The organism is Lacrimispora amygdalina, assembly GCF_003432035.1.
GTDB classification, from domain to species: Bacteria; Bacillota; Clostridia; order Lachnospirales; family Lachnospiraceae; genus Lacrimispora; species Lacrimispora amygdalina.
The window spans coordinates 1-115,343 of the sequence record NZ_QOHO01000072.1 but is presented as its reverse complement, the minus strand read 5'-3'; the positions used below and the strand labels follow the sequence as shown (position 1 = coordinate 115,343).

At 42.4% G+C, this 115,343-nt stretch carries 108 protein-coding genes and 3 tRNA genes (1 of these 111 running past the window's edge); 94 read left to right on the top strand and 17 right to left on the bottom strand.

Features of this window, described 5'->3' with window-relative positions:
* Positions 1–3,723, top strand: the final stretch of a protein-coding gene (locus DS742_RS21810) for a SpaA isopeptide-forming pilin-related protein (protein ID WP_117419071.1). Its footprint begins 10,683 nt before the window's first position; the window shows 3,723 of its 14,406 coding nt (coding positions 10,684–14,406); its start codon lies off the left edge, out of view; it ends in the stop codon at positions 3,721–3,723.
* Positions 3,724–3,864: 141 nt separating this feature from the next.
* Here the strand turns inward: DS742_RS21810 and DS742_RS21805 are convergent, their stop codons facing one another.
* Genes DS742_RS21805 through DS742_RS21795 form a run of 3 tightly spaced genes read right to left on the bottom strand, consistent with a single transcriptional unit; the run spans position 3,865 to position 6,164 of the window.
* Entirely contained in the window at positions 3,865–4,203 is a 339-nt protein-coding gene (locus tag DS742_RS21805; RefSeq protein ID WP_117419070.1) for a P-II family nitrogen regulator, read from the bottom strand.
* Positions 4,204–4,249: 46 nt separating this feature from the next.
* A complete protein-coding gene (locus DS742_RS21800; RefSeq protein ID WP_117419069.1) occupies positions 4,250–5,821 on the bottom strand; it encodes an ammonium transporter in 1,572 nt (523 codons plus the stop codon).
* A 37-nt stretch (positions 5,822–5,858) separates the two neighbouring features.
* On the bottom strand, positions 5,859–6,164 hold the full coding sequence (locus tag DS742_RS21795; RefSeq protein ID WP_117419068.1) for a hypothetical protein: 306 nt from the start codon (positions 6,162–6,164) through the stop codon (positions 5,859–5,861).
* 501 nt (positions 6,165–6,665) lie between these two features.
* Between DS742_RS21795 and DS742_RS21790 the strand changes: the two genes are divergently transcribed.
* The 3 genes from DS742_RS21790 (at position 6,666) to DS742_RS21780 (ending at position 8,426) form a co-directional block, all read left to right on the top strand.
* Positions 6,666–7,562, top strand: coding sequence for an SDR family oxidoreductase (locus DS742_RS21790; RefSeq protein ID WP_346064845.1), 897 nt, complete (start codon positions 6,666–6,668; stop codon positions 7,560–7,562).
* 98 nt (positions 7,563–7,660) lie between these two features.
* The gene (locus DS742_RS21785) at positions 7,661–8,020 is read left to right on the top strand and encodes a molecular chaperone Hsp90 (protein ID WP_117419066.1); all 360 of its coding nucleotides are present in this window, start codon (positions 7,661–7,663) and stop codon (positions 8,018–8,020) included.
* 202 nt (positions 8,021–8,222) lie between these two features.
* Positions 8,223–8,426, top strand: a complete 204-nt coding sequence (locus DS742_RS21780) for a holin (protein ID WP_117419065.1) — start codon at positions 8,223–8,225, stop codon at positions 8,424–8,426.
* 49 nt (positions 8,427–8,475) lie between these two features.
* On the opposite strand, the gene DS742_RS21775 is transcribed toward DS742_RS21780, so the two are convergent.
* Positions 8,476–8,548 (bottom strand) — tRNA-Thr (locus tag DS742_RS21775).
* 177 nt (positions 8,549–8,725) lie between these two features.
* Here DS742_RS21775 and DS742_RS21770 point away from each other — a divergent pair.
* The 10 genes from DS742_RS21770 (at position 8,726) to DS742_RS21725 (ending at position 22,649) form a co-directional block, all read left to right on the top strand.
* Entirely contained in the window at positions 8,726–10,888 is a 2,163-nt protein-coding gene (locus DS742_RS21770; RefSeq protein ID WP_117419064.1) for a bifunctional diguanylate cyclase/phosphodiesterase, read from the top strand.
* Positions 10,873–11,148, top strand: a complete 276-nt coding sequence (locus tag DS742_RS21765; protein WP_117419063.1) for an acylphosphatase — start codon at positions 10,873–10,875, stop codon at positions 11,146–11,148. Before DS742_RS21770 ends, DS742_RS21765 begins: the two co-directional genes overlap by 16 nt.
* A 250-nt stretch (positions 11,149–11,398) precedes the next feature.
* Entirely contained in the window at positions 11,399–12,850 is a 1,452-nt protein-coding gene (locus DS742_RS21760; RefSeq protein ID WP_117419062.1) for an ABC transporter substrate-binding protein, read from the top strand.
* Positions 12,851–12,926: 76 nt separating this feature from the next.
* Positions 12,927–13,862, top strand: a complete 936-nt coding sequence (locus tag DS742_RS21755; protein WP_117419061.1) for a carbohydrate ABC transporter permease — start codon at positions 12,927–12,929, stop codon at positions 13,860–13,862.
* An 11-nt stretch (positions 13,863–13,873) separates the two neighbouring features.
* Positions 13,874–14,758: a carbohydrate ABC transporter permease gene (locus DS742_RS21750; RefSeq protein WP_242996674.1), complete on the top strand. Its 885-nt coding sequence runs from the start codon at positions 13,874–13,876 to the stop codon at positions 14,756–14,758.
* A 125-nt stretch (positions 14,759–14,883) separates the two neighbouring features.
* Positions 14,884–16,713 (top strand): sensor histidine kinase, encoded by a 1,830-nt coding sequence (locus tag DS742_RS21745; protein WP_170313542.1) that lies wholly within the window; start codon positions 14,884–14,886, stop codon positions 16,711–16,713.
* On the top strand, positions 16,698–18,305 hold the full coding sequence (locus DS742_RS21740) for a response regulator (protein ID WP_117419059.1): 1,608 nt from the start codon (positions 16,698–16,700) through the stop codon (positions 18,303–18,305). Before DS742_RS21745 ends, DS742_RS21740 begins: the two co-directional genes overlap by 16 nt.
* Positions 18,306–18,317: 12 nt before the next feature.
* Complete coding sequence (locus DS742_RS21735; protein WP_117419058.1) at positions 18,318–20,297, top strand: heparinase II/III domain-containing protein; 1,980 nt, start codon at positions 18,318–18,320, stop codon at positions 20,295–20,297.
* Positions 20,294–21,319 (top strand): SGNH/GDSL hydrolase family protein, encoded by a 1,026-nt coding sequence (locus DS742_RS21730; RefSeq protein WP_117419057.1) that lies wholly within the window; start codon positions 20,294–20,296, stop codon positions 21,317–21,319. Before DS742_RS21735 ends, DS742_RS21730 begins: the two co-directional genes overlap by 4 nt.
* A 13-nt stretch (positions 21,320–21,332) precedes the next feature.
* Positions 21,333–22,649: an FAD-dependent oxidoreductase gene (locus DS742_RS21725; protein WP_117419056.1), complete on the top strand. Its 1,317-nt coding sequence runs from the start codon at positions 21,333–21,335 to the stop codon at positions 22,647–22,649.
* Positions 22,650–22,946: 297 nt separating this feature from the next.
* On the opposite strand, the gene DS742_RS21720 is transcribed toward DS742_RS21725, so the two are convergent.
* Positions 22,947–23,017, bottom strand: a tRNA-Gly gene (locus DS742_RS21720).
* A 156-nt stretch (positions 23,018–23,173) separates the two neighbouring features.
* Between DS742_RS21720 and DS742_RS21715 the strand changes: the two genes are divergently transcribed.
* From DS742_RS21715 to DS742_RS21680, 8 genes are all read left to right on the top strand, one after another.
* On the top strand, positions 23,174–25,093 hold the full coding sequence (locus DS742_RS21715) for a DNA gyrase/topoisomerase IV subunit B (protein ID WP_117419055.1): 1,920 nt from the start codon (positions 23,174–23,176) through the stop codon (positions 25,091–25,093).
* Positions 25,094–25,104: 11 nt separating this feature from the next.
* Positions 25,105–27,339 (top strand): DNA gyrase/topoisomerase IV subunit A, encoded by a 2,235-nt coding sequence (locus tag DS742_RS21710; RefSeq protein WP_117419054.1) that lies wholly within the window; start codon positions 25,105–25,107, stop codon positions 27,337–27,339.
* Positions 27,340–27,499: 160 nt separating this feature from the next.
* Complete coding sequence (gene asd, locus DS742_RS21705) at positions 27,500–28,588, top strand: aspartate-semialdehyde dehydrogenase (protein ID WP_117419053.1); 1,089 nt, start codon at positions 27,500–27,502, stop codon at positions 28,586–28,588.
* A 66-nt stretch (positions 28,589–28,654) separates the two neighbouring features.
* Positions 28,655–29,713: an aldose epimerase family protein gene (locus tag DS742_RS21700; RefSeq protein ID WP_117419052.1), complete on the top strand. Its 1,059-nt coding sequence runs from the start codon at positions 28,655–28,657 to the stop codon at positions 29,711–29,713.
* Between the two features lie 76 nt (positions 29,714–29,789).
* Positions 29,790–30,677: a DMT family transporter gene (locus tag DS742_RS21695; protein WP_117419051.1), complete on the top strand. Its 888-nt coding sequence runs from the start codon at positions 29,790–29,792 to the stop codon at positions 30,675–30,677.
* Between the two features lie 232 nt (positions 30,678–30,909).
* Positions 30,910–32,964: a DNA topoisomerase gene (locus DS742_RS21690; RefSeq protein ID WP_117419050.1), complete on the top strand. Its 2,055-nt coding sequence runs from the start codon at positions 30,910–30,912 to the stop codon at positions 32,962–32,964.
* Between the two features lie 12 nt (positions 32,965–32,976).
* On the top strand, positions 32,977–33,660 hold the full coding sequence (locus tag DS742_RS21685; RefSeq protein ID WP_117419049.1) for an LbetaH domain-containing protein: 684 nt from the start codon (positions 32,977–32,979) through the stop codon (positions 33,658–33,660).
* Positions 33,661–33,667: 7 nt separating this feature from the next.
* Positions 33,668–34,999, top strand: coding sequence for a sodium-dependent transporter (locus DS742_RS21680; RefSeq protein ID WP_117419048.1), 1,332 nt, complete (start codon positions 33,668–33,670; stop codon positions 34,997–34,999).
* An 80-nt stretch (positions 35,000–35,079) separates the two neighbouring features.
* Here DS742_RS21680 and upp read toward each other — a convergent pair whose 3' ends face one another.
* The 4 genes from upp to DS742_RS21660 form a co-directional block, all read right to left on the bottom strand.
* A complete protein-coding gene (upp, locus tag DS742_RS21675; protein ID WP_117419074.1) occupies positions 35,080–35,709 on the bottom strand; it encodes a uracil phosphoribosyltransferase in 630 nt (209 codons plus the stop codon).
* A 31-nt stretch (positions 35,710–35,740) separates the two neighbouring features.
* Positions 35,741–37,066: a uracil-xanthine permease family protein gene (locus DS742_RS21670; RefSeq protein ID WP_117419047.1), complete on the bottom strand. Its 1,326-nt coding sequence runs from the start codon at positions 37,064–37,066 to the stop codon at positions 35,741–35,743.
* Positions 37,067–37,138: 72 nt separating this feature from the next.
* The gene (locus DS742_RS21665) at positions 37,139–37,945 is read right to left on the bottom strand and encodes a polysaccharide deacetylase family protein (protein ID WP_147325841.1); all 807 of its coding nucleotides are present in this window, start codon (positions 37,943–37,945) and stop codon (positions 37,139–37,141) included.
* A 195-nt stretch (positions 37,946–38,140) separates the two neighbouring features.
* Positions 38,141–38,223, bottom strand: a tRNA-Leu gene (locus tag DS742_RS21660).
* Positions 38,224–38,344: 121 nt separating this feature from the next.
* Between DS742_RS21660 and DS742_RS21655 the strand changes: the two genes are divergently transcribed.
* From DS742_RS21655 to DS742_RS21615, 9 genes are all read left to right on the top strand, one after another.
* On the top strand, positions 38,345–38,695 hold the full coding sequence (locus DS742_RS21655) for an anti-sigma factor family protein (RefSeq protein ID WP_117419045.1): 351 nt from the start codon (positions 38,345–38,347) through the stop codon (positions 38,693–38,695).
* A gap of 8 nt (positions 38,696–38,703) precedes the next feature.
* Positions 38,704–41,235: a DNA polymerase I gene (polA, locus tag DS742_RS21650; protein WP_117419044.1), complete on the top strand. Its 2,532-nt coding sequence runs from the start codon at positions 38,704–38,706 to the stop codon at positions 41,233–41,235.
* Positions 41,225–41,836: a dephospho-CoA kinase gene (gene coaE / locus DS742_RS21645; RefSeq protein WP_242996671.1), complete on the top strand. Its 612-nt coding sequence runs from the start codon at positions 41,225–41,227 to the stop codon at positions 41,834–41,836. Before polA ends, coaE begins: the two co-directional genes overlap by 11 nt.
* 4 nt (positions 41,837–41,840) lie before the next feature.
* Positions 41,841–42,638 carry an MBL fold metallo-hydrolase gene (locus DS742_RS21640; RefSeq protein WP_117419043.1) on the top strand — a complete coding sequence of 266 codons (798 nt, stop codon included), beginning with the start codon at positions 41,841–41,843 and terminating at the stop codon, positions 42,636–42,638.
* A gap of 14 nt (positions 42,639–42,652) precedes the next feature.
* On the top strand, positions 42,653–42,925 hold the full coding sequence (locus DS742_RS21635) for an ACT domain-containing protein (protein ID WP_104436132.1): 273 nt from the start codon (positions 42,653–42,655) through the stop codon (positions 42,923–42,925).
* A gap of 38 nt (positions 42,926–42,963) precedes the next feature.
* Positions 42,964–44,328: a PFL family protein gene (locus tag DS742_RS21630; protein ID WP_117419042.1), complete on the top strand. Its 1,365-nt coding sequence runs from the start codon at positions 42,964–42,966 to the stop codon at positions 44,326–44,328.
* A gap of 2 nt (positions 44,329–44,330) precedes the next feature.
* Positions 44,331–45,497 carry a class I SAM-dependent methyltransferase gene (locus DS742_RS21625; protein ID WP_117419041.1) on the top strand — a complete coding sequence of 389 codons (1,167 nt, stop codon included), beginning with the start codon at positions 44,331–44,333 and terminating at the stop codon, positions 45,495–45,497.
* A gap of 75 nt (positions 45,498–45,572) precedes the next feature.
* Entirely contained in the window at positions 45,573–45,917 is a 345-nt protein-coding gene (locus tag DS742_RS21620; protein WP_117419040.1) for a phenylpyruvate tautomerase MIF-related protein, read from the top strand.
* Positions 45,918–45,953: 36 nt separating this feature from the next.
* A complete protein-coding gene (locus DS742_RS21615; protein WP_117419039.1) occupies positions 45,954–46,460 on the top strand; it encodes an NUDIX hydrolase in 507 nt (168 codons plus the stop codon).
* On the opposite strand, the gene DS742_RS21610 is transcribed toward DS742_RS21615, so the two are convergent.
* Positions 46,455–47,714 (bottom strand): nucleotidyltransferase, encoded by a 1,260-nt coding sequence (locus DS742_RS21610; protein ID WP_117419038.1) that lies wholly within the window; start codon positions 47,712–47,714, stop codon positions 46,455–46,457. The genes DS742_RS21615 and DS742_RS21610 overlap by 6 nt on opposite strands.
* Before the next feature lie 162 nt (positions 47,715–47,876).
* Between DS742_RS21610 and pduL the strand changes: the two genes are divergently transcribed.
* From pduL to DS742_RS21580, 6 genes are all read left to right on the top strand, one after another.
* Entirely contained in the window at positions 47,877–48,446 is a 570-nt protein-coding gene (gene pduL / locus DS742_RS21605; protein ID WP_117419037.1) for a phosphate propanoyltransferase, read from the top strand.
* A 20-nt stretch (positions 48,447–48,466) separates the two neighbouring features.
* Positions 48,467–49,660, top strand: a complete 1,194-nt coding sequence (locus DS742_RS21600; RefSeq protein WP_117419036.1) for an acetate/propionate family kinase — start codon at positions 48,467–48,469, stop codon at positions 49,658–49,660.
* A gap of 114 nt (positions 49,661–49,774) precedes the next feature.
* Positions 49,775–50,302 (top strand): YceD family protein, encoded by a 528-nt coding sequence (locus tag DS742_RS21595; RefSeq protein ID WP_117419035.1) that lies wholly within the window; start codon positions 49,775–49,777, stop codon positions 50,300–50,302.
* Between the two features lie 2 nt (positions 50,303–50,304).
* The gene (gene rpmF / locus DS742_RS21590) at positions 50,305–50,487 is read left to right on the top strand and encodes a 50S ribosomal protein L32 (RefSeq protein WP_097006282.1); all 183 of its coding nucleotides are present in this window, start codon (positions 50,305–50,307) and stop codon (positions 50,485–50,487) included.
* A 199-nt stretch (positions 50,488–50,686) separates the two neighbouring features.
* Entirely contained in the window at positions 50,687–52,198 is a 1,512-nt protein-coding gene (locus DS742_RS21585) for a sialate O-acetylesterase (protein WP_117419034.1), read from the top strand.
* Positions 52,199–52,207: 9 nt separating this feature from the next.
* Positions 52,208–53,731 carry a glycoside hydrolase family 43 protein gene (locus DS742_RS21580; protein ID WP_117419033.1) on the top strand — a complete coding sequence of 508 codons (1,524 nt, stop codon included), beginning with the start codon at positions 52,208–52,210 and terminating at the stop codon, positions 53,729–53,731.
* Here DS742_RS21580 and DS742_RS21575 read toward each other — a convergent pair.
* On the bottom strand, positions 53,728–54,588 hold the full coding sequence (locus DS742_RS21575; RefSeq protein ID WP_117419032.1) for an AraC family transcriptional regulator: 861 nt from the start codon (positions 54,586–54,588) through the stop codon (positions 53,728–53,730). The genes DS742_RS21580 and DS742_RS21575 overlap by 4 nt on opposite strands.
* 327 nt (positions 54,589–54,915) lie before the next feature.
* Here DS742_RS21575 and DS742_RS21570 point away from each other — a divergent pair, with 327 nt between their 5' ends.
* The 18 genes from DS742_RS21570 to ilvA all read left to right on the top strand — a co-directional run bounded on the left by DS742_RS21570 (position 54,916) and on the right by ilvA (position 76,616).
* Positions 54,916–56,163, top strand: coding sequence for an ABC transporter substrate-binding protein (locus tag DS742_RS21570; RefSeq protein ID WP_242996669.1), 1,248 nt, complete (start codon positions 54,916–54,918; stop codon positions 56,161–56,163).
* Positions 56,164–56,350: 187 nt separating this feature from the next.
* Positions 56,351–57,238, top strand: a complete 888-nt coding sequence (locus DS742_RS21565) for a carbohydrate ABC transporter permease (protein WP_117419072.1) — start codon at positions 56,351–56,353, stop codon at positions 57,236–57,238.
* A gap of 13 nt (positions 57,239–57,251) precedes the next feature.
* On the top strand, positions 57,252–58,106 hold the full coding sequence (locus DS742_RS21560; protein ID WP_117419031.1) for a carbohydrate ABC transporter permease: 855 nt from the start codon (positions 57,252–57,254) through the stop codon (positions 58,104–58,106).
* A 27-nt stretch (positions 58,107–58,133) separates the two neighbouring features.
* Positions 58,134–60,224: a glycoside hydrolase family 3 C-terminal domain-containing protein gene (locus DS742_RS21555; protein WP_117419030.1), complete on the top strand. Its 2,091-nt coding sequence runs from the start codon at positions 58,134–58,136 to the stop codon at positions 60,222–60,224.
* Positions 60,225–60,381: 157 nt separating this feature from the next.
* Positions 60,382–61,395, top strand: a complete 1,014-nt coding sequence (locus DS742_RS21550; protein ID WP_117419029.1) for a LacI family DNA-binding transcriptional regulator — start codon at positions 60,382–60,384, stop codon at positions 61,393–61,395.
* Positions 61,396–61,465: 70 nt separating this feature from the next.
* Positions 61,466–62,101: a deoxyribose-phosphate aldolase gene (gene deoC, locus DS742_RS21545; RefSeq protein ID WP_117419028.1), complete on the top strand. Its 636-nt coding sequence runs from the start codon at positions 61,466–61,468 to the stop codon at positions 62,099–62,101.
* A 17-nt stretch (positions 62,102–62,118) separates the two neighbouring features.
* Positions 62,119–63,063, top strand: coding sequence for a ribokinase (rbsK, locus tag DS742_RS21540; protein ID WP_117419027.1), 945 nt, complete (start codon positions 62,119–62,121; stop codon positions 63,061–63,063).
* A complete protein-coding gene (rbsD, locus tag DS742_RS21535) occupies positions 63,057–63,455 on the top strand; it encodes a D-ribose pyranase (RefSeq protein WP_117419026.1) in 399 nt (132 codons plus the stop codon). Before rbsK ends, rbsD begins: the two co-directional genes overlap by 7 nt.
* A 27-nt stretch (positions 63,456–63,482) precedes the next feature.
* Positions 63,483–64,994 (top strand): sugar ABC transporter ATP-binding protein, encoded by a 1,512-nt coding sequence (locus DS742_RS21530; protein ID WP_117419025.1) that lies wholly within the window; start codon positions 63,483–63,485, stop codon positions 64,992–64,994.
* Positions 64,978–65,940 carry an ABC transporter permease gene (locus tag DS742_RS21525; protein ID WP_117419024.1) on the top strand — a complete coding sequence of 321 codons (963 nt, stop codon included), beginning with the start codon at positions 64,978–64,980 and terminating at the stop codon, positions 65,938–65,940. Before DS742_RS21530 ends, DS742_RS21525 begins: the two co-directional genes overlap by 17 nt.
* A gap of 46 nt (positions 65,941–65,986) precedes the next feature.
* Positions 65,987–67,003 (top strand): substrate-binding domain-containing protein, encoded by a 1,017-nt coding sequence (locus tag DS742_RS21520; protein WP_117419023.1) that lies wholly within the window; start codon positions 65,987–65,989, stop codon positions 67,001–67,003.
* A 183-nt stretch (positions 67,004–67,186) separates the two neighbouring features.
* Positions 67,187–68,533, top strand: coding sequence for an MATE family efflux transporter (locus DS742_RS21515; RefSeq protein ID WP_117419022.1), 1,347 nt, complete (start codon positions 67,187–67,189; stop codon positions 68,531–68,533).
* A 109-nt stretch (positions 68,534–68,642) separates the two neighbouring features.
* Positions 68,643–69,656: a phosphate acyltransferase PlsX gene (gene plsX, locus DS742_RS21510; protein WP_117419021.1), complete on the top strand. Its 1,014-nt coding sequence runs from the start codon at positions 68,643–68,645 to the stop codon at positions 69,654–69,656.
* Positions 69,657–69,675: 19 nt separating this feature from the next.
* The gene (acpP, locus tag DS742_RS21505; protein ID WP_104436156.1) at positions 69,676–69,906 is read left to right on the top strand and encodes an acyl carrier protein; all 231 of its coding nucleotides are present in this window, start codon (positions 69,676–69,678) and stop codon (positions 69,904–69,906) included.
* 186 nt (positions 69,907–70,092) lie between these two features.
* Positions 70,093–70,779, top strand: coding sequence for a ribonuclease III (rnc, locus tag DS742_RS21500; RefSeq protein WP_117419020.1), 687 nt, complete (start codon positions 70,093–70,095; stop codon positions 70,777–70,779).
* A gap of 96 nt (positions 70,780–70,875) precedes the next feature.
* A complete protein-coding gene (gene smc / locus DS742_RS21495; protein ID WP_117419019.1) occupies positions 70,876–74,436 on the top strand; it encodes a chromosome segregation protein SMC in 3,561 nt (1,186 codons plus the stop codon).
* An 11-nt stretch (positions 74,437–74,447) separates the two neighbouring features.
* Positions 74,448–75,389, top strand: a complete 942-nt coding sequence (gene ftsY, locus DS742_RS29265; RefSeq protein WP_205692784.1) for a signal recognition particle-docking protein FtsY — start codon at positions 74,448–74,450, stop codon at positions 75,387–75,389.
* Positions 75,390–75,392: 3 nt separating this feature from the next.
* Positions 75,393–76,616, top strand: a complete 1,224-nt coding sequence (gene ilvA / locus DS742_RS29260) for a threonine ammonia-lyase (protein ID WP_205692783.1) — start codon at positions 75,393–75,395, stop codon at positions 76,614–76,616.
* A 40-nt stretch (positions 76,617–76,656) separates the two neighbouring features.
* Here the strand turns inward: ilvA and DS742_RS21485 are convergent, their stop codons facing one another.
* Together DS742_RS21485 and DS742_RS21480 are read right to left on the bottom strand one after the other, a co-directional pair.
* Positions 76,657–77,397: a LytR/AlgR family response regulator transcription factor gene (locus DS742_RS21485; protein WP_117419018.1), complete on the bottom strand. Its 741-nt coding sequence runs from the start codon at positions 77,395–77,397 to the stop codon at positions 76,657–76,659.
* A 9-nt stretch (positions 77,398–77,406) separates the two neighbouring features.
* A complete protein-coding gene (locus DS742_RS21480) occupies positions 77,407–78,720 on the bottom strand; it encodes a sensor histidine kinase (RefSeq protein WP_117419017.1) in 1,314 nt (437 codons plus the stop codon).
* A 175-nt stretch (positions 78,721–78,895) separates the two neighbouring features.
* Between DS742_RS21480 and DS742_RS21475 the strand changes: the two genes are divergently transcribed.
* From DS742_RS21475 to DS742_RS21465, 3 genes are all read left to right on the top strand, one after another.
* Positions 78,896–79,507 carry an accessory gene regulator B family protein gene (locus tag DS742_RS21475; protein WP_117419016.1) on the top strand — a complete coding sequence of 204 codons (612 nt, stop codon included), beginning with the start codon at positions 78,896–78,898 and terminating at the stop codon, positions 79,505–79,507.
* A complete protein-coding gene (locus DS742_RS21470) occupies positions 79,461–79,601 on the top strand; it encodes an exodeoxyribonuclease V subunit alpha (protein ID WP_097004306.1) in 141 nt (46 codons plus the stop codon). Before DS742_RS21475 ends, DS742_RS21470 begins: the two co-directional genes overlap by 47 nt.
* A gap of 245 nt (positions 79,602–79,846) precedes the next feature.
* Positions 79,847–80,041, top strand: a complete 195-nt coding sequence (locus DS742_RS21465) for a hypothetical protein (protein ID WP_117419015.1) — start codon at positions 79,847–79,849, stop codon at positions 80,039–80,041.
* A 129-nt stretch (positions 80,042–80,170) separates the two neighbouring features.
* Here the strand turns inward: DS742_RS21465 and DS742_RS21460 are convergent, their stop codons facing one another.
* The gene (locus DS742_RS21460) at positions 80,171–81,913 is read right to left on the bottom strand and encodes an Rqc2 family fibronectin-binding protein (RefSeq protein ID WP_117419014.1); all 1,743 of its coding nucleotides are present in this window, start codon (positions 81,911–81,913) and stop codon (positions 80,171–80,173) included.
* A 140-nt stretch (positions 81,914–82,053) separates the two neighbouring features.
* Here DS742_RS21460 and DS742_RS21455 point away from each other — a divergent pair, with 140 nt between their 5' ends.
* From DS742_RS21455 to DS742_RS28985, 11 genes are all read left to right on the top strand, one after another.
* A complete protein-coding gene (locus tag DS742_RS21455) occupies positions 82,054–82,932 on the top strand; it encodes a YicC/YloC family endoribonuclease (protein WP_117419013.1) in 879 nt (292 codons plus the stop codon).
* A 12-nt stretch (positions 82,933–82,944) separates the two neighbouring features.
* Entirely contained in the window at positions 82,945–83,565 is a 621-nt protein-coding gene (gene gmk / locus DS742_RS21450) for a guanylate kinase (RefSeq protein ID WP_117419012.1), read from the top strand.
* Positions 83,566–83,591: 26 nt separating this feature from the next.
* Entirely contained in the window at positions 83,592–83,846 is a 255-nt protein-coding gene (rpoZ, locus tag DS742_RS21445; RefSeq protein WP_104436169.1) for a DNA-directed RNA polymerase subunit omega, read from the top strand.
* Positions 83,847–83,915: 69 nt separating this feature from the next.
* Positions 83,916–85,256, top strand: coding sequence for a 30S ribosomal protein S12 methylthiotransferase RimO (gene rimO, locus DS742_RS21440; RefSeq protein WP_117419011.1), 1,341 nt, complete (start codon positions 83,916–83,918; stop codon positions 85,254–85,256).
* Complete coding sequence (pgsA, locus tag DS742_RS21435) at positions 85,240–85,782, top strand: CDP-diacylglycerol--glycerol-3-phosphate 3-phosphatidyltransferase (protein ID WP_117419010.1); 543 nt, start codon at positions 85,240–85,242, stop codon at positions 85,780–85,782. The genes rimO and pgsA overlap by 17 nt, the downstream gene beginning before the upstream one ends.
* 2 nt (positions 85,783–85,784) lie before the next feature.
* Entirely contained in the window at positions 85,785–87,029 is a 1,245-nt protein-coding gene (locus DS742_RS21430) for a competence/damage-inducible protein A (protein WP_117419009.1), read from the top strand.
* 24 nt (positions 87,030–87,053) lie between these two features.
* Positions 87,054–88,394, top strand: coding sequence for a hypothetical protein (locus tag DS742_RS21425; protein ID WP_117419008.1), 1,341 nt, complete (start codon positions 87,054–87,056; stop codon positions 88,392–88,394).
* On the top strand, positions 88,375–88,695 hold the full coding sequence (locus DS742_RS21420; protein ID WP_117419007.1) for a hypothetical protein: 321 nt from the start codon (positions 88,375–88,377) through the stop codon (positions 88,693–88,695). The genes DS742_RS21425 and DS742_RS21420 overlap by 20 nt, the downstream gene beginning before the upstream one ends.
* A gap of 14 nt (positions 88,696–88,709) precedes the next feature.
* Positions 88,710–89,633, top strand: a complete 924-nt coding sequence (locus DS742_RS21415; RefSeq protein WP_117419006.1) for a DUF2953 domain-containing protein — start codon at positions 88,710–88,712, stop codon at positions 89,631–89,633.
* A gap of 16 nt (positions 89,634–89,649) precedes the next feature.
* A complete protein-coding gene (locus DS742_RS21410) occupies positions 89,650–90,060 on the top strand; it encodes a GerW family sporulation protein (protein ID WP_117419005.1) in 411 nt (136 codons plus the stop codon).
* Positions 90,061–90,116: 56 nt separating this feature from the next.
* Entirely contained in the window at positions 90,117–90,254 is a 138-nt protein-coding gene (locus tag DS742_RS28985; RefSeq protein ID WP_013272624.1) for a hypothetical protein, read from the top strand.
* 102 nt (positions 90,255–90,356) lie between these two features.
* On the opposite strand, the gene rpmB is transcribed toward DS742_RS28985, so the two are convergent.
* On the bottom strand, positions 90,357–90,542 hold the full coding sequence (gene rpmB / locus DS742_RS21405) for a 50S ribosomal protein L28 (RefSeq protein WP_097004294.1): 186 nt from the start codon (positions 90,540–90,542) through the stop codon (positions 90,357–90,359).
* 169 nt (positions 90,543–90,711) lie between these two features.
* Here rpmB and DS742_RS21400 point away from each other — a divergent pair, with 169 nt between their 5' ends.
* From DS742_RS21400 to DS742_RS21360, 9 genes are all read left to right on the top strand, one after another.
* The gene (locus DS742_RS21400; RefSeq protein ID WP_104436177.1) at positions 90,712–91,068 is read left to right on the top strand and encodes an Asp23/Gls24 family envelope stress response protein; all 357 of its coding nucleotides are present in this window, start codon (positions 90,712–90,714) and stop codon (positions 91,066–91,068) included.
* 14 nt (positions 91,069–91,082) lie between these two features.
* Positions 91,083–92,753, top strand: coding sequence for a DAK2 domain-containing protein (locus DS742_RS21395; RefSeq protein ID WP_117419004.1), 1,671 nt, complete (start codon positions 91,083–91,085; stop codon positions 92,751–92,753).
* Positions 92,754–92,850: 97 nt separating this feature from the next.
* Positions 92,851–94,902 (top strand): ATP-dependent DNA helicase RecG, encoded by a 2,052-nt coding sequence (gene recG, locus DS742_RS21390; protein ID WP_117419003.1) that lies wholly within the window; start codon positions 92,851–92,853, stop codon positions 94,900–94,902.
* Between the two features lie 36 nt (positions 94,903–94,938).
* Entirely contained in the window at positions 94,939–95,592 is a 654-nt protein-coding gene (locus DS742_RS21385) for a DUF975 family protein (RefSeq protein WP_117419002.1), read from the top strand.
* 97 nt (positions 95,593–95,689) lie between these two features.
* Positions 95,690–96,304 carry a uridine kinase gene (gene udk, locus DS742_RS21380; protein ID WP_117419001.1) on the top strand — a complete coding sequence of 205 codons (615 nt, stop codon included), beginning with the start codon at positions 95,690–95,692 and terminating at the stop codon, positions 96,302–96,304.
* A gap of 178 nt (positions 96,305–96,482) precedes the next feature.
* On the top strand, positions 96,483–96,686 hold the full coding sequence (locus DS742_RS21375; protein WP_104436182.1) for an alpha/beta-type small acid-soluble spore protein: 204 nt from the start codon (positions 96,483–96,485) through the stop codon (positions 96,684–96,686).
* 140 nt (positions 96,687–96,826) lie between these two features.
* A complete protein-coding gene (gene rsmD, locus DS742_RS21370; RefSeq protein ID WP_117419000.1) occupies positions 96,827–97,390 on the top strand; it encodes a 16S rRNA (guanine(966)-N(2))-methyltransferase RsmD in 564 nt (187 codons plus the stop codon).
* Positions 97,391–97,408: 18 nt separating this feature from the next.
* Complete coding sequence (coaD, locus tag DS742_RS21365) at positions 97,409–97,897, top strand: pantetheine-phosphate adenylyltransferase (protein WP_117418999.1); 489 nt, start codon at positions 97,409–97,411, stop codon at positions 97,895–97,897.
* A 19-nt stretch (positions 97,898–97,916) separates the two neighbouring features.
* Positions 97,917–98,495, top strand: coding sequence for an HrpE/YscL family type III secretion apparatus protein (locus tag DS742_RS21360; protein WP_117418998.1), 579 nt, complete (start codon positions 97,917–97,919; stop codon positions 98,493–98,495).
* Here DS742_RS21360 and DS742_RS21355 read toward each other — a convergent pair.
* The gene (locus tag DS742_RS21355; RefSeq protein WP_117418997.1) at positions 98,455–99,378 is read right to left on the bottom strand and encodes a nucleoside recognition protein; all 924 of its coding nucleotides are present in this window, start codon (positions 99,376–99,378) and stop codon (positions 98,455–98,457) included. The two genes, DS742_RS21360 and DS742_RS21355, sit on opposite strands and share 41 nt — an antisense overlap.
* Before the next feature lie 52 nt (positions 99,379–99,430).
* On the opposite strand from DS742_RS21355, the gene DS742_RS21350 reads away from it, so the two are divergent.
* From DS742_RS21350 to hisIE, 15 genes are all read left to right on the top strand, one after another.
* A complete protein-coding gene (locus tag DS742_RS21350) occupies positions 99,431–100,240 on the top strand; it encodes a M23 family metallopeptidase (protein ID WP_117418996.1) in 810 nt (269 codons plus the stop codon).
* Positions 100,241–100,292: 52 nt separating this feature from the next.
* Positions 100,293–101,648 (top strand): RsmB/NOP family class I SAM-dependent RNA methyltransferase, encoded by a 1,356-nt coding sequence (locus DS742_RS21345; RefSeq protein ID WP_437126194.1) that lies wholly within the window; start codon positions 100,293–100,295, stop codon positions 101,646–101,648.
* Positions 101,648–102,394 carry a pseudouridine synthase gene (locus DS742_RS21340; RefSeq protein WP_117418994.1) on the top strand — a complete coding sequence of 249 codons (747 nt, stop codon included), beginning with the start codon at positions 101,648–101,650 and terminating at the stop codon, positions 102,392–102,394. The genes DS742_RS21345 and DS742_RS21340 overlap by 1 nt, the downstream gene beginning before the upstream one ends.
* The gene (locus DS742_RS21335; RefSeq protein WP_117418993.1) at positions 102,384–103,049 is read left to right on the top strand and encodes an HAD family hydrolase; all 666 of its coding nucleotides are present in this window, start codon (positions 102,384–102,386) and stop codon (positions 103,047–103,049) included. The genes DS742_RS21340 and DS742_RS21335 overlap by 11 nt, the downstream gene beginning before the upstream one ends.
* Positions 103,046–104,983, top strand: a complete 1,938-nt coding sequence (locus tag DS742_RS21330) for a YgiQ family radical SAM protein (protein WP_117418992.1) — start codon at positions 103,046–103,048, stop codon at positions 104,981–104,983. Before DS742_RS21335 ends, DS742_RS21330 begins: the two co-directional genes overlap by 4 nt.
* Positions 104,984–105,015: 32 nt before the next feature.
* Positions 105,016–105,798, top strand: coding sequence for an SDR family NAD(P)-dependent oxidoreductase (locus DS742_RS21325; RefSeq protein WP_117418991.1), 783 nt, complete (start codon positions 105,016–105,018; stop codon positions 105,796–105,798).
* An 18-nt stretch (positions 105,799–105,816) separates the two neighbouring features.
* Positions 105,817–106,386 carry an O-linked GlcNAc transferase-like protein gene (locus DS742_RS21320; RefSeq protein WP_117418990.1) on the top strand — a complete coding sequence of 190 codons (570 nt, stop codon included), beginning with the start codon at positions 105,817–105,819 and terminating at the stop codon, positions 106,384–106,386.
* 24 nt (positions 106,387–106,410) lie between these two features.
* Positions 106,411–107,379, top strand: coding sequence for an RluA family pseudouridine synthase (locus tag DS742_RS21315; protein WP_117418989.1), 969 nt, complete (start codon positions 106,411–106,413; stop codon positions 107,377–107,379).
* A gap of 1 nt (position 107,380) precedes the next feature.
* On the top strand, positions 107,381–107,914 hold the full coding sequence (locus DS742_RS21310) for a Holliday junction resolvase RecU (protein WP_117418988.1): 534 nt from the start codon (positions 107,381–107,383) through the stop codon (positions 107,912–107,914).
* A 119-nt stretch (positions 107,915–108,033) separates the two neighbouring features.
* On the top strand, positions 108,034–109,296 hold the full coding sequence (hisZ, locus tag DS742_RS21305) for an ATP phosphoribosyltransferase regulatory subunit (protein WP_117418987.1): 1,263 nt from the start codon (positions 108,034–108,036) through the stop codon (positions 109,294–109,296).
* An 11-nt stretch (positions 109,297–109,307) separates the two neighbouring features.
* The gene (gene hisG / locus DS742_RS21300; protein WP_117418986.1) at positions 109,308–109,958 is read left to right on the top strand and encodes an ATP phosphoribosyltransferase; all 651 of its coding nucleotides are present in this window, start codon (positions 109,308–109,310) and stop codon (positions 109,956–109,958) included.
* Entirely contained in the window at positions 109,955–111,262 is a 1,308-nt protein-coding gene (gene hisD, locus DS742_RS21295; RefSeq protein WP_117418985.1) for a histidinol dehydrogenase, read from the top strand. Before hisG ends, hisD begins: the two co-directional genes overlap by 4 nt.
* A gap of 11 nt (positions 111,263–111,273) precedes the next feature.
* Positions 111,274–111,861 carry an imidazoleglycerol-phosphate dehydratase HisB gene (gene hisB, locus DS742_RS21290; RefSeq protein ID WP_117418984.1) on the top strand — a complete coding sequence of 196 codons (588 nt, stop codon included), beginning with the start codon at positions 111,274–111,276 and terminating at the stop codon, positions 111,859–111,861.
* 11 nt (positions 111,862–111,872) lie between these two features.
* Entirely contained in the window at positions 111,873–112,625 is a 753-nt protein-coding gene (gene hisA, locus DS742_RS21285; protein ID WP_117418983.1) for a 1-(5-phosphoribosyl)-5-[(5-phosphoribosylamino)methylideneamino]imidazole-4-carboxamide isomerase, read from the top strand.
* Entirely contained in the window at positions 112,612–113,901 is a 1,290-nt protein-coding gene (gene hisIE, locus DS742_RS21280; RefSeq protein ID WP_117418982.1) for a bifunctional phosphoribosyl-AMP cyclohydrolase/phosphoribosyl-ATP diphosphatase HisIE, read from the top strand. Before hisA ends, hisIE begins: the two co-directional genes overlap by 14 nt.
* A 75-nt stretch (positions 113,902–113,976) precedes the next feature.
* Here the strand turns inward: hisIE and DS742_RS21275 are convergent, their stop codons facing one another.
* A complete protein-coding gene (locus DS742_RS21275; protein WP_117418981.1) occupies positions 113,977–114,891 on the bottom strand; it encodes an AraC family transcriptional regulator in 915 nt (304 codons plus the stop codon).
* 268 nt (positions 114,892–115,159) lie between these two features.
* On the opposite strand from DS742_RS21275, the gene DS742_RS21270 reads away from it, so the two are divergent.
* On the top strand, positions 115,160–115,343 hold a 184-nt coding region (locus tag DS742_RS21270), incomplete at its 3' end, for a hypothetical protein (RefSeq protein ID WP_147325839.1).

Here is a 115,343-nt window from a genome sequence, read left to right as displayed (position 1 = left end):
TTTGACACCGGCATGGCGGTGGAAGGAGCGGAGATTGCGGTTTACAGGGCAGTCGCTGTGAATGGCGAATATGAAAAGGATGGAGAAGCCATAGCAACAACCATTTCGGGACCCAACGGTTTCACCCTGACAAAGAAGCTGTCTGCAGGACAGGTTTATATCTTGGAGGAATTAAAAGCTCCGGTTGGATACGTTTTTTCAGCGCCGGTGATTTTTACTGTAAATCAGGCAGGAACAGGAATCCTAAATGTATCCAATGATTTCAGTGTTTTAAAACTGGCAAGTGAGAACGGCACCATAGAAGCCCTTACCATAACCGGAAGAGTTCCGGTAAAAACTTACCTCATCTTAAAGGATTTAGACACCGGGACAGAGCTTCCATCCTTCATGGGAACAGGAAGCAGCCTCTCTTTGACTGCTAATGATGGGATCACGGACGGGCATTTATATGAGATTACCGAGTATACCAGGTATTCAGACGGCCAGACAGAAAAAACCGGAAAAGAAACCAGACGGATCTATCTTGATGAACAGGGAACCTGCTCGCTGCCTTCCAGAACTTATTTAGAGACCAGGCAGGAACTGACCTGCTCTGAGGGAAATGTACTGGCAGACTGGATCGTCAGTGATCACACCCGCGATTACACCATAGCCAATCCGGTTACGAAAGATAAACCGATTGCCAAGGTGACAAGCAGCGTTGGGGCAGGTCACAGTGCAGTAAAGACAGGAAGCGTCATGAAATACACAATTTCCTATACCAATCCATACAGTTACCCAGCAGATATAAAAGTGAAAGCAGTTCTCCAAGAGGGACTTGATTATTTACGATCTACCTCCTATGGCGTTGAATTAAACGGAAACGTCACCTGGAATCTTGCCAATGTAGCAGCTCATGAAAGCGGAACCGTGGATGTGGTGACTGTTGTTAGTGGAGAAAACGGAACGGAAGCCAAAGCAAACTTTATAACGACAGCCGGAGCGGTTACAAAAACCACGAACCTCTGGAACCCGATTGTCCCGGATGGCTCCATCAGTATCATTAATAAGCTGACTGGGACAGGAAAGAGTCAGGCTGATACATTTTCCTATCATGTAAAATTCACGGATCAGGCAGGAACGGCCTTAATTGGATATCAGTCGTTTGCCGGTTCTGAAACAGGAAGAATTAAGGGGGAGGGAGATATCGCTCTTACCGGAGATGGATTTATTACCTTTTCCGGCCTCCCCTATGGATCCAGATATGAAATCACCAAAATGGGAGCAGATGGATATGAGCCTGGTGAGGAGACCATGTCCGGAGAAATCCAGAAAAATTTCCAAAGTCAAGTATTTGAAAGCAACCGGAATGATGAATCGATCCGGGAAATCCTGACAGCCGGAGGAAGCTATAAACTTATGGAGACAACCTCTTACAGCGATGGGAACAGCCTGATAAGCGGTGCGTACCGATTTGAAGTAAACGCTTCAGGAATGGTTGATAACGTTGATATGGAAGACCGGACGGTACAGCTGTATTTTTCCAAGATTGACAAGGATACTGGAAAGGAGCTTACCGGAGGCAGGTATCAGCTGATTGATGCAGCGACAAATGAGATTATTTATGAATTTACAAAGGAAGGAGAACGGGTACAGATCCCAGCAAAACTTGTGACACCTGGGAAAGAATATATCTTTCATGAGGTCAGTTCCCCAGATGGATATGCTTACGAGAAGGATATTAGATTTACTGCAGAAGACGGCGGAATTCCTGAGACCATTATCATGGAGGATCAAAAGACAGAAGTGAGTATTTTAAAAACGGATGCAGAAACAGGAGAACTTTTAAGCGGAGGGCGGTTCGCTATCAGAGAAAAGAATACTGGCACATTGATCAAAGAATTTACACCAACAGGAGTACCAGTTGATTTTACGGGGTTTTTAATTGCCGGCAGAACCTATGAACTTTCTGAGGAGGAGCCTCCTACCGGATATGCTTACAGTGAGAATGTGACATTTACTGTGCCAAAAGAAGCAGAAACCATAACCGTCACTATGAAAGATCAAAAAACGGAAATTGAAATTCAAAAACTGGCCAAATCTCTGACGGAGAGTACTCCCTCTGAAGCAGCACGTCCATTATCCGGAAGTACGCTTCAGATCTTAAATGAGGCCAAAACAGCTGCAAAGGCGGTCCGTGATGGAAATGGTATCACAGCCGGGGAAGATTTAATCTTTACAACAGGAAGTGAGTTTGAAGTATTAAAAGGACAGCTGATTGCTGGAAAAAACTACTGGCTCCATGAAGTAAGACCGGCAGATGGCTATGCCTATGCGGAAGATATCGCCTTTACCGTTAGTTTAAAAGGGGAAAGGAATAAGGTGGTAATGATTGATGATCCAACCCATATAATTCTTTCTAAAAAGGCAATCACCGGCAGCGGAGAATTTCCCGGAAATTGTCTGAGTGTAATAGATAATGAGGGGAATCAGGTAGAACAGTGGATGTCTGGGGAGCAGCCTCATGAAATCATCGGAAAACTAATAGCCGGAGAAACTTACCACTTTATGGAAGAAAAGCCAGCAGACGGTTATGCCTATGCAGAAGATATTCCCTTTACTGTCAGCAAGACTGGAAGCGTTGACCAGATAGTAATGAGAAATGATGCAACAAGAGTACGTATAAGAAAAGTGGATTCATCTGGTCAGATTTTAAAAGGAGCCACTTTACAGATATTAGATCAGCAAAAAAACGTAGTTGTTCCAGACTTTGTATCAACGGATGATACAATAGATATCACAGGAAAATTAGTGGCAGAAAGAACTTATTATCTCCATGAGGTAAATGCTCCAGCCGGATACCTACTATCCTCTGATATAGCATTTACCGTACCCAAATGCCCTGGACTATTGGAGGTCACTATGACCGATCCCAGACACCAAAACCCAGGCTCGGATAAAATGTTTCTCTACAAAACAGATGCAGTAACAGGACGGGGAATTAAAGGAGTGGAATTTTCTATTTACCGCCCGAGCGGAAGCTTATACCTGATAATTAATACTGGAGAGGAAGGATACGCAGAATTTGATATGCCGGAAAATGGGACCTATACATACAAAGAGACAAAGTCAGTACTTGGCTACCTTGCAACAGATCATACTTACTCCTTTACCATAAAAAATGGTGAGGTATCAGAAAACAGTGCGGTATCAGTTGTTAATTACCCTTCTCCGGAAGTGAGAATTCAAAAGGCAGATGCTGAAACAATGGAAAGATTAGCTGGAGCTGAGCTGGTGATCAGAAATGAAGCTGGAGATCCGGTAATCAAAGGAGTGACAGATAAAAACGGTATCATTTCATTCCAGCCGGTCCGTTCTGGACAATACACTGTTCATGAAATAAAAGCTCCGGAAGGGTATAGAAAGACTGATTCCTGCCTGACTATTTACGTAACGGATGACGGAACCGTAACAGGAGAACTCACAATGTTTAACAGCCCGGAGAGAGGAAAGAAAAAAGGCATTATCACTGCAAAATATCAATCAAACTTAAATGGTCTTGGAATTGCCAGTCATAAAGGAAAAAGATTTTGGAACTGGCTGGGAAGTCTGCCTAAGACAGGCGATGCAGGTCTTAGAGGAGGATTACTCTTGAGCATGGGTATAGCGGTCATTGTATCTGGTATTACTATCGTAACGAGAAGAAAAAATAAAAAAGGCGAAAATGGGAAAATATTCCATTAATATTACATTCGCTTCGATTCTCATTAAGCACGTCAGAAATTTATGCTGTAATTAATTTCCCTATATTCTTACAAATGCGAAAGAAGTATAGGAAAATACTCTTACCGGGTGATTTCCTGTACTTCTTTTGCAGTAGTTATTTCATAATGCTTCATTACCACGTTCACCGGTGCGGATTCTTACTACATCATCTACATCATAGATAAAAATCTTACCGTCACCGTAATTACCGGTATTTATTTGTGTTACTACTTCATTGACAATTATTTCTGCAACCTCTGTAGGTACCACAGTTTCCACTTTTAATTTTGGAAGCAGATTAACCGTTGTTTCCGTTCCTCTGTATATTGTTTTGTAACCCTTCTGGTTACCATAGCCCATAATATTTGAAATCATTAGACCATTTGCCTTATTATCATTGAGAATTTTCTTTACATCCTCCAGCCTTTCTGGTTTAATAATAATCTCCAATTTCTTCATACAATTACCTCCTTTTGGTACATTGCCTAATTATTCTAGTTTTGAGTTAAGCCTTTTTAAATCTGGCTAACTGCTTAATTTCTGCGTTGTCAGCAGAGTCAAAATCCAGTTCTGATTTTACTAACTGAAGGTCAGGATATGCGGCTACGCCCATTTCTGGAATGTCAAGTCCGGCAAGCTCTGCTTCGGGTGATACCCTTAAACCCCAAACTTTATCCAATACTTTAAAGAATACATAAGATACACCAAATCCCCATACAAAAAGAACAATTACTGCAATAAACTGGGCTGCAAACTGGGAAGCATCACCATAGAATAAACCTGTAACTCCACCTGCAACACCATTGATTCCATCTCCGTATGATCCATCGGCAAATAAACCTAAAGAAAGTATTCCCCAAAGACCATTTACACAGTGAACAGAAATGGCACCTACCGGATCATCAAGCTTTAATTGATTTTCCACAAAGGATACTGATAAACAGACCATTATACCTGCTATTAATCCAATAACGAAAGAAGAAGCGGCATTAACAAACGCACAAGGTGCTGTAATAGCAACCAAACCTGCCAGTGCACCGTTTGCCGTCATGGATGGATCCGGTTTTCCGTATCTGATCCACATATAAAACATAGCTGCCAAACCACCGATTGCACCTGCTATCATGGTATTAGTAGCAACAACAGAAAGTCTGAAATCAGAAGAGTTCAGTGTGGAACCGGCATTAAAAGAAAACCAGCAGAAGAATAAGATAATTGTTCCAATAATGGCCATAGGGATATCGTGTCCCGGAAATGCTCTTGTAGTCCCATCCTTTTTGAATTTACCAATTCTTGGTCCAATAACAATTGCACCTGCAAGTGCCAGCATACCACCCATGGAGTGAACAACTGCAGAACCGGCAAAATCTACTACGCCGTGACCCAACCCAAAATTTTTACCAAGGGTTGACAACCAGCCGCCGCCCCATACCCAGTTTCCGAACAGAGGGTAGAGAAACATGGAAATAAAAAATGAAGTTATAACCACCGCAGAGTATTTTACTCTTTCTGCAACAGCACCGGTTGGAATCGTAACGGTTGTATCCATAAATACCATCTGGAAGAAAAATAATGCATAGATACCAGGATCATAGACACCATCACCAGATAATAAAAATCCCTTATAACCGAAAATGCCGCCAACCCCGGGTATTGACATCATAGCATCAAGTGCTCTTCCTCCTGTTCCAAGTCCTGCCGCACCGCCGGAGCCGCCAAACTGAAGTGCAAAACCTACAAGAAAATATCCCACAGCACCTACTAAAAATACCATAAAGTTCATCGTCATGGTATGAGCTGCATTTTTACCACGGCAAAATCCTGTTTCAACCATAGCAAAACCGCACTGAAAAAAGAATACCATGAAGCCGGTTATCATAATCCAGGTGAAATTAGCACCATAATAAGCTTTGTTAGCTGTTGCAGCTACATCTGTAATTGTCTCCGTTCCGGTAGGTATTACATAGGAAGCACCTGTTGGATCAGCACCACCTGGTGAGGAAAAAGCCAATGCCAATGCAATTGCCGCTATCCCTAATACTACCAGTAAACTAATGATTGTTCCTGTTTTTTTCATTATAATTGCCTCCTTTTTATTGAAACAGATTTTTTAACTACCGAATGCTCTTACTCTTTTTTTCTTTAATAAAATTATTCCAGGAAAACTCTGATGTACTTTTATAAACTTCTTCCTTAAGCCTGCCTACCGACAAATAATACCGTATACCCAGATACATCACCAATAAGCCAAATATTACTCCGGGAATCTGTGAATTTAAAACCTTAAAACTAATGTTATTAAAAAAACTAAAAGCACAAAAGAACATACCCAGAAAAATAATGAATAAGGCTGATCCAAAAAGTATTGTTAAGGTCAATGCTTTTTGCTTTAAAATTGTTGATTGGTTTTGTTTTTTCATAAATTCCTCCTTTAAAATTAAATAAAAAAGAGTCTAAGTAACAAAACTTAAACTCCATCGTTCATCAGTCAAAATTCTAACTATTCAATTTATTAAATCAACTATGCCAGGCTTTTATTTTACATAAAATTCTAAAGGCTTTCCTGTGAAATAAAAAAAAAGTCAAAACGTGCGTATTTTGACTTCTTTGTCTACCAGATAAATATTATAACTAGAATATATCACACTGCTTTTTTAAATACAACAGCAATTTGGATATATTTTTAATAATAAACCATAAATCGTTATACATTTTTCCCTAAAATATGACTTTTGCACACATCCTTAATCGCTTAGGTTTTACCGCTGTGCTTTATCATATGCTGGTCTAATTGGTTTTGTGAAGCAGAAAAGGCATATACGGAAGAACGTATACGCAGCCAATTTTCTTCGTACATGTAACAGCTCCAGTCTTTAATTAATATAAGATTATTATATGAATATAGATTGGAGAACTAGTTGATGAATTGTTATCCATATTTAGGCTATAAGAAAGTTTGTGAGCAGACTCCGGTTCAATTTCCGCCTCAGCACCAGCCGGTCCAACCCGGTTTAGAGACATTAATGGACCCCAAACCAGTCTTTGATAATCCCAATTACATTGGAACTGGTAAACTAATGAACAAAGTTGCAGTGATTACCGGAGGAGACAGCGGGATCGGAAGAGCAGTATCTCTGGCATTTGCAAAAGAAGGCGCTGATATATGTATCATTTACTTTAATGAACATGAGGATGCCCGGATAACAAAATGCTACGTGGAGGAACAGGGCAGCAGGTGCCTGCTGATTTCTGGCGATATACGGGATGAGTCGTTTTGTAAAGATGCGGTATCCCGAACGGTTTCGTTTTTCGGTAGAATTGATATTCTTGTGAATAATGCAGGTGTACAGTTTCCTCAGACAGGAATTGAAAATATATCCGCAGAACAAATGAGGCTTACATTTGAAGTCAACTTTTACGGTTTGTTCATGATGACTAAGTTTGCACTGCCTTATTTGAAATGCGGCAGTTCTATCATTAATACAACTTCAATTACTGCATATGAAGGAAATAAATGGCTGATAGATTATTCCAGTACGAAAGGTGCCATTGTCAGTTTCACCCGTGCCATGGCACATTCACTTGTCTCTGATGGAATCAGGGTAAATGCAGTTGCACCGGGACCAATCTGGACACCGCTTCAGCCAGCCAGCTGGCCAGCTGATTATATACCGACATTCGGTTCGGATACTCCAATGAAGCGAGCAGGTCAGCCATTTGAGCTCGCCCCAACATATGTATATCTGGCCAGTGAGGATTCATCCTACGTAACCGGGCAGGTTTTGCACGTAGATGGAGGGCAGAGTATGCAGTCATAAATAGTATGCTATTGGCATTTGTTATATCTAAAATTGTAAAACTATATTTTCTATGATAAAATGTAAGTAATTTCCAGATGAAGAAGGAGGTAAACCATATGAATAAAGAAGTATTAGATTATGTTGTTGAAAAAACACACGAATTAATCAATGCACCGTCCTGCAGCAAAGAAGCAAAAACAGCAGCCCAGAACTGGTTGGATGCCATTGGGACAGAAGGGGAAGCAGTGGAAACGAAAAAGTTTATGGATGAGCTGAAAGCAGATGTAGTACCAATAGACATGTTAATCGGCTTTGCAGAATCTGATGACGGAATTCGTATCTTCGGAGCGGATACTGCAAAGAATATTGCCGGTCATGCAAAGAAAATCAAGTCTGCCGGAGCAATTTATTGCGACTGCCCGGCATGTGCGGCCGCAACGGCAATCCTTGAAAAGAAAGATGTTATTTCTGGATAAACATCAGATTTAAACTGCCTATATATGCGAATCGGAAAAACCTCGTTTTATACGGGGCTTTTCTTTGGCTTTATCAAGAAAAAACCGGCTTAATTGTCGGTTTTTTTTGATCCGGCAGAATGGAAATGTAGAATCATTAATAAAATTGTCGGAGCTGTCATATGTTATATTATAGATGAATTTTAATAAGGAGGAAAATGGAATGAATAAAGAATATCTGATAAGATGGATAAAAGCCGCAGGAATCAGAGCGATAAAAACAATGGCACAGACCGCTGTAGCTACAATAGGAACCACAGCGGCAATGTCAGAAGTCAACTGGGTTATGGTAGCTTCTACAGCTGCATTAGCAGGTATCATGTCACTTCTTACATCAATAGCCGGGTTACCTGAATTAAAGGTGTAACAAATAAAAATATACATAAAAAAACCCCGTAAACACGAGGCTTTCCAACAGCTTCCGGGGGGACTCGAACCCCCGACCCACGCATTACGAATGCGTTGCGCTACCAACTGCGCTACGGAAGCAATCCGGAATCGGCAAGTGCCGAACCTTTGACAGTATAACAAATAGAATGTGAAAAATCAACCCTTTTATGAAAAAAAACTTAGATTATGTAGTCATTGCCAAACGTACCATAAAAAGCTATAATTAACATAAAAGAACCAGATGTCAGTTTTAATTTTACAAGGAGTCTGACTTTTATGCATGCTAAGGATGAGAATAGGGTTGGAAAATTTGATATGGCGATTCCTGTACTCTTATGGCTGTTTTTAATCATCTGCTGTATCATTTTTCTAATCTATAGGATACAAAAAAATACAAAAGAAAATAATGATTATTACTATAGTGCTGCAAAGCAGAACCAGTTTACGGTTAAAAGCAAGATTGAAGGAGACATACAACTTCTCAAAGTCATAGCCGCAGGCTTTAGTGGTATGGATTCTGACCATGCCAGGCAGCTTCCGGAAATTATTGGCCGAATGAATCTTTCCATGAAAGGAATGAAGATAAAGTATTCCGAAAAGCTTGACTGGTCAAGGTTAGACAGAGAAGCTTCCTATTTTGATGTATTGATAAGAGGGAAAAACAACCAGCCTCTGGGATACCTGTACACAGGGGACGCTGGAAATTTAATGAACCAGTTTATGAATACCCAGACTCTGGCTGGAGCCGGAATCTGTGCTGTGTTTGATAACAGGGGATCCTTAGTGGCAGCATCCGATGACCGGGATGCAGCTGACTGGAATAACATAAGAAATGAAATTTATAATATGATAACCAGTAACCAGAAGACATCTTCTAAGTTGAATCTTATAGAGAATGAGCGTGAGTTTGCCGTTTTAATTCCACTGGAATACAATGATTGGTACTTACTGAATGTATTTCCGGAATCAGGACTGAAAGGCAGATATATGGAGACAGCTGTTGGTATTGGGATTATGATTCTGATATCCTCAGGTTTGTTTTTTGCATTTTTCTACAAGCAATACAGGACAATCACGGCAAACCAGAAGACGTTGGTGAACATCGCATATACGGATTCCCTAACCCGCAGCCGGAACTTTCACGCGTTTAAAAAAGAAGCGGAACGCATCCTGCGGACTGCAGACTTGAAAAGTTATGCGGTATGGTATTGTGATATCAAAAAATTTAAATTTATTAATGATGTTCTTGGATATGAAGAAGGAGACCGGATTTTAATAGAGATTGCAGGTCTGCTGCAAAAATGCTCCGGGCAGAATTCCCTGTTCTGCAGAGTGTCTGCAGATAATTTTGTTGGACTTTATCAATATGAATCGCGTATGGAATTGAAAAATTGCTTTCAAAAACTGATTGAAGATTTTCGGCTGAAGGAATTGTCCTATAATAAAAGAATTGCAACGGAACTTTGCATGGGAGTTTATTTTCTGGAGGAAGAGGACAGGAACGTATCCATAGATACTATTGTAAATCGCGCCAACATTGCACAAAAATACATAAAAAACCTGCCAGGGAACCAGTTTGGTATTTATAATAAGGAAATGTGGGACAAGGTTGTAGATGAATCGGAGATGGAATCAGAGATGGAAGGTGCCATAGAAAGGCAGGAATTCCGGATTTTTATACAGCCAAAGGTCTCTATACAGATGAATAATGAGATCGTGGGGGGAGAAGTACTGGTAAGATGGGAAAATCCCCGAAAAGGGACCATACTGCCCGGACAGTTTATTCCTATCATGGAACGGGATGAAAAGATCATTATGCTGGATCGTTATATGTTTGAAAGCTCCTGCCAGTGGTTTCACCGATATTTAAAATCAGGAAGTAAACCGATTAACCTGGCTGTCAATGTTTCAAAAGTAGGGATTCTCAGAGATGATTTTGTGGACTACTATGGAAGCATTAAGGAGAAATACGAGATTCCAGACGGATTGCTGGAATTGGAATTTACAGAAACGGTTATGCTTACGGATGATAGTGTTTTTAACAGTCTGGTTGCGAGACTTCATGAGAAGGGATTTATCTGCTCTCTTGATGACTTCGGAGCAGGCTACTCTTCTTTGAACCTTTTAAAAAATCTGTCAATTGATATTGTTAAACTGGACATCATGTTTTTTAGAAAAAGCAGTGATATCAGAAGAGAGCGCATTGTTATATCCAATATCATTCATATGGCAAAGGAACTTCACATTAAAGCCATTGCAGAAGGTGTGGAGTTTACAGAAACGGTTGACTTTTTAAAATCAGCTGGATGCGATATTATACAGGGATATGTATTTGCCAGACCGATGCCATTAGAGGACTTTGAAAGGCTTCTTGGTGAGACAGTATCTTTGGCTCCTAAAGACGATAATAAGGCGGTGAATATATGCACAGAGAAATAATTAGAGAACACATCTATGTTGATGGAAGAGTTCAGGGAGTGGGCTTCCGTTTTCGAACCATGCAGTTTGCCATACAGTTAAAACTGACAGGATGGGTGAGAAATCTTGATGACGGCCGTGTAGAGATGGAAGTACAGGGGGAACGAGAGAATATTGATCACTTGTTTGAGATATTGAAAGGGGAACGTTTTATAGAAATTCATCAGTATGATGCGGATTTAATACCTGTGAAGCATGAGTCTGGTTTTCAGGTCAGATGAAATATGAAGTTCTTATAATCCCGGTATTTACAAGGAAGCTTGTATCTACTGGGATTTTTGTGTTTTGCGGCTGCCGCTGCAAAAAAACCTGAAATAACCTCTTGTGTGTGATAATCCAACCTTATAAACGTTTACTGATTATGAATTGCAACATCGGATTTCGAACATGGGATAGACGGATATTGCATTTACGGTCATCGGTTTATCTCGTATAATGAACCCATAAACAAGAAATGGGAGGGAAACACTTATGAAGTTAAAACAAATTGGAGCAATTACGCTTGCTGCACTCATGACAGCGGGTACGCTGGCTGGTTGTTCTGGCGGGGCAGCAACGAATGAAACTACAAATGCACAGACGAAAGCGGCAGCGGAAACAACAGCGCCAGCTTCGTCTGACACAAAAGCACCAAGCGGAGAGAAGACCGTGATTAACATCTGGTCAAAGGATCGCCATGATGCATCCTATGTACAGGCAAAGGTTGACGAGTATAACAAAACCAATACAGATAATATTCAGGTAAATTACCAGCTCTATACGGACAACTACGTTCAGGCCATTGATATGGCAGTACAAAGCGGTGAGCTTCCTGATATCATGGTTCAGCAGGAACAGATGTTCGATAAATACGTAAACGAAGGCCAGTGGGCAAATCTCTATGACTTTATGGATGGAGATATGAAGACGTATTTCAAGGATGTCATCTTTCCTGGTTATAATGAACTGGATGGTAAGCTTTACTTTGTTCCTACCACTGGAACGACCTGCCGTCTCTTCTATAATAAAGAGATATTCTCACGTGTAGGGATTGCAGAACCCCCAAAAACGTTAGAGGAGATGGTAGCTGACTCCAAACTCATCACTTCCAAGTTATCTGGCGAAGGGATTTATGGATTTGCAGAAAATATGAAGAGTGCAAGCTCCGGCTTACAGCGGTCCTTATTGGTCGGACTTGAACGTGAAACAGGCCTTGTTAATGGATACGACTTTGCCAAGGGAGAATATGATTTTACTCCATGGGCAGAATCTCTCAAATTGTGGAAAGAACTGCTTTCTGAGGACAGTGCATTCCCAGGCTGTGAGTCCCTTGATATTGACCCGTTAAGAACGCAGTTTGCAGCAGGAAAAATCGGTATGTACATGTCATACAGCCATGCAGAGCCAGGAGTATACCAGAATCAGTTCCCTATGGATTCTGATAAGTGGGACTGTGTTCCCATTCCGACAGTTGGAGGCAAAACAACAGGAAAACAGTACTTTACCGGAACCGGCGGATATGTTCTTAATGCTAAGAGCCCTAACTTAGAAAAGGCATTTAAAGTATACAAAGATATTTTTGCTAACGAAGATTATCTGGTAGGTTACTATGAAGGCGGTTACGGTGTGAGCATTCTGCCAAGTGTTATTGCTAAAGCAAAGCCAAGTATTGATTTCCAAAATAAAAAATGGCTGCTGATATCTGATATAGACGCACTTCTTCCAAAGCCACCTCACTCAGCATTTGCTTCTGGTATGGTAGTGGAAGGTGAGGATATGTTTAAGACCTGCGAATCAATTTACTACGGAGATGCAGATGCAGATACTGCATTAAAGGATTTAACTGATCGTTATAATAAGGCTTATCAGGATGCGATTAAAAATAACACAGGCTATGAAGTAAAGATTCCTGGTTACGATCCGAAGAATCCCAAATTGCAGTAAATAAGTAAGTAATGGAAAAGAGGGGCCACTTCAATAAAAGAGGCAGCCCCTCTTTCGTTAAGAAAGGAGTACACAGATGAAAGAAACGATAAGCAGGAATCTCAGAATAAAGAAGACTTTAAAACAAAACCTGCAGACATATTCTTTTTTGCTGCCAAATCTGATTCTTTTTACAGCCTGTTCTCTGTATCCGGTTGTATGGACGTTAAAGTATGTATTCTATCAATATGGCGGCTATGGAACCGGGAAGCCGATATTTGTAGGTTTTGTTAATTTAGCAAGAGTATTCCGGGATAAAGTGTACTGGGAAAGTGTACTTCATACGTTTACTTACGGATTTGGAAAAGTTCTCATTATTATCCCTCTGGCCTTTTTCCTTGCATTTCTTTTCAATCAGCAGAAACGCGGAAATGGAGTCACCCAGAGCATTATGTTTTTGCCCACAATCATGAGTTCTGCCGTCATGGGCCTTGTATTTTACTTATTGTTTAATGCTTATAATGGTGAGGTTAATAAATATCTTTTGGAATCGGGAATCATCAGCCGTCCTATTAACTGGCTTGGTAAAGATCACGCCATGAAGACACTCATTCTGACTGCCGTCTGGGGCGGCGTCGGAAACTATATGGTTTATTTTATAGCAGGAATCCAGCAGGTTTCGGAGGATGCCATTGAAAGCGCCAGAATTGATGGAGCGGGCAAACTTCAGACGATCTGGTATATCATTGTTCCAATGCTGGGACCAATTCTAAAGATCATTATGATGCTTGCGATTACATCTGCCTTCAATGATATAACCAATGTTATGGTACTTACCGAGGGCGGTCCCAATAATGCGACCATGGTCATGTCTCTTTACGGATACCGGTATTTCTTTCCGATTTCTGCCGCGGAAGCAACTGTTCCCCAGTATGGCTACGGTGCGGCAGTCAGCGTAGTTTCTGCAGCTATTGCAGGTGTGGTTACGGTGATTTACTTAAAAGCTTCTAAGAAACTGGATGATATTTATTAAGGAGGCAGATTATGACAGAAGCAAATACACAGAATGTGAGAATGAAAAAAATACATCTGTCTGACAAAGCCCGGGCTGCGTTGATTTCGAAATGGGTCTTTTTGGGGATTATGATTGTTTTTACCCTGTATCCGGTGATTTATACCGTTCTTGGATCGTTTAAGACCAATGCCGAACTGACCCAGGGAGGCGGTTTCTTCCCCAGTGTCTGGCATTTTGAAAACTATTATAAAGCGTTTATACAGGCTGATTTTACAAAATATACGTTAAACAGCGTTGTGGTCAGCATATCTGTGACGATACTCGCAGTGGTTACCACTTCACTTGCCGGATTTGCCATGGCAAGAAAAGACTTTGCAGGAAAAAAGATTCTGCTTGCACTTTATATGTCTATGATGTTTGTGTCACTGGGATCTGTTACCCTCTATCCCATTTACGAACTGCTCCGTGCATTGAAAATTAACAAAACCATATTTGCACTGGTGATAGCTTTAACCGGGGGGCAGGCCACCAATGTATTTCTGGTTATGGGATTTACCAAAGGAATCCCAAAGGAATTAGATGAAGCCGCGATTATTGACGGGTGCAGCATTTACGGTGTATATTCCCGAATCATTCTTCCGTTAAGCAAGCCAATTCTTGCAGTTGTGGCGTTATTTTCCTTCCGGAATGCGTGGAATGATTATATCACCAGTTTAATCATGACGATTTCCATACCAAAGCTTCAGACTTTAACCGTTGCTGTTGTTCAACTAAAGTATTCCGTGAATTCAGCAGCAGAGTGGCATATTATGCTTGCTGGTGCTTCCATAGCGATTATCCCGATTTTAATCGTATACATGTTTTCCAATAAACAGTTTATTGCAGGGCTGACGGCCGGTGCGGTAAAAGGTTAGCCTTTTCATTCTATAGCCGGAACATGCAGTGTTCTGGCTATTCGGTCTTTCGGATTTATGATAAAATAATATTTTAAATACATATCAGGAAAGACGATAAAACAAGGAAAATGATGATGAATAAAATGTACAAAAATTTGCGGTTTAGAAGCAAAATTATCGTAATATTTGGGATTATGTTCTTTTTTACAACGGCAATCAGCGGGTTCTCTTATTACCAATATACGTCTCATGACATCGAGGAGAATTTCAGAGTCAGTGCGGAAAGTGTGCTTGCACAGATTGTGGATACTCTTGATATGCGGCTTGGGGTGATCAGACAGAGAGCCCAGGGAATGCTGACCAATTATACCTTTGTAGTCAGCTTCTCTGATTATTTAAACAATCCCAATGATTTAAATCTGATAAAGACCATGGGGACCGTGTCTTCTTTCTTAAAGGATTTGGAGACAGGGGAAAATCTGCTGCATTCTTCCTTTATTTATACAGACAAGGGGGAATTTGATAATTTTGTCCGAATGAGAAACTGGCAGTTTCAGTTTAAAGAGTCGGAGTATTATAGTTCCTATATAGGAGGACCGGGGAAAGCCATCCAGTGGTTCCCGACACAAACAGACCAGATCTTTCAGGATACGGATGAAATTATTCCCTGTGTGAGAAGGTTTAGTGTGGAGGGATATAAAGGCAGCTTATATTTAATTCTTCAATTAAAGGCAAAGGAACTGGAACATATATTAGCAGGAAAATATGAGTTTTTTGATAAGATTCTTATTCTGGATCAGGAAGGAAATACAATTATCGGTTCAGAAGGCATTGATGCTGCAAAACTGATGAAACTGGCCCAAAAGGAGGGAGAAAAAGGAGCAGTCATCACCAGTGATTATGAGTATGAAGGCAATACATATTTAGTGACCTGCAATCGTCTTACCGAGAATGGCTGGCAAATCTTTGGATTAAAATCGAGAGAATCTCTGCTGGGAAGTTTGCAAAGTTTAAGAAACGTAATTCTGGAAACCATGGGAGTGATCTTTTTCGTTGGTGTGGCTGCCATTCTTTTGTTATCCCATCAGTTGACCAACTCGTTAAGAAAACTGGAAAAGCGCATGAGCCTGGTTGAAAAAGGGGATTTTAATACGCGTTTCTTTTATCCGTATAAAGATGAAGTGGGAAGTCTGGCAAAGAGCTTTAACTATATGATCGGAGAGATCCAAAACCTGGTAAAAAAGCAGGAGGAGACAATTGAAGAATTAAAGTGGGAGAGGGATCATGCAGCCGAAGTACAAAAACAGAAGAGGAAGGCGGAACTAAGGGCATTACAGGCTCAGATAAATCCACATTTTCTCTATAATACCCTAAATGCCATAACGTGGCAGGCTGCCGATCAGGGGGCAAAGGAAATCAGTATTTTGTCCAACTCATTAGGGAAATTCTTTCGTATTTCACTTAGTAAAGGAGCAGAAATTATCTCCTTAAAAGAAGAAATTGAACATGTTTCCAGTTATCTTGATATTCAAAGAATTCGTTACCATTCAAAGTTAAATTACCAGATTGATGTGGATGAACAGTGGCTGGACTTAAGAGTAATCAAACTGATTTTACAGCCGCTGGCAGAAAATTCGATTTATCATGGCATTAAAGAGAAGCAGGGGACAGGGCTGATACGGATTTATGAAGAACCATGTAGTGGAGAAGCTGAGAAAATATTAAAGCTGATTGTATGGGATAATGGAGCAGGAATTCCAGAAGATAAGTTAAAGATTCTGAATGAAACACTAAAAAAAGGGGTAACAGACCGTTTGGAAGGTTATGGAATCTATAACGTAAATGAAAGGCTCCGCTTATTTTACGGAGAGAATTACGGACTTCAATTTGAGAGTGTAGAAGGTCAGTGGACCAAAGCAATGCTTACACTTCCAGTCACAGATGGGGAGGTGGATTCATGTATCGGATCATGATTGTAGATGATGAGGATTATGTAAGGGATTTACTTGTAAAAAACATTCGCAGCTCATCGTTAGCTGTGGAAGTGGTTGCAGTAGCGGGAGATGGAAAAGAAGCTTTAAAATCAGCTCTTCATTTAAATCCGGATATTTTAATCACGGATATATCCATGCCTTTCATGAATGGATTGGAACTGATTAAAGAGATGCAGAAAGCCAGTCTTTTAAGCAAATATGTTGTAATCAGCGGATACGATGAATTTGATTATGCCAGACAGGCCATATCTCTTGGTGTAAAGGATTATCTGTTAAAACCGTTTCTGCCCCAGGAACTGGAGGAAGTTTTAGAGAAGATGATAAACGAATTAGACAGTCAGAAAACACTCCAGCAAAATATGATTCTGCTTCGGGAACAGGCGATTATCAGAGAGGGTCTTTACAGGGAAAAGGTATGTAAGGATCTGCTGGAAGGGCGGGAGTGCAGGGAAACGGACTATGAGCAGCCTGGTATGGATTTAACAGGAGACTATTATCTGGCAGGTATACTCCGCCTTACAGGAGGAACCTGGGATTTTAAAAGTCAGGAAAGTGTAGAAGAATTTCTGCTGCTGATACGGGAAGGTTATTTTCCGCCTGAAATCCGTCTTTATGCAGTCAGCTTTGATGGAGCCCATCTGGTTGTAATCTGGTGTGGGACAGGAGACGGGGAAGCTGCTTTTACCGGCAAGATAAAAGCGGGTATGGAAAAGATACAGACCAGCCTGAGAAAGTATTATCAGATTCAGCTTACTTCTGCCATAGGCTGTCCTTACAAGAGCAGAGAGGGACTGTGTACTTCTTATCAGGAAGCGATGGCGGTCTGGCGGGGAATGATTAATACAGAACACCCCATTTTGTTCTATGGAGAAGCGCATGAAAAACAGGAAGAGGGCAGCAGTTCGTCAATCAGAGACTGGAAAAATCAGATACGCCTTTCCGTACGGCTGGGGCAAAAAGACGAAGCGCTTTTACAACTGAAAGGGTTAATAAAAAGCTATGCTTCTCTGGCCAACAAGAAAAATGACTACATCAGTGTGTCGGTAAAGGAACTTATTTACGCAATTCAGAATGACATGAAGCATGCCGGTTTTGACCGGGAGATTCTGGAGCCTGCAGCCTCTATGCAGGACAGAATTCATTATGGCAGCCTTATGGATATGAAGGAAATGCTGGAAAGCTATATACAAACCTGCTGTCTGGTAATCTCTGATTATTCAGAGGAAACAAAGGCCAGTGCAGTGGTAAAGCAGATGAAATTGTTACTGGAAAACAATATAAAAGACAGTAAGGTAGATTTAGAGTGGGTTGCTGACAAGGTGCATTTTAGTTCCAGCTATGTCCGCCAGATCTTCAAACAGCATACAGGTGAGGGGGTTGGAGAATATCTGATACGGAAACGGATGGAGCATGCCGGAATGCTTCTTCAGAAGACCAGTTTAAAGATACAGGAAGTATCAGAAGAGTGCGGGTACGAAAATCAAAGGTATTTTGCAAGCAGTTTTAAGAAGTTTTACGGCTGTACGCCAACCGAATTTAAAAAGGCAGTAGAAGAAGAACGGTTATATTAAGGGAGGGATACCATGATTCAGTTTACAAAAGCACAAATTACGCAGCTGCAAAAGAAAAGGGAACTTTGGCCTGAAGCAATCAGTCAGTTAAAAGAGGAAGTAAGTGAGGTAATGGCAGAGCCGGTTCTTGTTCCCAAGACCGGAATAGCAAACTGGTTTCTCTATTATTACTGTCCCAAATGCTCGGTTCAGCTGGAATTTAACAGAATGAACGGGCATTACCATAAATGCCCGGCCTGTGGTCAGGCTTTTACAGGGGAGCCTTATGACAGTACCTGGTGGGGAATCATAAACTCCAGAAATTATACCACTGCATTTAAAATGGGACTCTTATACCTCGTTACCAAAGAGGAAACTTATGCAAAAAAGGCAATCTCCATTATGACAGAATATTCCAAATATTACAAAGATTATGAGGTACATGGAGATATCCCTTACAATGGTCCTGGAAAATCAGGGGCTCAGACTCTTGATGAGGCCAATTTTCTCAGAAGCTTTGCTATGACCTATGACCTTTTATCCGATGTAATGACGAAGGCAGAGCAGACTTTTATCCGGGATGGCATGCTGCTTCCAGGTGCAGAATTTCTCATGGAGCATCGCCATAATCAGCTGCATAATCATGAGGTAATTATTAATTCTGCCATAGCCATTATCGGGCTGATTTTTCATATGGATTCGTATGTTAAATTTGCCGTTTATGAGCCGTATGGCCTTCTTTATCAGCTGGAACATGGAATGCTTCAGAACCATATGTGGTTTGAAGGGGCATTTGGTTACCATTTTTATGCGTTAACCAGTTTTTTTGCATATGAAAAGTTTGCGCTGCATACTCCGCACAGCCATATCAGTCATCCCAATTATAAGGCTATGATGGAGTTATTAGTGGATTATTTAGAGCCGGGATTCCGGATTCCAATGTTAAATGATACAAACTACGGACATACATCTTCCAGTCTCTATCTCTATGAGTTTGCCTATCGTGAGATCGGAGGGGAGAAACTGCTGTATATTTTAAACGAATTATATAAAAACGAGAAGCGGGACAATGTGGAAGCTTTTATCTATGGTGTGGATGAGTTAACCCCATGCGTCCATTTGTCTGAAAATTATCATGTAGAAGAAGGACTCAGCGGTAATACCATTTTAAGAGGTGCCAATGGCCGGTATCTGCTGTTTAAGCATGACAGCTATGGCGGGGAGCACGATCATTACGACCGGCTGGACATCAGTTATCTGGCTTATGGAAAGCGGATCTCCCCCGACCTTGGTACCACCGGATATGGTGCCTTACTGCATTACGATTATTATAAAAATACAGGGTCTCACAACACCGTGATGATCGGGGAAGAAAATCAGGCACCGGTAAACGCGGTCTTAAAGCGGTATGAGGAACTGGATGGGGTAATTTATGCAGAAGCACAAGCAGACTGGACCGCTCCTTATACCATGCCTGACAGCTATACCATTGTTCAGTGGAAGGAAGAACATTACAGATCTGTTAAAATGACAAGAAAAATTGCCTGGACGGATGATTATTTTGCAGAAGTTTTTCTGGTAACAGGAGCAGATCCTGATTTAGCCATTGACTGGGTTATGCATGTTTCGGGAGAGAATATTTTAGCGTTTAACGGACGGCCAGCGGAAGGTTTTTCGGTAAAAAAACCATATAGGCATCTTCATTCCATTAAAGAGATCAAATCAGACAGTCCGATCGTAACTGCTTATCAGGATGGGGAAGTGACGACTCATATATTTGGTTATGGATTTGGTCAGACTGTATATAGCGCAAAAGGTCCGGATAATCCTTCGATATCGGATATTAACTACAGGATTGAGCGCTCTTTTGGTGGAGAGGCGATGTTTGCTCATGTAATTACCAGCAGCGATGGTGCCTGCAAAGTGGGCGCTGTGTCTTTTGAAGCATTAAATGGAAGTATGATGATTCATGTAAAGGAGGCAGACGGAAGAGAAAGGAAATTATTCGTATGATTGACTATGGCATCGAGTTTCACAATGTGGATCATTTGGAAGAAGTGGAAGGAATGGGAGGAAAGAAGCTTTGCCGCTTTCCCCGCGATTTAAGCCGAAGCCTGGGAGTGGCGGAAAACAGGAACGCCAGATTCCGGGCAGACAGGGTCCATGGCTGTGAGCTGCGGTTTGCAACGGAGTCCAAATACTTTGATGTTGCGCTGACAGCAGTGGAGCAGGATATTGATGTGCTCATTTACAAAGGGGACTTACTCCATAAAAAAGAAGTACTAAAGGCCGGGGTATGCACCGTACTTCATGTGGAGGAACCTCCTGTCTATGAGATTGTAAGTAAAGATATGCTGACAGGAAAACAATTTGCTCCATGGATCTGGCGGATTCAGTTCGGAATGAATGGGGCCGTCTATTTCCACTACATTGACACTTATGAAAGCACCTTAAGACCTCCGAATAAGGATGAAAAACCAGCTGTTTTATGGGCTGCTTATGGATCCTCCATTACATGCGGCAGTGTAACGAACCTGTATTCTAACAGTTACATAAACCAGGCAGCGGTGACAGCGGGCTGGGATGTGATCAACAAAGGTCTTTCTGGCTCCTGTTTATGCGAGAAGGAAGTAGCTGACTATCTGGCAGAGCTTACTGCAGATGTACTTTCTGTGGAAATTGGTGTGAATATGGTACTGTTTTTTGAGGAGGAAGAAACCAGTAAACGGGTGGGATATCTTTTGGAGACTTTAAAGAAAAGCCCGGCCAGAGATATTTTTGTAATTGATATGTTTCCCAACAAAGGACTCATCGCACTGGATCAGGATTCTACCTACTATCGGCATTACCGCAGTTTTAAGGAAATTGTAAGTCAGGCGGCATTAAAAGTGGGAGATCATAGATTTCATCTGATTAAAGGAGAAGAGATATTAAAGGATTTCACCTATTTGAGCACGGATCTGCTTCACCCTTCTGATAACGGTCATATACGTATGGGGGCGAACCTGGCAGACCAATTGACAGGAAAGAGATAAGGAGTTTTTTAAAATGAAAGAGCAGTATGATGTAATCGTGGCAGGAGGAGGTCCGTCAGGTGTGGCAGCGGCCATAGCAGCCTCCAGAAATGGCTGTAATACGTTATTAATTGAGCAGGAAGCCTATCTGGGCGGTATGGCAACGTTGGCCGGTGTACCCGCATTTGGTCCTTTTACAAATGGGGAACAGGATTTAATTGGAGGTATTGGACGGGAAATTTTAGAGGAGTTAAAAAAAGACGGATATAAAAGTCCCTTTTATGACCGGAAGCCAGACCGCATAGAGGGAATAGACTGGTATTCCATCGATCCGGAGCATTTAAAACGGGTCATGGATGATCTGGTAACGGACAGCGGCTGTGATGTGCTGTTTCATACAACAGTCACAGAAGCCAGATTTAAAGATGGAAAAATTGAAGAAGTCAGAGTCTACAACAAGGGGGGATATAAATGGATCCAGGCGGACTATTTTATCGATTGTACCGGGGATGGGGATTTGGCTGCAATGGCAGGAGCAATATGGGAATATGGAGATGAGGAAGGCAGAGTACAGTCAGGGACACTCTGTTTCCGTGTGGCTAATATCGATGTGAAACGATTTATGGAATATGTGGATAAAGAAGGGGAAAACGGGAATCTTTCGGTTGCTTCGGAAAAAGCAAAAAAAGACGGACGTTTTCCGTTAAATGAGACGAAGGTAGGGGGGATGTCTTTACAGGCAGATGGAATAGCAGGCTTAAATTTCGGTCATGTGTACGATTTGAAGCCTCTGGACCCGTGGAACAAAAGCCAGGCTGAAATGGAAGCCAGAAGAAACTTACCAGAGCTCATAACGTTTTTAAGGGAATACGTCCCGGGAATGGAGAAATGTGTGCTGGCTTCCAGCGGTCCCTGCCTTGGGATACGGGAATCAAGAAGAATAAAGGGCGGCTATACACTAACAAAAGAGGATTATTTAAACAGAGCCGATTTTCCCGATGCAATTGCTTACTATTCCTATCCAATCGACATTCATGCAGCGCTGCCTGAAAAAAGCGGAAAGAATGAGAAACTTTATCAGACCTCCAAGTATAAGAATGGCGAATGCTATGGAATTCCATACCGTTGTTTAATCCCGCAAGGGCTTAAGAATTTAGCTGTCGCAGGACGGATCATCAGTGCGGATCGGGCAATGATGTCATCCATACGGATTATGAGTCCGTGTTTTGCTACCGGACAGGCGGCAGGCACGGCTGCCGCACTTGGTATAAAAGCGGGAGGAATTGACCTTGATGATATCGATACTGACATATTAAGAAAATGGTTAAGGGAACAAAAATTTCCTGCATAAGACTTAAATATAAAGTCTCAGCCTATATAAGCAGCGTTTTATAAAGTCCCATAAATAGGCAATAGAAAATCCCCCTTGTTATACTTGGTCGGTACCGGGGGATTTCTATCTTTTTATAGGCCAACCCCTTGTATTGGGGCGGTTGTTCCTTTTGTATTTCTAATATGGCATATCTGGAGAGGCATTTCAAGCCTATTCTTCCTTAACTGGTGCGCTTGAAGTGGTGTCAAACTGAAAAAAAGAAGACAATCCAGAATATTCCGGAAGTCCTCTTTTTCCTTGTAAATCAAAGGTTTAAGCAGATAACGGGAATCGGACCCGCCTCCTCAGCTTGGGAAGCTGATGTTCTACCAATGAACTATATCTGCATGCTATTGTTTGACACATTCCGTATTATATCACAAAAGACTGGATTATTTCAATAGGTTTTTCTGGAAATTGGTAAAAAATTCCCCATGAACTTGCCAAAAATGGAAAAACCATTGTATAATGGGATTTGATAATACAAGATGTGGAGGAGTAACATGGCGAAAACGCAGTATAATGCGGATAGTATTACCGTGCTGGAAGGCCTTGAGGCGGTACGGAAACGTCCGGGAATGTATATAGGAAGTGTTGGGACAAAGGGACTGAATCATCTGATTTATGAGATTGTTGATAATGCAGTGGACGAGCATCTGGCTGGCTTCTGCAATCAGATCTGGGTGACACTGGAGGCTGACGGGTCCTGTACAGTTAAAGACTCCGGCCGCGGAATTCCGGTTGAGATGCATAAGAAAGGTGTTTCGGCGGAACGAGTGGTTTTATCTACACTTCATGCCGGCGGTAAGTTTGACAATGATGCGTACAAAACCAGCGGAGGGCTTCACGGTGTAGGTTCTTCCGTAGTGAATGCCTTGTCTGATTACATGAGTGTCAAAGTATATAAGGATGGTCTGATTCATTACGACAAATACGAGCGGGGCATACCAACGGTGGAGCTGGTGGATGGCCTGCTTCCCACGTTGGGAAAAACCAGAGAGACAGGAACGGAAATCAATTTCCTTCCTGATGAGACTATATTTGAAAAAATACGTTTCAAGGCAGAATGGCTGAAAAGCCGTCTCCACGAAACGGCATACTTAAACCCCAATCTTCATATCTCTTATTCCAACAAAAGACCCGGAGAAGAGGAGAAGGTGGAATTTTATGAGCCGGAAGGAATCGTCGCTTACGTAAAGGAATTAAACGCTGGAAAAGAAGCCGTTCATGATCCGGTGTATTTTAAGGGAATTGTTGATAAGGTTGAAGTGGAAGCTGCCATTCAGTTTGTAGATACATTTGAGGAAAATATACTTGGTTTCTGCAACAATATTTTTACCCAGGAGGGCGGCACCCATTTAGCTGGTTTTAAAACCCGTTTTACCCAGCTGATTAACAGCTATGCCAGAGAACTTGGTATATTAAAAGAAAAGGACACCAATTTTACCGGGGCAGATACAAGAAACGGCTTGACGGCAGTAATTGCAGTTAAGCATCCCGATCCTATCTTTGAAGGACAGACAAAAACAAAGCTTGCAAGTGCGGACGCCACAAAGGCAGTATTTACGGTTGCAGGAGATGAACTGCAGCGGTATTTTGACCGTAACTTAGAAGTGCTTAAATCCGTTATAAGCTGTGCGGAAAAGTCAGCCAAGATCCGTAAAGCGGAAGAAAAAGCCAAGACAAATATGCTCAGCAAGTCAAGATTTTCGTTTGACAGCAACGGGAAACTGGCTAACTGCGAGAGCAGGGATGCATCCAGGTGCGAAATATTCATTGTTGAGGGAGATTCGGCGGGCGGTTCTGCCAAGACAGCCAGAAACAGACAGTATCAGGCGATACTGCCCATCCGCGGTAAAATATTAAATGTAGAAAAGGCCTCCATTGATAAGGTGTTGGCCAATGCCGAGATCAAGACGATGATTAATACTTTTGGATGCGGATTTTCTGAGGGCTATGGCAATGACTTTGATATTACAAAGCTTCGTTACGATAAAATTATTCTTATGACGGATGCCGATGTGGATGGCAGCCATATTGATACCCTGCTGTTAACCTTTTTGTATCGTTTTATGCCGGAATTAATTTACGACGGTCATGTCTACATTGCTATGCCGCCGCTGTTTAAAGTGATTCCGAAACGCGGAGAAGAACAGTACCTTTATGATGAAAAGGAATTGGAGCGTTACAGAAGAACACATACCGGCGAGTTTACCCTTCAGCGTTATAAAGGTCTTGGTGAGATGGATGCAGAGCAGCTTTGGGAGACGACTCTGGATCCGGAACACCGCGTTTTGAAACAGGTGGAGATTGAAGATGCACGTATGGCCTCAGAAATAACGGAAATGCTCATGGGAAGTGATGTACTTCCAAGACGGCAGTTTATTTATGAGCATGCGGATGAAGCGGAGATTGATGCGTAAGGAGAAGGAATATGGCAGAAAAAATTATTAAAACAGAATATTCCGAGGAAATGCAGAAAAGCTACATGAACTACTCCATGAGTGTCATTACGGCAAGAGCTATCCCGGATGCGAGAGACGGATTAAAACCGGTGCAGCGCCGTGTGCTTTACGATATGAGCGAACTGCATTTAAATCATGATAAGCCCCACAGAAAATCAGCACGTATCGTAGGCGATACCATGGGTAAATATCACCCCCACGGCGACAGTTCCATCTACGAAACGCTGGTTGTGATGTCTCAGGTATTTAAAAAAGGAGTTCCGCTGGTAAATGGTCATGGAAACTTTGGTTCCATAGAAGGAGACGGAGCAGCGGCCATGCGATATACGGAGGCAAGGCTGGAAAAATTTGCCGAAGAGGTTTATTTAAAAGATCTGGATAAAACCGTGGAGTTTATTCCCAACTATGATGAAACGGAAAAAGAACCGGAGGTACTTCCTGTAAGAGTCCCCAATCTGCTGATAAATGGGGCAGAGGGAATTGCAGTTGGAATGAGCACCAGCATTCCTCCTCATAATTTAGGAGAAGTGGTGGATGCAGTTCAGGCATATATTGATAATCCGGATATTTCCACAGCCGAGCTGATGGAATACCTGCCGGGACCTGATTTCCCAACAGGCGGTATTATAGCAAATAAGAGCGATCTTCCCGCTATTTATGAAACCGGAATGGGGAAAATCAAGCTTCGGGGAAAAATAGAGGTGGAGCTTGGAAAACGAAAAGCAGATAAGGACAAGCTGATCATTACCGAGATTCCATATACCATGATTGGAGCCGGGATTAATAAGTTCCTTATGGATATTGCCGACCTGGTTGAAAACAAAAAGCTTACAGATGTAATCGATATTTCCAATCAGTCTAATAAAGAAGGAATCCGGATTGTTCTGGAACTTCGTAAGGATGCCGATGTAGAGAAAATACGTAATATCCTGTATAAAAAGACAAAGCTGGAAGACACCTATGGCGTTAATATGCTTGCAATTGCAGATGGGCGCCCGGAGATCCTGAATTTAAAAGGAATTCTGAAAAATTATCTGGACTTCCAGTATGCCAATGCTACCAGAAAATATAAGGTTCTTCTGGATAAAGAGCTGGAAAAGAAAGAAATCAAGGAAGGACTTATAAAGGCCTGCGATATTATCGATTTAATTATAGCGGTATTAAGAGGTTCGAAAAACTTAAAAGATGCTAAAAACTGCCTGATGACAGGTGATATTTCAAACATATCTTTCCGGGCTAAGGGATTTGAAGAGGACGCCAGAAAGTTATGCTTTACTGAAAAACAGGCAAGTGCGATTCTTGAAATGCGGTTATATAAGCTGATCGGCTTAGAGATTCTTCAGCTGGAAAAGGAATTTAAGGAAACTCTGGCAAAGATCAGGGAGTATGAAAAGATCCTCTCAAGCAGAAAGAACATGGATGAGGTCATTAAAAAGGATCTGGATTATATTAAGGCAGAATACGGCACACCAAGAAAAACCCTGATTGAAGATGGAAAGGAAGCTGTCTATGATGAAGCAGCCGTAACCGTTTCAGAAGTGACCTTTGTTATGGACAGGTTCGGATACTGTAAGGTATTGGATAAAAATACTTATGACAGAAACAAAGAAACCATTGAAACAGAGAATCCTTTTGTGGTAAACTGTCTGAATACGGATAAGATCTGTATCTTCACCAATACAGGGAATTTACACCAGATAAAAGTATTGGATATGCCAGGAGGGAAGCTTCGGGATAAGGGAACTCCCATTGACAATTTAAGTAAATTTGACGGAACAAAGGAAGAGATTATCTATTTATCCCATGCAGGCGGATTAAAAGGGAAGAAGTTCCTGTTTGCAACCAGGCAGGCTTTGATTAAGATGGTGCCTGGAGAAGAATTTGAAACCAATAACCGGACAGTAGCTGCAACAAGGCTGTTAGATGATGATGTGCTGATTTGTGTGCTGCCATACGAGGGAGAGACAGATACTGTCCTTCAGACCTCTTCCGGAGTATTCCTGCGTTTTTCTTCAGAGGAGATTCCTGAGATGAAAAAGAATGCCAGAGGTGTGAGAGGAATTAAACTTTCTCCAGGTGAGAGTCTGGAAGCTGTCTATCTGCCGGGAGACGAACCGGTTATACGATACAAAGAAAAGGAAGTACATTTAAACCGATTAAAAATAGGAAAACGAGATGGAAAAGGCAGCAAGGTTCGCCTTTAGTGCTTTACTGCAACATACATTTTCAAGAAATGTCTTTCCGGTGCGTACAAATGTATTTTTCTGACGAATAAATATTGATTTTTTTTTCACTTTGTTATAGGATAGTTAGGAATTTAGCGTATTATAGTATTACAAAATGAAAAGAAATGAGGAGAAAGCGATGGAAAAGAAGTTGCGAGTTGGTATATTGGGAGCTACCGGTATGGTTGGACAGAGATTTATATCTCTGCTTGAGAATCACCCATGGTATGAGGTGGTGACTGTGGCAGCCAGCCCCCGTTCAGCTGGAAAGTCATACGAAGAGGCAGTTGGAGACCGTTGGAAGATGACAACTCCCATGCCGGAAGCAGTGAAACACTTAACAGTCATGAATGTGAATGAGGTTGATAAAGTCGCAGCAGGTGTGGACTTTGTATTCAGCGCAGTTGACATGACGAAAGATGAGATTAAAGCCATAGAAGAAGCTTATGCCAAAACCGAGACACCGGTTGTTTCCAATAACAGCGCCCATAGATGGACGCCTGATGTGCCTATGGTAATTCCTGAGATCAATCCCCAGCATTTTGAAATTATAAAAGACCAGAGAAAGCGCCTGGGTACAGAGCGTGGATTCATTGCAGTAAAACCCAACTGTTCCATTCAAAGCTATGCACCGGTGCTGACTGCATGGAAAGAGTTTGAACCTTATGAGGTGGTAGCTACCACTTATCAGGCTATTTCAGGAGCAGGAAAGACCTTTAAAGACTGGCCGGAGATGGAAGGAAACATTATTCCTTATATCGGCGGCGAGGAAGAAAAGAGCGAGCAGGAGCCGCTTCGTTTATGGGGAACCATGGAAAATGGTGAGATTGTAAAAGCGAAGGAACCGGTAATCACCTGCCAGTGCATCCGTGTTCCCGTTCTTAATGGCCATACTGCAGCAGTTTTCGTAAAATTCCGCAAGCAGCCTGCAAAAGAAGAGTTAATAGACCGCTTGGTGAACTTTAAGGGGCTTCCCCAGGAACTTGATCTTCCAAGTGCACCAAAGCAGTTCATTCAGTATTTGGAAGAAGATAACCGCCCCCAGGTAGCCCTTGATGTGGATTTTGAAAACGGAATGGGAGTTTCTGTGGGCCGGTTAAGAACAGATTCTGTGTATGATTATAAATTTATCGGCTTGTCCCACAATACCGTTCGCGGGGCAGCCGGCGGCGCAGTACTCAGCGCAGAGCTTTTGACTGCTAAAGGGTACATCAAAGCCAGAGATTAACTGGATTATGAGGCTCTCTCTGTCCAGGGGGGAGACTTTATAAAATAGGTATATGGAGGAAGTAAGATGGCATACAAAAAAGAACTTTGGGGAAACATGCCGGATGGCAGAGAGGTGTATTTATATACACTGGTAAATGAAAACAGAGTCTCTGCTTCATTTACAAATCTGGGTGCAGTCTGGGTAACCATGAATGTGCCTGATCGGAACGGAAAGGAGACGGATGTGGTATTAGGGTATGATCGTGTATCTGATTATCTGCTCAACCCGCCTCACTTCGGAGCTCCCATTGGAAGAAATGCCAACCGCATTGCTGGTGCAAAGTTTACGATTAATGGGAAGGAATACAAGCTGGCAGCCAATAACAGCACCAATAACTTACACAGCGGTCCGGACCTTTACCATTCACGTCTGTGGGACAGTGAGGCTGAGGAGAGTGAATTTGGAACCAGTGTGAGCTTTTCCCTGTTTTCACCTGATGGAGATCAGGGATATCCCGGCAATGCGAATATTACCATAACGTATACCCTGACCCCCGAAGACAGCTTGAAAATTGATTACCACATGATTTGTGATGAGGATACAGTGGCAAACTTTACCAACCATAGTTATTTCAACCTGGATGGACATGATGGCGGAAGTGCATTAAAGCAGCGTGTATGGATTGATGCCGATACTTATACAAGAGCGGATGAAATTTCGATTCCTACAGGAGAATTGACTCCGGTAAAGGGCACTCCCATGGATTTCACTGTCATGAAATCAATTGAACAGGATATCAGTAAAGATTATGAAGCACTTGTTTTCGGAAACGGATATGACCACAACTGGGTGCTGAATCATCCGTTAAAGGAACTGGCGTTATGTGCAGCTGCTGAATCAGATAAGACCGGAATCAGAATGGAAGTGTACACAGATCTTCCCGGAATGCAGTTTTATACGGCCAACTTTTTAACAGACCAGATGCCTGGCAAGGGAGGTGCGGTTTACAGCAAACGCTGCTGTTACTGTTTTGAAACCCAGTATTATCCTAATGCGGTCAACACTCCTTCATTTCCTTCCCCCATTTTAAAGGCAGGGCAGGAATATCAGACAACTACAATCTATAAATTCACCACAATCTAGTAAAGAATTGATATGAAATCAGGGACGCAGATTACTGCGCCCCTGTACGCTTGTGAAAGGACATTTTTACATACTTATGAATAAAGCCAATGAAAAAGGAATAAAAACTCTTTCAGTCATGGGACTGGTTGTCACCACAATTATATGGGGAAGTGCCTTTGTTGTGATGAAAAATTCGGTGGATGTCATATCACCAACTTATCTGCTGGCACTGCGATTTACCATTGCGTTTGCAGCACTTGCTGCGGTATTTTGGAAGCGGTTAAGAAAAGCAGGAAAAGCAGATGTTTTATGCGGAGTAGTTTTGGGCTTTTTTTTGTTTATCAGTTATTTCTTTCAGACCTATGGACTGAAATATACAACTGCCAGCAAAAATGCTTTTATAACTACGTTATATGTCATTCTCGTCCCATTTTTACATTGGCTTTTTAATAAGAAAAAACCTGCAAAAAATAATGTGGGAGCAGCAGTTATGGCAGTCATCGGACTGGGGTTCATTTCCCTGGAGGGTGATTTAAGAGTGAATGTGGGTGATCTTTTGACTCTTGTGTGCGGGATATTTTTTGCCTTCCACATCGTCTTTGTTGACCGGTATACAGAAACCCATGATCCCATTATACTGACAGTGATGCAGATGGCTGTTGCGGCAGGATTAAGCTGGGTGGCTGCACCATTTCTGGAGGGAAGACTGGATCTGTCTGTAATAGATCATTCTATGGCTGCCAGTCTTCTTTATCTTGGTATTTTCAGCACAATGATCTGTTTCCTGCTTCAGAATATGGGGCAGAAGCATCTGAGCCCCAATACTTCTTCCATTATTCTATCCTTTGAGTCGGTATTTGGCCTGTTGTTCTCCGTCTTTTTGCTGGGAGAACCGGTAACATTAAAATTGCTGACAGGCTGCGCTTTACTGTTTCTGTCTGTTATCCTGTCGGAATACAGAAAACGAACTCCCGCTGATTAAGTTTCAGTGGGGGTTTTTACTTTTTGTACTGACATAAGATAAAACACTCCTTTGCGTTAATGTAATAGAATTTTAAGTAAATTGTTAACCATTGTACCATTGATATTAAAATTTATCAATGTTATAATAAATTTTGATATGCCTTTTGGTGAGAGTTGTCAGAAATATTTGCTATTCATAAATTTTAATGGTATAATAGAGCGGTTACTATCACAAAGCAGTAGGGAGTTATATGTCAAAATCGTTATACATTGCAGAAAAACCAAGTGTGGCTCAGGAGTTCGCAAATGCGCTTAAGATAAACGGAAAACGCAGCAACGGATACATGGAAGCTGACCAGGTGATTATAACCTGGTGCGTGGGACATCTGGTCACTATGAGTTATCCGGAAAGCTATGATCCAAGATATAAGCGATGGAGTTTATCCACCCTGCCGTTTCTTCCCAAAGAATTCAAATATGAAGTAATTCCCAGCGCAGCCAGGCAGTTTGAAATTGTGAGCGGTCTGTTAAACCGCCCGGATGTGGATACAATCTATGTCTGTACTGACTCCGGAAGAGAAGGAGAATACATATACAGGCTTGTTGCCCAGATGGCAGGGGTGAACAATAAAAAGCAGAAGAGAGTCTGGATTGATTCCCAGACGGAAGAGGAAATTCTAAGAGGCATAAGGGAGGCGAAGGATGAGGCAGAATATGATAATCTTTCTGCTTCCGCGTATTTGCGTGCAAAAGAAGATTATCTCATGGGAATTAATTTTTCACGTTTGCTTACACTAAGATACGGACAGCATATTTCAAATTATTTAAAGAGCGGGAAGAATACCGTTATTTCTGTTGGACGTGTCATGACCTGTGTCATGGGAATGGTGGTACGAAGAGAACGGGAGATCAGGGACTTTGTAAAGACACCGTTTTATCGTGTTATTGGTACCTTTGCCAAAGAAGATCTGGATTTTGACGGTGAATGGAAAAGTGCTCCGGGTTCTATGTTTTTTGAATCACCTTTTCTATATAAAGAGAATGGGTTTAAAGAAAGAAAGCATGCTGAGGCACTGATTGAGACACTTTCTGCAGCAGATCCCATGGAGGCAACGGTTGTATCGGTTGAGAAGAAAAAGGAAACCAAGAATCCGCCTCTGCTTTATAATCTGGCTGAACTTCAGAATGACTGTTCTAAGATGTTTAAGATCAGTCCTGATGAGACACTGAAGGTAGTTCAGGAGCTTTATGAGAAGAAGATGGTCACTTACCCAAGAACGGATGCCAGAGTTCTTTCCACAGCAGTAGCAAAAGAAATCTATAAAAACATCAGTGGATTAAAGGGATTTGAACCATTAAAAGAGGCGGCAGAAGAAGCGTTAAGCCGGGGAGCCTACAAAACAATTGATAAAACCAGATACGTCAATGATAAGCAGATTACGGACCATTATGCCATTATTCCTACTGGTCAGGGGCTTTCAGCTTTAAGAGGCTTAACACCCCTTGTGTCCAGGGTTTATGAAGTGATTGCAAGAAGGTTTTTAAGTATTTTCTATCCGCCTGCCATCTATCAGAAGTATGCTTTGGAGCTGGCTGCTGATAAAGAGCACTTTTATTCCAGCTTCCGGGTAATGCTGGAAGAGGGATATTTAAAAGTGGCAGATGTGTCCGCAGGTAAAAAGAAAGCAGAGGAAAAAGCTGACGAACCACTTCCTGACAGTGAAAATCAGGATGAGAATAATTCGGAAGTGTCTCAGAAGCAAATGGACAATCCAGCTTTTATTGCCATGCTTGGTTCATTAAAAAAGGGTATGCAGCTTCCCATTAAAAAGCTGATGATTAAAGAGGGAGAGACTTCGCCTCCTAAACGCTATACATCAGGATCCATGATTCTTGCCATGGAAAATGCGGGGCAGTTAATCGAGGATGAAGAGCTCCGTGCCCAGATTAAGGGAAGCGGGATAGGAACCAGTGCTACGAGAGCTGAGATTTTAAAAAAGCTGTTTCATATCGGCTATCTTTCCCTGAATACGAAAACCCAGATAATTCTGCCCACACTGTTAGGAGAGATGATCTATGATGTAGTGAACGCCTCCATTAAACAGCTTCTTAATCCGGAGCTGACAGCCAGCTGGGAAAAGGGATTAACCTATGTATCAGAGGGAAGCATAACCTCTGAAGAGTATATGCAGAAACTGGAGAATTTTGTTGCCGGACGTACCGCTTGGGTATTGAAGCTCAATAATCATTATGATTTACGTAATGTATTCGATGCTGCGGCAGCTAATTATAAAAAACAAAAATAGGAGATTATTAACATGAAAAAAGAAGATATGACAAACCAGGACTTATTTGATACCAATCATACAGTGGCCAAATTATTATTTGAGCAGACCACCTATCCGTGGGAAATCATTCCAAAGATCAGTGAATTTATCGTTTCCCTGGGAGAGCGTCTTCCAAAGGACGAATATGTTCATGTGGGAAAAGCAGTCTGGATTCATAAGTCTGTAAATCTTCCGCCGACAGCTTGTATGGGCGAGCATGTAATTATCTGCAAGAATGCACAGATCCGTCATTGCGCATTTATCAGAGGTAATGCAATCATCGGCGAAGGTGCAGTAGTAGGAAACTCTTCTGAAGTAAAGAATTCCATTCTTTTTGATGGAGTACAGGTTCCGCATTTTAACTATGTTGGAGATTCTATTTTAGGATATAAGTCTCATATGGGCGCATCTTCAATTGCATCCAATGTAAAAACAGACAAATCTCTTATTACCGTACATGCAGAAGATGGAGAAATCGAAACAGGTCTTAAGAAATTTGGTGCCATCCTTGGTGACTTTGCAGAAATTGGCTGCGGTGCTGTTTTAAATCCTGGTACAGTCATCGGACCAAAAGCAGATATCTATCCGCTTTCCTGTGTCAGAGGCTGTGTGGAAGGTAATTCCATCTACAAAAAACAGGGAGAAATTGTAGAAAAGAATATTACTGAGGAATAAATACGACATGAACGAAAATAAACATGCCCAGGCAGGAAATGGAAAATTCGGTTCGAGAATTGGATTCATTCTGGCCTCTGTTGGGTCAGCTGTCGGTATGGGAAACATCTGGATGTTTCCCTACCGGCTGGGACAGTATGGAGGCGCTGCTTTTTTACTGGTGTATTTTGGTTTTGTATTTTTATTTGGTCTGGTTGGTTTGTCCGGTGAGTTTGCGTTTGGAAGGCTCACCGGAACGGGCCCCATCGGCTCTTATGATTATGCTTTAAAGACGAGAGGAAAAAAAGGCGGTTCCTTTCTGGGAGCAGTCCCTTTAATAGGTTCATTTGGTATTGCCATTGGTTATGCAATTATAGTAGGCTGGGTTCTAAGGTATCTATGGGGTGCTTTGTCAGGTGCTGTTTTGAAAGAAGAGGCAGCACAATATTTTTCCCAGGCAACCGGGCATTATGGCAGCATACCATGGCATCTCCTTGTTGTTATAATTACGGTAGCTGTTCTGGCAGGAGGAGTATTAAAAGGGATTGAAAAAGTGAATGCAATCATGATGCCTGCTTTTTTTATCCTTTTTTTGCTGATTGCAGTCCGGGTGTTCTTTCTTCCCGGAGCTTTCGACGGATACAGATATCTCCTGGTGCCAAGGTGGGAACTTCTGTTAAAACCGGAAACCTGGGTTATGGCTATGGGACAGGCTTTCTTTTCTCTCTCCATTACTGGTTCGGGAATGGTAATTTACGGCAGCTATCTGGATAAAAAAGAGGATATACCAAAAGCAGCGGTTACCACTGCTTTATTAGATACCATTGCAGCTCTTTTGGCAGGTTTTGCCATTATTCCTGCCGTATTTGCGTTCCAGATGGACCCGGCAAGCGGTCCTCCGCTGATGTTCATAACTTTGCCAAAGGTATTTGCACAAATCCCCGCAGGCAGAGTTATAGCAGTATTGTTTTTCCTGTCAGTACTGTTTGCAGGAGTAACCTCACTGGTTAATATGTTTGAGGTATGCGCAGAAGCGCTTCAAACGCATCTGCGTTTTCCAAGAAAGACTGCTGTCGTTTTTGTAGGCGCTGTCGTATTCATCATAGGACTTTTTATTGAATATGAACCCTATATGGGAGCCTGGATGGATTATATTACTATCTATGTGGTGCCATTTGGTGCAGTTTTATGTTCTGTCATGATCTACTGGGTATTGAAAAAGGAAGAAATTCTGAACGAATTAAACTGTGGACGTGAGAAACCTCTTGGTTCTTATTTCATTTTTACTGCTAAATATCTCTATGTATTGCTTGCAGCCCTGGTATTAATATTAAGTATCGTATATAAAGGGATCGGCTGATATGAAGTACAGCCGCTAAAAAGCCCGGTATTTCCATGTCTTACAAGGACAGGAAGTACCGGGCTTTTTAGCAGATAATTTTATTTGGTACCGAAAATACGGTCACCAGCATCTCCAAGACCTGGGCAGATATACGCATTTTCATTTAACTGACGGTCTAAATGTCCTACGTAGATCTGAATATCCGGATGTGCCTCGTGTAGCCGTTTTAAGCCTTCCGGAGCAGCGATGATGGACATGAACTTGATGTGCTTACCGCCGTACTGCTTGATAAAGTCAACGGCTGCAATTGCAGAACCGCCGGTTGCAAGCATAGGATCAGTAACAACAATGGTTCTCTGCTCAATCGGGCTTGGAAGCTTGCAGTAATATTCATGGGGCTCATGAGTTTTTTCATCCCGATATAAACCAATATGTCCCACCTTGGCAGACGGTACAAGAGCCAGAATTCCGTTAACCATACCAAGACCTGCTCTGAGGATAGGAACAACTGCCATTTTTTTACCGGCAATCATGGGGGTCATACAGGTCTCTATAGGAGTCTCTACCTCCACATTCTGAAGAGGAAGATCCCTTAATGCCTCAAATCCCATCAGCATGGCGATTTCCTCAATCAGAGCACGGAACTCGTTGGTTCCGGTTCTCTTGTCTCGTAAAATTGAAATTTTATGCTGAATCAGCGGGTGGGTAAATACAGTTACATTGTCCATTAATAAATCCATAATAGTGTTAATCCTTTCTTTAATCTCTTGCAGTATCAGGAGTTTCAGGCAGTATCAGGTTCATAAAGACACCAATGATAACAGCAACAAAAAGACCTGAAATGTTTAATGTTACAGAGCCGATACTTACGTTAAGTCCTCCAAGCTGGGCAAGTCCCAGTCCGAATACGAGAATCAGGCCAACGATAGTTAAATTTCTGCTATGGGTAAAATCCAGATTTGATTCTGCCAGAGAACGAATGCCCACAGCTGCGATCATACCAAACAGCATAATTTCCACACCGCCTTTTACAGGACCAGGAATAGTCTGAAGAATTGCACCTACTTTTCCGAAAAGGCCCAGGACAATGGCGAATACGGCAGTCACACGAAGAAGCCTTGGGTTGTAGTTTTTGGTAGTTGCCAGAACACCTGTATTCTCTGAATAAGTAGTGTTGGCAGGGCCGCCCATAAATCCTGCAAGAAGGGTAGCAAGGCCATCGCCCATTAATGTACGGTGAAGTCCTGGATCTTTGAGGAAATCTTTTCCAACAACAGTTCCGTTGGTGGTGATGTCTCCAATGTGTTCCATAAATGTGACGCAGGCGATTGGCGCGATGGAAAGAATGGCACCTAAGCTGAATTTTGGAACAGACATAAATGTCACACCATTTAAGTCCTTTGTCACAAATGGGATATTAATCCATGATGCAGCGGAAATGGCTGAATAGTCCATATGGAAGATTCCCAATGCTCCTAATACAATACACAGAAGATAACCGGCTGCTATTCCGATGAGAATCGGAACCAGCTTGAAAAAACCATGTGCGAATATAGAACAGAGAATAACTACGAATAATGTAAATACCGCAATTCCCAGATTCAGCGCAATGGCAGGTGTTACACCGTCAGCCAGGCTTAAATTGCCGGTTGCATCGCTGATCGCCGTGCCAGCAAGGTTGATTCCGATGACTACGATTACCGGGCCGGTCACAACGGGAGGGAAAATCTTTTTGATTTTCTCAGCACCAATGGTGTAAGCGATGAAGGCGAAGATCAAATATACCAGACCGGCAAAAATAATTCCACCCTGTACTAAAGGTACGTTCTCAGGGATCACGGTTCCTTCCGGTCGGATAATAGCGGTAACCGCGGCCAGAAATGCGAAGGAAGAACCGAGAAACACAGGAACCTTAAATTTAGTACAGCAGTGGAATATTAAGGTGCCAACGCCTGCAGAGAATAGTGCCAGCGATGGATTGAGACCTGTCAGTAAGGGTACCAGCACAGTAGCGCCGAACATGGCGAAGAGGTGCTGAATGCTGAGCAGATAGTCTCGGGTTGTCAATTTTGCGTTGTTACTCATGATTATACCCCGTTTCTTTTTATTTTTCCGTCCTATTTTATCAGAGAAAGGGATAAATGGCAACTATTTTTGTTATTTTGTCTCAGGAGTATATTCAATTAACGCAAAATCCCCCAAGGCATGAGCGACGGGAATGGAGACTATAATGACTCCCTGATCCTCATAGCTAAAGGATTCTGGAAACTCAGCAGTTCCTTTTTCACGCTGTTCTGATGAAAAATCAGCATTTTGAAAAATTTTGGTATATGTCTCTTTGTCCATATCGGACCGCGCGTTCATCAAAGCCTCATTAAGCTCGGAAGATGTGTTGTAAAACTTACACTGGTCAGAGAGCACATATTCGGCCAGCAGTTTAGGATCCACATAATCCGTCAGCCTGATATTCCTGGCTGTTTTTAAATCAATTACGCTGGTGTAATAAACATTGGCAGGGTGTGCAGCTCCGTCAGCAGAAAACATACCTGTGTAAGCAACACTGATTCGGTTCCTGTCAGCAGAGATAATATCTGCACTGACAGTAAGACTGTCTTTTGATGGGTCAACAGAATAAGTTTTGATGATTTCCAGCGCATTGTCTTTTAACAGGTTGTTGACAGCTTCTAATTTAGATTCATCTGCCGATTGTGTAAGGACCGGATATTCGATGGTCACCTTGTCATTCTTATAGACATAAATTGAGGTGGCTACACCTGACTTGGGGTCTGTGCTTAAACTTTGTGTGCTTTCGGATTCGTTCTGAACTTCTATGACAGACGAATCGGAGACCGCAGTTATTTCTCTGCCTTCAGTTGTCTGAGTGTCTGGCAGATCTGCCTTCACATAATTTCGGTGACTGCACCCATAAAGAGACAATGCGGATAGAAGTGCAGCCATTAGCATGATACGACGTTTCGTAAAATCACCTCTGATCGATTATAGTTTCTTATGACAGTATATCATAATGCGGGCAGTGTTTCCTAGAATATAATGTAAAATTAAGGAAATTGTAGGAAAAATATGGGGACAAAGAGAAAGGACTCCGCAAAACCAAAACGAATTCGGTTTGCGAAGTCCAGTTCCCTGCCAAGGGTGTAGTGCCGGCAGTGGGACTTGAACCCACACGATGTTGCCATCAACGGATTTTGAGTCCGCCTCGTCTGCCATTCCGACATGCCGGCTTGCACTTACAACGTTCATTATTCTATCACAGGATTTTCCATTTGGCAAGTATTTAAATTGAAAATCGGCAAAATATATTGTATGATAATAAAAAGCTATGGTTAAGGAGGTGTCTGGGCGATGACATGTAAGGAAGCAGAACGTCTGGTCATTCCATATATAAACGGAGAACTGACGGATGAGGAACTGAAAGAATTTTTGGAACATACGCAGAGCTGTGCAGATTGTATGGAAGAACTGGAGATATATTTTACCATAGAAGCAGGAATCATGCAGCTGGATTCTGAAACAGGGAATTATAATATCAAGGGAGCGCTGGAGGCGGCACTGGAACAGTCCAGACAAAGGCTTCAGCTAATACAGCTGATAAAAATAGCAAGATATGCGGTATCTACCGTTTGCGTCATGGCACTTGTCATTACAGTCCTTCTTCAGTGCAGAATCTGGCTGCAGTTGGGCTTAATTGGATAGGAGAACAGATGAACAGAAAAAAAACAGTACTGATTGACGGGACCGGCATGCTGGAAGAGGTATATTATGCACTTCCAGACAACTGCGTAAAAGGAATACGAAATGTGGTGGTTCGTATAATAGAAGAAAAGCAAACGGATTATATTGCAGCGGCTTTTGGAAATTTCAATAAAGATGGAATCGCCGCTGAGGATTTAAAGAAAAAACAAGAACTTTTAAAAGAAGCATTGGCAGATCTGAAAATACCTGTTTTTGAAGAAGAGGGCGCACGTTCTTTGGATCTTATCTGCTCCCTTGCAAAAAACTGTGAGAAGGAAGAAAAAGATGTTTCAGTGCTTACTGGTAATGAGACCTTTCTGATGGCAGTAAATGAACATGTAACTGTCCTGATTCCCGGACTGGGAGAAGAAGGGGTAAAATTAATAAACTGGTCTGCAGACAGGGTGAAGGCAGAATTTGGTCTGGAACCGGAACAGTTAAAGGAAGTATTTTCATTGGAGCGCGGTGCAGGGATTGGCCGGAAAACCGCATGCCGTCTGCTTATACAGTATGGTTCCTTAAAAACTCTTTATGGCAGGAAGGAGGAGCTGGAGTCTGACCAGGTTCGGAAAGCTCTGACTGAGTACGAGCAGCAGGTAAACAAAGAGGCAGATTCTCTTTGCCTGAAAACAGATTATAATCTTCGTCTGGATGAGAGTAAAACCATTGCGGAGTCTGAAATTGCAGAAATCATGGATATGGATTTTGAACCTGCCGGGTTCCCGGAGGAGGGAGAGGAGATCTCTTCCTCTGGCTGGATTAAAAAAGAAGTTACGGATCTTTCTGACGCAGAAGCAGTTTTTGCAAGGTGTGCAACAGGCGCCAGCGTTGGCCTGCAGCTGGCAGGAACGGATAAAAAAATTTCTGCACTGGCTTTATGTTTTTCAAAAGAAGAGTGCTGGTGCCTGATTCCTCAGGGGGATTTAACGTCAGAATATTTGAAAGAAAAGACAGAAGAGATTATAAGACAGGCAGAAGAGATTACTGTTTTAGACCTGAAAAGCCAGCTGCCATTTCTGAACCTGAATGGAGAAAAAACGGTGTTTGATGCTTCCATAGCAGCTTACTTAATTGATCCGTTAAAAAGCTCCTATGAATATAATGATTTAGCAAATGATTATCTTTCGCTGTCTCTTCCTTCGAAAACAGAGCTGCTGGGAAAACGTACCATAACCCAGGCACTGGAGGAAAATCGTTCCCAGGCTGTTAACTGTATCTGTTCCATGGCATACGTTTCATTTTTGTGCGGAAACATTTTAAGAGATGAATTAAAAAAGACAGATATGGAGCAGCTGTTTTATGACATTGAAATGCCGCTGGTATACAGTTTGTTTTCTATGGAAGAAACGGGAATCCGGGTAGAACGGGACAGGTTAAAAGAATACGGAGACAGACTGAAAATCCGGATTAAGGAAACGGAATTGAAAATATACGAGCAGACAGGTGAAACCTTTAATATTAATTCCCCCAAACAGCTTGGAGAAATTCTTTTTGAAAAGTTGAAGCTTCCTGGCGGAAAAAAGACAAAAACAGGTTATTCCACTGCAGCCGACGTGCTGGAAAAACTGGCTCCCGATTTTCCTGTCATAGAACTGATTCTGGATTACAGACAGCTGACAAAGTTAAATTCCACCTATGCCGATGGGCTGGCGGCCTATATAGGCTCCGATGAACGGATTCATGGAACCTTTAATCAGACAATTACCGCTACTGGAAGGATCAGCAGTACAGAACCCAATTTACAGAACATTCCAATTCGTATGGAACTTGGAAGAGAGATTCGGAAAGTCTTTGTTCCCCAGGAGGGGTGTGTTTTTGTAGATGCCGATTACTCCCAGATTGAACTGAGGGTTCTGGCTCATATGTCGAAAGATGCAAGACTGATCGGTGCCTATCAGCAGGCTGAGGATATTCACGCGATCACTGCATCAGAAGTTTTTCATGTTCCGCTTTTAGAAGTAACTGCCTTACAGCGGCGTAATGCAAAGGCTGTGAATTTCGGTATTGTGTATGGAATCAGTTCTTTTGGATTAAGTGAAGGGTTAAGCATTACCAGAAAAGAAGCGTCGGAATACATTGAAAAATACTTTGAAACCTATCCCGGAGTGAAGGCTTTTCTGGATAAGCTGGTGGCTGAAGCAAAAGAAACCGGGTATGCGCTCAGCATGTTTGGACGCCGCCGCCCCGTACCGGAGTTAAAATCTTCCAACTTCATGCAGCGTTCCTTCGGTGAACGTGTGGCAATGAATTCTCCCATTCAGGGAACAGCGGCAGATATTATTAAAATTGCCATGATCCGGGTAGACAGTGCTCTGAAGAAACAGGGACTTAAGTCCAGAATTGTCCTCCAGGTCCATGATGAGCTTTTAATTGAAGCACGTCTGGAAGAACTGGACCAGGTAAAAAAGCTGCTGGTGGAAGAGATGAAGAGTGCTGCCAGACTGGCTGTGCCGCTGGAAGTTGATGCCAATGTTGGAGAATCCTGGTTCGATGCCAAATAAAGGGATGGTGGAAAGCGTGAATGTAATTGGACTTACAGGCGGAGTGGGCGCCGGAAAAAGTCTGGTTCTTTCCATATTAAGAACGAAATACAATGCAGAAGTGATTGAAGCGGACAAAGTTGCCCATGAACTGATGCTGCCGGGAGAAGACGGATATCTGCGGGTGAAAGAAACTTTCGGAGAAACCATCCTTAATCCTGACGGAACCATTAACCGAACTGCATTGGGAAAAGTGATTTTTGAAAATGAATCTGCAAGAGAGCAGGTTAATTCGATTATCCACCCTCTTGTATGGAAAAGGATCAGACAAAAAATTTCCGCTTCCCAAGCCGGGCTTATTGTGGTAGAATTTGCAATTATGGGTGAAGAAGCGGAAGATATCTATGATGAGATGTGGTATGTCCATGCTTTTGAGGAGGTCAGAATCAGACGTCTTTCGGAAAACAGGGGTTATACAAAAGAACGTTCGGAACAAATAATCAGAAGCCAGGCCTCGGAACAGGAATATGTAAGGCGCTGTGACCGGATAATCGAAAATAATGGTTCTATTGCGGATTTAGAGAACCAATTGGCGGAAATATTGAAAACAGGGGACAGATAACGATATGAGACTGGTAAGCATTGCGAGCGGGAGCAGCGGAAACTGCATTTATGTAGGTTCTGATACAACCCATATTCTGGTAGATGCCGGAATAAGCAACAAGAGGATTGAACAGGGCTTAAATGAAATCGGATTAAAAGGAAACGAGCTCACTGGAATTGTGATCACTCATGAACATTCCGACCATACCAAAGGACTGGGAGTGCTGGCCAGAAAGTATGGTGTTCCCATATATGGAACCAGGGAGACTCTGGAGGAAATTTCAAAGCAAAAATATCTGGGAGAATATCCACAGGAACTATTTTGTGCCATTCGTCCGGATGTGGATTTTTTTGTGGGAGATTTAGAGGTCAAACCGTTTTCCATTGACCATGATGCAGCAAATCCGGTGGCATACCGGATTCAGCATGAACATAAGTCAGTTGCAGTGGCAACGGATATGGGGCATTACAATCAGTACATCATTGAGCATCTGCAGGGACTGGATGCGGTACTTTTAGAGTCCAACCATGATGTGAATATGCTTCAGGCGGGACCTTATCCTTATTACTTAAAGCGCAGGATATTGGGAGATCATGGACATTTATCCAATGAAAATGCGGGACGGCTGTTGTGCTGCATTCTTCACGAGAATTTAAAAAAGATTCTGCTGGGCCATTTAAGCAAGGAGAATAATTACGAAGAGCTTGCTTATGAAACCGTAAAGCTTGAAATCTCAGAGGGAGATAATCCATTTAAGGCATCTGATTTTTCCATAGCCGTTGCAAAACGGGATCAGATGTCGGAAATTATCACTATATAAAGAGGAGATGCATGATGAATAAGACGATTATTACAGTAGTTGGCAAAGACACAGTGGGGATTATTGCAAAGATTTGTACTTATCTGGCGAACAACCAGGTAAACATATTGGATATTTCCCAGACAATTGTACAGGGATATTTTAATATGATGATGATTGTTGACATTAACGAAGCTGCGAAGCCTTTTGGAGAGCTTGCGGATGAACTGGAACAAATTGGAGACGAGATTGGTGTGAAGGTAAAATGCCAGAGGGAAGAAATTTTTACAAAAATGCATCGGATCTGATTACGCAGTGAGGCTTAAGAAAAGGATGGGTTTTCTATATGTTGAATATGTTTGAAGTTAATGAGACCAATAAGATGATCGAGCAGGAACTGCTGGATGTGCGTACCATAACCATGGGTATCAGCCTGCTTGACTGCTGTGACAGTGACTTAAAAGCAGTGAATGAAAAAATTTACAACAAGATTACCACTGTTGCAAAAAATCTGGTATCTGTTGGAAGAGAGATTGAGAAAGATTTTGCAATTCCCATTGTCAATAAACGAATTTCCGTAACCCCCATTGCTATGGTAGGCGCTGCCGCATGTAAGACACCGGATGATTTTGTTACTATAGCCCAGACACTTGACCGCGCGGCAAAGGAAGTAGGCGTTAATTTCATCGGCGGATATTCTGCACTGGTCAGCAAGGGAATGACAACCGCAGATAAAAATCTCATCTGCTCCATACCAAAAGCTCTTGCATGCACAGATCGCGTCTGCAGCTCCGTGAATGTTGGTTCTACAAAGACAGGAATCAATATGGATGCAGTTGCGCTTATGGGTAAAATCGTCCTGGAAACAGCAGAGGAGACAAAGGAGAATGATTCTCTTGGCTGCGCAAAACTGGTAATCTTCTGCAATGCGCCGGATGATAACCCCTTTATGGCAGGCGCATTCCATGGCGTGACAGAAGCAGATGCCATAATTAATGTGGGTGTCAGCGGACCTGGTGTTGTAAAACGGGCAATTGAGACCGCAAGAGGTAAGGATTTTGAAGTTCTTTGCGAGACCATTAAAAAAACTGCATTTAAGATTACCCGTGTAGGACAGCTGGTAGCCCAGGAGGCTTCCAGAAGATTAAACATTCCATTTGGTATCATAGATCTGTCTCTGGCTCCCACACCTGCAATCGGTGACAGTGTGGCCGAGATTTTAGAAGAGATCGGTCTGGAGCGCGTTGGTGCTCCGGGTACTACGGCTGCGCTGGCTCTGCTTAATGATCAGGTGAAAAAAGGAGGAGTTATGGCTTCGTCCTATGTAGGCGGTTTAAGCGGTGCCTTTATTCCTGTCAGTGAAGATCAGGGAATGATCGATGCAGTTGCCATGGGTGCATTAAACCTTGAAAAGCTGGAAGCGATGACCTGTGTCTGCTCCGTTGGTCTGGACATGATTGCAATTCCAGGAGATACTCCTGCTTCCACGATATCCGGAATTATAGCAGATGAATCCGCAATCGGTATGATAAATCAGAAGACAACAGCCGTTCGTATTATTCCGGTAATCGGAAAATCTGTCGGAGAAACGGTGGAATTCGGCGGTCTCTTAGGATACGCTCCTGTCATGCCAGTCAATCAGTATTCCTGTGAAAAGTTTGTAAACCGCGGAGGAAGAATTCCTGCGCCGATACACAGTTTTAAGAATTAGCCATGGAACAGATGGAAAAAAGAAAACTGACGGAAGCACTCAGAGAGTATCTGGATGAATTTCTGGTCCGTATTATCATCAGCAATCCGGTTGAGAAACAGGGAATGTCCAAAGTAAAGATTCGTCCTCTGAAACAGAAAGATTTGCTGCTTTTTCAGGCGGAGGAACTGATTGGAAACCAGGCATTTCATAAGAACCTGCCCAAAGAAGAATGCGCAGACTATGCGGCGGATTTACTGGATGGGACGTTTCGCCAGCTGGAACTGGAATCCGGGAAAGGCCAGGTCCGGATTCTAATCAGTAAAAAGGGAATTCCAGACATAAAGATAAAGCGTATCCCGCAAAAAATCACGGCTGTTCCTGCAGTAACATACCACAACAGGCAAAAAAACTATATCTTAAAAGAAGGAACCCCCATACCGTTCCTGGTTGATCTGGGAATCATGACGGAAAACGGAACCATTATCAGATCCAGATATGACAAATTCCGTCAGATTAACCGCTTTTTGGAATTTATCGAAGATATACTTCCAAGACTTTATAAAGACAGAGAAAATGTTATTATTGATTTCGGCTGCGGAAAATCCTATTTAACATTTGCCATGTATTATTATCTTCATGTCCAAAAGGGATACTCCATACGCATTATAGGTCTTGATTTAAAGCAGACTGTGATTGACAACTGCAACCGGTTAAGTGAACGCTATGGATATGGGAAACTTAGATTTTATCATGGTGATATCGCTTCTTATGAGGGTGTAAATCAGGTGGATATGGTTGTTACCCTCCATGCATGTGATACAGCCACTGATTATGCTCTTGCAAAAGCGGTTTCATGGGGAGCGTCAGTGATACTGTCCGTACCCTGCTGTCAGCATGAACTCAATAAACAGATGGAAAACAGTATGATGGCTCCTGTTTTCCAGTATGGCCTGATTAAGGAACGGATGGCTGCCCTGTATACAGATGCTCTGAGAGCAGAGATTTTGGAGAATCAGGGATACAGAACCCAGATTCTGGAATTCATTGATATGGAGCACACACCAAAGAATATATTAATCCGCGCAGTAAAGCAGGGTGAAAAAAGGAATAATCGCAGTCAAATTGATGAAATTATGGAATTTCTTCACGGAAATCTGACTCTTTATAATTTGTTTTATAAAGAGTAAACTATTATAAAATAATAAGTGAAATTTGCTGTCATATATGGTATGATGAGAGTAATCATTTAAGGAGGAGTGTTCATGCCTTTTATTAATTCCAAAGTAAATGTTGCGTTATCAGAGGAAGAGAAGGAAATTTTAAAAGATAAACTTGGCCAGGCAATCAGCCTGATTCCAGGCAAGTCAGAAAGCTGGCTGATGGTGGGCTTTGAAGACAACTATTCTCTTTATTTTAAAGGAAAGAACAATACGAAGATTGCTTTTATAGAAGTTAAAATTTTCGGACGTGCTTCTGACCGGGATTTAGACCACCTGACCGCTGAGATTTCCAGAATATTTAAAGAGGTGTTAGGAATTGCACAGGATAAGATCTATATAAAATACGAGGAAGTGGAGCACTGGGGCTGGAACGGAGCAAACTTCTAAATTTTACTGTTGACACGTCAGACAGGGGAATGGCTTATGGAGCTTTGGGATATCTACGATGAAAACAGAGCGGCAACCGGCAGGACACATGTCCGGGGAGTTCCGTTAGGTAAAGGGGATTATCATCTGGTAGCTGATATCTGGACCGTAAATCAAAAAGATCTGATTCTTTTAACCAGGCGGCATCCGGATAAGCCTTATGGCTTAATGTGGGAGTGTACCGGTGGTTCTGTTCTTGCAGGAGAGACCAGCGAAGAAGGCGCTTTAAGAGAACTTCTGGAAGAAGCCGGAATTCATGCAGAGAAAGAGGATATAAAACTGATTCACAGCATTCGCCAGAAAGAACGGTTTGTTGATACCTATATTACCAGGCAGAATATTACCATGGGTGATGTGAAGCTACAGGCAGAGGAAGTTGTTGATGCGAAATTTGTGACCTTTGAAGAACTGCTTGATTTATGGAAGCAGGGGATTGTGGTTCCTAAATCCCGGTTTCTTCTATATAAAGATAACATCAGAGAATTCATCAATCCGCCGTCATAATATGACGACGGATTGTGTGAACTCATTTTTGACTTTTATATCATATTTTGCCTGTAATACAGTCTGATAAATATGAGAAGAATAGAAATCATGCCGGAGCATAGAGGCTGCTGCTCCCGTAAAACCGGTTTCAGCGCCGGCAGTTTTCGCGATGAGAGGGATGCTCCCTCTCTTTTTTATTTCTCCCATCAGGGGAACTGAAGTTTTTTTAAATCCCAGAATTCTGGCATAAGGAGCATATCCTGCCTGTCTGCCGGCTGCTGTCAGCTGGTTTGTTGTTCCCAGAAGAATATGAAGCAGTGCACGGCTGATTCTTGTATAGGTGTATTGTCTGGTCTTTAACTGATTGATCTTTTCTTCAAAAGTATGATAGTCAGGAAGCTGTTTTGTTATTCTTGCTGCCAGTTCATCTGAAACATCGGCGAAATTCTGAAATGGAATTCCCTCCATAGAAAGCCGGAGCAGAGCAGTGTTTAAAAGAAGATTGAAATCATCATAGTAAAGAGGTTTGCTTTCCAGTATTTTTAATTTAACCGGTTCCGGTACATAATCAAAGATAGTTTCCTCACTGGAGAGATGATCTGTTTCCTTTAAAGCCTTTCTAAGTCCGGTTGCGGAGCAAAAACGGTCTGGTGTAAGCAGGGGATCGTGATAGTCACTTCCGTTTCTTTCAATGGTCAGCGGAATTAAGGAAGCACTCTGCCTGTAAATGGCTTTTAAATATTCTATTCCCAGAATGTTATTGGGGGAGGACAGAATTGAGGCATCTTCCTCCCTGACAGCACCGCTGGTAACAAGCGCGGCATTTCTTGCTTTGGGGAAAGCAGCCCCTTTTTTCAGCTGAATGCGCAGCTCTTCTGAATAAATAGCCGGTTCATTGGCGAGAATAGTAGCAATAGCGGAAAGTTTTTCCATATCCCCGCTTTCGCTGCCAAAGCACAGAGAATCAACTGCTCCAAGCCCGTTTAATAATGCGACTGCACAGGAGGCAAAATCTTCCGCACTGCTGGAAGCAAAAACAGACGGAATCTCCAGCACTAAGTCAGCACCACAGGAGAGCGCCATGGCTGTCCGTGTATATTTGTCATATATGGCAGGAGAACCCCGCTGTACAAAATCCCCGCTCATGACTACGACCGCGTACTCTGCATTGGCAAGCTCCTTCGCTTTTCTGATGTGATAGGCATGACCATTGTGAAACGGATTGTATTCAGCGATAATTCCTACAGCATGCAAATTTTTCTTTTTTAACATAAAAAACGTCCTTTTTCTTTTTTTCAACCTTTATTATGCTATTGTTTTGCAAAAAATGCAAATTATTTTGTCACAACACTTGAAAATTTTCGGGAATGCTCATAGAATAGAGTGAGAATCAAGAAGAAGCATTGATCAATTAGAACAGGAGAATAGATAAGTATGAATTTTATCGTTGAAACATCAGCTCGTCATGTACATTTATCTCAGGAACATCTTGAGATTTTATTTGGACAGGGATATGAATTAACCAAGAAGAAAGAATTATCCCAGCCAGGTCAGTTTGCTTGCGAGGAGAGAGTTACTGTTGTGGGATCAAAAGGTGAATTTAAGGGAGTATCCATTTTAGGACCGGTCAGAAAGTCTACCCAGGTGGAACTTTCCCTGACAGATGCCCGTTCTGCAGGAATCGCCGCACCAGTAAGAGAATCCGGAGATATTGCCGGCAGCGGACCTTGCAGGATTATCGGACCGGCAGGTGAAATTGATATCACAGAGGGCGTAATCGCGGCAAAGCGTCATATTCATGCAACGCCTGCAGATGCAGAAATGCTGGGCGTTAAAAACGGCGAAATTGTTTCTGTTAAAGTTGATACAAATGGCAGAAGTCTTGTTTTCGGAGATGTAGTTGTACGTGTAAGCGAATCCTATGCTCTGGCAATGCACATTGATACAGATGAATCAAACGCAGCAGGCTGCGGCAGAGAACAGTACGGCGAAATTGTAAAATAATCGAAGGAGAATTTAGTTTTATGAAAATTTTAGTTATCAACTGCGGAAGCTCTTCCTTAAAGTATCAGCTGATCGATATGGAAAATGAGGGAGTTTTAGCAAAGGGGTTATGCGAAAGAATTGGTATTAACGGATCCAAACTGACTCACAAGGCAGAAGGAAAAGGCGAATTTGAATTAGCAGAAGAGATGCCTAATCACACTGTAGCAATCAAGCTGGTTATGGATGCCCTGGTTAATCCTGAGCATGGAGTAATTAAAGATACCAGTGAAATTTCCGCAGTAGGACATCGCGTTCTCCATGCCGGTACCATTTACAGTGATTCCATCGTTGTAAATGAAGATGTAAAGAAAGTTATCCGTGACTGTTTCGATTTAGGACCTCTGCATAACCCTGCAAACTTAATGGGTATTGAGGCGTGCGAGGCAGCTATGCCAGGAACACCTAACGTAGCTGTTTTTGATACTGCATTTGGTATGGGTATGCCGGAGAAAGCTTCTCTTTACGCAATTCCACAGGAATATTATGAAAAATACAGCATCCGCCGTTACGGCTTCCACGGAACAAGCCACAGCTTCGTTTCCAAAGAAGCATTGGATTTCTGCGGACTGGATCATAAGAACGGAAAGGTAATTGTCTGCCATTTAGGAAACGGCGCAAGTATCTCTGCTTCCATCGGAGGCAAGTGCGTAGATACAAGTATGGGTCTTACACCTCTTGAGGGTCTTATTATGGGAACCAGAAGCGGTGATATTGATCCGGCTGTGATTCAGTTTATCTGCAACAAAGAAGGCAAGACTGTCAATGAAGTACTGGATATCTTAAATAAAAAATCCGGTATTCTCGGAATGTCCGGCGGAATCTCCAGCGATTTCCGCGATGTCCAGAAAGCACAGGCAGAGGGAAATCACCTGGCAGATACTGCGATTAATGCCTATATCTACCGTGTTGCAAAATACATCGGTGCTTATACTGCAGCAATGAATGGCGTAGAAGCTATCGTATTTACAGCAGGCGTAGGAGAGAATGATAAGCCGATCCGTGCAGGAATCTGTGCATATTTATCCTATCTTGGAGTAGAAATTGATGAAGAAGCAAACAGCCACAGAGGAAAACGCATGATGATTTCCACACCTGCTTCCAAAGTAAAAGTATGTGTTATCCCTACCAATGAAGAACTTGCAATTGCAAGAGAAACAAAAGCTTTGGTATAATTCCTTAAATATTGGCACATTATAGTTTTTATAGTGTGAAATATGGAAATATTTTGTTGACAAATAGTGCGCCCCTATGTATAATAACATAGGTGCGTATTAGGAGACTATAATATGCTTATAAATTTAACCGAGTTGTTTACCCTGGAAGGGAAAGAGAAAACTTATACTCTTGATATTGAGATGAAAACTTATCATGGACCCTATGGAGATTATGAAATTGCAGATGCCAAACCGGTAGTGCTGCGGATCATGAATCTGGGAGGAAAGAAACTGGAACTGGAAGGAAAAGTGGAACTTACTTTGCTTATTCCATGCGACCGTTGTCTGGATCCTGTCCCTAATGAGCTGAGTTTTGATGTCATTCGTACGGTTGATCTAAGTGAAACCGACAAAGAGGATGAAGAAGATCTTGAGGAACAGCCATATGTTAATGGTTATTGTCTGGATGTAGACCAGTTGGTTTGTGATGAACTCATACTGAATCTGCCTATGAAGGTTCTCTGCAGTGAAGACTGTAAGGGAATTTGTAATAGATGTGGAACAAATCTCAATCATGAGACTTGTGACTGCGATGTTAGTTCGGTTGACCCGAGAATGGCAGTCATCCAGGATATTTTTAAACAGTTTAAGGAGGTGTAACCATGTCTATCTGTCCAAAGAATAAATCTTCTAAAGCTAGAAGAGACAAACGTAGAGCAAACTGGAAGATGAGCGCTCCGAACTTAGTGAAATGCAGCAAGTGCGGTGAACTTATGATGCCACACAGAGTATGCAAAGCTTGCGGTTCTTATAACAAGAAAGAAATCATTTCTGTTGCTGAATAATTTCAGTATGGAAATAGCTCAAAACATAAAAAGACAAGGATTCTGATTATTCAGGACCTTGTCTTTTCTTGTTTTGAGAGAAGGAGCAAAGCACTGATTTACAGCTAATATTGATAATAAGGACGCAAGTATTTTGTTTTTTATCATTGTGTTCTGTGCTATACTGGAGAAAATATCTGATCGCTTATGGGGGTGCAATATGACAGCAATTAAATTGCCGGAAATTTTTCAAAATGGAATGATTCTTCAGCGCAATAAGAAGATTAAAATATGGGGAGAAGCTGAGGGAGCCTGGAGGTTAACGGTCAGCTTTGGCGGTGACTGTGTTTCTGCTGATGTAAAGGATGGGAAGTTTTATTGCGAAATTCCTGCTAAGGAAGCAGCCAGCGGACAAAAAATAGAGATTTTTGCCGATGAAAAGAAGGAGCCGGATATTGTTATTGAAGATATCTGCATTGGCGATATATATATAGCGGCGGGTCAGTCAAACATGGAATATTTTATGAGATATGACGCTCATTGGAACGAAATAAAGGAATGGGAACAAAACGATATGATTCGGATGTTTAACTGCAGAAGGATTGCTTATCCGGGTCAAAACAGAGAACTTCCTGATTGCGGAAACTGGTTTAAGGAACACGACTATCAGTGGGAGAGTTTTTCTGCTCCAGGATATACGTTTGCCAGAGCCATTCAGCCGGTGATTGGTGTTCCGGTAGGTATTATAGGCTGTAACTGGGGCGGAACTCCGGCCTGTGCATGGATGGGATCTTCTTACCTTAATGAGGAGCCTCTTTCTGTCTTTCAAAAAGAATATGAGGAAGCACTTATGTCTGCTGATGAGGAAGAAATAAGACGGTGCAGCCGAAAAGCCTGGGAGTATGAGGATTCCTATCCTCATCAGATTGCGTGGAGAGCGATGATGTATGGCATGAATGAGCAGGACCAGGAGCGGTGGATGCTTGAGACTGCCGATGCACCGGTTCTGCCTATGGGGCCTTACCATCACTACCGTCCATCGGGATTGTATGAAATGATGCTGAAAAATCTTGCTCCTTTTTCCGTGAAGGGAGTTTTATGGTATCAGGGGGAATCCGATGCCGGACATGGGGAAATTTATGATAAAACCTTTTCTGCTTTAATCCGTTGCTGGAGAGATTTATGGCAGGACGAACTGCCGTTTCTCTTTGTTCAGCTGGCGCCTTTTGGTAAATGGCTTGGCATCGGGGGAGAGGATTATCCGGTGGTGAGAGAAAGCCAGGAATGGGTATCGAAAAACGTACCGGGAACAGGCATGATATCCATTATGGATCTGGGAATGTATGAGGATATTCATCCGAAAAAGAAGAAGGAAGTGGGAGAGCGTCTGGCTCTTTTAGCAAGGGGATTGATCTATGGGGAAGATATCTTATGTGAATCTCCGGAATTTATGGGTGGAGAACGGGAAGGAAACCGGATCCGTCTGCATTTTTCCCATACAGGAGAAAAACTACATATTAAGGGAAACTTTATTAAGAGCCTGCGTGCAGAGCAGGACGGTATTTCAAGGATCGTAAAGGAATTCAGACTGGATCAGGATTTACTGCTTGTTTTTGAAGCGCTGTCAGAGGAGCCGGTTGAAATTAAATTTGCAAAAGAGGGATACTGTGAAGTTAATTTATTTAACGAAGCTGATCTTCCTGTAAAGCCTTTCGCTGCAGTGATCATTTAGGAGGCCGTCATGATAAAAATAACCAATCCAATACAAAAAGGGTTTTATCCTGATCCATCCATATGCAGGGTTTTAGATAATTACTACATGGTTCATTCTACCTTTGCATATGCACCTGGTATCCCTGTATTTCGAAGCTGTGACCTGAAAAACTGGATTTTAATCGGACATGTTCTGGAGCGGAAGGAGCAGCTTCGCCTTGACGGAGCCCATATTTCCAAAGGAATTTATGCTCCCACAATCAGGTACCACAAAGGTTTGTTTTATGTAATCGCCACCAATGTATCCGGTGGCGGAAATTTCTATGTTACAGCCGAAGACCCCAAAGGACCATGGTCAGATCCCGTTTTCCTCACGGATGCGCCGGGAATTGATCCCAGTCTGTATTTCGAAGAAGATACCTGCTATTATATCGGACAGCGGACAAAGGAACATCCGGCTTATTATGGAGATTGTGAGATATGGATTCAGGAACTTGACTTAAAAGAAAAACGGCTTGTGAAGAAACCGGTTGTTTTATTTGATGGAAGCATGAAGCGGACGATATGGGCAGAGGGACCCCATCTTTACCGGATCGGTCCGATGTATTATCTGCTTCTTGCAGAGGGCGGTACTGAGTTTAATCACAGCGTGGCGGTTGCGCGAAGCAAAAGCCTTTATGGTCCATACGAATCATGCCCCAATAATCCCATTCTGACGCACCGTCATCTGGGACACACTTACCCGGTGCAGAGTATCGGACATGGAGATCTGATTGAAACAGCGGCTGGAGAATGGTTTATGGTGATGCTTGGAACAAGACCGTTAAACGGATGTGCTGAGCTGGGACGGGAAACATTTCTTGCAGATGTGACATGGGAAGATGGCTGGCCCGTGGTAAGTCCGGGTATGGGAAGGGTCCCTGATTGTCTGGAAATATCCGCTTCTGATAATGAGCAGAAAGTTTTGCTGCCTGCCGCGGATATTGAGTGGACAGAACCCCTGGATATGCGCTGCGTTGGTTTAAGGGACCATCCTGCCCGGCTGCCTGCAAAGATGGCGGATGGCAGGCTGCATCTCCCTTTTCTGCCTGATACGATGGAAGATTTATCAGTACCGGCCTATATTGGAATCCGGCTTTTATCCAGGACGTTCGATATACAGGTTACTATGGAGTCGGAACCGGATGGAACTGAGGAGTCAGGACTTCTCTATTTTTATAATGAAATGCATTATGTAAAAGCCATTATTCGTGAAAGGGAAGGACGGCTGGAAGCGGTTACTGTAATCAGGAAAGGAAATGAACAGGAGGAATGGAGCAGAACGGAGGTTGCCGGCTGCATTCATCAGATCCGGCTGCGTGGACAAGGCCAGATACTTTCTGTTGAGATAGATAAACAGATTATGGGACAGCCTTTGGATATTAAAGATCTCTGTTCGCAAAAAGCCGGAGGATTCACCGGCTGTACTGTGGGCGTTTATGCATCTGCCGTACACAAAGCTTCCGGCCGTTCGGCTGTTTTTGGGCCGCTTCATGCAGAGTTTGCAGATTAATCCTGTATATACATCTGACGGAATTCTGTAGGAGTGCAGGATTTAATGATTTTAAACATACGTATAAAAGCGGAGGGGCTGGAAAAGCCGGAACGCAGTGCTACCTCGGTAACGGACAGCTGGGGATTAATTAACAGCGTTTCGGCAACGGCAATCCGCTTTTTATTTACATATTTATAAAAAGAAATATTAGCAAACTGTTTAAACAGGCGGGAAAAATGGTATTTACTGAAGCCAAGGAGAGAGGCGACTTCCTCCAGGGTTAATTCTTCCGTACAGTGGCTGCTGATGTAATTGCAGATATAAATAAATTTCTCTGCATATTTCTTTTGCTGGATATTGCCGATATCCAGAGAACTGACCTGCTGGGTATGGTTGCGTCCGATGAGAGCAAACATCTCCAGGAGTCTGGAATAGATCTTTGTTTCTGTAAGGGGCATGTCTTTTCTGTATTCTTCCATAATTTCCAATGTGTACTGATAGAGCCGTTCATGGATAGAGGGGTAAAGCTCCGGTGTGACGAGAAACGTAGGATTAAGCAGCGTGAGTATGGATTCCAGTTCTTTGATCTCGTGAAACATGGGAAGCTCAGCCTGAAAAATAATCCGGCGTCCTGATTTCGGCGCCTTTAATGCGTGAATAACCCCCGGGCAGATTAGAATAATATCACCTGGTTTTAAGTCGATGCTATGTGTGCTCAAAACGATGGTGTATTTGCCGGTAAGAGGCATGATGATTTCAAGCGGAGTATGCCAGTGGGAAGGATAGTCTTCTGCCTGGGTGTTGTCGTACAAACGGATGTTGGTATATTCTTTGTAATTTACAGTCTCATGAGTTCCTTTCAGATTTTCAATCAAAGTAAGTCCTCCCAGTATTTGTTAATGACAATGAATAATTGCTTTTGTTATTAGAAAAATTATAAAATATACTCCGCTAAATATCAATATAAAATACAAAAACAGGCATATTTTATTTTTTTAATAGTTAAATGATACAAAAAACAGGAATGTAAAAAGTGTATTATGTATATTACGTTTAAAAGAAAAGTATGAACAAAATATTATAATAGCAATAATTAGTAATAGAGAGGCAATAATTATAAAGAAAACCGGACAGAATTCTGATAGAGTTATAGCATATCATTAACGCTACAAAAAATGCAAAGATTGTTAAGGAGGAAAGGTATGGTAAAGAGATTTGTTTCGGGGGTTCTGGCAGCAGCACTTGTATTGGGGTCACTTTCCGGTTGTGGGGTATCGACTGATACCAGTGGAGGTGCCGGATCATCTGGCGCAGCCGCAGAGACCACTTCCGGTTCTGTTACTGCAACAGGTAAGGAAGAGCAGATAACATGGATGTTCTGGGATGACTTAAATGCAACGGAAGATTTAATCAGCAAAGGCTATAAACAGGTTATAGACCGGTTTAATGAACAGTATAAGGGGAAATATTACTGTAATGTTGTGACTACAAATCTGGAGGAATATCCGACAAAATTGAATGCGTTAGTTACTTCAGGCAATACACCTGATGTATTTATCTGCAATCCCGGACCTAATTTAACTCAGTATGTGGAGTCTGGTGCAGCGGCAGATTTAACCGATATTCTAAAGAACCAGGAATCACAGTGGTATGGTAATTTTACAGACGGTATCTTTGAACGTATTACATATGACGGTAAGATAATGGCAATTCCTACAAACTTTGCAGCAGCCTGTGTATTTTACAATACGGATATATTTAAAAAGGCAGGAGTTGAGGTGCCGAAAACCTACGATGAACTGCTTGCAGCATGTAAAAAGATTAAAGAAGCCGGTTATACTCCAATATCCTGTTCTGCAGGTACTGCATGGTGCTTGTCCATGATAGCCGGTTATCTCTGTGACCGTGAAGGCGGCCCGGATAATCTGGTTGGAGTAAATGCAGGCACACTTGACTGGACCAGTCCGACTTTCCTTGATGCAGCAACGAAATTAAAAGAACTTTCCCAGTATTTCCAGGATACAGCAGCCGGAGATTCCAACGATCAGGCAACTGCAAACTTCTATAATGGAGACGCAGCTATGCTGGTACAGGGATCATGGGCGATTGCTCAGATCAACGGAAATAATCCGGAATTTGAAGACAAATGCGGCGTATTCCAGTTCCCGGCTATTGAAGGCGGTTCAGATCCAAACCGTATGATCGTAAAAACTGATAATCTTGTTATGAGTTCAACTACAAAGCATAAAGAAGCAGCCCTTGCACTTATGAAGATGTTCACCGATGACACAGCTCAGAAATATACGGCAGAAGTTGCCGGCAAGATTCCGGTTACCAAGGTTGCCATTGATTATGATAAGGCTCCAAAGCAGTTTGCTTATATTAATGACATCTTAAAGAACGTAACGGGAACATTGGGATTCTATAACGAATCACTGGCAAGCGTATAAGCAGGAGATACATTTGATGCTGCCATGGTGGATGTATTCCTTGGAAACGCTACGCCGGAACAGGCACTTCAGAAGGTACAGGATTTCTATGATAAGAATGTCCGGAAAAAATAATTGACAGGATGATGAGGGTATGCGAAGCATAAACACCTTTGCATACCCTTATTATAGAAAGAGAGGCAGCCATATGAACAGGCTATTGGAGGATAAGAAAGCGGCTTTGGTTTTTATTGCGCCGGCATTCCTTTTATTCACTCTGATTTTATTTGTTCCGATTATCCAGGTTATCTACTATTCCCTGTGTAATTATACGGGACTGACGAAACCGGACTTTGTCGGATTGAAAAATTACATAGATTTATTCACCAGTGACGAGACTATGAAGATCGCTTTAAAAAACTCCATTTTTTTTATGCTTTTCTCTGGTATTACCCAGCAGATTATCGGTTTATTTCTGGCGGTTTTACTGACAAATATTAAGGCTGGCAGGAACTTATTTAAAAATATCTATTACCTGCCCTGCGTTCTTTCATCAGCTGCGCTTGGTCTTTTATGGGCGTTTCTTTTCAATCCGAAAATAGGCATTAATAATCTTTTGAGCACATTTGGTATCCAGGGACCTAACTGGCTGTTTAACACCAAAGGATTCATCCCTCTCCCCATGTGGGTGATCGGATTTGTAGCTTTGTGGCAGTACGCGGGTCAGAATATGATGCTTTATATGGCTCAGATCAGCGGGATATCAAGAGACATCTATGAGGCTTCCTATATTGACGGCGCGTCCAAAGGACAGTCATTCCGTTTTATAACGCTTCCATTAATCAAGCCTATGCTGGTGACAACTCTTTCTTTGAACTGCATCGGTTCTCTTAAGTTTTTTGATCTGATTTACAATATGACACAGGGAGGACCAAACCATCGGACTGATGTGCTTGCTACCCATTTATATACACAGGGATTCAAATATTACAAATATGGTTATGCCAGTGCGATTTCCATGGTACTGCTCATTTTATGCCTTTTAGCCACATTCCTCATTAGTAAATGCATAAAAGTAGAAACCTACGAGTCTTAGGGGGAGGAAAATAATGAGAATAGAAGATAACCAGAAAGAAAAGAAAAAGATTACTGCAGCCAATGTATTTTTATATGTATTGCTTCTTGCGCTGGCTCTTGTTTATTTACTTCCGCTGGTGTGGATGCTGAGTGTTTCTTTAAAGTCTAACAGGGAAGTGCTGACTTCGCCATTTACACCTCCCAGTGTTCTTCAGCTGGGGAACTACATCTTTGCATGGACCAACGGTCAGTTAGGGGTTGCCACCTTAAATTCCGTTATTGTATGTTCCAGCGCATTGGTAATCAGTCTGCTGATCGGATCCATGGCGGCATTCGCCATTGCCAGAATGAGGCTGGGTTTTCTTAAATATATGATGCAGTATTTCCTGATTGGAATGATGATACCGGTACATTGTGTACTGATACCGCTTTTTGTCCGCTTTTCCAACTGGCATTTAACGAATCAGCTGATTGGTTTGATCATTCCATATATTACGTTTTCCCTTCCAATGACAATCTTTTTAATGACAGGATTCTTTAAAAGCATGCCCAATGAGATATTTGAAGCAGCATGTATTGATGGCTGCTCCATCTATGGATGTTTTATCACAATTGGACTGCCGCTCTCCAGAGTGGGGATGTTTGTTGCGGGTATTATGACATTTGTAGGCAACTGGAATGAGCTGTTGCTGGCCATGGTATTTATATCTGACATTGCAAAAAAAACTCTTCCTGTCACTTTGACTTACTTTGTAGGTCCCTATGCCACAAACTATGTTCAGATGTTTGCGGCAATTATTATAGCGATTGCACCGACGATTGTTGTTTACAGTATATTCAGCAACCAGATTGTAGACGGACTTACGACGGGAGCAGTAAAGGGATAAGACATAAATTTTCAGGAGGAAAGATTAGTGAATCGGAAAGAAGCGCGAAAAAGAGCGGAACAGTTAGTAGCAAATATGACATTAGAAGAGAAGGCAAGCCAGTTGCGATATGATGCACCGCCTATACGCAGACTGGGTATACCAGCTTATAACTGGTGGAATGAAGCGCTTCATGGTGTAGCAAGAGCCGGTACAGCAACCAGTTTTCCTCAGGCCATTGGTATGGCGGCAGCTTTTGACGAGGAGCTGGTGCATGAAATTGCACAGGTCATTGCAGAAGAAGGAAGAGCCAAATACAATGCGTTTGCCACACACAATGACAGGGATATTTATAAAGGACTGACATTCTGGTCACCGAACGTTAATATATTCCGGGATCCCAGATGGGGCAGAGGACAGGAGACTTACGGGGAAGACCCTTATTTAAGCAGCCGGCTTGGAGTTGCTTACATAAAAGGACTCCAGGGAGAGAAAGAGACGATGAAAGCGGCAGCCTGTGTAAAACATTTTGCTGTTCATTCCGGTCCTGAAGCTCTTCGACATGAATTTAATGCGGAAGTTTCCTTGAAGGATTTAAGAGAAACATATCTGCCTGCATTTGAAGCAGCAGTAAAGGAAGGAAAATCTGAAGCTGTTATGGGTGCATATAACCGGACGAACGGCGAACCCTGTTGTGCCAGCAAAGCTTTAATGCAGGATATTTTAAGAGGAGAGTGGGGATTTGAGGGACATTTTGTTTCGGATTGCTGGGCAATCCGTGATTTTCATGAACGCCATTTAATCAGTCCTGACGCAAAAACTTCTGCAGCCATGGCATTAAATGCCGGCTGTGATTTAAACTGCGGCAATACCTATCTTCATATATTAAACGCATATGAGCATGGGCTGGTAAGTGAGGAAACGATTACAGAATCCTGCACACGCCTGTTTACTACCAGATATCTGCTGGGACTGTTTGATGAAAACGAATTTGATACCATTCCTTATGAGATGGTGGAGTGCAAGAAGCATCTGGAACTTTCAGAACGCGCTGCCAGAGAGAGTATGGTTCTGCTAAAGAATAACGGGATCCTTCCTTTGGATAAAGGATCCGTGAAAACGATCGGGGTAATTGGACCCAATGCAGACAGCAGGGCGGCGCTTATTGGGAATTACCATGGGACTTCATCCGAGTACATTACAATTCTCGAGGGAATAAAGGCGTTTGCAAAGGATGAAATCAGAGTGCTCTATTCGGAAGGCTGTAATATCAGCGGGCCAAAGACAGAAAATCTGGCATTTGACCATGACCGTATCTCAGAAGCGTTAATTGTAGCAGAACACAGTGATGTGGTTGTTTTGTGTCTGGGTCTGAATGAACTTCTGGAGGGGGAAGAGGGAGATCAGGGGAACCAGTACGCTTCAGGAGATAAGGAGTCACTGCTGCTTCCGGAACCTCAGAGAAAATTAATGGAGGCACTGTCTGAAACCGGTACTCCGGTTGTGTTGTGCATGATGGCAGGCAGTGATATTGACTTAAGCATTGCCAAGGAAAAATATGATGCCATTATACAGGCATGGTATCCGGGAGCAAGAGGAGGAAAGGCGTTTGCAGAGATCCTGTTCGGCCTTTACTCCCCATCAGGAAAATTATGTGTGACGTTTTATGACCCGGAAAATGATCTGCCTGAATTTACGGATTACTCCATGAAGAACAGAACCTACCGTTATATAGAACGTAAGCCCCAGTATCCCTTTGGATATGGTCTGACCTACGGGCGGGCGGCGATGACTGAGGCTAATTTAAACATGGAAGATATGGAAGTGGAGGCTGCAGCTGAGAACACCGGTGGCCGGGCTATTGAAGAGGTTATCCAGGTCTATGTAAAGGTTATGGATTCAGAATTTGCGCCTCTTAATCCCAGACTCTGTGGATTTAAAAGGGTGAAGCTGGATTGCGGGGAGAAAAAGAGTGTAAAAATAAAGCTGGATCAGCGTGCTTTTATGGTTGTAAATGAGAAGGGAGAATACATAAAAGACGGAAACAGAATCGAATTATATGTAGGCTTCAGCCAGCCGGATGAAACCAGCATACAGCTTATGGGATGTAAGCCGGTAAAGCTGACGGCAGAAATTTGATTTTCACTGATCAGAAAAAAAACGGACTTGCGTGAGCAGGATCCGTTTTTTTACATGTCTATTAATTGATATTGTGAAATGTTATAAAAAAACTTTACATTTAATAATATTTGTGTTAATATTATACATGTAACCGGTTACACAAGGAGAGTTTGAAATGAACATACGGGATATAGCAAGAAAAGCAGGTGTTTCTTCCGCAACTGTTTCCAGAGTAATTAATGAATCCGGATATGTGAAAGAGGAAACAAAGCAAAAAGTATTAGCAGCAATTGAAGAGGCAGAATTCGTACCCAATGCCATAGCCAGAAGTCTCAGTATACGTGATTCTTCCAGTATAGGAGTGATTGTCCCGGATATTGCCAATGAGTTTTTTTCAGGCATTATAAGCGGAATAGGGGAAAGGGCTGCCAATAACCAGTACAATATTGTTTTGTTTGATACCGGAGAGCTGCCGGAAAGAGAACATCAATGTCTTATGATGGCAGAAAGCCAGAGACTTTCGGGGCTTTTGATTACTCCCATTTCGGAGCTTGATGAGGTGACCAGGGATAAGCTGATCCAATTTGAAAACAAAGGAATTCCAGTTGTATTAGTTGACCGCAACATCAGAAATTCCATTCTGGATGGGGTATTTGTGGAGAACCATGAAGCAGCATATAAAGCTGTGGAAGCTTTAATTCAGAATGGACATAAGAAGATTGCAGTGATAACGGGGCCCAACACCTCTATGCCGGGAAAAGACCGTCTGAACGGATACAAATCAGCTCTTAGGGATCATGGGATTGGACTAAGAGAGGAATATATCGTATCAGGTGATTTTAAGATCATGAAAGCATATGAGAGGACGAAGGAATTACTGGAGCTGCCGGATCCGCCCACTGCCATTTTTGCTTCCAACAACCAGACCAGCCTGGGTGTGCTCAAATATTTAACGGAGCATAAACTGAAAATTGGCAGGGATATCTCCATAGTAGGATTTGATCAGATTGAATCCCTGAAAATCATTGATTATAGCCTTTCAACGATTGACAGGGACGCAAGGAATCAGGGATATCTGGCGATGGAAATGCTGATTGACAAACTGACCCGTAAGGAAAGCAAAAGCTCAGGACGCAAGATCTTTGTTCCATATCAGATGGAGCTTCGCGGTTCAGAAAAGATAAAATAGGCTGCAGGCAGGCAGTTTATTTTTACCCTGATATGTAACCGGTTACATATAAAAATTACGGAGGATGGATATGAACATAGCAAACATGATTGACCATACAATGCTGAAGGCAGATGCCGGGGCAGAAATAATCAGAAGATATTGTCAGGAGGCAAAAGAATATGGATTTGCATCTGTCTGTGTAAACACCTGCCACGTACCTCTGGCAGCGCAGGAACTAAAGGACAGCAGCGTGGCTGTATGCTGTGTGGTGGGTTTTCCATTGGGAGCCATGCTGACAACTGCCAAAGCTTTTGAAGCGGCAGAGGCAGTAAAAGCAGGAGCAGATGAAGTGGATATGGTAATCAATATCGGTGCCCTGAAAGATAGGAATTATGACCTTGTCCGGGCTGATATTAAAGCAGTTGTTGAAGCCTGTCACGCAAGAACAGTAAAAGTAATTCTTGAAAATTGTCTTCTGACAAAGGATGAAATAGTAAAAGCCTGTGAACTTTCCATGGAGGCCGGTGCACATTTTGTGAAAACGTCTACCGGTTTTAGTACCGGAGGGGCATTGGCAGAAGATGTTACCCTCATGAAGAAGACAGTGGGAGAGAAAATGAAAGTCAAGGCAAGCGGCGGCATTCGTACACCGGAGGAGGCCAGAGCCATGCTGTCAGCAGGAGCAGACCGGATTGGTGCTGGAAATGGAGTTTCGCTGCTGTAAAGAGAAAGGAGATGCTTATGGGTAAGAAAATAACGGTATTTGGGAGTTTTGTTGTAGATCTGATGGGAAGATGTCCCCATCTGCCTGTGCCGGGGGAAACGGTAAAGGGAAGTCTGTTTAAAATGGGCCCCGGCGGAAAGGGGTTTAACCAGGCGGTAGCTGCCCATAAGGCAGGTGCAGAGGTAACAATGGTAACAAAGATTGGCAATGACACCTTGGCAGATCTTGCCATTCAGACAATGACCGGACTTGGGATGGATACAAAAAGGGTATTTCGCAGCGAACAGACTGAGACTGGCACTGCATTAATCATGGTAGATGAGAATACCAGCCAGAATGAAATTGCAGTGATCTTAGGTGCCTGTGATACGATTTCCGATGAGGAGGTGGAATCCATCTCAGACCTGCTGGACCAGTCGGATTATCTGCTGATTCAGCTGGAAACAAACATTTCTTCCGTTGAGAAGGCGGTAGAAATGGCATACAGCAAAGGAGTTAAAATCATTTTAAATACAGCACCTGTACAACCCGTCAGTGACAGCATATTAAGCCGGGTGGAACTGATCACTCCCAATGAGGTAGAGGCCGGGATACTTACCGGAATCCAAGTAGAAGGTGAAGAGAGTGCCGGAAGAGCAGCGGACTATTTTCTGGAAAAGGGAGTCAGAAATGTGCTTATCACGATGGGAAGCAAAGGTGTTTATATTGCAACAAATGAAAGAAGAGGGTTAATACCCGCCTATCGGGTAGATGCGGTGGACACCACAGGAGCAGGAGACGCATTCAACGGCGGTCTTGCGGCTGCCCTGGCAGAAGGAAAAGATCTATGGGAAGCTGCGAAGTTTGCCAATGCGCTGGCGGCCATTTCCGTACAGAGAATCGGAACAACACCGGCAATGCCGGAACGGTCAGAAATCGATGCGTTTATTCAACTTCATGAAACGGAGGGACTGCAATGTTAAAGACAGGAATTTTGCATCCGCAGCTATCAAGAATTATGGCGGAAATCAGACACATGGATATGCTTGTAATCGCAGACGCCGGCCTGCCTGTCCCTAAGGGAGTGGAGCGGGTGGATTTAGGCTGGAAGCAGGGAAGTCCGTCCTACCTAGAGGTTCTTGAAGAGATTGAAAAGTATATGGTAACGGAAAAGGCTGTTTTTGCTGAGGAAGCTCTTGTTGTAAGCGGGGAGCTGCATAAAAAAGCCCTGGCTCTTTTGCCGGAGGGAATTCCTGTAGAGTATATTCCTCACAAGGAATTAAAAAAAATGACAGAAGGAGCAAAAGCAATTATTCTTACAGGTGAGTTTACCGGTTATACCAATGTAATTCTGATCTCAGGATGTGCATATTGAGACCAGGCGAGGGGAAGGGGAAATTAAATGGGAGGAAGGTTAATTCTGAAACTGGAATCAATCGTTAAGACTTTTCCTGGTGTAAAAGCTCTTGACGGCGTCCATCTGGAAATCTATGAGGGCGAGGTTCATGCTCTGTGCGGAGAAAACGGAGCTGGAAAATCCACTCTGATGAAAATTATCGCAGGGGCTCAGCCCTATACATCCGGTGCCATGTATTTAAATGGAGAAAAAGTGGTATTTCACTCAGCCAGGGATGCAGAAAAATCAGGAATTGCCATGATCTACCAGGAATTTAATATGGTGCCTGAATTATCGGTTGCTGAAAACATGTTTCTTGGGAGGCTTCCGGTAAACCACTTCAAGAAGGTGGACTGGGATAAGCTTTTTAAAGAGGCACAGGATAATTTGGACCATCTGGGCCTGAAATTCAGTTCAAGGACCAAAGTGAAGAATCTTTCTGTTGCCGAAGCCCAGATGACAGAGATTGCCAAGTGCCTCACAATAGGCGCCAGAATCATCATCATGGATGAGCCGACGGCTGCGCTGGCCGGGGAAGAAATCAAAATACTGTTTGGAATTATTGAAGAACTTAAAAAGAAGGGAATTGCAATTATCTATATTTCCCACCGCATGGATGAGATTTTTAAAATTTCAGATCGTCTGACGGTGTTTCGGGATGGAAGATATGTCGCTTCGAAAAAGATTGGTGAGACCGATTATGATGATGTAGTGTCCATGATGGTAGGAAGAAATGTTTCTAATCTGTATCCTGTCCGTAATTACAAGCCGCAGGAGGTAGTATTTGAAGCAAAAAATATTAACAGCCGGAATGTTCATGATATGAGTCTGAGGCTTCATAAAGGGGAAATCCTTGGTATAACCGGGCTTTTAGGATCAGGAGCAATTGAATTATCAAAAATATTATATGGCGCCATACCAATGGAAAGCGGTGAACTCTGGGTACATGGGGAGAGAAAAGACTGCTCTGCACCTGTAAAAGCGCTGAAATCCGGAATTGGTTTTGTTTCGGATGACAGGAAGCAGGAGGGACTGGTTTTAGTAAGAAGCATCCGGGAAAATATTTCCATGTCATCTTTAAAGAAGCTGACAAAAGGAATTCATCTTAACACCAGACTGGAGATGGAGCGGGTCAGTCATCAGGTGAAATCGCTGAATATCCGGATCAGTTCACCCTCCCAGCTGGCTGGGAAGTTAAGCGGAGGCAATCAGCAGAAGATTGTCTTTGCAAAGGTGCTGGAAGCAGATTCTGATATTCTCATTCTCAATGAACCCACAAGGGGAGTGGATGTTGGGGCTAAGGCAGAAATTTATGCGATAATAAACCAACTGACTGAAAAAGGAAAAAGTATTCTTATGGTTTCCACAGATTTGCCGGAGCTGATCGGAGTCAGTGACCGCGTAATTGTCATGCGGGAGGGACGTATGGTATTGGAGAGCTCAGGAACGGACATGAATCAGGAAATAATATTAGCACATGCATCTGGAGGGGTGAGGGAAAATGAATCAGAAAGCTAAGAAACAATTGATCAACCAGATCAATATTTACCGGTCGGTTTTAATATTACTTATCATTTGCCTGTTTGCTGCATTTTTATCAAAAAGCTTTTTAAATATTTCGAATTTGTTTAATGTGTTCAAACAGGTTACTGTTGCCGGGATAATTGGATGCGGTATGACCTTCGTAATCCTTACCGGTGGGATTGACTTATCTGTTGGTTCTATTCTGGGACTTTCCGGTGTCATTGCGTCAGGGGTACTGGCTTCAACCGGCAATACGTTCCTTGCGGTTATAACAGCAGTTGCCATAGGAACTGCCTGCGGTACAGCTAACGGTTTTTTTATTTCTCACTGCGGGATTCCTCCATTTATTGCAACGCTGGGGACAATGACTTTGCTGAGAGGCTGTGTTCTGATCTATACAAAGGGCTCTCCGATTCCCGTAAAATCGGATGCCTATAAATTTATTGGGAAAGGTTCTGTTTTAGGAGTGCCGGTTCCTGTGATTATTCTCATAATCCTTTTTCTGGCAGCACATTACATTCTGACACAGACCCGGTTTGGAAGAAGCATTTATGCTCTTGGGGGAAACCGGGAAGCAGCCCGTTTATCAGGCATATCCGTGAAACGGACAGAATGGACAGCTTATATTATCAATGGATTTTTAAGCGGTGTTGCTGCTGTTGTATTGACAGCAAGACTTGGATCGGCTCAGTCTACAAGCGGACAGGGAATCGAAATGGATGCGATAGCAGCGGTTATCCTTGGAGGAACCAGCTTAAGCGGAGGAACGGGATTTGTACTGCCAACCGTAGTGGGTGCCATGATTATGGGGATCATAGATAACATCCTCACCCTTATGAATGTCAACCCTCATGCAACCAGTATAGTAAAAGGATCTGTAGTGCTGATTGCCGTGCTGGTGGATAAAAAGGTGAAGGATTTATCTGCGAAAGCGGAATAAATAGAAACTATTTTAATGTATTTGAGAAGGGAAGGGAAGAATTATGATGAAAAAAAGAATTGCAGCAACAATGATGGCAGGATTGATTGTATTTTCTCTCGCCGGATGCAGCACCGAAACAGCGCCGGAGACTGCAAAGGAAACAGCTCAGACCGAAGCGGCCACAGCAAAGCCAGAGGAAACCACAGCAAAAACAGATGGGGGATCAAAGAAAAAATATGTAATCGGTCTGGCAATGAATACACAGACCAATCCGTTCTTTGTGGATGTAAAGGATGGGGTACAAAAGGCAGCTGATGAACTGGGTGTGGAATTATACATTACAGATGCCCAGGATGACCCGGCTACCCAGATGAAAGACGTAGAAAATCTCATAACTAAGAAACCTGACTGCATTATTATTGATACATGTGATTCTGATGCCATTGTTTCATCCATTGAAGACTGCAACAAAGCCGGAATACCGGTGCTTACCATGGACCGGGAAGCCAGTGGAGGAGAGGTGGTTTCTCATATCGGATATGATGCCATTAAATCAGGAAAGCTGGCAGGACAGTATCTGGCAGATACGCTGGGCGGAAAAGGTAATATCGTAGAGCTTCAGGGAATTATGGGCACCAATGTAGCCCAGAACCGTTCCAAGGGATTTAATGAAATCATAAGCCAGCATCCGGATATGAAAATTGTGGCTTGCCAGGTGGCAGATTTTGACCGTGCAAAGGGTATGAGTGTAATGGAAAATATTTTACAGGCAAATGATCACATTGACGGATTGTATGCGGCAAATGATGAGATGCTTCTGGGAGCTTTGGAAGCAATTGAGGCGGCAGGCCGCTTAGATGAAATCACCATGATAGGCTGTGACGCCATTGATGACACCATTGAAGCAATCAAAGGGGGAAAGGTAGAAGCTACCATAGCAGAGCCTCCGTTTTTCCTTGGAAAAGCTATTTTAAAAACCGCTTATGATTACCTTGAGGGTAAAAGCGTAGAGAAATATGTTATCCTGGATAATGAACTGGTTACCTCTGAAAATGTAAACGGGCTGGTTACAAAAGAATAAAATATACAGATACAAACTGCTGCCAGATTCCCCGGTGAACCGGTTTCTGGCAGCAGTTTTTTTGTAAAAGAAGTTAAAACAGTTTGAAAAGGGCCGTGACAAGTGAATGATAACATGGTAAAATACGTCTGTGCCATATGGTAAAGTATGGCAGAATAATAAACAGGCAAAGGGTGAAAGATTATGGAGACCGACATGACGAGAGGCAATCCGCTTCCCATCATATTAAAATTTACACTTCCGCTTTTAATCGGAAACATTTTTCAGCAGTTTTACAATATGGTGGATACGATTATCGTAGGCCGTTTTGTGGGACCGGATGCACTGGCTGCCGTGGGATCTACCGGAACCATTATGTTCCTGGTAATTGGTTTTTCACAAGGCATGAGTACGGGATTTACGGTTCTAACCAGCCAGAGGTTCGGGGCAGGCGATGAAAACGGAACAAGGAGATCTGTAGCAAATGGAATTATACTATCCATATTTGTGATCGGATTCATGACATTAATCAGTCTGACCTTCATGAGGACTCTTTTAAGAATTATGAATACTCCCCAGAATATTATGGAAGATGCATATACTTATATTTCTATCATTTGTATCGGCATTTTCGCAAATGTATTTTATAATCTGTTTTCTTCTTTTCTCCGTTCTGTAGGGAACAGCCGGATACCTCTTGTGTTTCTCGTATTTTCAGCATGCTTGAATATAATGCTGGATTTGATTTTTGTCATCAATTTTAAAATGGGCGTTGCAGGAGCGGCATGGGCCACCAACGTATCTCAGGGAACTGCTGCTTTTTTATGTATTATTTACATTACAAGAAAAATGCCTGTTCTTACTCCGGAAAGGCACCATTGGAAACTTCATGAGTATGATACGAAAATCCAGCTTTCCGTTGGCATTCCCATGGCTTTACAGTTTGGGATTACTGCATCAGGCACCATGATTATGCAGTCGGCAGTGAATCTGTTTGGTTCTGTAGCAGTGGCATCAAATACTGCGGCCAATAAATTCCAAAGCATGGTGATTCAGGGGATGATCGCAATGGGACAAACCATGGCTACTTATTCAGGGCAGAACTATGGAAAGGGAGATATCGGAAGAATCAGACGGGGTGTCCGTCTTGCTTTGACAACAGAAGTAATTTACGCAGTTGTATGCTCGATTGTCGTTGTACTGGGACTTCCCTATGCATTAAGGCTGTTTTTCTCCGGCAATGTTGATCTTGCAGAGATTCTTCCATGGGCAAAAACCTACAGCTATTTGTGTGCAGCTTTTTATATTCCCCTCGGAACCATTTTTATTTTCCGCAATACCATGCAGGGATGCGGATATGGATTGCTTCCCATGCTTGGCGGTGTAGTAGAACTGGCCGCCAGACTGGTTACGGCAACGCTTGCAATGAAGCTGTTAAGCTTTCCGCTTGCTTGTGCCTGTGATCCTGCGGCATGGCTCAGCGCGGCGTTGTTTACTGGAATATCCTATGTTTACGTAATAAAAAAGGTTGAGAAAAAGCTGGTCTGCTAAGACCGTTTTTATTGGTTTTAAAATTCTTAATTTATTATTGATTTATAGTATAATATTTAGTATATTATGTAATAGATTATCTTAGGAAACACTTGAAAGGGGAATCATGATGATAAAAGTAGCTGTGGATGCCATGGGCGGTGACTATGCACCAGTACAGACGGTAGCAGGTGCCGTAGAGGCGGTAAACGCGAATAAAGAGATCCGGGTTCTCTTAGTAGGGCAGGAACAGATGATATCTAAAGAACTTGAAAAGTACAAGTTTCATAAGGAACAGATACAGATTGTGAATGCGACAGAGGTAATCGAGACGGAAGAACCTCCGGTTAACGCCATACGTAAGAAGAAAGATTCTTCCATCGTTGTGGGAATGAATCTGGTAAAACAAAAGGAGGCGGATGCGTTTGTATCGGCCGGTAGCTCAGGCGCCATACTGGTTGGCGGACAGGTGATAGTCGGACGGATCAAGGGTGTTGAAAGACCACCGCTTGCACCCCTTATTCCAACAGAAAAAGGCGTTTCCCTGCTGATAGACTGCGGCGCTAATGTGGATGCCAGACCCTCTCATCTGGTACAGTTTGCCCGAATGGGCTCCCTTTATATGGAGCATGTTGTGGGCATTAAGAATCCAACAGTTGCCATTGTCAATATCGGCGCAGAGGAAGAAAAGGGAAATGCGTTAGTGAAAGAGACATTTCCGCTGTTAAAGGATTGTAAGGATATTCATTTTACCGGAAGCATTGAGGCCAGAGAGATTCCGCATGGCGGTGCAGATGTCATAGTATGTGAGGCATTTGTGGGCAATGTAATCCTGAAGCTGTATGAAGGAGTGGGCGCGACCTTGATTAACAAGGTAAAGAGTGGTATGATGAGTAGTTTCAGGAGTAAGATCGGTGCTCTGCTTGTAAAGCCTGCTTTAAAGGAGACTTTAAAATCATTTGATTCATCCGGATATGGCGGTGCTCCGCTTTTAGGACTGAATGGTCTGGTAGTAAAGACTCATGGGAATTCAAAAGCAGCAGAAGTAAAAAACTCCATACTTCAATGCGTAACTTTCAAAGAACAGGGAATTAATGATAAGATAAGAGAAAGTCTTAAAATGAAAGAAGAAAATCAAGAATAGGAGAGAGGAAGGAAAACAAATGGAATTTGAAAAATTACAGAAAATTATTGCAGAGGTATTAAATATTGAGCCGGAGGAGGTTACTATGAACTCCACATTCGTGGATGATCTTGGTGCTGACTCCCTTGATGTGTTCCAGATCGTTATGGGCATTGAGGAGGAATTTGATATTGAGATTCCGACTGAAGTGGCAGAGAATATTGTAAGTGTCAGCGACGCAGTAGAACAGGTCAAGAATGCATTAAATTAATAGATGTGGGTGCTGCTAAGACCGTTTGGTCTGACCGCAGCACCTTCTTTCATAATAGGGGAATAATAAGAAACACCCTGCGGGTACCCCTTTATGTCCAAAAAGCATGGACAATAATAAGGAACACCCTGCGGGTACCCCTTTATGTCCAAAAAGCATGGACAATAATAAGGAAAGAGGAATGAGATGAGCAGAAATATAAAAGAACTGGAAGAACGGATTGGTTACCGTTTTTCAGACAAGCATCTTATGACACAGGCCATGACCCACAGCTCCTATGCCAATGAACACCGTATGAATAAGACAGAGTGCAATGAGAGACTTGAGTTCTTAGGTGATTCGGTACTGGAGGTTGTTTCCAGTGATTGTCTGTATCATAAGTATCCTCAAAAGCCGGAAGGCGATTTAACCAAGATCCGGGCGAGCATTGTTTGTGAACCGACACTTGCATATTGTGCGGAAGTGATAAAGCTTGGAGAATATCTTCTACTTGGCCGGGGCGAAGAGTCAACCGGCGGCAGAGGAAGAGCTTCGATTGTTTCAGATGCGATGGAAGCACTGATAGGAGCCATTTATCTGGACGGTGGTTTTGCTAATGCAAAAGAGTTTATCCTTCGATTCATCATGAATGATCTGGAACATAAGCAGCTCTTTTATGATAGCAAGACTATCTTGCAGGAGATTGTTCAGAGCCAGACAGAGGAGGCACTGACTTACGAACTCTTAAGGGAAGAAGGTCCGGATCATAATAAGATTTTTGAGACTCAGGTAAAAATCGGGAATAAACCTATCGGACAGGGAACCGGAAGAACCAAGAAGGCTGCGGAACAGGTGGCGGCTTATCATGGAATTCTGAAGCTGCGTGGACAATAATAAGGTAACACCCTTCGGGTATCCCTTTATGTCCAAAAAGCATGGACAATAATAAGGTAAAGAAAGGGCAGCTGGTGATGGCTGTCAGCGTGGAGTATGTATTTAAAAAGTATAGAGATTCAGGGGTTTAAATCTTTTGCCAATAAAATAGTATTCGAATTTCATAACGGAATAACAGGCATTGTGGGCCCCAACGGAAGCGGTAAGAGCAATGTTGCTGATGCGGTGCGCTGGGTACTGGGTGAACAGAAAGTAAAACAGTTAAGAAGTTCCAGTATGCAGGATGTTATTTTTTCAGGAACAGAGCTGAGAAAACCCCAGGGATTTGCCTATGTAGCCATAACGCTAGACAATTCCGATCATCACTTATCCATTGATTATGATCAGGTGACTGTTTCAAGAAGAGTTTACCGGTCCGGCGAGAGTGAGTACATGATCAATGGAAGCGCCTGCCGCTTAAAGGATATTAATGAACTTTTTTATGATACCGGAATCGGCAAGGAAGGTTATTCTATAATCGGACAGGGCCAGATTGACAAGATTTTAAGCGGTAAACCGGAAGAGCGCAGGGAGCTTTTTGATGAGGCAGCCGGAATTGTCAAGTTTAAACGCCGCAAATCCATCGCCCAGAAAAAGCTGGAGGATGAAAAGCAGAATCTGGTACGCGTCAGCGATATTCTTTCAGAGCTGGAAAAACAGGTCGGCCCTTTGGCAAAGCAGTCTGAGGCTGCGAAAGAGTATTTAAGATTAAAGGAAGAACTGAAAAAGTATGATGTAAATCAGTTCCTGATGGAGACAGAAGGGCTGCGGCTCCAGATGAAAGAAGTGGATGAGAAAGAAGTGATCGTCAGCCGCGATCTGGATGATGCAAAAAACACATCAGAAGGCATAAGAGAGCAATATGAGACCCTCGATACATATTTATCCCAACTGGATGAATCTATTTTAGTAAGCCGCAATGAAAAAAACAATTCTGAAATTGAAACAGGAAATCTGCAGGGCCGTATTAATGTTTTGAAAGAGCAGATCAATACGGAACAGATGAATGCGGAGCATATTGCAGGCAGGGTGAGATCCATTCACTCCGAGATAGATATGAAACAGTCCCAGGCGGCTTCCTATGAAGAGGAACGTTCTGTTATTGCCGAGTCTGTAAAAGCTGCATTAGATCAGCTGAAACAGGGTGAGGCGGTACTTGCTGCAGAGGATGAAAAAATTCGTCTTCTGGAACAAAGGATTGAATCCGGAAAAGGAAGTATTATAGAGCTCCTTAATGAAAAGGCTGCCTTAAATGCCAAACAGCAGCGTTATGAAACCATGCTGGAGCAGGTAAATGTACGAAGGTCTGAAGTTCTTCAAAAGCTTCTAAAATATAAAAGCGATGAGTCAGAACAGGATCAGCAGCTTCTGGTGCTTCAAAAAGAATCGGATGAGATCGATACCGGTATTCTTAAGTACAATGAACTTCAGGAACAAAGTGAAAGCAGAGCGGAGGAACTGGAGCGTGAAGTAAAACGGCTTGGGAAAAACTTAAATGACAGACAGCAGGAGTACCATACCTGTTCCACCAAGCTGGAATCCCTTCGTAATCTGGCAGAGCGGTATGAAGGATATGGCGGCAGCATCCGCCGGGTCATGGAAGTGAAGGACCGGATACGGGGTATCCATGGTGTTGTTGCGGATCTGATTACTGTTTCAAAAAAGTATGAGGTTGCCATTGAAACGGCACTGGGCGGAAGCATTCAGAATGTTGTTACCGACTCGGACCAGACAGCAAAGCAGCTGATCGAGTATTTAAAGAAAAACAAATACGGCAGAGCCACATTTCTCCCTCTTACCAGTATTGGTAACAAGAATGGCTTCAATCAGGAGAAAGCACTTAACGAACCGGGAGTTCTGGGACTTGCCAATTCTCTGGTTGAGGCAGACAGCCAGTACGAGGGACTGATGAATTATCTTCTTGGCAGAGTGGTTGTTGTGGATACCATTGACCATGCAATTGCCCTTGCGAAGAAATTCCAGTACACTTTAAGAATTGTAACTCTGGAAGGCGAACTTTTAAGTGCAGGCGGTTCCATGACAGGAGGTGCTTTTAAGAATACCAGTAACTTACTGGGAAGAAAGCGCGAGATGGAGGAACTGGAGGCCGCCTGTGAAAAGGCACTGAAAGAAACCGGACAGATTGAGACAGAACTGGTTATGAATGAAGGTCTCTTAAGTGAATGCAGGGAAGAACTTGAAACGATCCGGAGTGAAAAGCAGAAGCTTTATTTAAGACAGAATACGGTTAAAATAAATCTGCACAGGATTGAAGATAAAAAAGCTGAAATTGTAGAGTCCTATGGGGATTTAGAACTGGAAAATACCCAGCTGGAGGTTCAGAAAAAAGAGATCGGAGAAAACAGGCAGGATCTGATTCTTGCAGTGGAAAAACTGGCAGCCAGAAGCGGGGAAATAGACAGTGAACTGGAAGGTCTGAATGCCGATCTTGAGAAAGCAAGAGCTGACAGGGAAAAGTTCTCCAAAGATTTATCAGAAGCACAGTTAACGGCTTCGGGTCTGAAGCAAAAGGATGATTTTGAGCTGGAAAATATCCGGCGTGTGAAGGATGAAATAAGCAGGCTGGAAGAGGAACTGTTAAAACTGTCTCAGGGAACTAGCGGTTCCGGTCTGATCATAGAAGAAAAACAGAAGGAAATTGAATCCATCAAAGCCCGAATGACGGAAATCAGTTCAGCCAGAGAAACACTGGATCAGGCAATTAGTGAGAAGCTGGCTAAAAAAGAAGCGAAATCGAAAGAGCAGAAAGAACTGTTTCAAAAACGGGAGGAACTTACTCAGCGCATCAGCCTGCTGGATAAGGAACTGTTCCGCCTCCAGAGCCAGAAGGAAAAAATGGAAGAACGTATGGAAAACCATGTAAACTACATGTGGAATGAATATGAACTGACGTTTTCAAAAGCTGAGGCTTTAAGGAATGAAGAGTGGACTTCTCTGCCGGATATTAAAAAAATGATAGGATCCTTAAAGGAAGAGATCCGCAAGCTCGGTAATGTAAATGTAAACGCCATTGAGGATTATAAGGAAGTATCAGAGCGTTATGAATTTATGAAAACCCAGCATGATGATCTTATCACTGCAGAGGGAACCTTATTAAAAATTATCGATGAGCTGGATACAGGAATGCGCAAACAGTTTGAGGAAAAATTCCGGGAAATCAGAGTGGAATTTGACAAAGTCTTTAAGGAACTGTTCGGAGGAGGGCGCGGTGCACTTGAACTTGTAGAGGATGAAGATATCCTTGAGGCAGGAATACAGATAGTTTCCCAGCCGCCCGGAAAAAAACTGCAGAATATGATGCAGCTTTCCGGAGGGGAAAAGGCGCTGACAGCAATTGCGCTGCTTTTTGCAATTCAGAATCTAAAGCCATCCCCGTTCTGTCTTCTTGACGAAATTGAGGCTGCGCTTGATGACTCCAATGTTGATCGTTTTGCAAAATATTTGCATAAGCTGACAAAATTTACACAGTTTATAGTTATTACCCACAGACGCGGTACCATGGTATCCGCTGACCGTCTGTATGGTATTACCATGCAGGAAAAAGGCGTTTCGACGCTTGTATCTGTTAATCTGATCGAAGAAGATTTAGAAAGTTAAGGAGGCCGACAATGGGAGAAAAAAAGGGATTCTTTGGAAAACTGGTAGCTGGACTGCAAAAAACGAGAGATAATATTATCGCAGGTGTGGATTCCATTTTCAACGGTTTTTCGGCCATTGATGACGAGTTTTATGAAGAAATTGAAGAAATTCTGATCATGGGTGATCTGGGCATCCAGACTACGACGTCAATTGTGGAAGACTTAAGAAAAAAGGTAAAGGAAAAAAACATTAAGGATCCGTCAGAATGCAAGCAGCTTCTTATGGATAGTATCATGGACCAGATGGACCTGGGTGAAAATGCCTATGAATTCGAAAAACGCCGCTCTGTTTTATTAATTATCGGAGTAAACGGAGTTGGAAAAACCACTTCTGTTGGTAAGCTGGCAGGACAGCTGAAGGATGATGGTAAGAAAGTCATTGTTGCAGCAGCTGATACATTCCGTGCAGCAGCGATTGAACAGCTGACAGAATGGGCGAGGAGGGCGAATGTTGATATTATTGCCCAACAGGAAGGTTCTGATCCGGCTGCAGTTGTATATGATGCGGTTGCTGCGGCAAAATCCAGGCAGGCAGACGTATTGATCTGTGATACGGCAGGACGTCTCCACAATAAAAAGAACCTGATGGAAGAACTGAAAAAGATCAATCGGATCATTGATAAGGAATATCCGGAAGCATATCGGGAAACTCTTGTGGTTTTAGATGGAACTACCGGACAGAACGCTCTTGTACAGGCGAAACAATTCATGGAAGTGGCAGACATTACCGGAATTATACTTACCAAGCTGGATGGTACGGCTAAGGGGGGAATTGCGGTGGCAATTCAATCCGAGCTGGGAATCCCGGTGAAATATATTGGCGTCGGGGAGAAAATTGATGACTTGCAGAAATTCAATGCAGAAGAATTTGTAAATGCATTGTTTCACGTAGAAGAGAAAGAAGAGGCGTAAATTATGTTGACATTGGAAAAGTTTGAGGAAGCATCAGAAGTCGTTGGCAAGGTCACCCTGGAAACGAAACTTATTTACAGTGAGTATTTTTCCGCTCAGACTGGAAATAAGGTGTACTTTAAGCCGGAAAACATGCAGTATACCGGGGCTTATAAGGTAAGAGGCGCTTACTATAAAATCAGCACTCTGACAGAGGAAGAAAAATCCAAAGGTTTGATTACCGCCTCTGCCGGCAATCATGCTCAGGGTGTTGCCTATGCAGCTAAGCTTGCCGGAATTCCCGCTACCATTGTCATGCCTACAACAACACCCCTGATGAAGGTTAACCGGACGAAAGGATACGGTGCTGAAGTAATTTTAGAGGGAGATGTCTTTGACGAGGCCTGCAGCCATGCTTATAAGCTTGCAGAGGAGAGAGGGCTTACCTTTGTACATCCTTTTAATGATTTAGATGTGGCAACCGGTCAGGGTACCATAGCCATGGAAATCATCAAAGAGCTTCCGACTGTTGATTATATTCTGGTTCCAATCGGCGGAGGCGGTCTTTGCACAGGAGTTTCCGTACTGGCAAAGATGTTAAATCCAAAGATTAAAGTAATTGGTGTGGAGCCTGCAGGCGCAAACTGTATGCAGGAATCAATTCGCCAGGGAAAAGTGGTATCTCTTCCCAGTGTCAATACCATTGCAGATGGCACTGCAGTAAAATGTCCGGGTGACAAGCTTTTCCCATACATCCAGGAAAATGTGGACAGTATTATAACAATTGAAGATTCAGAACTCATTGTAGCATTCCTTGATATGATGGAAAACCATAAGATGGTGGTAGAAAATTCCGGTCTGCTTACTGTTGCTGCTTTAAAGCATATCGATGTAGACAACAAAAAAATTGTATCTATTTTAAGCGGAGGAAACATGGATGTGATCACCATGGCTTCCATCGTACAGCTTGGACTGATACAAAGAGACCGTATCTTTACCGTATCAATACTGCTTCCTGATAAGCCGGGAGAGCTGGCAAAGGTGTCCGCCCTTCTTGCAAAAGAGCAGGGCAATGTCATCCGCCTGGAACATAACCAGTTTATCAGCATTAACCGTAATACGGCAGTGGAATTAAGGATTACCCTGGAAGCATTTGGAACAGATCATAAGAACGCCATTATGGCTGCGCTTACTTCTCAGGGTTATCGGCCAAAGCTGGTAAAATCCAAGGGGACATACGGAGATTAAGAATGAAAAAGCCGGATTAAATCCGGCTTTTTTGAAAAAACTATAAATTATTTAACGCTTTCTGTACCTTCCCCATCATACGAAAAGATACAGGATAAGATTCTTTATTATCCATAATCAGCATGGCATTTTCTCTGGAATATTTACTTACATGCTTTAAATTTACTATAACAGAGCGGCTGCATTGACAAAAGGCAGAGTTTAGTATTGCGTTCAGCTCTTTTAAAGTGCCGGTTATTTGTTTAACTCCCGATTTCGTATGTATCATAATTTTATGATAATCTTCTCCGGTTGTTACTGCAATTATATCATTCTGGTCCAGAATAAGAGATGATTTATCAATTTTTACAGATAACAGCCGGTTTGATACATTTAGCTGGTTTTTATAGTTTGCTTCTGCATTCCGTACGCAGGCACAGATTTGATCCGGCAGAGTTTTGGGTTCATCCTTTACAATAAAGTCCATTGCTTCCACTTTATATTGAAACGTAAGAATAGCCATTTCACTGTGGGTTGTAACAAAAACAATGTAACCACGAGGATCATATCTTCGTATTTCCTGAGCCAGTTCAATTCCGTTTTGTCTGGCCTGTAAATCAATATCAAGAAAATACAGACCTGTAATACCTGACTTTTTCCTATATGATAAAAGTTCCTCCGGATTCGAGGCAGTGCAGTAAAGAATAGATTCTGTAGAATTCATTAACAAATATTTTTCAATAATATCTTTCCATCTTTTTAATTGTCTTTTATCATCTTCACAAAGATATATATGAATCATTTATAACACCTATTTTACACCTTTTCTAAGAATCAGTTTCTGAGTAAAGTAAGGTTCTTCGTAAGTAGTATCCCAGATAATATTGTTATAGTTGCTTAGTATGAGAGATACGTTATAAAGTCCTACTCCGCGGTCTTCCCCTTTTGTGGATATGCCGTGGCTGCAAAGTTGTGAGATTGCATGACTTAGAGGGAGAGAAGTATTTCGTATAATTATGTAAAGGTCATTGTCCCTATAAAACATGCAGTAATATAATTCTTTTTCATTTGTATCCATAGCTGCTTCTATAGAATTGTCTAAAAAAATCCCAATAATTCTTGAAAGATCAAGAGTATCCATGACCAGATCGTCAATTATTTCAGTTAATTCGATTTTTAAATTAATACCAATCTCCATCGTATAAATAAATTTCGATGATAGCAGACTTTTCATGGCGGTATCTTTGATTTTTGAGAGAGCACCCAGTTTTGTATCTGATTCCGAAAATGAGTGACTGATAGGAAGAACTCTTTTTTCATAATATTCAATTAATCCATCCATGTCATTTTCTTCCATAAAGCCACTCATCGTACTGAGTATATTCATATAATCATGTTTAAATTTTCGCATTATGCCGTAAGAGTTCTCCAGCTTCTCTGTATAGCTCTGCAGATTTTCGTACTGTGCCATACGAAATTTATAAGCTTGTTCTCCCATGGTTACTTTATAAATAGAATACATTAGAAAAACAGTAATAGAGAACAGCAATAAAAAGATAATTCCATTAAGTGCGATTACACCATAATTATATCCTAAACGTTCACCATATGAAAAATTAAAAACAAAGAAAAACACCAAAAGAAACAAGTCGATTAGTATAGCTTTAAGCATATGCTGGTTCGTCAGATATTTGGAGATATTTAATTTTTTATGAATAAATATTCCGATTAATTTAGTTGTAACTCCACAATATACACAGTATAAACATGAAAAAGCAATGTTCATGATATCATGTTTAAGCATAGATATCATATCCATTTTAAGTACTTCGCCTGCAATGTACATAAACAGATAATTAAATGCAATGATATATAGATATCCGAACAAATAACACCCCAGGCTTAGATAATCGTTTTTTGTTATAATACATACAATTATCAGTATACCTGTAAGTGTAATAAAAGTACCAGCCTGCCCATAAACATGATTAAAGAGAAAAAGAGATCCGAAAGCATATAAAAATAAAAGAAAGCTTTTTAATACAGAGAGTTTTTTGGGCAGCAAATTAACGCAGGAGAAATAATTACAAAGACCTCCTGTAAAGGTATAGATAAAATATGTCATGGTGTCTCACCTCGCTAGTAAATACTATTATTGTACCTTGTTGGAAATAGAAAGTAAAGCTAATTGTATGAAAAATCCCCATGTTTGACGCTTAAGATAAAATACACAACGATAATTGCAAAAATATTTTTTATCTTAAAGTTATGGTAATATATGGTTAAATGGTGGTGGAAAAATGGGCATAGATAAAATGGCATTAATGCTTAATAGTTGGATGAATGAAATCAGTCCCAAAAGTAAAGAAGAAAGCGATGTAATTCAATATGGAATTGAACTGTTATTGGATAATATTGTAAAGTTTTTATTCATTCAGACCATAGGAATTATGATTGGAAAAGGACTGGAGACTCTTCTTATATTATCAGCTTTCTGTGGACTCAGGTTGCAGGCTGGCGGGGTACATGCAAGAACGGGAACTGGATGTGGGCTTAGTATGCTGCTAATATGGGTTGTATCATTAACCGGACATACATATTTACCAATCGGACTTTCCCTGTTGCCATACATCTATATTATTTCATTAATCGTTATTTTGTTTTTTGCACCAAGGACCATTAACATAGAATATTTTACTCCAAAAGATATTCTGAAAAAGAAACTGTATTCTATTGCTGTTTTAACTCTTATCATGACGGTTGCATATCTGAATCCGTCACTGAGAGAACTACTTATTTATCCGGTTGTTTTGGAAATACTAACGTTATTTCCTAAAAACAAAACAAATAAAAAGGAGATTGAGGATGATGAAAAAGGAAGTAGTAAAAGAATTGCAGAAAGCATTAGTTAAAGTATCTCTTAATTCTGTAGGGAGAAGCATTCCGGCTGGAGTTTATGAAAGAAAAATTCCGGAAGAAGTGTTAAAGATGCGCAATGCAAAGTAATTTTAGAAAAGAAGACATCATCAGAAATTCCGGTATGAGTAATTCAACGAATTATAAAAACGTTGTTTAGTGAAAAAGCATATAGTATAGGAAGACATTGTTTTTTCTTATACAAAAAGGGGAGTATCTGCTGTCTTTCGGTATCTATTAAAAGGCAGCAGATTTACGTATTATATAACGTTTTTTATATTGGCATGTAGTTTTTTTTCCTAAGTAAGCAGATGACAAAGTTAGGAGAAAGGTATATGAGAGAAAATTTATTTATAAAAATTTTAAAGATGGAAAAAAAGAAACCAGATATTATTGGAAATAATGCAATTGAAAAAATAAGTATATTACCAAAACATAACATGAGGGGGATCATCCCGGAAGAATATTGCATTGAAATAATAACAACTATACCAGAAAGAAAGAACATTATAGAAATGTTAGAAATTTAAGTATTAATAAATGAAGCGTTGTAAAGCAGATGTGAAATCTGAAATTAACGCTTCTTTTTGCGAAAATAGAGAAAACGGACCCCTCAGGGTCCGAAGTCTGCGTTATATCTGTAAATCTTAAAATTCAGATCATTTTAATTCCTCCGATCGAATACCCGGTTCCGCAACCATAGAATAATTGGTATGATAGATCACAAACCCGGGAGCTGCTCCTGCAACTTTTTTGATTTGTTTTTTCTGAATATAATCCACCTCAACCTTATCGTTGTCTTTTCCCTTAGAATAGTATGCTGCCAGGGCTCCGGCTTCTTCAAAGGTCCGGTCTGGAAGCTCTTTTCCTTCTGATTTAACGATCACATGAGAACCAGGGATTCCTTTGGCATGAAACCACCAGTCATTACCGCTTGCAACTTTAAAGGTCAGTTCTTCATTTTGATAGTTGTTCTTGCCAACATACATATGAAATCCATCGGATGAAATATAATGGAAGGGCTTGCTGGTGACTTTCGGCTTTTTGTCTCCGCTTTTTCGATGTTTGACGTATCCATACTCCATCAGTTCTTCTTTTATCTGAACAAGATCTTCTTCCAGCAGGGCGATATCAAGTGCGGCGCTGATGGACTCCAGATGTTCGATTTCCTGTCTGGTCTCGTTTATCTGTCCTGTGACAGCTTCAAACGTTCGTTTCATTTTGTTGTATTTGTCAAAATACTTCTGGGAGTTTTCCCTGGCGGACAGCTGGTCATCCAGTGGAATGGTAATGTCCTCATTGGTATAGTAGTTCAGGCAGGTTAGCTGCTTTTCACCGCCTGTCAGCTCATAACCATAGGTATTTAAAAGCTCCCCGTATATTTTGTACTTATCCTTTTTCTCCGTATCTTTCAGCTGCTTTTCCTGCAAATCGTATTTTTTGTAGTTGCGTTCCAGGGCTGTCTGAACAATCTTCCTTAAATCCACTGATTTCTGGCGGATTCTTGTCACTGCATTCTTAGTCGCATAGTAGGTTTCCAAAAGAGTACTGATGGATTCGAATGTTTTCGCTTCATAATCACTGCCTTCATAGCAGGTGAGCGGCACGGCTGCAAATTCAACCGGCTCTTCATTTTTATAGATAATATTTGGTTTAAAAGATCCTTTTTTAATATCTTCTATCATAAAGGTAAACATGCGGTATAAGTGCAAAAGCTCCGTTTCTGTCAGTTCATTGGCGGAATGATCTCCATCTATGGATGCCAGATGACACAGTTCATGGCCGATAATGGGACTGATACCGGTTAAGTTTAAATAAAGGCTCTTCTGTACCGGCGCAGCCGCGTGCTTCAGAACTGCAATAAATTCTTCTTCTGTAATCGTCAGCGGATCTTTTTTGTCCATGGTCTGGGGTATGAAATATTTTCTTCCAGGCAGAACTTCACGCACAGAACTGACCTGGGCAGATATGTGCTTAATACTGTCCAGGATCATATCTTCTTCATTGCAGAAGATGATGTTGCTGTGTTTGCCCATGATCTCTATCATAAGTTTTTTTGTTCGTCTGTCACCTAATTCATCCAGATGTTCGATTTCCATGCAGAGGATTCTTTCCAGACCCGGCTGGCTGATTTTCATAATACGTCCATTGCCGATATGCTTCCTTAAAAGCATGCAGAAATTGGGCGCAGTTAAGGGGCTCTGCTTGTTGTTTTCCGTAAAATAAACCAGTGGTAAACTGGCACTGGCAGAAATTAAAAGCTTCCATGTATTTTTTTGATTTTTAACAGTAAACAGCAGTTCATCTTTTTCCGGCTGGGCGATTTTAGAGATCTTTCCGCCTTCCAGCCGGTCTTTCATTTCTGCCGTGAGATTTGCCATAACAATTCCATCTAATGCCATTGTTTGAGTCCTCCGGTAAGGTTTTTAGATGAAGATAGTATATCACAGAAACTGTGTTCTGTAAAATTTAAAACCATTTGACTTGTTTTTTATTATGACTTATAATGGTTTATATCTATGGCGAAAGAGAGGCATTTGTAATGATTAAGAGCATGACAGGTTTCGGCAGGTACGAAACCGTCACGGATGAATATAAAATTTCCGTCGAGATGAAGGCTGTAAATCACAGATATTTGGATTTAAGCATAAAGATGCCGAAAAAGTTTAATTTCTTTGAAGCAGGAATCAGGAATCTGTTAAAGAATTATATTCAGCGCGGAAAAGTAGACGTTTTTATCAGTTATGAAGATTATACAGAAAACAAGATGTGTTTAAAGTATAACAGTGCGCTGGCTGCTGAATACATGGGATATTTTGCAAAGATGGAAGAGCAGTTCGGAATTCAGAACGATATCAAGGTTTCTGCACTCGCCAGATGTCCGGAAGTACTTATTATGGAAGAAGTACCGGAAGATGAGGATCAGATGTGGAAGCTTCTTTCAGAAACAGTAGAGGAAGCTGCAAAACGTTTTGTGGAAACAAGATTAACAGAAGGCGAAAATTTAAAGGCGGACCTCCTTGGAAAGCTGACCCTGATGAATGATATTCTTGAATTTATTGAAGAAAGATCTCCAAAGATTCTTGTGGAATATCGGGCCAAACTGGAAGATAAGGTGAAAGAACTTCTGGCAGGAGCTGCCATTGATGAAGGAAGAATTGCTGCAGAAGTTACCATTTATGCGGATAAGATCTGTGTGGATGAAGAGACGGTCCGGTTAAGAAGCCACATTGAACATACACGGTCTGAACTGGAGGCAGGGGGAATTGTGGGCAGAAAACTGGATTTCATCGCTCAGGAGATGAACCGGGAAGCCAATACCATTCTTTCTAAGGCCAGTGATTTAGAGGTGTCAGACAAGGCAATTATATTAAAGACCGAAATAGAAAAAGTACGGGAGCAGATCCAGAATATTGAGTAGGAGAATCGCAGTATGAACGAGCATGGCATGCTGGTAGTTGTATCCGGTTTTTCCGGTGCCGGAAAGGGCACACTTATGAAAGCGCTGCTGAACCGGTATAATAATTATGCGCTGTCCATTTCAGCTACCACCCGGGCACCCAGAGCGGGCGAAGTGGATGGAAAAGAATATTTTTTTGTTACAGAAGAACATTTTAAAAATATGATTGAAAAGGAAGAACTGATTGAGTACGCTCAGTACGTCAATCATTCTTACGGCACTCCCAAGGAATATGTTTTAAACCAGATGAAAATGGGGAAAGATGTTATTCTCGAAATAGAAATCCAGGGAGCTCTGAAAGTAAAGGAACGGTTTCCGGAAGCCATCCTGCTGTTCGTCATGCCTCCTAATGCACAAGAGTTAAAACGACGTCTGATCGGCAGAGGTACGGAAAGCATGGAAGTGATTAATGCCCGGCTGCGCAGGGCGGCTGAAGAAGCACAGGGCATGGAAGCGTATGATTATATTCTGATTAATGATGAGATCGACACATGCGTGGAAGAGATGCATCTTATGATTCAGGTACAGCATAAACGCGCTTCCAACAATATGGCATTTTTATCCCAGATCCGGGAAGAATTAAAAAATATATAAATTCGATTGAGAAAGGGGAATGGAAGATGTTACATCCATCTTATTCAGATTTGATTAATGTAGTAAACAGTGAGGTTGAGCCGGGAGATGCTCCGGTTGTACAGAGCCGTTATTCTATTGTAATTGCCGCAGCAAAGAGAGCAAGACAGATCATCGGAGGCTCTGATACTGAGATTCCGGGAGCCGGCAAGAAGCCGCTTTCAGTTGCCGTAGAAGAGTTATATGAGGGCAAAGTGAAGATTTTAAGCGAAGCGGACGCAACAGAAGAAGACGATAATTAGGAAGAGGGCCGTCTCCGTTTGGGTAGATGGCCTTTTCTTTCAGGAAAAAAGAACGACAGGAGTTTAAACATGAAGTTATTATGCATTTCACTGGGCTGTGATAAGAATCTGGTTGATACGGAGATGATGTTAGGCCTTTTAAATAGAGACGGGTATACCTTTACAGATGACGAGTATGAAGCGGATGTCATTGTAATCAATACCTGCTGTTTTATCGGCGATGCCAAGGAAGAAAGCGTCAATACCATTCTGGAGATGGCTCAGAGAAAGACAGACGGTAATTGTAAGGCACTAATCGTCACCGGTTGTCTGGCGCAGCGTTATAAGCAGGAGATTATTGATGAGATTCCGGAAGTGGATGGTATTTTGGGAACCTCTACCTATGATGAGATATCCAATGTTTTAAAGGGTGCACTGGGCGGTGAAGAACCGGTAAGCTGTTTCCATGATCTGGACCTGCTTCCTGAGACGGAAACAGACAGAATCCTTACCACCGGAGGCCATTACGCGTTTTTAAAAATTGCTGAAGGCTGTGACAAGCATTGTACTTACTGCATCATACCTGCTTTAAGAGGAAACTATCGAAGTGTTCCCATGGAAAATCTGGTGAAGGAAGCTGAGAAGCTGGCAGAGAAGGGGGTAAAGGAGCTGATTTTAGTGGCTCAGGAGACGACTTTGTACGGTGTGGACTTATATGGTAAAAAATCCCTTCCTGATTTATTAAAAAAGCTTTGTAAAATATCAGGTATTCAGTGGATCCGCGTCCAGTACTGCTATCCGGAGGAGATTACGGACGAACTGATTGCGGTAATAAAAGAAGAGGATAAAATCTGCCGTTATCTAGATATGCCGATTCAGCATGCAAGTGACCGTATTTTAAAACGCATGGGAAGAAGAACATCCAAAGAGCAGCTGAAGGATATCATTAACAGACTTCGTGCAGAAATTCCTGATATTGCACTGAGAACGACTCTTATTTCCGGATTTCCGGGAGAGACAGAAGAAGACCATGAAGAGCTGATGGACTTCGTGGATGAGATGGAGTTTGAACGTCTGGGTGTATTTGCCTATTCTGCAGAAGAGGATACCCCGGCTGCAGAGTTTCCTGATCAGGTACCCCAGGAGATCAAAGAGGAACGCCGGGATGCGATTATGGAGCTTCAGCAGGAAATATCCATAGATCATTCCCAGTCAATGGTTGGAAAAACACTGGAAGTGATGATAGAAGGAAAAGTTGCTGATGAGAATGCTTATGTGGCAAGAACCTATATGGATGGTCCGGGAGTGGATGGAATGATTTTTGTACAGACAGGCGAGGAACTGATGTCTGGGGATTTTGCAAAGATCCGTGTTACCGGAGCGATGGAGTATGATTTAATAGGAGAGTTGGAAGATGAATTTACCGAATAAACTGACTATTTTAAGAGTTATCATGATTCCGTTTTTTGTTCTGTTTCTTCTGCTTGACGGCGGTACCAATGTTACTTACCGCTATATAGCTGCTGCTGTATTTATAGTTGCCAGCTTTACGGATATGCTGGATGGTAAGATTGCAAGAAAGTATGGTCTTGTTACAAATTTTGGAAAATTTATGGATCCTCTTGCAGATAAGCTTCTGGTATGTGCCGGTCTTATATGTTTTACTGCCCTGGGACAGCTTCCTGCCTGGATTGTTATTGTAATTATCAGCCGTGAATTTATTATCAGCGGTTTCCGTCTGGTTGCTTCTGATAATGGCGTTGTTATTGCCGCAAGCTATTGGGGGAAGTTTAAGACTGTTTCCCAGATGGTGATGTCGGTGCTTCTGATTTTAAATATACCTGCGCTGTCCATTGTTACCAATGCATTTATCTGGATTGCTGCAGTACTCACTGTGGTTTCTCTTGTTGATTATATAGCAAAAAATTATCGCGTTCTTATGGAAGGGAGTATGTAATCATGATTGTTGAACTGATATCGGTTGGAACAGAGATTCTTCTCGGAAACATTGTTAATACAAACACCCAGTATCTCGCGGAAAAATGTGCCCTTTTAGGGCTTTCCATGTATCACCAGGTAACGGTTGGAGATAACAGGGAGCGCCTTTCAGCGGCACTTGAAACAGCACTCAGCCGTTCTGATGTGGTAATTCTTACCGGAGGTCTTGGGCCGACAGAAGATGATCTGACTAAGGAAGTATGCGCAGAAGTGATGGGATTTGAACTGGCAGAGGATGCGCATACCAGAGAACGGATCGAAAAATATTTTAAAAACAGTATATATAAAGATATACCGGATAACAACTGGAAGCAGGCCATGGTACCTCAGGGGTCAACCGTACTTGACAACAGCAACGGAACTGCTCCGGGGCTTATTATGGAGAAGAACGGAAAGACTGCCATTCTTCTTCCGGGACCTCCCAACGAGTTAAAACCATTATTTACAGAGCAGGTATTCCCATATCTGCAAAACCGTCAGCCGGAAGTAATCCGCTCTCAGATGATTAAAATATGCGGTTACGGCGAAAGCCAGGTAGAAGATAAGCTGATTGATTTAATCAACACTCAGACCAATCCCACCATTGCCACTTATGCAAAAACGGCAGAGGTACATTTAAGAGTGACAGCAAAGGCAGACAACGAGGAAGCTGCTAAAAATCTGCTTAAGCCTGTTGTCAAAGAGATTAAAAACCGGTTTGAAAATGCTGTATATACAACCAAGGAAGAGGAAACTCTTGAGATGGCAGTTGTCCGGCTTTTAAAGAAATATGAGCTGACTGTTACAACGGCAGAATCCTGTACAGGCGGTCTGATTGCTGGAAGACTGGTTAATGTTCCTGGTGCTTCAGAGGTATTCCGGGAGGGATTTATCACTTATTCCAACAAGGCGAAAAGAAAATATTTGGATGTCAGTAAAGGTACTTTAAAAAAATATGGGGCAGTCAGTGAACAGACAGCCAAAGAGATGGCAACCGGAGGTGTGTTTGCAACAGATGCAGATGCATGCATTGCAGTGACCGGGATTGCCGGGCCGGATGCAGAAGGTGAAAAGCCTGTCGGACTTGTATATATTGCCTGCTATATGAAGGACAAGGTAAAGGTGGAGGAATACCACTTTAAAGGAAACCGTGAGAAAATCAGGGAACAGTCCGTAGTGAAGGCCCTGGATTTCTTAAGGAGATCCATCCTGTCCAATTACCATTAATAACCCCCCGAGAGGAGACAACGCGTGGAAACCCGTTTAATGAAAAAGCAGATGACTGCTGCTTATCAGTATTCTTATGTGAGGCTTGTCTTAAATTACTATACATTATTGGAGACCGTTGCAGAAGAAGAACCACAATCCCAGGATATAGCTGCTTACTTAAGACAGTTAAACGGCCTTATGGGTGATTATATCTCCGGCAGAGAAGCGCAAAAGGATCTGCTGGCACTGAGAAAAGATATCACTCATGAAGTGGAGGTGCTGACATCCTTTGCAGACTGTTTTCAGATTTACGAGTATATTTTAAACCGAATGGAACGTAAATTTACTCCTTCCGGTATTACCAGTGCAGGAGAAGACGTATTTTTAAAAAAGCTGCTGGAATTTATAACTGGTACCAATGATTCCGCTGTTATGAACGGACGAATCAAACAGATAATCGGTCAGCTTCCTGTTCGTCTGACTAAACAGAAGTTTTACAGCCTTCTTATGGAAGGGCTTTCCGTTTATATCGGCTCTCCGAGGGAGAATCTCCGTGACATGATGTATACCCTCCGGACGGAGTCCATGGTTTCTCTTCCTGAAGGGATGGAAGATGGTCACAAGGAGATTTTTGAAATTTTGCAGCAGTTTAAGCATATGGATTACCGGAACATGATCTTTGAAGGTTATGAAGAGGCTGCGGCAAAATTGGCCTATGCAAGCCAGGTTCTTACGGCTGAATCCGGTTATTACGTGATGATTCAGGATCTGATCAATGATTTGTGTGTACTTATGTATGCCCGGCCGGATGCTGTGATTGATGTCAGTGAGGAAGCTTTTTACCGCTCTGTATTAAGCAGCATTCTGGCTAAATTTAATCAGGAAGATTTTTCCATCACGGAAGAGGAATTTCTTGACCAGCTGACTCAGCTGGAGGGCAGGCAGGAAACTTATTATGAACGGTATTTAAAAGTAGAAGTCCTTAAGGAAGAGGAACAGTCCGCTGATGATCCGGACTTTATCCGTTCTATGAATGTGGACAGACTGTTGTCTGGAAGCAGTTTTGCAGAACTGATGATTCCGGGAAAAGAGGGGAATACTCTGTCCGGTGATGAAAACACAGTTGTAGATAAGGCCTTTCTGGATCAGGAAGCAGAAGCTTATATCCATGAACTGGACCAGCTTTTTGCAGATGCACCAAAGCCGGTGGTTCGTGCAGTTATGGCTAAGATTTTATCGGATCTGCCAGTTTACTTTAATTCGATAGACGAAATCCAGGAATACATGAAGGGCAGTCTTAGCAGCTGCCTGGATCAGGCTGAAAAAGAAACATGCATGGAATTATTGGAAGAGCTGATGGATTATGAAAATAAGCTGGTATAACCGTTTATACGTCGGAGATAAAGCAAAAAAGAAACGTTACCGTATCATTCAGGGAATCAGGAAGGGGAAACCAGGTTTGGATATTTATGTGATTACACCCGCCTCAAATGGGAATAATATACTTGATATCTATCCAGCTGCTGAAATAATATCCCCATTTTATAAGGAAAAAGACTTCTTCATAGTCGGCATTGCCGCTGATTACTGGGAAGCTCTGGAAGTAGCCGGACGTGTGATTCATGACTTATACCGGAAAACAGAAGGGTTTCATCTGTCTGATTTTTTAAATAGAAGCCGGTAAGATGTGAGGTGTTCATGCTTCATATAATTTTATTTATTTTAAAACTGTTGGGACTGCTGATCCTGATTCTTTTAGGACTCATTCTTCTGGCAGTTGTACTGGTACTGTTCGTACCGGTCCGTTACCGCGGAGAAGGATCTTATTTTAAAAAAGTGAAGGGAAACATGAAAATTTCCTGGCTGCTACATATCCTCTCAGTTACGGTCCGGTATGAAGAAGAAGTTCTGATTGCAGTCCGCCTGTTTGGAATTCCCATGATGAGACCGAAAAAGATGGATGAGGAACTGAAAGAAGCTGAGGAAATTATGGTTCAGGCCATGGAAATAAAGGAGCCGGAAACCGTAAAGGAAGCGAGACAATTGGGGCGGGATGTAAAAAAAACGGTCCGGGGAGAGTCAGAGAACAGCCAGTCTGTACAGAAAGATATAAAAGAAACAGAACAAACAGTACGAACAGAACAAGTAGAAAAAGAGTCCTGGCTGCAGGCATTATTTCGTAAGATAAAGAAGAAATTAATCCATATACTGGAAAGAATTAAGTATTTATACAACAGAATTTGTGTTACACTGAGAAACATGAAAGAGAAGAAAGATGAAATTCAGACTTTTCTTTCCAACAGCGAAAATCAGAAGACTGCAAAGCTGCTTTACAGACAGGGGAAACGTCTGGTAAGACATATTTTCCCTATAAAGGGGCATGGTAACGTGACATTTGGATTTGAAGATCCCGGTCTGACCGGACAGGCACTTATGGCGGCCAGCCTGCTGTATCCGTTCTTTCATAAGTACTGGGATCTGTATCCGGTTTTTGACCGGTCCGTTTTTACCGCAGAAGGCACATTTCGGGGACGAATTCGTCTTGGAACGGTCCTGATGATTGGTTTACGTATGCTTCTTGATAAAAACTTCAGAACTCTGTTAAAGAGATGGCTTCGTTAAAGGAGGAATTACGTTCATGGCAGATAATTATTTTACGTCTACAGTAGAGGCATTGTTTAAAGGTATGGATGCCTTTGTAGCGACAAAAACAGTTGTAGGAGATGCAGTGAAGGTGGATGACACCATTATTCTGCCTTTGGTGGATGTAACCTGCGGAATGGCTGCCGGATCCTTTTCTGAAAATGCGAAAGAGAAGGGTGCCGGAGGAATGCATGCGAAGATGAGCCCAAGTGCCATACTGATTATTCAAAACGGTGTGACAAAGCTGGTGAATATCAAGCAGCAGGATGCAGTGACAAAGATACTTGACATGGTTCCGGATTTCGTCAACAAATTCACATCCGGGAATAAAGAGGTGTCACCGGAAGCAATAAAAGTAGCAGAGGAGATGGCTGCGGCTGCAGAGAAAGAAAAAGCCGAAGAATAAGAAAGGGATAAGCCGCATAGGATATTATATATAGCCTGAATGGATTGAGGGATATTATGAGAAGAGTATGCGGACTTATGCTGTTCTGTTTTGGAGCAGGTATGGCAATCCTACTGTTTATCCCGGCAACGATCGTTACAATTCTGTTTATAATTGGATGTCTGGTACTGGGATATAATCTGTTTTGCTGCTGACAGCAAATACTGTTGCTATTATTGAGACCCGATTGGATTAACCGGGTCTCATAGCTATAAAAAAAATACTCCTGACTGCTACCAGTCAGGAGTTTCCTACGATTAAGCTCTTTCAACTAATCCGGATCTTAAACAGGAAGTACATACGTACATCTTCTTAGCGCCGCCTGTTACTTTAACTTTAACGGACTTTACATTTGCTTTCCACATCTTATTGGATCTTCTATGGGAATGGCTCACTGCGTTGCCAAAGTGAGCAGCCTTTTCACAAATTGCACATTTAGCCATGATTGCACCTCCTTAAAAGTAACTTGGATTTTTTAATGGTTGAAAAATCCACAACAAGTGTATGATAACAGAAATTACAGCGATTTGCAAGTGAAAATTAAAAATTTGTTTCTTTTTTTGGAAAAATAATGTATAATCATAACAGACAGAAAGAACGGAGGTAGAGACTATGAAGGGTTATATCAATAATAAACTGGGCGAAATCCAGGTAAGCCCTGATGTTATCGCTATGTACGCCGGAACCACCGCAGTTGAGTGCTTCGGTATTGTCGGTATGGCGGCTGTCAGCATGAAGGACGGACTCGTTAAGCTTTTAAAACGGGAAGGACTGACACATGGAATTAATGTAATGATTCAGGACAACCATATCACCATTGATTTTCATGTAATCGTAGCATATGGAATCAGTATTTCTGCAGTAGCGGATAATCTGATTGAAAATGTAAAATACAAAGTAGAAGAATTCACCGGTATGACGGTAGATAAGATTAACATCTTTGTCGAAGGCGTAAGAGTGATTGATTAAGGAGGAAACTACCTGTGGGTATGAAGTATATAGACGCAAAGATGCTGCAGAAAGCATTTTTAGCAGGTGCAAAAGAACTGGAAGCCAAAAAGGACTGGATTAATGAATTGAATGTTTTTCCGGTTCCGGATGGAGATACCGGGACAAACATGACTATGACCATTATGTCAGCTGCGAAAGAGGTGGCTGCCATTGAGAATCCAACCATGGAATCTCTGTCAAAGGCAATTTCTTCCGGTTCTTTAAGAGGCGCAAGGGGAAACTCCGGCGTAATCTTATCCCAGTTGTTCCGAGGATTTACGAAAGAGATCGCCTCCGCTGAACAGGTGACAGTTACTATTTTGGCTAATTCCTTTGTCAGAGCCACTGAGACAGCCTATAAGGCCGTTATGAAACCCAAAGAGGGCACTATACTGACGGTCGCGAGAGGTATGGCAGAAAGAGCTGCTGAGCTGGTGACGGAAACAGAGGATATCATTGAATTCTGCAATCAGGTCATTGAACAGGGCGATTATGTATTAAGCCAGACTCCGGAGATGCTTCCGGTATTAAAGCAGGCGGGTGTCGTGGATTCCGGCGGTCAGGGACTGATGCAGGTGGTAAAGGGGGCTTTTAATTTCCTTACCGGTAAGGAAGTTGATCTTACGGTGGAAGCCGCAGGACGTGTGGAGCCGGTTAAAAGCGCTGAAGGAATTGCCCTGAAAGAAGCAGATATTAAATTCGGATATTGTACAGAATTTATTGTTAATTTAGAAAAGCCATATAATGAAAAAACAGAGCAGGAATTCAAAGGGTACTTGGAATCCATAGGAGATTCCCTGGTAGTTGTATCCGATGATGATATTGTAAAAGTTCACGTTCATACCAATGATCCGGGGCTTGCCATTCAAAAGGCTCTTACTCTTGGTTCCTTATCCCGCATGAAGATTGACAACATGAGGGAAGAGCATCACGAAAGGCTGATTAAAGAATCAGAAAAACTGGCTGTACAACAGAAGGCGGAAGAAAAGAAGTCTGAGCCAAGAAAGCAATACGGCTTTATCTCCGTATCTGCAGGGGAAGGCCTTGATGAAATCTTTCGCGGTATCGGAGCGGATTATTTAATCCAGGGCGGTCAGACCATGAATCCCAGTACTGAGGATATGTTAAACGCCATCGACCAGGTGAATGCAGATACAATCTACATCCTGCCGAACAACAAGAACATTATTCTGGCTGCAGAGCAGGCGAAGAGTCTGGTAGAGGATAAGAAGGTTATCGTGATTCCTTCCAGGACAATTCCTCAGGGAATCACTGCAATTATTAATTTTGCACCTGATTTATCTCCCGAGGAGAATGAAGCAAACATGACGGAAGAAATGGCTCGTGTAAAGACCGGACAGATTACTTATGCAGTCCGCAACACTACGATTGATGATATAGAAATCAAAGAGGGCGATATCATGGCTTTGGGAGACCATGGAATTCTTGCTGTTGGAGAAGAGATTGAAGCCACTGCGCTTAAAACGCTGGAAGCCATGGTAGAGGAAGAATCAGAACTCATTACCATTTATTACGGCAGGGATGTGAGCGGGGAAGATGCTGCTGTCCTGAAGGAAAAAGCAGAAGAACAGTTCTCAAATTGTGAAGTGGAACTTCATTCCGGCAGTCAGCCGATTTACTATTATCTGATTTCCGTAGAATAAAAAGGAGTCAGGACTGTATGATTCCGGGCAGACGTGACTTAAGTCTGCCCGGTTTTTGATATTCTGAGATTCAAAATGAAAGGAGGCGCAGGAAAGAATGAATCAGAAACCCATTGAAACACTGAAAGGAATTGGAGAAAAAACCGGAAAACTGTTTCAAAAGATCGGAGTGAATACCATAGAAGATCTTCTGGAATATTATCCACGGGCATATGATACGTATGAGGAACCCTCACCTATAGCTGAAATCAGACCGGATACAGTCATGACAGTGTGCGGAATGCTTGAAAGGACACCAGATGTGAAACGTTACAGCCGCGTACAGGTTGTCACAGCTGTTTTAAGAGATGGATCCGGCACCCTCCAGCTGATCTGGTATAACATGCCCTATCTTCATTCTACCTTAAAGGCAGGGATGCGGGCTGTTTTTCGGGGAAAAGTCATTAAGAAAAGCGGCCGGCTAATCATGGAGCAGCCGGAAGTGTATACAGCGGAGGCTTATGAGGAGATCATTCATTCCATGCAGCCTGTTTACGGCCAGACGAAGGGCCTGAGCAATAAAACCATTGTCAGGGCACAGAAGCAGGCGCTCAGTGTCCGCCTTATGAGCAGGGATTATCTGCCTGCGAAGCTGCGAATGAAGCATGAACTGGCAGAATACAATTTTGCAATTGAACATATTCATTTTCCCACAGACAGGAAAGAACTTTTATTTGCCAGAAAAAGACTGGTTTTTGACGAGTTTTTTCTATTTTTAATGGCTGTCAGGCGCTTGAAAGACGGAAGAGAGAACAGAACCAGTCCTTATACAATCCGGTTGTCAGAGGAGGTAAAAGCATTTCAGGCCAGACTGCCTTATTCCCTGACAGGTGCCCAGCAGAAGGTTCTTGATGAGGTCTATGCAGACATAACGGGCGGTCTGGTTATGAACCGTCTGGTGCAGGGAGATGTTGGATCGGGAAAAACCATCATAGCCATACTGGCATTGCTGCAGACGGCTTATAACGGCTGTCAGGGTGCTTTGATGGTACCCACGGAGGTTCTTGCCAGGCAGCATTATGAATCCATGACAGAGCTTTTCTTAAAATACCAGATTAATAAGGTGCCAATTCTCGTTACCGGTTCCATGACTGCGAAGGAAAAAAGAATTGCTTATGAAAAAATAGCGGCCCATGAAGCCGATATCATAATAGGAACCCACGCTCTCATTCAGGATAAGGTTATCTATGATAATCTAGCTCTGGTTATCACAGATGAGCAGCACCGGTTCGGTGTGGGGCAGAGAGAACTGCTTGGGAAAAAGGGAGAGGAACCCCATGTAATGGTTATGAGCGCGACCCCCATACCAAGAACTCTTGCCATCATTGTTTACGGTGATCTGGACATTTCCGTAATTGATGAACTTCCTGCCAATCGACTTCCTATAAAGAACTGTGTGGTGGATACCGGGTACCGGAAAAAGGCTTATGATTTTATAAAAAAGGAAGTTGCCGCCGGACGACAGGCTTATGTGATCTGCCCCATGGTTGAAGCAAGTGAGATGATAGAAGCGGAGAATGTGGTGGACTACACTGCTGCGTTAAAAAAAGCTCTTCCAGGAATCAGTATCGAATATCTTCATGGCAAAATGAAAGCAAAAGAAAAAAACAATATTATGGAACGGTTTGCAGCCGGCGAAATCTCAGTTCTTGTTTCTACTACCGTAGTCGAAGTCGGAGTTAATGTGCCAAATGCTACGGTAATGATGATTGAGAATGCGGAACGCTTCGGGCTGGCCCAGCTTCATCAGTTGAGAGGCAGGGTAGGGCGAGGCAAATATCAGTCTTACTGCATTTTAGTGAATGGCTCGGATCAGGATGGGACGAAGGAACGGCTGGATATACTAAACCGGTCCAATGACGGCTTTTTCATTGCTTCGGAAGATTTAAAATTAAGAGGACCCGGCGATATATTCGGAATACGGCAAAGCGGTGAGATGGAATTTAAGCTGGGGGATATTTTTACTGATGCCAATCTGTTAAAAACAGTGTCAGAGGAAGTAAAGCATATTTTTTCGGATGATCCTGATCTGGAAAAAGATGAGAATGCAGAACTTGCCAGAAAGCTCAGTGAATATCTGGAGAAAAGTTACGACAGACTGAATCTTTAATAATTTAAATAAAAGTATCGAAAAGGAGGTAACGGTATGAATAGAGAAGCTTTAAAAGCAGATGCTAAGAGTGCCATGAAGCAGGCACTCATAAACCCGTACCTGGTTACTGTCATTATGGGAGTGATTCTTACGGTTTTATCGGTAATCCAGCTTTTTCTGGATAAATGGCAGAAGATACTTGAAAACAGTCAGGCAGGTCTTGACCAGTGGCGGCCATATATTATATTTAGTATTATTTTCTTTTTAATATATTTTATTTTAAGCACACTGCTGGATTTTGGTTATCTGTCTTACTGTTTAAAAGTGGCAAAACGTGATGAATCCATGTCTTATGGAGATTTATTTTCCAGTACCCCCTATTTGCTTAAGGCATTGGGGCTTTCCTTTATGATGGGCTTATTTATCACTCTCTGGTCCATTCTGCTTATTATTCCTGGTATAATTGCTGCATTACGGTATTCCCAGGCAATTTTTATTATGGTAGAAAATCCGGATAAAGGTATTTTCCAGTGTATAGAAGAGAGTAAAGATATGATGGACGGACGTTTATGGGAATTTTTTGTTTTAAGTCTCTCCTTTATCCTTTGGCATTTACTTGCAATGATCACCTGCTGTCTGGCTTATATTTATGTGTATCCCTATGTGACTGTGACTCTGGCAAATTACTATAATGAGATAAAAGGATAAAAGCAGATACAGGCAGGAAAACCATTGAATTCATCCGGTCTTTCTGATAGAATAAGTTTTGTGTGAACAGGACCAGATAAGTGGAGGATTGCGGAAGATGAATTGTGTTATAATAGGAATTGCCGGAGGTACCGGTTCAGGAAAGTCAACATTTACCAACCGGCTGAAAGAAGCGTTTTGTGATAATATAGCAGTTCTTTACCATGATAATTATTATAAACGACAGGATGGGGTTCCTTTTGAAGAAAGAAAAAAGATGAATTACGATCATCCGGAAGCATTTGAGACAGAACTTTTACTGGAACAGCTGGCTGCACTGCGAAGCGGGGAAACGGTGGATTGTCCGGTTTATGATTATTCCAGACACAACCGTTCTGACAAGTTCGTTAAAGTAGCGCCCAAAAAGGTTATTTTAGTTGAAGGAATTTTAGTATTTGCAGATGAACGTTTAAGAAATATGTTTGATATTAAGATCTTTGTTGAGGCTGATGCCGATGAGAGAATTTTACGCCGGGTAATCCGCGACGTGAAGGAGCGGGGAAGGGATATTGAAGGCGTTGTGGAGCAGTATTTAACCACGGTAAAACCTATGCATTATCTTTATGTTGAACCGACAAAGCCTATGGCCGACGTAATTATAAACAGCGGTATGAATGAGGTTGCTTTCCAGCTGGTCAAAACAAATATCGAAAAGATACTCAGCAGTGACTGATTTTCATTGCTGCATTATAACTAATTTGAAGTGGTTCATATTTTTCCTGAAAATAACATTTTACGAAAAACCTTCTAGTGTATTTCACCCTATTAAAGCCATAATAGGAATGTAGCACAAAACACACCATGAAAAAAAGTTTTGACATGGTGAATAGATGAAAAGGAGGCATTTAATTATGTCAGGAAAATCTAACACTACAAATGTACCAGAGGCAAAAGAAGCAATGGATCGTTTCAAAATGGAAGTAGCGAACGAATTAGGAGTACCGTTAACCAATGGTTATAACGGTAACTTAACTTCCGCACAGAATGGTTCCGTAGGCGGATATATGGTTAAGAAAATGATCGAAGCCTATGAAAGACAGATTGCAGGAAAATAATCTGTAACAATTCAAAAGGAGCTGCAGCCGGTAATCATCAATTCGATTACGAAGGAGCTGCAGCTCCTTTCTTTTTTTGGTTGTATAATTTACGTATTCATACTATAATAATCTGGAAAAATAATGTGAGGAAGCTGTATATGAGAGTAATTGCCGGAAAAGCCAGAAGGCTTATATTAAAGACAATAGACGGTCTGGATACGAGACCGACTACAGACAGAATAAAAGAAACACTTTTTAATATGATTCATGACAGTATTATGGACTGCTGTTTTCTGGATTTATTCTCCGGAAGCGGTGCGATCGGAATAGAGGCCTTAAGCAGAGGCGCTAAGCTGGCAGTTATGGTGGAGCAAAATCCAAAAGCTGCAGAATGCATCCGGGAGAATTTAAAGACCACCCGGCTGGAACCTGATGCGGTAGTGATGAACTGCGATGTCCTGACTGCACTGAAGCGGCTGGAAGGGAAAGATTATGAATTTGATGTTGTATTTATGGATCCCCCTTACCGCATGGAATGGGAAAAAAGAGTCCTGGAATATTTTAGAGATTCATCCCTGATCGGGGAAGAAACCACCATCATTATCGAAGCTTCCCTGGATACGGATTTTGATTATCTAAAGTCTATGGGCTATGAAATTGTGAAAGAGAAAACTTACAAAACAAATAAGCATGTGTTTGTTGAAAGAACAGGAAAAGAATAAACAAAAGGAAGATACAATATGAGAAAAGCAGTATATCCGGGAAGCTTTGATCCGGTGACGTTTGGTCATCTTGATATCATTGAGCGCTCGGCAAGAATGTGTGACCATTTAATTATCGGAGTTTTAAATAATAATTCAAAAACTCCGTTGTTTTCTGTAGAAGAACGTGTTAATATGTTAAAGAGCCTGACCAGTGATTTTGATAATGTAGAAGTGAAATCATTCGGTGGGCTGATGATAGATTTTGTACGAGCCAATCAGGCGGATGCGGTAATCCGCGGGCTTCGCGCTGTAACGGATTTTGAATACGAATTACAGATTGCACAGACAAACCGGGTAATTGCGCCAGAGGTGGATACTGTGTTTCTGACAACGAATTTAAAGTATTCTTATTTAAGTTCCAGCATTGTGAAGGAGATTGCCTCTTATGGCGGTGAGATAAGCGCGTTTGTGCCTGAGAATATTGCAGAACGTGTGAGGAAGAAAATAGAAGACAGAACGAAATAAAGCAAGGAGTGTCCGTATTATGATGAGCAGAATTGAACAGTTAATCGGTGAAATCGAAGAATATATTGACAGTTGTAAGTACCAGCCCCTTTCTAACAGCAAGATTGTGGTTAACAGAGATGAACTGGAAGAGCTGCTGGTGGAACTGCGCCTTCGGATTCCGGATGAGATCAAGCAGTACCAGAAGATTATCAGCAACAGGGATGCCATCATGGGCGAAGCACGTCAGCAGGCCGATTCCATTCTGGCCCAGGCCAATGCCCAGACCAATGAACTGGTGAATGAACACGAGATTATGCAGAAAGCGTACGCCCAGGCCAATGAGATTATTGAACAGGCTCAGGTTCAGGCACAGCAGATCGTTGAACAGGCAGTTGCCGATGCGAACGGCATCCGTCAAAGCTCTGTTCAGTATACAGATGATATGTTAAAGAGTCTGCAGACCATAATCAGTCACTCTATGGAGGGCGCACAGGGGCGTTTTGACGCTTTTATGACTTCCATGCAGTCAAGCTATGATATTGTTTCTTCAAACCGTCAGGAACTGACAGGGGCTGTTATGACGGCAGAAGGACCACAAAACGGGTCAGGAGAATAAACAGTAGGATTGTCAGGAGAGTATGTATTGCTTTCCATGCTACATAGTGCCGGATGGATAATCCGGCATTTTTTATGACACTCTTTGTCTGAAAGACACCGGATACCCCACCGAAGGCGGTAACAGCGCTGATCCATAATCCTCCCAAAGTACCGGAAAACACATGGGAAACAGCCTGGATTCCTGTGGTGATTTCCACAAATCCAAGAATGACCGCTTTATATTCCACACGGAGGAAAGAAAGTTTCGTTATATAAAATGCCAGGATAGAAAAAAGCATAATATATCCGCCGATTTTCACCATAACCTCACAGGAATCCATGAGACTCTCATCAAAGGATTTTACCGATTCGTTTGAAACCGGCATAGAGCCAAACGGACGTTCCACCTGATAGAAGAATCGGGCTGCAAGGGCTACCGGTATCACCGGGACATAGATGCAAAGCAGAAGAATCCAGACCGGTACCGTCTTTGGCAGACCAGAGGCTGCATATCCTAAAAGAAACATCGGACTGGGGTGATTGCAGACAGCTAATAAGTATTTTCCTTCTTTTTGTGTGATCCGGTTTTCATCCATAAATTCGCTGCAGGTTTTGGCACCCATGGGATAACCGCAGAGCAAACCGGAGATTAAGGCATAACACCCGGCATCTGACAGGCAAAAGAAACGGTGCAGAAGCTGCCTGACCGGAAGAATCAGTATATGAATGGCATTTAGGGCAACAATTACATTGGAACAGATCATAAACGGGAGAAGTGTGGGGACTACCACGCTGCCCCAGAGAATCAGTCCGCTTCTGGCTCCTTCAAATGCGGTATCATGAAAAAGGAGCAGCAGAAAAAGCGCGGCTACAGAAAGAAGGCGGAAAAAGGATTTTTTCATACGCACCTGAATAGATTGTTTTATACAATTATATTGAGAAGGCAAGATTGATATGATGGTGATTGTTTTTTTAATCCTGATCCTTTCCGTATTTCATGTGACCATGATTGATTATCTTTATAATAATCCGACGTTCTATCAGCTGAATGCCTACACATGGGAGAGTGATGATTTTAGAAGTATGGAGCTGGGGAAGATAGTGGCAGACTTAAAGGAGATCGACTATGATACCCTCACTTCCCTGATGGTGGAGCACCAGTATGATTTAACAAAGGTGAAGGATTCAACTGTTCATACCGGCAGAATTTTAAAGGTGAAGCCTGCAGAATACCGGAAATTAAAGAAGGCCTATGAAACCATACTGGGTGACTTAAAATATTTTCCGGTTCCTGAAAATTCCAATCCCGGCTTTCCTGATGTAAAATTTCAAAATGGCTGGATGGAAAGCCGCTCTTATGGCGGAGAACGGGGACATGAAGGCTGTGACGTGATGGGAAATACGAAACCCAGGGGAACCTATCCCATTATCAGTATCAGTGACGGAGTGGTGGAAAAGGTGGGCTGGCTGGAAAAAGGCGGCTGGCGGCTGGGGATACGGGCTCCGGGTGGGGCATATTTATATTATGCCCATCTCTATGGTTACAGCAGAGAATGGAAAAAAGGGGATAAGGTGAATGCGGGAGAGCTGCTGGGATTCATGGGAGATACCGGATACAGCAAGGTGGAAGGTACCACAGGGAATTTCGACGTACACCTTCACCTTGGAATCTATATCCGGACGGACCACAACGAAGAGATGAGTGTAAACCCCTACTGGATATTAAAATATCTGGAGAAATACCGGTTGAAATATTCATATTAGTATATTAAGATTGCTTACATAGAGATAAAATGGGAGTAAAAAAGTGAAAGAAATCAAGATTTCGGAAGAATTTTTAAGCAGAATGAAGGACTTGCTGGGAGAAGAAGAATTTGAGGCCTATGTAAAAAGCTTTGATGAAGAACGCCTTTACGGATTGCGTGTCAATACGTTAAAGATTTCCCCTGAAGAGTTTGTTAAGATCACATCATTAAAGCTTCATCCTGTTGCCTGGGTAAACAACGGATTTTATTATGAGGGAGAGGAACGTCCTGCGAAAGATCCGTATTATTATGCCGGACTTTACTATCTTCAGGAGCCAAGCGCCATGACACCAGCTCATATGCTTCCGGTTATGCCGGGGGATAAAGTTCTGGATCTATGTGCTGCGCCGGGAGGCAAAAGCACAGAGCTTGGTGCAAAACTGAAGGGTAAGGGAATTTTAGTATCCAATGATATCAGCAATTCCAGGGCACGGGCTTTGCTGAAAAACCTGGAGCTGTGGGGAATAGAAAATATCTGTGTCACCAGCGAGGAACCCCGGAAATTAAAATCGGCATTTGGCAGCTTTTTTAATAAGATTCTTGTGGATGCGCCCTGCTCCGGAGAAGGAATGTTCCGCAAAGACGCAGATATGGTGAAAAGCTATGAAGAGCATGGACCGGAATACTATGCAGCGATTCAGAAAGAAATTGTCGGACATGCGGTTGATATGCTGGCTCCCGGCGGTCTTATGATGTATTCCACCTGTACCTTCTCTGTCTGTGAAAATGAAGATATTATCCGTCTGATTCTGGAAAATCATGAGGATATGGAACTGGTGAAACTGCCGCTTTTTGAGGGAGCCTCAGACGGGATCGGCCTGTCAGGCTGCCTGCGTCTGTTTCCTCATAAAATTAAGGGAGAGGGCCATTTTATGGCACTTTTAAAGAAAAAGAGCAGACAGGTTCCGGCAGAGATGTCAAGATGGGGAAGTAAAAAGGAAAAAGCACTTCCTGAGGAACTTTCTAAGTTTCTTTCCATGATATCAAAACCTCTCATCAGCTCCCGTATTGAGATAAAGAATGACTGTGTCTATTATCTTCCGGAATATTTTCCGGAAAATGGAGGGAAACTTCGTTATCTTCGTACAGGTCTTTGCCTTGGTGAGATGAAAAAAGAACGCTTTGAACCTTCTCAGGCACTGGCCCAGTCTTTAAAAATGGAAGAATTTAAGCAGACCATCTCCTTTAAAAAGGAAGACGAAAGAGTAATCCGGTATTTAAAGGGAGAGACTGTTTTTTTAACAGAATCGGAAGGAAGCAAAAAGGGCTGGTGCTTAATCTGTGTAGACGGGTTCCCCCTGGGATTTGCAAAAGGCAACGGGGATACACTAAAAAATAAATACTATCCGGGATGGCGGTGGCAGTGATGAAAGAGATCCGATTAGATAAATATTTAACAGAAATGGGAGAAGGGACCAGAAGTCAGATCAAAGAGATGGCTAGAAAAGGCAGGATTACAGTTGATGGAATTCCCGAGAAAAAATCGGAACGTAAAATTATACCGGACCAGAATACCATTGCTGTTGACGGGAGAAATATCTCTTATGCTGAATTTGAATATTATATGCTGTGCAAGCCACAGGGGGTTGTATCGGCTACAGAAGATAACCGGTATCAGACAGTCATAGATTTGATTGCGGATCGAAAACGGGGAGATTTGTTCCCGGTAGGAAGACTGGATATAGATACGGAGGGACTTCTTCTTATTACCAATGACGGAGATCTGGCTCATCAGCTCCTGTCTCCCAAAAAGCATGTGGATAAGGTGTATTATGCAAAAATAGAAGGAGAGATCCCTGCAGATGCAAAGAAACGCATGGAAGAGGGAGTGGTGCTGGAAAACGGGATATTAACCATGCCTGCCTGTCTTGAAATCCTGGAATACGGGAATCCTTCCTCTATTCTCCTCACGATCCGGGAAGGAAAATTCCATCAGGTAAAACGAATGTTTGAAGCGCTGGGGTGCAGTGTGGTATACTTAAAGCGGCTCTCGATGGGAAGCTTAAAGCTGGATGAAAATTTACAGCCGGGTGATTACCGCCCGCTTACGGCAGAAGAGGTTGACTTGCTAAAGCGTCATGGAAAGGAAGAAAAAACGAAAGATGCTCAATGAGAAAAAAGCAGTGATTTTTGATCTGGATGGAACCCTGGTGGATTCCATGTGGATGTGGAAATCCATTGATATAGAGTTTTTAGGAAGCAGAGGAATTCCCTGCCCGGAAGATTTAGAAAGAGAGATTGAAGGAATGAGCTTTACGGAAACGGCCTTTTATTTTAAAGAGCGGTTTAAACTGACGGAATCTCTGGAAGTGATCAAGGGGATATGGACGGATATGTCTCTGGATAAATACAGGAATGAAGTACCCTTAAAACCGGGAGCCGGAGAATATCTGGCATATCTTGCGTCACAGGGCGTATATATGGGAATTGCTACCAGCAACGGCAGAGAGATGGTGGATGCTGTGATTGATTCTTTAAAAATAGGGAAGTATTTTAAGATAGTGGCTACTTCCTGCGAGGTTGCGGCAGGAAAGCCAGCTCCGGATATTTATTTAAAGGTAGCAAAGGAACTGGAAGTATTACCGTCACATTGTCTGGTATTTGAGGATGTTCCGGCAGGAATTCTGGCAGGGAAAAGAGCCGGAATGACAGTCTGTGCCATTGACGACGAATTTTCCAGAGCATTGGAAGCTGAAAAAAGGGAACTGGCCGATTATTTTATTTATGACTATTACCAGCTATTAGAAAGAAATGGAGCTAAATCATGATGCACGACTATCTACCGATCACCAGGGCGGATATGAATATCCGGGGGTGGAAACAATGTGACTTTGTCTATGTAACAGGAGATGCCTATGTAGACCACCCTTCTTTCGGTCACGCCATAATCAGCCGGCTTTTAGAGGCACATGGATATAAGGTAGGAATCATAGCACAGCCCGACTGGAAGGATCCATCAAGTATTTCTGTTCTGGGTGAACCAAGGCTTGGATTTTTGGTTTCCGGCGGAAATATGGATTCCATGGTGAATCATTATTCCGTCTCCAAGAAGAAACGGCAGCAGGACTCCTATACTCCGGGCGGTGTGATGGGAAAGCGTCCGGACTATGCAACTACGGTTTACTGTAATCTTATTCGTTCTGTTTATAAAAAAGCTCCTGTTATCATTGGGGGAATCGAAGCCAGCCTAAGACGTCTGGCTCATTACGATTACTGGTCAGACCGTCTGAAACACTCCATTTTAATTGATTCCCAGGCAGATTTAATTTCCTATGGAATGGGAGAGAAATCCATTGTGGAAATAGCAGATGCCTTAAACAGCGGAATCGATATCCGGGATATTACCTTTGTAGAGGGCACTGTTTATAAGACAGACAGCCTGGAATCCGTATATGATGCTCTCGTTCTGCCGTCTTATGACAGCATGAAAAAAGACAAGCTGGAATATGCAAAGAGTTACTATATCCAGTATGGCAATACAGATCCCTATATCGGAAAGCGTCTTGTTGAACCCTACAAGGACAATTTATACGTGGTCCAGAATCCACCGGCAAAACCCCTGTCGACTGAGGAGATGGACCAGGTTTATTCCCTGCCTTACATGAGAAATTATCATCCGTCCTATGAAGAACTGGGCGGAGTACCGGCGATCCGGGAAATTAAGTTCAGTCTCATCAGCAACCGCGGCTGTTTCGGTGCATGCAGTTTCTGTGCCCTTACGTTTCATCAGGGAAGGATTATACAGGCCAGGAGCCACGAATCCTTGATAGAGGAGGCAAAATGGCTGACCAATGAGCCTGATTTTAAGGGCTATATCCATGATGTAGGAGGTCCGACTGCGGATTTCCGTTATCCGGCCTGTGAAAAGCAGATCGGAAAAGGCGCCTGTCCCAATAAGCAGTGTCTGTTTCCGGAACCCTGTAAAAATTTAAGGGCAGATCATTCCGATTATATTGAGCTTTTGAGAAAGTTAAGAAATTTACCGAAAGTGAAAAAAGTGTTTATCCGTTCAGGAATCCGTTTTGATTACGTGCTTGCAGATCCGGGCAAAAAATTCTTAAAAGAGCTTTGTGAATATCATGTCAGCGGTCAGTTAAAGGTGGCACCGGAGCATGTGGCGGACAATGTTCTTACCAGAATGGGAAAACCAAAAAATGATGTTTACCGCAGGTTCGTAAAGGAATATAATGAAATGAACGGACGGCTGGGGTTAAAACAGTATCTGGTTCCTTACTTAATGTCCTCCCACCCGGGCTCAGGACTGAAGGAAGCCATTGAGCTTGCGGAGTATTTAAGAGATCTGGGATATATGCCGGAACAGGTCCAGGATTTTTATCCTACGCCGTCCACCATTTCCACCTGCATGTATTACACGGGCTATGATCCAAGGACTATGGAACCGGTTTATGTTCCTACCAATCCTCATGAAAAAGCCATGCAGAGGGCATTGATTCAATACCGGAATCCGAAAAATTATGACCTGGTAGAAGAAGCACTTATGAAAGCGGGAAGAACCGATTTGATCGGTTTTGATAAAAAATGCCTCATCCGCCCCAAGTCCGGTTTTAAACCTGGTTTTTCCGGGGGAAAGACAGGGAAAGATTATGGAAGCGGGAAAAAGACGCAAGCACCACCGGCCGGCCAGCGGGAACACAAAAAAAAGACCATCCGGAATGTCCATAAAAAATCAACCAAAAAATAATAACACATGTCTGATTGAAAGAAGGGATCATGATGAAGGTAGCTATCGTAACAGGAGCGTCTTCCGGTTTGGGAAGAGAGTTTATCATGCAGATTGCCGACCGCTTTGGCGGCATCGGCGAAATCTGGGCAATTGCCAGGAGACAGGAGCGGATGGAGGAATTATCATCTCTCGTTCCGGTAAAGGTAAGAACGTTTGCCATAGATTTAACGGATGACAGCAGATTGATGAGCCTGCAGGATGTTTTATTTGAAGAGAAACCAGAAGTAAAATTGCTGATCAATGCTGCCGGTTATGGAAAGATCGGGGCGGTGAGTTCCATCAATTTAAATGATGAACTTGGTATGCTGGATTTAAACTGCAGAGCGCTTTGTGCAGTGACCCATATGGTGCTTCCTTATATGTCAGAAAACAGCAGAATTATACAATTTGCGTCTGCTGCAGCTTTTCTGCCCCAGCCTGGTTTTGCCATCTACGCTGCAACGAAAGCCTTTGTTTTAAGTTACAGCAGGGCCTTGAATGAGGAATTAAAACCAAAAGGAATCCTTGTGACAGCCGTATGTCCCGGACCTGTCAAAACGGAATTTTTTGATATCGCCGAAACAACCGGTAAAATTCCCTTTTATAAAAAAATAGTAATGGCTGATCCGAAAAAAGTAGTGCGTATGGCACTTCGTGACAGCATGATGGGGAGGCCGGTTTCTGTTTACGGAACAATGATGAAGGCTTTCCGGCTATTAACCAAGACAATTCCTCATTCCATAATACTCCGTTTCATGAAAGGGTTTATGCGGGTGGTGGACAACAGAAGATAAAGAAAGAGGGTTACAAAAGTGAAACGATACAGCAAAGGGCAGTCAGGCTACCGGGATTACCATAAAAAGAAAGAACTGTTAAAGGTATTGATCGGGGCAGTTCTCATCATCATTCAGTTGATACTCAGGAAATTTGCCGGCAATGCTGCTTTAAAGAACACGTTAACTGTAATGGCGATCCTTTCCGTTCTTCCGGCAGCAAATATTGCCGCCCCTCTGCTTGCCTCCTTCAAGTTCCGGTCTTTATCTCCGATGCTTGAGAAAAAGGCCTCCGCTTATGAAGAAAAAGGAGTCCTTTTGTATGATCTTATCATTTCGTCTAAGGAACAGCTCCTGCCAATGGATGTGATTCTGGTTATGCCGGATGAAATCTATGCCTACTGCACAGCCGGCAAAGCGGATTCTGACAAAGCAGAACGATATATAAAACAGATGCTGAGCCAGCATAAGCTGGATTATAACGTAAAGGTAATTTTTGACGAAAATTCCTTTTTTAAGCGTTTAAGCAGTCTGAAGCCAAAAGAAAAAAATGAAGCTAACGGAAGATCTGACCAGGCAGTAACCCTGTTAAAGAGTCTGTCCATGTAAAATTCAGTATAAGAGGGAACCATTATGCAGTCTGTGATTGTATCGACGAACGAAGCAGGGCAGCGGCTTGACAAGCTGCTGTCCAAATATCTAAATCTTGCAGGGAAAAGCTTTCTTTATAAAATGATGCGGAAAAAGAACATCACTTTAAATGGGAAAAAATGCGACGGTTCTGAAAAGCTCTCCCAGGGAGATGAAATCAAACTATTTCTTTCCGATGAGACCATTGAAAAATTTTCCCAGGTTAAGGTTCCCAGGGTAAGTAAGGTTCATTTAAATATCATATATGAAGATCAAAACATCATTCTCATTAATAAGCCTGCAGGAATGCTGTCTCAAAAAGCAAAGGATTCCGACGAATCTCTTGTGGAATATTTAATTGATTATCTGCTTTCAAAAGGTGAGTTGTCCACGGAGCAGTTAAAAAGTTTCCGCCCTTCTGTCTGCAACCGTTTGGACCGTAATACCAGCGGTCTTGTCGTCGGGGGAAAATCCCTGGCCGGTCTTCAGGTAATGTCGGAGGTATTTAAGGACAGGTCCATTCACAAGTATTACCAGTGTGTGGTGAAAGGTCATGTGGCTGAAATGCAGATGATTACCGGGTTTCTGGCAAAGGACGAGAAGAACAATCAGGTCACTGTCCGTACCAGTGAATTTAAAGACAGTGTGCCAATCTCCACGGAATATATGCCGTTAGATTATTACGGTGATTATACGCTGTTAAGGATAACACTGATTACAGGGCGCACGCATCAGATCAGGGCACATCTGTCTTCCATAGGGCATCCAATCGTAGGGGATTACAAATATGGAGATAAAAAGGTAAATGAAGAGGCGAAGAGGCTTTACAAAGTCCAGTCACAGCTGCTTCATTCCTATCAGCTGGTATTGCCTCAGTTGCCGGAACCCCTTTCTTATCTCTCGGGTAAGATGTTTACTGCACCCCTTCCCCCGATTTACGCTGGGATATGTAAGGATTGGAGGCAGGAATAAGATGGGTACCTGGAAGACAAGAGGATTAAGAGGTTCGACATTAGAAGAGCTGATTAACCGGAGCAATGACAGTTATCGGGAAAAGGGACTGGCCCTGATTCAGAAAATTCCCACACCCATTACGCCTATCTCCATTGATAAGGATAGCAGGCATATTACCCTGGCCTATTTTGATCAGAAAAGTACGGTGGATTATATCGGCGCGGTTCAGGGAATCCCTGTTTGTTTTGATGCAAAAGAATGTGCGTCTGATACGTTTCCGCTGCAGAACATTCATAGTCATCAGGTTGCATTTATGGAAGAATTTGAAAGGCAGGGAGGTATTGCTTTTATCATCGTTTCCTATACTTTGAAAAATGAAGTTTATTATCTGCCCTTTGATCAGATTAAACGTTATTTTCAAAGAATGGAGGCAGGGGGAAGAAAAAGTTTTACCTATGAGGAGCTGGATAAAACCTGGAAAATATCAAGCTGCAGAGATATCCTGATTCACTATCTGGAATTGATTCAAAAAGATTTGGACAGAAGAGATTGACAAGAATATATTTCTCGCCTATAATAAACTACACGTTATTAAATTATCACTTTACTACATGAAAGTGAATAAAAATAGTTTTCTATGAAAAATATTTTCTTGAACGGTTGGAGGTTGTTATGGCTAATAAACTGTTACATACGCCGGATGGTGTCCGGGATATTTATGGAATAGAGTGTACGAGAAAAGCAGTCATTCAGGAAAAAATGCTGAAAGAATTCCACTTATGCGGTTATCAGGATATAGAAACACCTACTTTTGAATTTTTTGATATCTTCAATGAGTCCAGAGGAAGCGTAAAAGCAAAGGAGATGTTCAAGTTTTTTGACCGGGATAATCACACTCTGGTGCTTCGGCCGGATGAGACGCCGGCAATCGCCAGATGTGCAGCCAAGTATTTTCTGGATGAGGATATGCCCATCCGGCTTTGCTATGTGGAACGTACCTTTATCAACAATTCCAGCTATCAGGGAAGGCTGAAAGAAGCCAGCCAGACAGGCGTTGAGTTAATTGGTGATGATTCACCGGATGCAGACGGAGAAATCCTTGCCATGGTGATTTGGGCGCTGAAATCCACCGGGCTGACCGAGTTTCAGGTGGAACTGGGAGAGGTGGATTTCTTTAAAGGGCTTTTGGAAGAGGCCGGTATGGATGAGGAGATGGAAGAGACTCTTCGGGAACTGATTGAGAACAAGAATTACTTTGGTGTGGAAGAGTTAGTCATGGCCCAGCCCATTTCCCAGGAGCTAAAACAGGTATTTTTAAAGCTTCCCGAGCTTTTTGGGTCTTTGGAACAGATACAGGCTGCCAGAGAACTGACTGCCAATAAGCGGGCGTTAAGAGCCATCAGCCGTCTGGAAGAGGTGAACCGGATTCTGGAACACTACGGGCTATCCGATTATGTATCTTATGACCTTGGAATGCTGAGCCAGTATCAGTATTATACCGGAATTATTTTTAAGGCCTATACCTATGGTACAGGGGATTATATTGTAAACGGGGGCCGGTATGACAGCCTTTTAAAACAGTTTGGCAAGGATTCTCCGGCGGTGGGATTTGGAATTTCTGTGGATGAGCTTTTGCTGGCTTTAAGCAGGCAAAAGATTGAGACAGAGGTTTCCATGACCAACACCATGATTCTTTATGAGCAGGAGTCAAGGGAGAATGCCATTTCTCTGGCCGGCCATTTTCGTAAGTTAAAGGTACCGGTTCAGCTGCAGTGCAAGAAACCGGAACGGTCCCTGGAGGCTTATAAAGAATATGCCATGCGGCGCGACTTAAAGAATGTATTGTATCTGGATCAGGAAGGAATATCGGTAACCGTAATAAACCTTGACCTAAAGCGTATGGATGTGGTTCCGCTTTCAGAATACTTAAAATAATGGGGGTACGTATGAGATATCTGACATTTGCCCTGGCAAAAGGGCGTCTGGCCAAGCAGTCACTAGAAATGTTCGAGCGGATCGGAATCACCTGCGAAGAGATGAAAGATAAGGACTCCCGAAAGCTGATCTTTACCAATGAAGAGCTTAAAATCCGGTTTTTCCTGGCGAAGGCCAGTGATGTTCCCACCTATGTGGAATACGGTGCCGCAGACATCGGTATCGTTGGGAAGGATACGATTTTAGAAGAGGGAAGAAAGCTTTATGAGGTCATGAATCTGGGAATCGGAAACTGCCGTATGTGCGTCTGCGGACCCCAGTCAGCCGGTGAACTTTTAAAGCACCATGAGCGGATCCGTGTAGCAACGAAATATCCGGCCATTGCAAAGGATTATTTTTACAATAAAAAACATCAGACTGTGGAAATCATTAAGCTGAACGGTTCCATTGAGCTGGCTCCCATCGTTGGTCTGTCTGAGGTCATCGTTGACATTGTGGAGACGGGAACAACCTTAAAGGAGAACGGGCTTACGGTACTGGAAGAGATTTGCCCTCTTTCTGCCCGCATGGTGGTCAATCAGGTGAGCATGAAGCGGGAAAATGACAGGATCACAAAGCTGATTCGGGATTTGAGACTATTGCTGCAGGAGGAAAACCAATGAAGATTGTAAAATTAGATGAAACATCCAAACAGAATATTCTTTCCGGACTGTTAAAGAGAGATCCCAATCAATACGATACGTATGCCAAAACCGTACAGGAGATTGTGGATCGGGTAAAGGATGAGGGAGACAAGGCAGTTTTTGCCTATACCAGAGAATTTGACAAAGCAGAAGTGAACGAGACCAATATCCGCGTAACGAAAGAGGAAATCGAAGAAGCTGTAAAGTCAGTTGATCCTAAGCTTTTGGAAGTCATGGAAAAATCCATGAATAATATCCGTCAGTTTCATGAAAAACAGAGGCAGTACAGCTGGTTTGACAGCAAGCCGGACGGAACGATTCTCGGCCAGAAGATAACCGCACTGGAGAGTGCAGGTGTGTATGTACCCGGCGGAAAAGCAGCTTATCCTTCTTCTGTTCTGATGAACATTATACCGGCCATGGTGGCAGGAGTGGGACGGATCGTTATGGTAACTCCTCCCGGAAAGGATGGAAAGGTGAATCCGGTTACGCTGACGGCTGCTCATCTTGCAGGGGCAACAGAAGTGTATAAGGTGGGGGGAGCACAGGCGATTGCTGCTCTGGCTTTTGGTACTGAGTCCATTCCAAGGGTTAATAAAATCGTGGGTCCCGGCAATATATTTGTCGCACTGGCGAAAAAAGCAGTCTACGGTCATGCAAGCATTGACAGTATTGCAGGTCCCAGCGAGATTTTAGTGCTTGCAGATGAAAGCGCAAATCCAAGATTCGTGGCTGCGGATCTGTTGTCTCAGGCAGAGCATGATGAACTGGCTTCTGCAATTCTTGTAACAACCAGTATGGAGCTGGCAGAAAAGGTATCGAAAGAAGCGAGACTGCAGGCTTCCAGACTTTCCAGATCTGAGATCATAAATAAATCACTGGACAATTACGGCTGCATTCTTGTGGCGGATAATATGAAGGATGCTGTTTCTGCCGTCAATGAGATTGCTCCGGAGCACCTTGAAATTGTAACGAAGAATCCATTTGAAGATATGACAAGGATTCATAATGCAGGTGCCATTTTCATCGGTGAATACAGTTCTGAGCCTTTGGGAGATTATTTCGCAGGACCCAATCATGTTCTTCCTACCAATGGCACGGCGAGATTCTTTTCCGCCCTCAGCGTAGATGACTTTATCAAAAAATCAAGTATTATTTACTATTCCAAAGAGGCGCTGGCAGATGTTTACAAAGAGATTGACTTCTTTGCTCAGGCAGAGCAGCTGACAGCCCATGCCAATTCAGTAAAAATACGGTTTGAAGAGGATCAAATCCAGGAATAAAGGGGAAAATTATGGGACGAAGTGCAGTGATATCTCGAATAACCAGGGAAACCGATATTCAGATGAAGTTCAATATTGATGGAAACGGAACTGCCAACATTCATACAAACATCGGTTTTTTTGACCACATGCTAAACAGCTTTGCCCGTCATGGATTTTTTGATCTGGAACTGACGGTTAAAGGAGATTTGGAAGTAGATACCCACCATACCATTGAAGATACGGGAATTGTACTGGGAACTGCCATTAAGGAAGCACTTGGTGATAAAAAATCCATAAAGCGTTACGGAAATATGATACTGCCCATGGATGAGACTTTAATATTGTGTGCTGTGGATTTATCCGGCCGGCCTTATCTCGGGTTTGATGTTCCCTTAACAGCGGAGCGGGTAGGCGATTTTGAAACAGAGATGGTGAAGGAATTTTTCTACGCCGTATCTTATTCTGCAGAAATGAATCTTCACATCAGAAAGCTTTCAGGGGATAACAATCATCATATAATTGAAGGGGTATTTAAATCATTTGCCAAGGCACTTGACTATGCTACTTTGCCGGATCCCCGGATTACCGGAGTTTTGTCTACAAAAGGTACATTATAAGGAGAATCCATATGCAGCTTTATCCAGCAATCGATTTAAAGAACGGACAATGTGTCCGTTTAAAGCAAGGGGAATTTAAAGAGATTACCGTATATTCAGATAAACCGGAAGAGATAGCGGCGCTCTGGCAGGCGCAGGGAGCAACTTATCTTCATCTGGTTGATTTGGACGGTGCACTGGCCGGTCATTCGGTTAATGAGGAAGTAATACGAAGGATTGTCGATACGGTTTCAATCCCTGTTGAGATCGGCGGTGGGATCCGCAGTGAAGAGGGCATTGCCTCCATGCTTTCTTTGGGAGTTGCCCGGGTAATTATCGGGACCAAAGCGGTGAAGCAGCCGGAGTTTATCAGGGATATGATTCATAAGTTTGGAGCACACCGGATCGTGTTGGGCGTGGATGCAAAAGACGGAATGGTAGCGGTAGAAGGCTGGGAAACAGTAAGCGAAATTACCGCCTCCGGACTTTGCTCCCAAATGAAGGAATACGGAATCCGCCATATTGTGTATACGGATATCTCCAGGGATGGAATGCTTTCCGGCCCCAACGTGGCATATACAAAGAAGCTGACGGATGAAACTGGTCTTGATGTGATTGCATCCGGCGGTATGTCTTCCATGGAAGATTTAAGACAATTATATGAGGCAGGCGTGCAGGGTGCAATTATCGGAAAAGCCTTATATGAGAAGCGGATTGATCTTTCGGAAGCGGTAAAGACCTTTGAACTGCAGGACATCAAGGGAGGAAAGTATGATGGAGTGTAAAAAATTAATTGCAGGTTTCGGAATACGTGAAGGAAAAGCATGGAGACTTGATGATTTATCAGACTGTTACGGGGAGCGCCCTCTTTCTCTGGCCTGTTTTTTCGGAGATAATGGCGCAGATGAGCTGTTTCTCTATGACAATTCAGAAACGGAAGCAGATCATGAGCGCACCATCGGTCTGATGAAAGAGATTGGAAGAGTTTCGGATATTCCTGTTCTTGCAGGCGGAAGGGTAAAACGTCTGGAAGATGTAAAAAAATATCTGTATGCCGGTGCCAAAGCAGCCTTTCTCGATGTGAGTATAGAAGAAAATGTGGATATGATGAAGGAAGCCTCCGACCGGTTTGGAGATGATAAAATTTATGCATATTTACCGGATATTTCCTATCTGTCTCATACGGAAGAATATGCACAGCTGGGAGCCTCTGTTATGGTCTTAGGAGATACCTCGCTCACAGAAGAAGGACTGGATGCAGTTACTGAACGGGAAGAAGTATTTTTGGTTACAGGACTTAGAGATGATCCGTTTTTCCTGTCAAATGCTTTAAAAAGAGAAAACATTGTGGGAATTATTGACATTTCAGATGGAAAAACCGGCTGTATGGAGCTGAAGCAGGAACTGAAAATGCAGGGAATTGCAGTGGAGACTTTTGAAAGTGCAATACAATTCTCTGAGTTTAAATTAAACGGAGATGGCCTGATACCTGTTATTACCCAGGATTACCGCACTGGGGAAGTTCTCATGCTTGCATATATGAATGAGGAATCATTTAATAAAACATTAAAAACCGGACTGATGACCTATTACAGCAGAAGTCGTCAGAGCCTTTGGTTAAAAGGTGAAACTTCCGGTCATTATCAGTATGTAAAATCACTGTCTCTGGATTGCGACAATGATACCCTTCTTGCCAAGGTAAATCAGATTGGTGCTGCCTGTCACACAGGTGCCAGAAGCTGTTTTTATCAGGAACTGGTAAAGAAGGAGTATCAGGATTCCAATCCCCTTAAAGTGTTTGAGGAAGTATTTGAAGTAATTCTTGATCGAAGGGAAAATCCAAAGGAAGGATCCTATACCAATTATCTTTTTGATAAGGGAATTGATAAGATTCTTAAGAAACTGGGGGAAGAGGCGACAGAGATTATTATTGCTGCGAAAAACCCTGATTCCGAAGAAGTGAAATATGAGATATCTGATTTTCTTTACCATATGATGGTTCTTATGGCGCAGAAAGGTGTTACCTGGGAGGATATTACCAGGGAACTGGCAAATCGTTAGATGTCGCTAGGGTAAACGGTACCTTGATAGGTTAACCTGTTAAGGTACCGTTTACCTGTTTTTATTTCACCATATTTAATTGTTATCCATGACTGGCAGTATATAATCAATAATAACCTTTTCGCCCCGGCTTAAAGGCTCACAATAACGTTCATTAGTGTATACTTCACACCAGTAAAAATGATCGTGATCAATTTGTTTACCAGTTTTCTCAATTGCTTCCGTGATTAATAAATATGCGGAATCAAGTATTTCTGCAACATTACTTCCTTCAATCTGAATATGGGCAGTTAATCCTGCTGGAACATGTTTCGCAGTCAGACCTTCCGGTATCTCAGTATCTGTTTTTAGAAAATCTCCAATAATGAATTCAAAATTATTCATATCTTTAAAATCATACATCATTCCTATACCAGCATTAGGGTCGATATCTTCACAACATGTTGAATCAGAGAGAAAACCCAGTTTACCAATGGTATCCCCTTCAAAAAATTCTCTCCACACATTTCCCGCCTCAAAAAATGATGTTTCACGGCCCAAACCTACCATCAGACGCTCTTTTGTTTCTTTGTAAATAATCTTTTTCATATCTGCCATGATTCGTTTTCCTCCTATAAATCTCATTTCCAGGTAATTAATCGGAAAATAATTATTGAGCTTCGCAGTTTCAGACTTCGCTTCGGATGGCGTAATTCCATGGTGCTCTTTAAATGCCCGTGAAAAGGCAGAATGGGAGTGAAATCCGTACTTTATAGCTGCATCCAAAACAGTAATATCGCTGTTTTTCAAATCATATCCAGCTAATGTTAATCTTCGCTTTCTTACATAATCGGCAATACTGATACCTGATACGAATATAAATATGCGCTGGAACAAAGCTGCCGGACTCAGGGCTATTTTGGATATCTCGTTATAATCGATTTCAGAACCGTCAATTATGCTTTTTTCAAGGTATTGTATTACATCATCAAAAGTTTTACTGCTGTTCATGTGTTGTTCCTCCGTAATTCCTATCATAAGGGATTGAAGCGTAGTTTGCTGTGCAATGTGTGTACAGATTTTGTATATCATTATAAACGTATATGAACAGGATTACAATGAATATAAATCTGAATTCTACCGATGTGCAGGCAATTTTCGGGCAACCAACCGCTGCTTCATAGACCTAAAAGAAACGTTTCAGGTTTACAAATATGATTAATTTTTCTTTCTTACTATTGAATTTGCAAATTCAAAAAATAATAGAAGGAGAATTATTATGGAATTAAATTATTGGAGCAATGGAAAAAAAATACCCTTAAAAAAATCTGAATCATATAGAGCATTTAAAGATAATGGCTATATGGAAAGTAAATACAACTCTTTAATTTCTAACCTTAATTCGAAAATGACTGATTTGAAAAATGGAATTCTTTTAGAAACAATAAGCAAGAATAACGTTT

Coding starts and splice junctions, on each gene's coding strand:
- hisA (WP_117418983.1), top strand. CDS start 111,873: ATGCAGCTTTATCCAGCAATCGATTTAAAGAACGGACAATGTGTCCGT.
- DS742_RS21620 (WP_117419040.1), top strand. CDS start 45,573: ATGCCTTTTATTAATTCCAAAGTAAATGTTGCGTTATCAGAGGAAGAG.
- DS742_RS21335 (WP_117418993.1), top strand. CDS start 102,384: ATGCTCAATGAGAAAAAAGCAGTGATTTTTGATCTGGATGGAACCCTG.
- DS742_RS21800 (WP_117419069.1), bottom strand. CDS start 5,821: ATGAAAAAAACAGGAACAATCATTAGTTTACTGGTAGTATTAGGGATA.
- pgsA (WP_117419010.1), top strand. CDS start 85,240: ATGAATTTACCGAATAAACTGACTATTTTAAGAGTTATCATGATTCCG.
- deoC (WP_117419028.1), top strand. CDS start 61,466: ATGAACATAGCAAACATGATTGACCATACAATGCTGAAGGCAGATGCC.
- upp (WP_117419074.1), bottom strand. CDS start 35,709: ATGGACAATGTAACTGTATTTACCCACCCGCTGATTCAGCATAAAATT.
- DS742_RS21725 (WP_117419056.1), top strand. CDS start 21,333: ATGAAAGAGCAGTATGATGTAATCGTGGCAGGAGGAGGTCCGTCAGGT.
- DS742_RS21665 (WP_147325841.1), bottom strand. CDS start 37,945: ATGCTAATGGCTGCACTTCTATCCGCATTGTCTCTTTATGGGTGCAGT.
- DS742_RS21610 (WP_117419038.1), bottom strand. CDS start 47,714: ATGTTAAAAAAGAAAAATTTGCATGCTGTAGGAATTATCGCTGAATAC.
- plsX (WP_117419021.1), top strand. CDS start 68,643: ATGATAAAAGTAGCTGTGGATGCCATGGGCGGTGACTATGCACCAGTA.
- DS742_RS21600 (WP_117419036.1), top strand. CDS start 48,467: ATGAAAATTTTAGTTATCAACTGCGGAAGCTCTTCCTTAAAGTATCAG.
- DS742_RS21570 (WP_242996669.1), top strand. CDS start 54,916: ATGGTAAAGAGATTTGTTTCGGGGGTTCTGGCAGCAGCACTTGTATTG.
- ftsY (WP_205692784.1), top strand. CDS start 74,448: ATGGGAGAAAAAAAGGGATTCTTTGGAAAACTGGTAGCTGGACTGCAA.
- DS742_RS21330 (WP_117418992.1), top strand. CDS start 103,046: ATGATGCACGACTATCTACCGATCACCAGGGCGGATATGAATATCCGG.
- rbsD (WP_117419026.1), top strand. CDS start 63,057: ATGTTAAAGACAGGAATTTTGCATCCGCAGCTATCAAGAATTATGGCG.
- DS742_RS21355 (WP_117418997.1), bottom strand. CDS start 99,378: ATGAAAAAATCCTTTTTCCGCCTTCTTTCTGTAGCCGCGCTTTTTCTG.
- DS742_RS21565 (WP_117419072.1), top strand. CDS start 56,351: ATGAACAGGCTATTGGAGGATAAGAAAGCGGCTTTGGTTTTTATTGCG.
- DS742_RS21640 (WP_117419043.1), top strand. CDS start 41,841: ATGAGACTGGTAAGCATTGCGAGCGGGAGCAGCGGAAACTGCATTTAT.
- DS742_RS28985 (WP_013272624.1), top strand. CDS start 90,117: ATGAGAAGAGTATGCGGACTTATGCTGTTCTGTTTTGGAGCAGGTATG.
- DS742_RS21790 (WP_346064845.1), top strand. CDS start 6,666: ATGAATTGTTATCCATATTTAGGCTATAAGAAAGTTTGTGAGCAGACT.
- DS742_RS21315 (WP_117418989.1), top strand. CDS start 106,411: ATGCAGTCTGTGATTGTATCGACGAACGAAGCAGGGCAGCGGCTTGAC.
- rpmB (WP_097004294.1), bottom strand. CDS start 90,542: ATGGCTAAATGTGCAATTTGTGAAAAGGCTGCTCACTTTGGCAACGCA.
- DS742_RS21515 (WP_117419022.1), top strand. CDS start 67,187: ATGGAGACCGACATGACGAGAGGCAATCCGCTTCCCATCATATTAAAA.
- DS742_RS21755 (WP_117419061.1), top strand. CDS start 12,927: ATGAAAGAAACGATAAGCAGGAATCTCAGAATAAAGAAGACTTTAAAA.
- hisD (WP_117418985.1), top strand. CDS start 109,955: ATGAAGATTGTAAAATTAGATGAAACATCCAAACAGAATATTCTTTCC.
- DS742_RS21520 (WP_117419023.1), top strand. CDS start 65,987: ATGAAAAAAAGAATTGCAGCAACAATGATGGCAGGATTGATTGTATTT.
- DS742_RS21375 (WP_104436182.1), top strand. CDS start 96,483: ATGTCAGGAAAATCTAACACTACAAATGTACCAGAGGCAAAAGAAGCA.
- rimO (WP_117419011.1), top strand. CDS start 83,916: ATGAAGTTATTATGCATTTCACTGGGCTGTGATAAGAATCTGGTTGAT.
- DS742_RS21455 (WP_117419013.1), top strand. CDS start 82,054: ATGATTAAGAGCATGACAGGTTTCGGCAGGTACGAAACCGTCACGGAT.
- DS742_RS21770 (WP_117419064.1), top strand. CDS start 8,726: ATGCATGCTAAGGATGAGAATAGGGTTGGAAAATTTGATATGGCGATT.
- DS742_RS21670 (WP_117419047.1), bottom strand. CDS start 37,066: ATGAGTAACAACGCAAAATTGACAACCCGAGACTATCTGCTCAGCATT.
- DS742_RS21360 (WP_117418998.1), top strand. CDS start 97,917: ATGATGAGCAGAATTGAACAGTTAATCGGTGAAATCGAAGAATATATT.
- DS742_RS21805 (WP_117419070.1), bottom strand. CDS start 4,203: ATGAAGAAATTGGAGATTATTATTAAACCAGAAAGGCTGGAGGATGTA.
- rpmF (WP_097006282.1), top strand. CDS start 50,305: ATGTCTATCTGTCCAAAGAATAAATCTTCTAAAGCTAGAAGAGACAAA.
- DS742_RS21400 (WP_104436177.1), top strand. CDS start 90,712: ATGAAGGGTTATATCAATAATAAACTGGGCGAAATCCAGGTAAGCCCT.
- DS742_RS21760 (WP_117419062.1), top strand. CDS start 11,399: ATGAAGTTAAAACAAATTGGAGCAATTACGCTTGCTGCACTCATGACA.
- DS742_RS21310 (WP_117418988.1), top strand. CDS start 107,381: ATGGGTACCTGGAAGACAAGAGGATTAAGAGGTTCGACATTAGAAGAG.
- polA (WP_117419044.1), top strand. CDS start 38,704: ATGAACAGAAAAAAAACAGTACTGATTGACGGGACCGGCATGCTGGAA.
- DS742_RS21655 (WP_117419045.1), top strand. CDS start 38,345: ATGACATGTAAGGAAGCAGAACGTCTGGTCATTCCATATATAAACGGA.
- DS742_RS21580 (WP_117419033.1), top strand. CDS start 52,208: ATGATAAAAATAACCAATCCAATACAAAAAGGGTTTTATCCTGATCCA.
- rsmD (WP_117419000.1), top strand. CDS start 96,827: ATGAGAGTAATTGCCGGAAAAGCCAGAAGGCTTATATTAAAGACAATA.
- DS742_RS21550 (WP_117419029.1), top strand. CDS start 60,382: ATGAACATACGGGATATAGCAAGAAAAGCAGGTGTTTCTTCCGCAACT.
- DS742_RS21350 (WP_117418996.1), top strand. CDS start 99,431: ATGATGGTGATTGTTTTTTTAATCCTGATCCTTTCCGTATTTCATGTG.
- ilvA (WP_205692783.1), top strand. CDS start 75,393: ATGTTGACATTGGAAAAGTTTGAGGAAGCATCAGAAGTCGTTGGCAAG.
- DS742_RS21325 (WP_117418991.1), top strand. CDS start 105,016: ATGAAGGTAGCTATCGTAACAGGAGCGTCTTCCGGTTTGGGAAGAGAG.
- recG (WP_117419003.1), top strand. CDS start 92,851: ATGAATCAGAAACCCATTGAAACACTGAAAGGAATTGGAGAAAAAACC.
- acpP (WP_104436156.1), top strand. CDS start 69,676: ATGGAATTTGAAAAATTACAGAAAATTATTGCAGAGGTATTAAATATT.
- DS742_RS21695 (WP_117419051.1), top strand. CDS start 29,790: ATGAATAAAGCCAATGAAAAAGGAATAAAAACTCTTTCAGTCATGGGA.
- hisG (WP_117418986.1), top strand. CDS start 109,308: ATGAGATATCTGACATTTGCCCTGGCAAAAGGGCGTCTGGCCAAGCAG.
- DS742_RS21710 (WP_117419054.1), top strand. CDS start 25,105: ATGGCAGAAAAAATTATTAAAACAGAATATTCCGAGGAAATGCAGAAA.
- DS742_RS21525 (WP_117419024.1), top strand. CDS start 64,978: ATGAATCAGAAAGCTAAGAAACAATTGATCAACCAGATCAATATTTAC.
- DS742_RS21585 (WP_117419034.1), top strand. CDS start 50,687: ATGACAGCAATTAAATTGCCGGAAATTTTTCAAAATGGAATGATTCTT.
- DS742_RS21750 (WP_242996674.1), top strand. CDS start 13,874: ATGACAGAAGCAAATACACAGAATGTGAGAATGAAAAAAATACATCTG.
- smc (WP_117419019.1), top strand. CDS start 70,876: ATGTATTTAAAAAGTATAGAGATTCAGGGGTTTAAATCTTTTGCCAAT.
- DS742_RS21745 (WP_170313542.1), top strand. CDS start 14,884: ATGTACAAAAATTTGCGGTTTAGAAGCAAAATTATCGTAATATTTGGG.
- DS742_RS21730 (WP_117419057.1), top strand. CDS start 20,294: ATGATTGACTATGGCATCGAGTTTCACAATGTGGATCATTTGGAAGAA.
- DS742_RS21630 (WP_117419042.1), top strand. CDS start 42,964: ATGTTGAATATGTTTGAAGTTAATGAGACCAATAAGATGATCGAGCAG.
- DS742_RS21275 (WP_117418981.1), bottom strand. CDS start 114,891: ATGAACAGCAGTAAAACTTTTGATGATGTAATACAATACCTTGAAAAA.
- DS742_RS21475 (WP_117419016.1), top strand. CDS start 78,896: ATGGGCATAGATAAAATGGCATTAATGCTTAATAGTTGGATGAATGAA.
- DS742_RS21735 (WP_117419058.1), top strand. CDS start 18,318: ATGATTCAGTTTACAAAAGCACAAATTACGCAGCTGCAAAAGAAAAGG.
- DS742_RS21480 (WP_117419017.1), bottom strand. CDS start 78,720: ATGACATATTTTATCTATACCTTTACAGGAGGTCTTTGTAATTATTTC.
- DS742_RS21530 (WP_117419025.1), top strand. CDS start 63,483: ATGGGAGGAAGGTTAATTCTGAAACTGGAATCAATCGTTAAGACTTTT.
- DS742_RS21765 (WP_117419063.1), top strand. CDS start 10,873: ATGCACAGAGAAATAATTAGAGAACACATCTATGTTGATGGAAGAGTT.
- DS742_RS21410 (WP_117419005.1), top strand. CDS start 89,650: ATGGCAGATAATTATTTTACGTCTACAGTAGAGGCATTGTTTAAAGGT.
- DS742_RS21465 (WP_117419015.1), top strand. CDS start 79,847: ATGAGAGAAAATTTATTTATAAAAATTTTAAAGATGGAAAAAAAGAAA.
- asd (WP_117419053.1), top strand. CDS start 27,500: ATGGAAAAGAAGTTGCGAGTTGGTATATTGGGAGCTACCGGTATGGTT.
- DS742_RS21485 (WP_117419018.1), bottom strand. CDS start 77,397: ATGATTCATATATATCTTTGTGAAGATGATAAAAGACAATTAAAAAGA.
- rpoZ (WP_104436169.1), top strand. CDS start 83,592: ATGTTACATCCATCTTATTCAGATTTGATTAATGTAGTAAACAGTGAG.
- DS742_RS21595 (WP_117419035.1), top strand. CDS start 49,775: ATGCTTATAAATTTAACCGAGTTGTTTACCCTGGAAGGGAAAGAGAAA.
- DS742_RS21795 (WP_117419068.1), bottom strand. CDS start 6,164: ATGAAAAAACAAAACCAATCAACAATTTTAAAGCAAAAAGCATTGACC.
- DS742_RS21415 (WP_117419006.1), top strand. CDS start 88,710: ATGCTTCATATAATTTTATTTATTTTAAAACTGTTGGGACTGCTGATC.
- DS742_RS21740 (WP_117419059.1), top strand. CDS start 16,698: ATGTATCGGATCATGATTGTAGATGATGAGGATTATGTAAGGGATTTA.
- pduL (WP_117419037.1), top strand. CDS start 47,877: ATGAATTTTATCGTTGAAACATCAGCTCGTCATGTACATTTATCTCAG.
- DS742_RS21780 (WP_117419065.1), top strand. CDS start 8,223: ATGAATAAAGAATATCTGATAAGATGGATAAAAGCCGCAGGAATCAGA.
- DS742_RS21470 (WP_097004306.1), top strand. CDS start 79,461: ATGATGAAAAAGGAAGTAGTAAAAGAATTGCAGAAAGCATTAGTTAAA.
- DS742_RS21685 (WP_117419049.1), top strand. CDS start 32,977: ATGAAAAAAGAAGATATGACAAACCAGGACTTATTTGATACCAATCAT.
- hisZ (WP_117418987.1), top strand. CDS start 108,034: ATGGCTAATAAACTGTTACATACGCCGGATGGTGTCCGGGATATTTAT.
- DS742_RS21635 (WP_104436132.1), top strand. CDS start 42,653: ATGAATAAGACGATTATTACAGTAGTTGGCAAAGACACAGTGGGGATT.
- rbsK (WP_117419027.1), top strand. CDS start 62,119: ATGGGTAAGAAAATAACGGTATTTGGGAGTTTTGTTGTAGATCTGATG.
- DS742_RS21460 (WP_117419014.1), bottom strand. CDS start 81,913: ATGGCATTAGATGGAATTGTTATGGCAAATCTCACGGCAGAAATGAAA.
- DS742_RS21340 (WP_117418994.1), top strand. CDS start 101,648: ATGAAAGAGATCCGATTAGATAAATATTTAACAGAAATGGGAGAAGGG.
- DS742_RS21785 (WP_117419066.1), top strand. CDS start 7,661: ATGAATAAAGAAGTATTAGATTATGTTGTTGAAAAAACACACGAATTA.
- udk (WP_117419001.1), top strand. CDS start 95,690: ATGAATTGTGTTATAATAGGAATTGCCGGAGGTACCGGTTCAGGAAAG.
- DS742_RS21430 (WP_117419009.1), top strand. CDS start 85,785: ATGATTGTTGAACTGATATCGGTTGGAACAGAGATTCTTCTCGGAAAC.
- rnc (WP_117419020.1), top strand. CDS start 70,093: ATGAGCAGAAATATAAAAGAACTGGAAGAACGGATTGGTTACCGTTTT.
- DS742_RS21420 (WP_117419007.1), top strand. CDS start 88,375: ATGAAAATAAGCTGGTATAACCGTTTATACGTCGGAGATAAAGCAAAA.
- hisB (WP_117418984.1), top strand. CDS start 111,274: ATGGGACGAAGTGCAGTGATATCTCGAATAACCAGGGAAACCGATATT.
- coaD (WP_117418999.1), top strand. CDS start 97,409: ATGAGAAAAGCAGTATATCCGGGAAGCTTTGATCCGGTGACGTTTGGT.
- coaE (WP_242996671.1), top strand. CDS start 41,225: ATGCCAAATAAAGGGATGGTGGAAAGCGTGAATGTAATTGGACTTACA.
- DS742_RS21680 (WP_117419048.1), top strand. CDS start 33,668: ATGAACGAAAATAAACATGCCCAGGCAGGAAATGGAAAATTCGGTTCG.
- DS742_RS21385 (WP_117419002.1), top strand. CDS start 94,939: ATGAATAGAGAAGCTTTAAAAGCAGATGCTAAGAGTGCCATGAAGCAG.
- DS742_RS21615 (WP_117419039.1), top strand. CDS start 45,954: ATGGAGCTTTGGGATATCTACGATGAAAACAGAGCGGCAACCGGCAGG.
- hisIE (WP_117418982.1), top strand. CDS start 112,612: ATGATGGAGTGTAAAAAATTAATTGCAGGTTTCGGAATACGTGAAGGA.
- DS742_RS21700 (WP_117419052.1), top strand. CDS start 28,655: ATGGCATACAAAAAAGAACTTTGGGGAAACATGCCGGATGGCAGAGAG.
- DS742_RS21690 (WP_117419050.1), top strand. CDS start 30,910: ATGTCAAAATCGTTATACATTGCAGAAAAACCAAGTGTGGCTCAGGAG.
- DS742_RS21625 (WP_117419041.1), top strand. CDS start 44,331: ATGGAACAGATGGAAAAAAGAAAACTGACGGAAGCACTCAGAGAGTAT.
- DS742_RS21560 (WP_117419031.1), top strand. CDS start 57,252: ATGAGAATAGAAGATAACCAGAAAGAAAAGAAAAAGATTACTGCAGCC.
- gmk (WP_117419012.1), top strand. CDS start 82,945: ATGAACGAGCATGGCATGCTGGTAGTTGTATCCGGTTTTTCCGGTGCC.
- DS742_RS21715 (WP_117419055.1), top strand. CDS start 23,174: ATGGCGAAAACGCAGTATAATGCGGATAGTATTACCGTGCTGGAAGGC.